The organism is Xanthomarina sp. F2636L (assembly GCF_026410195.1).
Taxonomy (GTDB): Bacteria; Bacteroidota; Bacteroidia; order Flavobacteriales; family Flavobacteriaceae; genus Xanthomarina.
Map to the genome: position 1 here is coordinate 403,700 of NZ_JAPMLM010000069.1, position 104,969 is coordinate 508,668.

A 104,969-nucleotide genomic window follows, 5' to 3' on the forward strand; every position below is an offset into this window, starting at 1 on the left:
TGCTTTCCCTTTTTTATTTATGGTGAAACTTACCAAGAATTGCGTTGTTTTATCTGTAGGAAAAAGCTTGTCGGCTAACTCGTAATCGATACTTACTTGTAAATAATCTTTAATTTTTTTAGTAGTACATTCTTTTAAAGCCTCGTAATTTAAATTTTCATTGCAACCTCTGTAAACTGCAAATTTTTCGTTCTTATCAGGTTTAGGATTGCTTATTTTAAATTTAATAGGTAAATAATATGGCACTCTTACTGGTTTACCATCAACATAACCAGGTTTTAATTTGGGTAGTAAATTAATGGTGCGAATGGCTTCAGCCTCTAATTCAGGGTAAGGTGCTCGGGCTTTTATATCTATTATGTCACCACTAGTAGATATTTTAAAAAAAACAGCAATTTTTACTATAGTTTCATCTGGCAAATTTAATTTATCTGCCACTTTTATATTGAAATTCTTAGCAATGTGAGCGTTCATTCTTTCATTAAAGCACGCTTTCAAAGCCTTGTTATCTAAGCTCTCATTACAGCCTTTATATATTGGTACACGTTCAACTAATGCAAAAGATACGTCTTCTGGATCTGAACTGTTTTCAGAAGTTATTGATTCCTGAGAAAATGTGATGAGATTTGCTAAAAAAAGGAATAAGAGTAGGTAGTATTTCATGAGTTTGGTTTAAACTTAAATAGCGACTTTGCCTTTAATATGTGGATGATGTATATAATCGACTAAAGTGAAATCTTCAAATTTAAAATCAAAAATATCTTTTACATTCGGGTTAAGAAGCATTTTAGGAAGAGGTTTTGGATCTCTGGATAATTGTAGCTCTAACTGTTCTAAATGATTGTTATAAATATGAGCATCGCCAAACGTATGTATGAATTCTCCAGCCTGATAACCACAAACTTGGGCCATCATCATAGTAAATAAGGCATAAGATGCAATGTTAAAAGGGACACCCAAAAAGATATCTGCACTACGTTGGTAGAGCTGGCAAGACAGTTTTCCATCGGCTACGTAAAATTGAAAAAATGCATGACAAGGAGGAAGAGCTGCTTTCCCATTAGCTACATTTTCGCTAAAACTTTTTGAATTATCTGGTAATACTGAAGGATTCCAGGCAGAAACCAGCATGCGTCGGCTATTTGGATTCTTTTTCAAGGTGTCGACAATTTCTTTTATTTGGTCAATCTCATCACTGTTCCAGTTTCTCCATTGGTGTCCATAAACTGGTCCTAAATCACCATTTTCATCAGCCCATTCGTTCCAGATTCTAACACCATTTTCAGTAAGGTAGTTAATGTTGGTATCACCTTTTAAAAACCAAAGTAGTTCGTAAACAATGGATTTTAGATGAAGTTTTTTGGTGGTAACCATGGGGAAACCCTCACTTAAATCAAAACGCATTTGATATCCAAAAACACTTTTTGTTCCTGTTCCGGTTCTGTCTCCTTTTTCATTACCGTTTTCTAAAACGTGGCTAACTAAGTCTAGATATTGTTTCATAACATGTCCCACGAAAGTGGGAATCTCATTAAATTAAACTTGATTTTTATTTGCAGTATAGAATTTCTATAAATAGAAGTTTCAACTGCGCTCAACATGACATTTTTCTTGTCTGGATAAAAATAGATAAAAGCACCAAGTTTTAAGTATGGATGGGATACTTTAATATTAAAAGTTATTAACGAAAAAATAGAACTTCAATAAATGCAAAACACTCATAACGAATATTTGTTATGAGTGTTTTGAAAAGTACTATTTTATATTTTTAAACAATGAGATTCCTGCTTTCGCAGGGATTTGTTATCCTATTATCATGCCAGCAATAGTTGCAGAAATTAAAGACGCTATGGTTCCACCAATTAAGGCTTTCATACCAAATTCTGATAAAGTTTTACGTTGTCCAGGAGCTAAAGATCCAATACCACCAATTTGAATTCCAATAGATGCAAAGTTGGCGAATCCACAAAGCATATAAGTTGCCATAATAATCGATTTATTGTAGTTTAAATGGACAGCATTAGCTACGTTTTTCAAGTCGGCTAATTGTATGTATCCAACAAATTCGCTAGCTGCTAGTTTAATACCTAACAATTGTCCCATCATCATAATGTCTTCACTCGCAACTCCAATTAACCACATGAGAGGTGCAAAAATAGTTCCTAAAATAGCTTCAAGAGAAAGTGCCGGATATGGTGTGTTTGCTGCCATCCATGTATTGATGGTAGAAAAATCTCCAATCCAACCTAAAATTCCGTTTATCATGGCGATAAAAGCAACAAAAACTAAAAGCATGGCACCTACATTTACTGCTAATCTTAAACCTTCTGTCGTTCCGTTTGCTATAGCATCTAAAATATTTGAACCTATTTTTTCTGAAGAGACTTCAATTTCAGAATTAATCTCTTCCGTTTGGGGGTACAATATTTTGGAAATAACAATAGCGCCTGGAGCAGCCATTACGGAGGCAGCTAATAAGTGTTTGGCATATACTAGCCTTAATGCAGGATCGTCTCCTCCTAGAAAACCAATATAAGCCGCAAGTACAGCTCCGGCAACGGTTGCCATACCTCCAATCATAACCAAAAGCATTTCACTTTTGGTCATTTTTTCTAAATAAGCCTTTATTAAAAGAGGAGCTTCAGTTTGTCCTAAAAAGATATTACCAGCAACACTTAAACTCTCTGCTCCAGATATTTTTAATAGTTTGCTTAACAACATTGCCATTAATTTTACTGCTTTTTGTATTAATCCTAAATAGAATAAAACAGATGTTAATGCTGAAAAGAAAATAATGGTTGGTAACACTTGAAAAGCGAATATAAACCCGAAGGTGTCCATATCTACCACTAGGCCTTCGAAAAGGAATTTACTTCCTGCTCTTGTAAAATCTAAAATGCTAATAAAAACTTGTCCAACAGCTTCGAATCCACTTTGAATAAAAGGGACTTTTAAAACACCAATAGCAATTAATAATTGAAATGCTAAACCAACTCCAACGGTTTTCCAATTAATGGCTTTCTTATTTGAACTAAATAAAAATGCAATAAATATTAAGGAAACCATTCCTAAAACACCTCTCCATAGGCTATTAAATGAAAAACCTTCGCTTGGCTTTATACTACCTTCTGTTTCAGATACGGCAACTGCTTCGTTAAAAGACTTATTATTACTAGAAAAGTGATAGGTGTTTTCTTTTTCTTTAAATACTAATGTTGAATCTGTAAGTTCGTTAATTCGGTATCTTTTTACAGAATCGAATGGTTTATTGTAATAAAAAACCAATAAATTATTTTGAAAGATGTAATCTCCAGAACTTTGTAATGAATCTTTACTGACTGAAAATTTGAAAACACCTTGATGAAGCTCTAAGGCATCTGTGTTTTGATTAACACTCAATTCTTCCCCAGCTTGATCTTGAATGCTTTCAAGTTGCCATTTTTTTTCTATCTCTTGAGCTTGTAAGGTTAAAGTAATTCCGAAAAAAATAGCTGTAAAGGCTAGTAAAAATTGTTTCATTTGTTAGGTTAGGTTAGTTATCGCTTAGAAATTTCATCACGAATTTTTGCAGCTTTTTCGTAGTCTTCGTTTGTTACAGCTTCATCTAGTAGAGAGTGTAATTCGTCTAGAGTTTTATTCGAATAGGTGTCTTTTGTTGAGCCAGACTCTAATTCTTCAGCAATAATATCGTCCACCAATATACTGTCTTCTTCGTTTTCCTCCTCATCTTTTGGATTCACTTTTAAATAAATTCCAGCTTTATCTAAAATGTTCTTATAAGTAAAAATAGGTGCATTAAAACGAAGTGCTAAAGCAATAGCATCGCTAGTTCTGGCATCGATAATTTCTTCAATTTTATCTCTTTCGCATATTAAGCTAGAATAGAACACGCCATCCACTAATTTATGGATGATAACTTGTTTTACAATAATGTCGAAACGGTCTGCGAAATTTTTAAAAAGGTCGTGGGTAAGAGGTCTAGGAGGTCTTATTTCTTTTTCTAAAGCAATAGCAATAGATTGCGCTTCGAAAGCACCAATAACAATAGGTAATTTCCGGTCGCCATCTACTTCGTTTAAAATGAGTGCATAAGCACCATTTTGGGTTTGACTGTATGAAATTCCTTTGATATTAAGACGTACTAAACTCATAAATTTTTAAAACACAAAGAACTGTTTAAATTAGGACTTTACCAACTGCTTAAAAGCATATTTGACGATTTTGAACTATTTATGTCACAAAATCTGAGCTGTTATAGAAAGTTAATACGTAATTTAAACAGTTCTTTTTAACAATACAAGTTAAAAAAAATATTTATTGCTGTGCTTTAAAAGCTTTTAATTTTTCGATTAATTTTGGAACTACTTCAAAAGCATCTCCAACAATTCCATAGTCGGCAGCTTTAAAGAAAGGAGCTTCTGAATCTGTATTAATTACTACTTTTACTTTACTAGCATTAATTCCTGCAAGATGTTGAATTGCTCCAGAAATTCCAATAGCAATATATAGGTTCGATGCTACAGGCTTACCAGTTTGTCCTACGTGTTCGCTATGTGGTCTCCAACCTAGATCACTTACAGGTTTAGAGCAAGCTGTTGCTGCGCCTAAAACATCTGCAAGTTCTTCAATCATTCCCCAGTTTTCTGGACCTTTAAGACCACGCCCACCTGAAACTACTGTTTCAGCATCTGCAATGGTTACTTGTCCAGTAACTTTATCAACAGATTCTACCTTAACTCCTAATTCAGGAATAGAAGGTGAGAAATCTTCGGCAGTTGCACTCCCTGAATTTTCTTTTAAACCAAAAGCATTTTTAGATACTCCAACTATTTTTACATCTGTATTGATAGCTGTCATGTTAAAAGCTTTATTTGTAAAAGCTGTACGTTTTACTGTAAATGGTGATGTGCTTGTAGGTGCTTCAACCACGTTAGAGGCATAACCTGCATCTAAATCTATAGCTAAAAGTGGAGCCAAATATTTACTGTCTGCACTTGAACTAACAATAACTACTTTAGCATTTTCATTTTTAACTGCTTGTGCTATGGCACTAGCATATCCATTGGCGTTAAATGTTTCTAATTGAGAGTTGTTTACTTTTAAGACTTTGTCAACACCATAATTTCCTAAAACAGACGTATCGTCTGCATTAAATGTAATGGCTGTTACGGTTGTTCCCATTTGATCTGCAACTGTTTTTGCATAGGAAGCAACTTCTAAAGCTGTTTTTTTAAAAGTTCCTTTATCGGATTCTGTATATACTAAAACTGACATAATTTTTTTAAATTTGGTTATTAAATAACTTTTGCTTCGTTATGAAGTAAGTTTATTAATTCATCTATATTATCTGGGTCAATTAATTTGATAGCACCTTTTGGAGCTGGTTTTTCAAATTTTACAGATGCTGTTTCTGTATTTGCATCCATAGGTTCTACTACTTTTAAAGGTTTTTGACGAGCCATCATAATACCTCTCATATTAGGAATACGTAAATCGGATTCTTCTACCAAACCTTTTTGGCCTCCAATAACTAAAGGTAAAGATGTAGAGACAGTTTCTTTTCCACCATCAATTTCTCTTATAGCTTTGGCATTTGTACCATCTACTTCTAGGCTAATACAGTTAGTTACAAAATTGGCTTTTATTAAACCAGCTAACATTCCAGGAACCATACCTCCGTTATAATCTATAGATTCACGTCCAGCAATTACTAAATCGTATCCACCATCTTGAACTACTTTTGCTAATTGTTGTGCTACAGCAAAACCATCGGTTGCTGGAGTGTTAACTCTAATAGCTCCATCCGCTCCAATTGCTAAAGCTTTACGTAAAGTTGGTTCAGTTTCTGGACCTCCAACATTTACAACATCTACACTAGCTCCTTGTTTTTCTTTAAACCACATGGCACGAGTTAAACCAAATTCGTCGTTTGGATTAATTACAAACTGTACACCATTGGTGTCAAACTTGGTATCTCCTTCAGTAAAATTAATTTTTGAAGTCGTATCAGGTACATGACTAATACATACTAATATTTTCATCTTTTGAATAATTTATATGTTTATAATTCTGTTTTTTCAGTTTGAAAGTTCTATAAATCAAGCTTAAAATAATGCCTTGAGAAGCTCCAACTGAAATGAGGTTACGAAGTTACTTATTTTATTCAAAATATTTACTATGCACGCATAACAAATTTTGTTAAAAAGCAAATTATTTTTAGCCATGCTATATATTGTATATGTAAATAATTTTTAATGATTTATTTTTACCAATATTATATATCGATTTTATTCTGAATAATTGCTATTTTTGTGCTCCTTTATAATTAGTATTAATTAAAACAGCTCTTTCGTTTTGAAAGACATCAAACAGGAATGAAAACAATTCAATTTAGAGAAGCTATTTGTGAAGCCATGAGTGAAGAAATGCGTAGAGATGAAAGTATTTACTTAATGGGTGAAGAAGTTGCAGAATATAATGGAGCTTATAAAGCATCTAAAGGTATGCTTGACGAATTTGGGCCAAAACGTGTTATCGATACACCTATTGCAGAACTTGGTTTTGCAGGTATTGCCATAGGTTCTACCATGACTGGAAACAGACCTATTGTAGAGTATATGACATTTAATTTCTCATTAGTTGGTATTGATCAAATTATAAATAATGCAGCAAAAATCAGACAAATGTCTGGTGGACAATTTAAGTGTCCTATTGTTTTTCGTGGACCTACAGCTTCTGCTGGTCAGTTGGCTGCTACACACTCTCAAGCTTTTGAAAGTTGGTTTGCAAACACGCCTGGTTTAAAAGTGGTAGTGCCTTCAAACCCTTATGACGCTAAAGGTCTTTTAAAATCGGCTATCCGTGATGACGATCCCGTTATTTTTATGGAAAGCGAGCAAATGTATGGAGATAAAGGCGAAGTGCCAGAAGGCGAGTACACCATTCCATTAGGAGTTGCAGAAGTAAAACGTGAAGGAAAAGATGTTACTATCGTTTCTTTTGGAAAAATTATTAAAGAAGCTTATAAGGCTGCAGATGAATTAGAAAAAGAAGGTATTTCTTGTGAAATTATCGATTTAAGAACCGTTCGTCCTTTAGATAAGGAAACTATTTTAACTTCGGTTAAAAAAACCAACAGATTGGTTGTTTTAGAAGAGGCTTGGCCTTTTGGGAACGTGTCTACAGAGATTACTTATATTATACAATCGGAAGCATTCGATTATCTAGATGCACCAATTATAAAAATAAATACAGCAGATACTCCTGCACCTTATTCATCAGTTTTATTTGAAGAATGGTTGCCAAATAGTAATGAAGTAATTAAAGCTGTTAAAAAAGTATTGTATAAATAAAATTTTATTATTTTAGTTTAAATTGACTTCATTGGCAATATTGTTGATGGAGTTTTTTTGTTAATATGAAAATCAAGTTATTAGGTTTATTATTTTTCTTTAGTATGGGCTTTTTGTTTTCTCAAACAAAAGTTAGTGGTCATGTTTTTGATGAAAACAATGAACCAGTAGCTTATGCGAATATTATTTTTAAAAATTCTTCAGAAGGAACTATCACAGACGAAAACGGAACTTTTTACTTGGAGTCCTCTAGTACTTGGGAAACTTTAATCGTTTCTTTTATTGGTTATGAAACCATAGAATATCCTTTAGAGAAAAAAGTAAACTACAAGCTAAGTTTTAATATTATAGAATCGGCTTCTGCCTTAAATGAAGTCCTTATAGTTTCTGGAAAGCAATCAAAAAAAGCTGAAGAAAATCCCGCAATTGCTATTATGAAGAAAATATGGGAGCACAAACGGAAAAATGGACTCAGACAATTTAAACAATACAATTACGATCGTTACGAGAAAGTAGAATTTGATATCAACACCATAGATAGTGCTTTAATGAAAGGGAGCCTATTTAAAGGCATGGAGTTTGTTTTCGAGCATGTGGATACATCTAAAGTTACTGGAAAAACATACTTACCAATTTTTGTGAATGAAGAAGTTGCCAAAGTATATGGTGATAATATTCTTAAAAAAGAGAAAGTTGAATTAAAAGGAAATAAAAACTCTGGCTTTAGCAACAATCAATCCATTATAGATTTTGTAAAAGATTTATATTCTGAATATGATATTTACGATAATTACTTAAAATTCTTCGACAAAAGCTTCGTAAGTCCTATTTCTACAACAGGAATCAATACCTATAATTATGTGTTATCAGACAGTGCTTACATTGATAACAAATGGTGTTACAATATTATTTATTATCCAAGACGTAAAAACGAGTTGACCTTTAAAGGTGATTTTTGGGTGGCAGATACAACCTATGCCATTAAGGATATTAATATGCAAGCATCAAAGAGTGCTAATATAAATTGGGTAAAAGAAATTTATATAGAGCAGGAGTTTGAGGTTTTAAACGATTCGGTGTTTTTAGTAAAACGTGATTACTTTATGTCTGATTTCACCTTCAATAAAAAGGAAAAATCCCGAGGTATTTACGGAAAACGTACCACACTTTATGATAATTATGTGTTTAATGAAGTAAAAGACGATAAGTTTTATAAAGACGAAGTTTTCAATTATAATAAAGATGCATACAATCGAGAAGATGCCTTTTGGGAAGAAAACCGAATGGAAGCCTTAAGTAAAGACGAAAAAGGAGTTTATAAAATGCTGGATACGCTTAAAACAGTTGGTAAATTTAAAAGGCTTTACAATTATGGAAGTATATTGGCTTCAGGGTATGTTGAAATAGATAAGCTAAACTTAGATTATGGTCCCATTTTTTCAAGCTTTGGTTATAATGATGTTGAAGGCTTGCGTTTAAGAGCAGGAGGAAGAACTTATTTTGGACCTAACGATCTGTGGCGTTTACAAGGTTTTGTGGCGTATGGGCTTAAGGACGATAAATTTAAATATGGTTTTTCGGCTAAATATTTATTGAATAAAAAAAACCGACTTATTATTTCAGCAGGACATAGACGGGATATTGAACAAATTGGAGCTAGCTTAACCACATCAACAGATGTTTTAGGAAGAAGTTTGGCCTCGAATGCTGTTTTTACAACAGCTCCAAACGACAAGCTTTCTAATATTAAGTTAACGGCATTAGCCATAGAAATGGAGCCTATAAAAAATGTGCTTTTTAGAATAGGAGGAGATTATAGAACCCTATCTTCGGCTTCAGATGCTTTTAGTTTGGATTATGTAGATCCAGATTCACCAACAGGTATCTCGTCCGATTTAAAACAATTTGAAAGTACTTTTGCAGTGTCGTATTTTCCTGGCAGAAAAATGACTGGTCATGGGGTAGAACGTACAAATGCAAACGATACCTATGCGTCTATTTTTGCTCAATTTAGTTTAGGTGATAAACATATTTTTAAAAGTGATTTTGACTATACCAAAATACAGATATCTTACGTGCAACCATGGCAATTGGGAGGAATAGGAAGACTTAAATCTACTCTAGAAGCAGGAAAAACTTTTGGAACTGTTCCTCTTGGACTGTTGAGTATTGTACCAGGAAATCAGTCGTATTTTTCAGTATATAAATCGTTTTCACAATTAAATTATTATGAATTTGTTACAGATACCTATGCAGCGATGCACTTGGAGCATAATTTTAACGGACGCTTATTTTCAAGAATCCCTTTTTTAAGAAAACTTAATTGGCGAGAAATTGTTGGTTTTAGAGCCGTGTGGGGAGATCTGTCCCAAGATAATATTACTATTAGTGCACCATCAAATATTCCTTTAGTTGCTCCTTCAGATGAAATTTACTACGAATATAGTGTTGGTGTTGGTAATATTTTTAAAGTATTTAGAATAGATTTTAACTTTAGAGGAAATTATTTTGATAATCCAGGAGCAAGAAATTTTGGGGTAACAGGTAGTTTCGGATTTCTTTTTTAGTTCATTAAAACCAATCTCTTTATTTTTTTAACCAGAACTTCACACAACAAAAGCAATATTAGTTGCCCAAACCCAAAGACTTATGTATCTTTGCAGCCCTAAAAATGCAGCTTGTAGTTTTAAAAAAGCGAGTTTTTTAGATATTTAAGATATAACGTAAGATATAAAAATATGAGTCCAAAAGGAAAAAAATCTTTTGATGTATTAATTGAAATACCAAAAGGGAGTAGAAATAAATACGAATACGATTTTGAGTTAAAGAAAATTCGTTTCGACCGTATGTTGTTTTCGTCTATGATGTATCCAGCAGATTACGGTTTTATCCCAGAAACTTTAGCATTGGATGGAGATCCATTAGATGTTTTAGTATTAGGAGGGGAGCCTACGTTCCCAATGTGTGTGGTTGAGGTAAAACCCATTGGTGTATTCCATATGGCAGATGAAAAAGGTCCAGACGAAAAAGTTATTTGCGTGCCAGTTTCAGATCCTATCTGGAATATTTTAAACGATTTATCTGATATGAATCCACATCAAATTAAAGAAATCGAACACTTTTTTCAAGTGTACAAGGATTTAGAAAAAAAGAAAGTCGATGTTGGAGGTTGGGGAAATGCCGATGAAGCCTATGATATTTTAAATAAATGTGTAAATCGTTATGAAACGAGCGAACATAAAACAAATGGCGATTTTACCATTTAAGAACAACAAATTTTAAAATTTTAAACCCTTATCACATTAGCTGAATAAGGGTTTTTTAATGTTAGGGTATTTTGTTACATTTGCTGCTGCTAAAAACTAATCAAATAAAAAAATAATATGGAATCAATGATGATTTATATGCCAATTGCAATGGCACTTTTAGGATTAATCTATATGATTGTAAAGCAATCTTGGGTTATGAAACAAGATGCTGGAGACGGCAAGATGAAAGAAATTTCAGATCATATATACGAAGGTGCTTTGGCATTTTTAACGGCCGAATACAGATTGTTAACAATCTTTGTTATTATAGTAAGTGTTGCCTTAGCAGCTGTGTCTTTTATAGTACCAACAACACATTGGTTAATAGTAGTTGCTTTTATTTTTGGAGCTGTATTTTCTGCTTTTGCAGGAAATATTGGTATGAAAATAGCAACTAAAACAAATGTAAGAACCACACAAGCCGCAAGAACGAGTTTGCCAAATGCACTTAAAATTTCTTTTGGTGGTGGAACTGTAATGGGACTTGGAGTTGCAGGTTTAGCTGTATTGGGTTTAACAGCTTTCTTTATTTTCTTCTTTTGGTTTTTTATGGGAAGTGAATGGACAAACACTATGGATATGACCATTGTGTTAGAAACATTAGCTGGATTTTCTTTAGGAGCTGAGTCTATAGCTTTATTTGCTCGTGTGGGTGGAGGTATTTATACGAAAGCCGCAGATGTTGGAGCCGATTTAGTTGGTAAAGTAGAAGCTGGTATTCCAGAAGATGACCCGAGAAATCCTGCTACTATTGCCGATAACGTGGGTGATAACGTGGGTGATGTAGCTGGAATGGGAGCTGATTTATTTGGTTCATACGTAGCTACTGTATTGGCAGCTATGGTTCTTGGTAACTATGTTATTAAAGATATGGGCGGAATGATTGACGATGCCTTTGGAGGTATTGGTCCAATCTTATTGCCAATGGCAATTGCTGGAGCTGGAATTATTATTTCTATCATCGGAACCATGTTGGTTAAAATAAAATCTAACGATGCAAAAGAAGCTCAAGTAATGGGAGCTTTAAACATAGGTAACTGGACATCTATTGCTTTAGTTGCCATATCATGTTTTGGTTTGGTTACTTGGATGTTGCCTGAAACCATGAAAATGAATTTCTTTGGAGAAGGCTTACAAGAAATTTCATCCATGCGTGTGTTTTACGCAACCTTAGTTGGTTTAGTTGTTGGAGCTGTTATTTCTTCAGTAACGGAATATTATACAGGATTAGGTAAAAAACCAATTTTAAATATAGTACAACAGTCAAGTACCGGAGCAGGTACAAATATTATTGCTGGTTTAGCTACTGGTATGATTTCTACTTTTCCTTCTGTATTATTATTTGCAGGAGCTATTTGGGCATCTTATGCCTTTGCTGGATTCTATGGTGTTGCTTTAGCAGCTTCTGCAATGATGGCAACTACAGCTATGCAGTTGGCGATTGATGCATTCGGACCAATATCTGACAATGCAGGTGGTATTGCTGAAATGAGCGAACAAGACCCAATAGTTAGAGAACGTACAGATATTTTAGATTCTGTTGGTAACACAACTGCTGCAACAGGAAAAGGTTTTGCAATCGCTTCTGCTGCATTAACGTCCTTAGCTTTATTTGCTGCTTATGTAACGTTTACAGGAATTGACGGAATTAACATCTTTAAAGCACCAGTTTTAGCCATGTTATTTGTAGGTGGTATGGTGCCAGTAGTATTTTCTGCATTAGCAATGAATGCTGTAGGTAAAGCCGCCATGGAAATGGTAGAAGAAGTACGTCGTCAGTTTAGAGAGATTCCTGGGATTATGGAAGGTACCGGAAAACCAGAATACGATAAATGTGTTGAGATTTCAACTCAAGCATCTTTAAAAGAAATGATGTTACCGGGATTATTAACTATTGGATTTCCTTTAATTATAGCTTTCGTTCCAATGATTTTTGGAATGAATAATATGGCAATTGCCGAAATGCTAGGTGGTTATATGGCAGGAGTTACGGTTTCTGGTGTACTGTGGGCTATTTTCCAAAACAATGCCGGTGGTGCATGGGATAATGCTAAGAAATCTTTCGAAGCAGGTGTTGAAATTAATGGAGAAATGACATATAAAGGTTCTGAGGCTCACAAAGCTGCTGTAACTGGAGATACTGTAGGAGACCCATTTAAAGACACGTCTGGACCATCTATGAATATTTTAATAAAATTAACTTGTTTAATTGGGTTGGTTATCGCTCCAATTTTAGGAGGTCATGCTATTACTGAAGGTGTTGCTATGACAGATGTTGAAACTTCAATTTCAAATGATGTTATTAAAAAAGTATATGTCGAGTTTAAAGTTAAAAACGATGAAATGGCAAAAGCAGTTGTAAGTACTACAACGGTTGTAAATGATGAAACTAAGGTTGATGAACGTATTATTTCTGGTACTTTTACTGAAGTAAAAGCAAAGGTGGATGAATTAAAAAAAGGCGCTTCATCTATTAAAGTAAAATCTAATAGAGCTGAACTTGAAGAGGAATTCTCGATGGAGATTATAAAATAAAAACGTTTCAAATAGATATAAAAAAACCACGCTATATGCGTGGTTTTTTTTGTTTATATATGATGGTTCTTAAAGCGATTAAAACAAACCGTTTATCTCAGCATCAATTCTGTTTATAATACTTCCTAAATCTTCAGGATTAGCCACAAAATCTAAATTATCCACATCAATTATTAATAAGTTTCCTTTGTCGTAACCATGAATCCAAGCTTCGTAACGCTCATTCAATCTACTTAGATAATCAATGCTAATAGAGTTTTCGTAATCACGACCTCTTTTATGTATTTGAGATACTAAATTAGAAATAGAACTTCGTAGATAAATTAATAAATCTGGACCTTGGACAAAAGATTCCATTAAATCGAAAAGCGAACGGTAATTTTCAAAATCGCGATTAGTCATCAAGCCCATGGCATGAAGGTTTGGCGCAAAAATATGGGCATCTTCGTAAATGGTTCTATCCTGAATGATATCCTTTCCACTTTCTCGAATTTGAGATACTTGACGGAACCTACTATTTAAAAAGTACACCTGTAAATTAAAACTCCAACGTTCCATTTGGTTGTAAAAATCGTCCAAATATGGATTATCTACTACATCTTCTAATTGAGACTCCCAATGGTAATGTTTGGCTAGTAATTTAGTAAGTGTGGTTTTACCAGCACCAATATTTCCTGCAATTGCAACGTGCATAATTATTTATTGTTTAGTTGGAATTTGTGTAAAATTTTAGAATCGTAAATATACACCGTTTCATTGGTTACTAAAAACTGTTTTGTTAACAATTCAGGGGTTTCAATTAATTGATATACTTTTTCAGATTCATTAAAAAATGTCAAACTATTATTTTTAACTAAAAAAATCTTGTCATTGCTTTCAACAAGCGATGTGTATCCCATATTTTCAATCTTATATACCAAACTTCCAAAGTAATTATATTTATAAAGAAACTTTTCAGTTAAGATCCAGGCGTAGTTGTAATTGCTTTTTAAATCTAAAGCTTTAGATTGTATAGGTAAGGTGGTTGCCCTTATTTTATGTGTTTTATAATCGAATAACTCTAACTGCTGAATGTCTTCGTTAAAAACCCATAAAGCATTGTCATTTGCGGTAGATACAAAAGAAACATTTTTATAATATTCTAAACTGTTGAAGTCTATTTTAAGAATTTCAGCAAACCTATTATCTAGAATAAAAGCCGTGTTGAAATCTTCATAAAAAACGGTAATTTTTAAAGGATTAAAACTATTTGCTGAGGTTATTTTTCCAAATTGCACATTGCTATACGAGTAGTTATTTTTGTCTTCAATTTTGTATAGCGTATTTTTATTAATATAATACACTGTTCCAAAATTGTCGATTCCTATAAGACAATCAGCTTCAAAAGGGATTTTTGAAACGAAAGTAGTTTCTATGGGTTCTTGTCCAAAAATGGAATAAGAAATAAAAAATATAAAGTATAAGACTGTTTTCATTTCGAATTGAAAAGTACGAAATTCCATTTAAATCTCAGTTTAATTTCGATATAACCACATCCATAATAGTTTATTTAAGAAAACTATAATTTAATAGATTAAACTAAACGTTTCTTTTAATGTCTAAGTAAAGAATTTTAATCAAACAGAAACCTAAAATAATGAATTTTACATCTCATCTTTTCAAATCATTCTCTGTCTTAATTGTTTTTTTAACAACAACCTATTCTTTTGCACAACAGGATTTTCAAGGTAAAGCTACATATCTGTCTAAAACAACCATCGACATGGATAATTTTGGGAGAGCAGATATGAGTGAAGAACAAAAAAAGCAAATTGCAGAACGAATGAAAAGCATGCTTGAAAAGACCTATTTTTTAGTCTTTGATAAAACAGAATCCACCTATAATGAAGAAGAAAAATTAGAAGCTCCAGGCCAAGGTGGTGGTTTTAGAGGCATGATGGGAAGTTTTACAGGAGGTTCACAATACAAAAACGTGAAAGAAAATCAATTACTTCAAGAGCAAGAATTCTTTGGAAAACAGTTTTTAGTAAAAGATTCTTTGCCAAAATTAGATTGGAAATTAAGTGGAGAGACAAAGCAAATTGGTCAATATACTTGTTTTAAAGCAACTGCAACTAAAAAAGTAGATGCAATGGATTTTAGAAGTATGAGAAGAAGAAATAATGAAGATGAATCCAAAAAAGCAACAGACAGCACGAAGACAAAAGACCTTATGGATGAAATTGAAGTTCCAGAAACTATTGAAGTTACAGCTTGGTACACCATGCAAATTCCGGTTAACCAAGGTCCAGGAGAGTATTGGGGATTGCCAGGACTTATTCTAGAAGTAAATGCAGATAGAACAACTATTTTGTGTTCTAAAATTGTACTTAATCCTGAAGAAAAAGAAACTATTAAAAAGCCTTCAAAAGGAAAAGAAGTGACGCAAGAAGAGTATAACGAGATCATGAAAAAGAAAATGGAAGAAATGCGAGAAATGTATGGAGGTCGTGGAGGCCGAGGTGGTGGAAGAGGTAATTAATTTTCTTATTTATAATCAATCAAGAAACTAAAATGAAACATACAATTGCACTACTATTAATTTTAGTAGCAACTACAGCTTTTTCTCAAGTTAAATTTGAAGGCGTAGTCAAAGATAGTTTAGGAAACCCATTAGAATTAGCCAACGTGGTAGCTATCAATCAGGAAACAAAAAACATGGATGCTTACGGCATTACTAACGATGTTGGTAGATACAAACTTACCATTGAAAAAAATTCTAGTTATAAAATTCAAGTGAGTTATATCGGTATGAAATCTGCCGATGAGCTTATTGAAACTAAGGACAATCATATTTCAAAAGATTTCACACTCCAAAATGATAATACGCTAGATGAAATAGAGCTTGTTTACGAAATGCCTGTAACTATTAAAGGTGATACTATTGTTTATAATGCAGATTCTTTTAAAGATGGTACCGAAAGGAAGTTAGAAGATGTTCTAAAAAAATTACCTGGAGTTGAAATAAACAACGATGGCGAAATTGAAATAGAAGGTAAAAAAGTTTCGAAAGTGATGGTCGATGGAAAAGATTTCTTTGATGGCGATTCTAAATTGGCTTCTAAAAACATTCCTTCGAATGCAGTCGATAAAGTTCAGGTATTAAAAAATTATTCTGAAGTAGGTCAATTAAGTTCCGTAACAAACAATCAAGATAATATAGCCATTAACATCAAACTTAAAGAAGGAAAAGAAAACTTTTGGTTTGGTACAGTTACTGCAGGAGGTGGGGCGACAAGGGATGAAGGTCTCTATTTGGTGCAGCCAAAACTCTTTTATTACAGTCCAAAACTAAGTGTTAATGTTATTGGAGATATGAATAATATTGGGGAATTGGCATTTACACGTCGAGACTATTTTAACTTTTCAGGGGGTTTTAGAATGCCAAGCCGTAAAAGTGGAACAAGCATCAATCTAGGAAATAATGATTTGGGTTTTTTAACCCTTCAAAATAATAGAGCCAAAAGTATTGTGTCTAATTTTGGAGCAGCAAATTTCAGTTATTCACCTAAAGAAACATTAGATATTAGTGGTTTTGCTATTTATTCTAATAGTAAAAATGAATTACAAGAAAATGATAATATTGTTTATACAGATCCAGAGTTAGGAATTCCTGATGAAACAACACAAAGTAATACCATTCAACGAAGCGATTTAGGCATGCTCAAGCTTAGCACAAAATACAAGCCTAATGGTAACAATCAATTAGATTATGATGTGTTAGGTAGATTTTCTAAAGAAACACAAGAGCAAAACGTGTTCTCTTCTGTTCTTGGCAATACAGATATTAATGAAGAATCAAGTCCGTTTAGTGTAAAACAAGGCCTGAATTACTATTATACTTTAGATGAAACAAATATCTTTTCATTAGAAATTCAATCTTTAATTCAAGATGAAGACCCTTTTTATAATGCTGTTCTTGAAGAGAAAAGCAGTTATGATGATGTGGCTAATGTGGTTGGGTTTGATACCACACAATCTAACTATAATGTGGCACAAGATAAACGTGTTAAATCGAATCAATTAGATGGAAAAATTGATTATTGGAATGTGTTGAATAATAAGAGTAATATTAATGTAACTCTTGGAACCATTTATAGCAATCAAAAATTTACGTCTGAGTTATTTCAATTTTTAGATGATGGTTCTGAATATAATCCGATTCCGGTTGATAATGATGGCTTAGCTACTAATGATATAACATACAATTTTACCGATTTATATTTAGGGGTTCATTACACGATTAAATTAGGAAAATTCACTTTGACGCCTGGACTTTCGGCACATGCTTATAATGTGAATAACAGTCAATTTGGGGAGACTTACAAGGATAATTTCTTTAGAGTTTTACCCGACTTCGATGCGAGAATTCAATTGAAAAAGAGTGAGCAAATTGTTTTTAATTACGCCATGCAAACACAATTTACAGACATTACTAACTTTGCTCGTGGCTATGTTATGAATAATTACAATTCGTATTTTTATGGAAATCCAGAGTTGGAAAATGCGACAGCACATAATATTAATCTGTCTTATTTTAGTTTTAACATGTTTAATTATACCAATGTTTTTGCGAATGTAAACTATAGAAAAAGCATCGATCAAATTAGGAATATTACCAATTTCGAAAGTGTTATTAGAAGTAACTCTTCTTTCAATTCTAGTTATGCCGATGAAACTCTTTCAGCTAATGGTAGATTTCAAAGATCTTTTGGGAAACTTAGAGCTTCGGTAAATGGAAACTTTACTTATGCGAAATTTAATCAGTTTATTCAAAATACACCATCTGTAAACGAGAATTACTCACAGACTTATGGAGCAGAATTGAGAACTAATTTTAAAAAAGCGCCTAATGTGGAAGTGGCTTACCGTTATACCATTCAAGATAATGACCAAGGTTCCAGCAGAAGTAAGTTTTATACCAAAGCGCCAAGTATTGAATTCGATGCTTTAATTTGGGAAAGCTTAACCTTTAAAACATCTTATGCATATAATAATTTTAGCGATGAAGATAGAACCATAAATACGTTCGATTTTTGGGATGCTTCTTTAGCCTATAGAAAAAATGCAGATGCTAAATGGGAATTCGAACTTAAAGCTACCAACTTATTGAATACTCAATCGCAAAGTCAAAGTAGTACAAGCTCTATTTCGGTAAATACAACAGAATATTTTATTCAGCCAAGGTATCTCACACTTAGAGCTGTTTATTCTCTATAATATTGGTTTTCAACTAAATTCTAATTACAAAACCTTTTCAATTTGAAAAGGTTTTTTTTATAGAATAATTTGTATTTTGGATAACTGATAAAATTAATCCAAACCAAATAGAAATGAAAAAGGTATTTAAACTCTTTCTTGTAATTGTATTACTATTTAATTATAGTATTCAATCTCAAGAACAAGATCCTGTTGTAAAAAACATTATTGAAGAAGCTACTAATAATTCGCAGTTAGAAATCTTAGGGCATGAATTAATGGATGTTATTGGGCCACGACTTGTTGGAACGCCACAAATGCAACAGGCAAATGATTGGGCTGTGGCTAAATATTCAAAATGGGGAATTTCAGCTAGAAATGAAAAATGGGGAGAATGGAAAGCCTGGGAAAGAGGCATAACTCATATTGATATGTTAGAACCTAGAGTCCAAACATTGGATGGGATGCAGCTAGCCTGGAGCCCTAGTACAGGACCAAAAGGTGTTACAGCCGAAGTTGTTATCATTCCAACTGTTAAAGATTCTTTAGAGTTTCAAAAATGGATGAAAACAGTAAAAGGCAAATTTGTTATGACATCTATATATCAAAAAACTGGGCGTCCAGATTACAACTGGGAAGAATTTGCCACTGAAGAGTCTTTTGAAAAAATGAAAAAAGAAAGAGATTCAATGTCTAAAGAGTGGCGAAACAATATGGAACGTACAGGTTATGGCAGGCGTGAAATAAATCAAGCTTTAGAAGAAGCAGGAGCAGCAGGAATTATTACTTCTTATTGGTCGAAAGGCTTTGGAGCGAATAAGATATTTAGTGCAAGAACAAAAAAAATTCCAACGGTTGATATTGAGTTAGAAGATTACGGTATGTTATACAGATTGGTAGAATATGGCAACAAACCAGTTGTTAAAATAGTGGCTGAGTCTAAAGATTTAGGTGTAGCACCTTCTTTAAATACCATTGCAGAAATTAAAGGCACAGAAAAACCAGATGAATACGTGATACTTTCAGCACATTTTGATTCTTGGGATGGAGGCACAGGAGCTACAGATAACGGTACTGGAACTCTAGTGATGATGGAAGCCATGCGTATTCTTAAAAAAGTATATCCAAACCCCAAACGAACTATCTTAGTTGGACATTGGGGAAGTGAAGAACAAGGTTTAAATGGTTCAAGAGCTTTTGTGGAAGATCATCCAGAAATTGTAAAAAACACCCAAGCCATGTTTAACCAAGATAACGGAACAGGAAGAGTTGTTCATTTATCTGGAGCCGGATTCTTACATTCTTATGAATATTTGACTAGATGGTTAGCAGCCGTTCCAAAAGATATTACAAAACATATTGAAACTAATTTCCCAGGTTCACCAAGTGGAGGAGGTTCAGATAATGCATCTTTTTTGGCAGCTGGAGCTCCTGCTTTTAATTTAAGTTCATTAAATTGGTCTTATTGGAATTATACCTGGCATACTAATATAGATACTTATGATAAAATTGTTTTTGACGATGTGCAAAGCAACGCCATCCTTACAGCTATTTTAGTATATATGGCTTGCGAGGACCCTAATAGAACATCTACTGAGAAAATTGTTTTACCAGTAGATTCCAGAACAGGAGAACAACGCACTTGGCCAGAACCACGTTCGCCAGAGAGAAAAGGAGGTTTAGATTAAATAACGGATAATAGATATTAAAACTTATAGTGATATATTTAAATATGTCATTATAAGTTTTTTGTGTTTTTAGACTAAATAAATTAACGTTTTTAGTAAAATAAATTAAAAACTATAATATATTTGCATTCGGTTTTGGGGAGATACTCAAGCGGCCAACGAGGGCAGACTGTAAATCTGCTGACTACGTCTTCGCAGGTTCGAATCCTGCTCTCCCCACTTTAACTCGAAAAATCCACACGGACGTGTGGATTTTTTTATTTTATAAAATATGCGTGAGTTTACTCACAAGCATATTTTATAAAATAAAAAAATAAACAGCGCAGCAGTTTGATTTTTCAATTTCAGGAAGTGTTTGTCAGGATCAACGTAGTTAATCCTAATTCTATGGTTTTCTTTGTTTTGTTTTTAAATCTTTTGTGTTCTTTAAATCTAGCTTTATAGAGTGAATTTAGTTAATCTAGGTTTTCAGAAAGTGTGAAAAAATAGACCTATAACTCTGTAAATTCATAGTTGGGTTTTTTTGTAGGAAAAAACGTTGGCTTCCATAGGGAAGGTATGGGAAAGGTATGGGAAAGCCATTAGGAAGCTATTGGAAAGGCATAAAGAATTTATAGAACTACAATGTGGGTTTGATTTTCTATTTGTTAAGGGACTAATAAGAGAGTTTCTCTTTATAGTTTTGCTTGTATGCTAATGCATTATATGGTAATATCCAATCGTTTTGCCAGCTTTTGTCAGTGCCATTATCGTTCATTTAATGTGAATGAGCTTTGACACGGAGTATGTACGGAGGATCTACGAACTATCTACGAACTGTGACCCGTCCTGACTCGTCCTAAAATAACTATACAGTTTATAAAATTAATCCTGATATAATTATACAACTATTTGTCAGTTTCTATATAGTATTCCTGGTCTAAACCTTTTTGTTCTAGGTTGATTGTTTCAATTAATTCAGGATTAGTTCTAATAGCATTTTCTACCAAATGAAAAGCCCCAAAACAAAAGTTCTGAGGCTTATTCAATTCTTATTTAGAGATACAGCTTAAAGATCGAAAGCAGCCTTTACCTTATCTACATAATCTAATTTTTCCCAAGTAAATAGTTCAACTTCCAGGTCTATTGTTTCCCCATTTATTTGCTCGAATGTTTTTGTAACAGTTTTGCTCTCTCTTCCCATATGGCCATAAGCAGCTGTTTCGCTATAAATTGGCTGACGAAGATTTAAACGATTTTCAATGGCAGATGGACGCATATCGAAAATTTCTTTTACTTTTTGCGCTATTTCACCATCTGTCATATTAAACGGACAAGTGCCATAGGTATCCACATAAATAGAAGTTGGTTCCACTACGCCAATAGCATAACTTACCTGTACAAGAACTTCTGTACAAACTCCGGCTGCCACTAAGTTTTTAGCAATATGTCTAGTTGCATAAGCACCACTTCTATCTACTTTACTTGGGTCTTTTCCAGAGAAAGCTCCTCCACCGTGGGCGCCTTTTCCTCCATACGTATCGACAATAATTTTTCTCCCTGTAAGGCCTGAATCCCCATGTGGTCCACCTATTACAAACTTCCCAGTTGGATTGATATGATATTTTATATTGTCTGTAAATAATACTTGAATATGTTCTGGTAACGAAGCAATTACACGTGGAATTAAGACTTCGATCATATCTTTTCTGATTTTTTCAAGCATGGCTTCATCAGCAGCATCTTTATCTTCTTTTGATTTCGATTTTGGCTGTATAAAATCGTCATGCTGAGTAGAAATAACGATGGCTTCAATACGTTGTGGCACGTTATCATCGCTATATTCAATAGTTACCTGACTTTTGGAATCAGGTCTTAAATAGGTGATATCTTTATTTTCTCTTCGTAATTTAGCAAGTTCTTGCATTAACCTGTGAGATAAATCTAATGCTAAAGGCATATAGTTATCTGTTTCATTGGTAGCATAACCAAACATCATTCCTTGGTCTCCTGCACCTTGCTCTTCTTTGCTTGCTCTGTCAACACCACGATTAATGTCTTCCGACTGCTCATGAATAGCTGAAAATACACCACAAGAATTGCCATCAAACATATAGGCACTTTTAGTGTATCCAATTTTGTTAATGGTGTCTCTGGCAATTTTCTGAACATCTAAATAGGTGTTCGATTTCACTTCTCCTGCCAATACAACCTGCCCAGTTGTAACTAAGGTTTCGCAAGCTACTTTTGCATCTTTGTCGAAGGCTAAAAAATGATCTATTAAAGCGTCGCTAATTTGGTCTGCTATTTTATCTGGATGTCCTTCTGAAACACTTTCAGAAGTAAATAAATAAGGCATAATTACTTGTTTTTTAAACTGTTAAATCAGAAAATGTAATATGATTGCAAGCTGCTAGAGGAGTAGAATGTTTACTGCTTTAGCATTTTATTTCCAACTTGTTTCCGAATCTTTTTATGAATTATTCTGAATCAAATTGAAGAGGTTGCAATCAGACAAATTTTTCCTCTTAATAATTGAACTGCAAAACTAATAAAATAAAATGGATTGCAAATTGTTTTTAGTTTTTTTAGTAAAAAATTTGGTTTATAACTTTTTCTAATGCAATATTTGCACTCACAAAGTTCAAAAACTTACTGAAATGTTATCAAGAAAGGTGGAGGGAATAGACCCGCTGAAGCCTTAGCAACCCTTAGTTCTATACTATGAAGGTGCTACATTCTACTTAATATTCGATTCATTTATCGAATTATTGGATAGATAACTTATACGAAATTACTCATCTGTGATTTCAATTTTTCTTTTTAACATTTTTCTATTAGGTACGCTTCTAACGAGGCTTATTTGACTTTTGGTTTAATCATTTATTAACTCAAAAAACTAGAAAAATGAGTATTCAAAATTTCGCAACAAAAGCGTTGCACACAGGTCACGATGTTACAAAAAACGGAGGAACACGTGCTGTACCAATTTACCAATCAACTTCTTATGTGTTCAACAACTCTGAACACGCAGCAAATCTCTTTTCTTTAAAAGAATTAGGGTTTATCTACACCCGATTAAACAATCCAACCAATCAGATTTTACAAGAGCGTTTAGCTGCTGTTGAAGGAGGGATTGGAGCCGTTGTTTTTGCTTCAGGAATGGCTGCTATTTCTACTGGATTATTAACACTTTTAAAAGCAGGAGATCATATTGTAGCATCCAGCAGTTTGTATGGTGGCACCTATAATTTACTAAATGTTACCTTACCAAGACTGGGTATTACAACTACCTTTGTTGATGCCTCAGAACCAGATAATTTTGCAGCTGCTGTTCAAGAAAACACAAGAGCCTTTTTTGTAGAATCTTTAGGAAATCCGAAGTTAGATGTGCTGGATTTAGAAGCTATTGCAGAACACTCCAAAGCAGCGAGAGTGCCTTTTATTGTTGATAATACGGTGGCAACCCCAGCCTTATTAAATCCGATAGCCCATGGCGCAAACATCGTGATTCATTCCTTGACAAAATATATTGGCGGACAAGGAACATCTTTAGGAGGAGCTATTATTGACGGAGGAAATTTTGATTGGTCCAGTGGAAAATTTCCGGAATTTACGGAGCCATCAGCTGGATATCATGGTTTGGTTTATCACGATACTTTAGGCGCAGCTTCTTATACGTTTAAATTGATTTTAGAAGGCTTACGCGACTATGGAGGAGCCATAAGTCCAACAAATGCTTTTAACATTATTCAAGGTTTAGAAACTCTGGATATTCGTATTAAAAAACACAGCAAAAATGCTTTGGAAATAGCCCAATGGTTGGAAAAACAAGAGGAAGTTGCCTGGGTAAATTATCCAGGTTTAGAACGTAACGAGTACCACGAATTGGCTAAAAAATACTTGCCGAATGGACAAAGTGGTTTGGTTACTTTTGGTGTAAAAGGTGGATTTGAAGCTGCTAAAACAATAGTCGATAACACCAAAATATTTTCCTTACTCGCTAATATTGGGGATACAAAATCGCTAATTATTCATCCAGCTAGCACCACGCATCAGCAATTAGATGAGGTGTCTCAAACAAGTGCAGGCGTGTCTCAAGATTTAATCAGATTGTCTGTTGGACTTGAGGATGTGGAAGACTTAAAAGCCGATTTAAAAGCAACCTTCAAAATAGTTAACGAAACTGTTTTGGAAACTGCATCTAACTTATAAAAAAGATAATTATGAGCGATTTAATTTTTAAAGTACATGGAGAAAGTGCATCTCCAGCAAAATTCATTGCAAAAGCAAGGAACTTCAAATTAATTATAGACGAACCTGAAGATTTAGGAGGAACTGATGAATATGCAAATCCTGTAGAATATTTGTTAGCTGGATTGGCTGGCTGTGTAAATGTTGTTGGGCATTTGGTTGCTAAAGAATTAGGATTTACAATTAATTCCTTAAAAATTGAAGTCGAAGGAAATATAAATCCTGATACACTATTTGGAACTTCCAATAAAGAAAGAGCGGGATTCAAGGAGATTAGTTTAAAGCTAATTCCAGAAACAGAAGCGTCTATTGAAATACTTGTGTCTTGGTTGAAAATAGTTCAAGAACGTTGTCCGGTTAAGGATAATTTATTGAACGTGACTCCGGTAAGTCTTGAGGTTGAAAAACAATATGCTATTTAATAAATGTCAAAATTAAAACACATCCAAATTCCAAATTTCAAATTAGAAATTGGTAAGACAATGACTTTAAAATTGTCTTACCAATTATTTGGAAAACCTTTAGGTACGGCACCCATTGTACTTGTTAATCATGCGCTTACTGGGAATAGTAATGTGTCTGGAACAGATGGCTGGTTGAAGGATCTTATTGGAGAGGATAAGGTGATTGATACCCAGGTTTATACAATTTTGGCTTTCAATATTCCAGGAAATGGGTACGACGATTTTATTATTGAAGACTATAAAAGCTTTATAGCAAAAGACATTGCAGCAGTATTTTTATTGGGATTAAAAGAACTTCAAATTGAAAAGCTATTTGCAATTATTGGAGGCTCTTTAGGCGGTGGTATTGCCTGGGAAATGTTAGCTATAAAACCAGATTTAGCTTGGCATTTTATTCCTGTTGCTACCGATTGGAAAGCGACCGATTGGCTTATTGCCAACTGTCAGATCCAAGAACAGTTTTTGGTTAATTCCAGTAATCCGGTGCACGATGCACGGATGCATGCCATGTTGTGTTATAGGACGCCAGCTTCGTTTAAAGAAAGGTTTCACCGTACTAAAAACAGCGATTTACAGATATTTAACGTGGAAAGCTGGTTGCTCCATCACGGTAAAAAGTTGCAAGAACGCTACCAATTGGCATCTTATAAACTCATGAATCAATTGCTTAAAACCATTGATGTTACTAATGGCGGAGCGCATAGTCTGAACATTTTAGATAAAATTCAAGCCCATATTCACATCATAGGAGTCGATTCGGATTTGTTTTTTACGGCTGAAGAAAATCGGGAAACACAAAAACAAATGGCATTAACACATCCAAATGTGACCTATAATGAAATCCATTCCATTCACGGTCACGATGCGTTTTTGATAGAATTCAATCAATTAGAAAAAATTATTTCAGGAATTTTTAAACCTGAAACAAAAGAAAAGAACATGAAAATATTAAAATTTGGAGGGAAATCTTTGGCAAACGGAAATGGTTTAAACAAAGTACTTTCCATAATAGAAAGCAAAGTAAAAGTCAAACAAAACATCGCGGTTGTTGTTTCTGCCAGAGGAAATGCCACAAACGAATTAGAAGAAATTCTTGAAAAGGCAGCCACTAATCAAGCTTATAAAACACAATTGGAAGCTTTTAAAGCCTATCAGACAGAACCTTTAAAATCGGTTGATTTTTCAGCAGAATTTTCAAAGTTGGATACCCTTTTAGAAGGCGTTAGTTTACTTGAGGATTATAGTGAAAAAATTAAAGATGAAGTTTTATCCCATGGCGAAATACTAGCAACAAAAATCATCACGCAGTTATTGACAGAACGGGCCATAAAAGCGCATGCTACAGATGCCAGGCTATTAATTAAAACTGATGCGAATTTTGGAGACGCACAGCCTATTTTAGCTGTTTCAGAGCAAAATGTAAAAGCACATTTTGAAAAGTACAATGGAGAAACTGTTCATATTGTATCCGGATTTATTGCCTCTAATTTAAAAAACCAAACGACCACTTTAGGGCGAAACGGAAGTAATTATACAGCTTCTTTATTAGCAAATTACCTGGATGCTGAAGAGCTGGAAAGCTATACCCACGTCAATGGAATTTATACAGCTAACCCAGATTTGGTTCCTGATGCCAAGAAAATAGATCAGTTAACATTTGGAGAAGCCAATGAGTTGGCCAATTTTGGGGCTAGCATTTTACATGCTAAAACCATTGTTCCTTTAATAGAAAAAAATATTAATCTGCGTATTTTAAATACCTTTAACCCTGAAGATGAAGGTACTTTAATTACATCAAAAGCAACAGTTGAGGGCATTAAATCGCTTTCAGTTTTAGATCATGTCTCGCTTATAAATTTTGAAGGACGGGGACTTTTAGGAAAAGTGGGAGTCGATGCCAGAATATTTAGAACTTTAAGTACGCACCAAATTAGTGTCAGTATTATTGCCCAAGGTTCCTCAGAGCGTGGCATTGGATTTATTGTGGCTTCCAATCGTGCAAAAGATGCTGTTGCAGCTTTAGAACAAGAGTTTGAAAATGAATTTTACACCAAAGACGTTCATAAGATATCCATTATTGATGATGTATCCGTTATTTCTATTATTGGATTGGACTTAAGTAAGTTTCATCAGCCTTATAATGCGCTTATAAAAAACCAGATTGTTCCCTTATTATTCAACAATACCATTTCTGGGAAAAATGTGAGTTTGGTGGTTAGGAAACATCAGTTACACAAAGCGCTTAACGTGATTCACGGACAAGTGTTTGGCGTGGCTAAAAACATCAATATTGCCATTTTTGGAAAAGGCTTGGTTGGTGGTACGCTGATCGATCAGATTTTGGAGAACGCCGAATCTATTTTAAAACGAAGACATATTCAATTACGTGTTTTTGCTATTGCAAACTCTAAACAGGTACTTTTAAACGCCTCTGGCATAGATGAAAATTGGAAACAGGATTTAGAAACTGAAGGCATCGGAAGCACATCAGCTCAAGCTATTATCGATTATGCTGAAAAACACCATTTAGAAAATCTGATAGCAGTTGATAATACAGCAAATGCCGATTTTATTGAAAACTATATTCCTTTAGTGGAAGCTGGTTTCGATTTGGTGTCCTCCAACAAAATAGCCAACACCGTATCTCATAGTTTTTATAAAACCTTAAGAGAAAAGTTAGCTAAAAACAAAAAGGAATATTTATATGAAACGAATGTTGGTGCAGGTTTGCCTTTAATTGATACCATTAAATTATTACACGAATCGGGTGAAAATATCACTCGAATACGTGGTGTTTTTTCCGGTTCTTTAAGTTATTTGTTTAATGCGTTTTCTTCGGAAAACAGACCATTTTCAGAGATTTTAAAAGAAGCGATTGATCAAGGTTATACAGAACCAGATCCAAGGGAAGATTTATGTGGCAACGATGTAGCTAGAAAATTATTAATCCTTGCCCGAGAGTTAGATTTAGAGAATGAATTTGAGGACATTCATATAGAAAATCTCATTCCTGAAGATTTTAGAAATAGTTCTACATCGCAATTTTTAGGAGATTTAGAAGCACTGAACGAAACCTTTCAAAAGAAAAAAGAAGCACAAAAACCAGATCACGTCTTGAGGTATATTGGCGACTTGTCGGGCGATTTGTTTCAGAGTAAAGGGCAATTGGATGTGCAATTAGTGTCGGTTCCTAAAAATTCAACTTTAGGGTCTTTAAAAGGATCAGATGCTATTTTCGAAATATTTACAGAATCTTATGGAGAAAGACCTTTAGTCATTCAAGGTGCAGGTGCAGGAAAAAATGTAACAGCAAGAGGCGTGTTTGGAGATATTTTACGATTGGCGAAAAACACCAACTAAAAGCGTTAAAAGTCATTGGTTTTAGTGCTGAATGATTACTCCATGGGAAAAAGTGATAATATAAAAGCCATAGCATCGCAGGTATTTTAAATATTCTGCTATTTTTGCCACATAATTGATATTAATGAGGCAAATTATAACCTACTTTTTGTTTTTAAGTTTCGCAATTGTTTATTCTCAGGAAAAGCAGAGCAAATCGTATTTCGATGTTAATTATTTTACAGGAAATATTGCCTTACATAATAATGATATTCTTCATTTAATTAAAGGTCACCCGGAAGGGGTTATTTTAAGCTGGAATAAAAAGTCTTTTGGAGAAAAAGACTGGGAACAGCGCTATGGTTATCCAGATTGGGGAGTTTCTTTTGCTTATCAAGATCTCAAAAATGATGTTTTGGGTGATAATTATTCGCTTTATGCACACTATAATTTTTATTTCTTAAAACGCAATTTAATGCTGCGGATTGGGCAGGGTTTAGCATATAATACCAACCCTTACGATAAGGTGGATAATCCAAAAAATGTAGCTTTTGGTTCAACTATTTTAAGTGCCACCTACGTGATGCTTAATTATAAGAAAGAAAGAATATTTGATAGGTTTGGAATTCAAGCAGGACTTTCACTTTTGCATTATTCCAATGCCAATATCAAAGCCCCAAATACCAGTGTGAATACCATTGCTTTTAATGTTGGATTGACCTATAATTTAGATGAAGCTGATCCGGAGTATATTAAAACCATTACCAAAGAAAAATTCACCCAACCTATAAAGTTTAATTTAGCCTTTAGAACTGGTATTAATGAAAGTGATGTAATAGGAAGTGGGCAATATCCGTTTTATATTTTATCTGCTTATGCCGATAAACGCTTGTCTCATAAAAGTGCGGTACACGCAGGTACAGATGTTTTTTTCTCCATGTTTTTAAAAGAATTAATTTATTATAAGTCCGTTTCTTTCCCAGAAGAGAATGTTTCAGGAGACGAAGATTATAAACGTGTTGGCCTTTTTGTAGGTCATGAATTGTTTATTAATAAGTTATCTGTAGTCACACAGTTTGGTTATTATGTGTACTATCCATACGACTTTGAGGGCAGAACTTATTTAAGAATTGGTGCAAAACGCTATTTTGGTGAAAAGTGGTTTGCAGCATTAACCTTGAAATCTCATGGCGCCAAAGCCGAAGCTGTTGAGTTTGGTGTTGGAATAAGATTGTAAAAAATGAAAAAACTACTTTATATATTCATATTAGTTAGCTTTTTTGCTTGTGATAGCGAAGATACTAATGATTGTTTTCAAAAATCAGGAGACATTGTCCAACAGGAAGTAACAGTTCCGGATTTTCATAAAATATTTGTCAATAGAAATATTGAATTGATTTTAAAAGAAGCTGCAGAAACACATGTTCTAATTGAAACAGGGAAAAATTTACTCAATGATATAGAGGTGGTTGTGGTAGATAATCAGTTGCGTGTAGTTGATAATAATACCTGTAATTTTATCAGAGATTACAAACCCACTAAAATTTATGTTTCAGCTCCAAATATTACCCAAATCAGGTGTTCGACACAGTATGATATTTTGTCCGATGGAGTTTTAAACTATAGTAATTTAAGCTTGTTTTCTGAAGATTTTGCATCAGAAGGAGATTTTACTGTAGGCGATTTTAAGCTACAAGTCAATTCCAATAGTTTAAGTATAGCATCTAATAATATTTCATCCTTTTATATTTCCGGTGAAACTAATAATTTATCTGTGGGGTTTTATTCGGGGTCCGGACGTTTTGAAGGGGCAGGTTTAATAGCTCAAAATGTCAGTATTTCTCATAGAGGTTATAACGACATGATTGTAAATCCGCAAGTATCTTTAACAGGAGTGTTACGTGGCACAGGCGATTTAATTTCTAAAAATCAACCCCCAACGGTAGAAGTAGAGCAATTGTATACTGGAAAACTAATTTTTGAGTAGGTCGTAATTATATAAAATTAAAGATTATAATTTCTTAAAAAAGAGAGTTTATCATGAAAAAGTTACCAAGCATTTTAGCAATTGTATTTTTTTTAAGTACGCTTAGTTTAATTTATGTATTTGTTTTTAAAGGAAGTGTTGTAGAAACATCAGATAATCGTGTAGGAATTGAATTATCTCAATCTAACGCTGATTTTGCTCTTAAGGAGATGCGTGGATTTTTAGAGAGTATTCAGCAAATAAATGAACGTATTTTAAATAAAGACAGCGAACAGATTTATGTAGCAGCCAGACAGTCTGGAGCGAATGTTGTGCATGAAGCTCCACAAGGAATGATGGCTAGTTTGCCTATTGGTTTTAAAAAAATGGGACTCAATGTTCACGCTAAATTTGACGAAATAGCTGATAGCATAAAAGCAAATAATAATTTTAATTATGCACAAAAAGAGTTAAATACCCTATTGAATTCTTGTATTACTTGTCACAGAACTTATAAAATTGAAGTTCGGAATTAGCGCGAACTTGTCAACTCTCTAAATAGGTTTTCCAAGCTGGTGTTTTTTTGATTCAGCTGAAGAATTTTCAACTGATTATCATGTGCAAAATCAAAAACATGAGAACGCATATCTTCTGTTGTAGAAAAGGTGATTTCATAAATAAAATCGTGTGTATTTAAGACCTGTTTTGCTTTAGGTAAATTTAATAGAAAAGCATCTTCAACTCTGTAATCAAACTCTACAATAACTATTTGTTCTTGACCTTCTCTTAGATCTTTTAATTTTTTGTCTGTCACAATTTCTCCGTTATTAATAATAATTACACGATCGCACATGGCTTCCACCTCTTGCATGATGTGAGTAGAAAGAAAAACAGTTTTTTCCTTTCCTATATTTTTAATTAAGGTTCTGATTTCTACCAATTGATTTGGGTCTAAACCTGTAGTGGGTTCGTCTAAAATTAAAACATCTGGATTGTGCAATAGCGCATTTGCCAGACCTACACGCTGTCTGTAACCTTTAGAAAGTTGTTGAATTTTTTTATGAGCCTCAGAAGTTAATCCGGTTAGTTTTATAACTTCTTCAATACGTTCTTTTTCAACCCCATAAACCTGTGCGTTAAAGGTTAAATATTCTCTAACATACTGTTCTAAGTACAAAGGGTTGTGTTCAGGTAAGTATCCAACACTTTGTTGCACCTTTTGTTTATTGGTGTTTACATCAAAATCATTCACTTTAGCTTGTCCTTCAGAAGCCTCAATATAGGTGGTTAAAATCTTCATCATAGTCGATTTTCCAGCACCATTAGGACCTAGAAAACCAACAATTTCTGGTTTATTCACTTTAAACGACACCTTGTTTAATGCTTTTTGCGACCCGTAAATTTTTGAGATGTTTTCAACTTCAATAGACATAAAACTTGTATATTTTTTGTAAAAATAACTATTTAGTAAACGATTTCAATTAAAAATTAGTCTATACATTTTGTTTTTTCATTTTATTAGCTACATTAGCAGTCTGAAAATGAAAGCAACATTGAATTTTGCATATTATAACTGGAATTATTTCTTTTTTAACAGAAGAAACGAGACCTCGTATATGTAATTTTTATTAATAATACATGATATAAAAGTCTCGATGAAAATCGGGACTTTTTTTTTGATAAAATTTAAACTTAAGAATAATTTTGATTAAAACTGTAGCCATACAAGGAGTAAAAGGATCATTCCATCATATTGTGGCTCAGCAATACTTTGGAAGTGGAGTAACATTAAAAGAATGTTTGACTTTTGATGAAGCAGTACAAAGCTTAGTTTCAGGATCGACAGATGCTGTTGTTATGGCCTTAGAAAATTCTATTGCTGGATCGATTATTCCTAATTATGCATTGATAGACACTCATAATTTGCACATAGTTGGGGAGCATTATTTAGATGTGCAACATCATTTAATGGCTTTGCCAAAGCAAGATATTAGTGATATTGTTGAGGTATTTTCTCATCCCATGGCTTTGTTACAATGCAAAGAGTTTTTTAAAAGGCATTCACATATTAAACTTGTGGAAGACAAAGATACAGCCGAAGTCGCCCAGCGAATTCAAAATAAAAACTTAAAAGGAGTGGCAGCTATAGCAAGTAAATTAGCTTCAGAATTATTTGAATTAAACATCATATCAGAAAGTATCCAAACTATACGAAACAATGAAACACGATTTGCGATAATCAAAAGAGAAAATCATGAAATACCTCAGAAAGAGATAAATAAAGCATCCATAAAATTCCAATTAGAGCACAAAAGAGGTAGTCTGGCAGCTATATTAAATGTTATGAGCGACTGTAAACTGAATTTAACCAAAATTCAATCCTTACCAAAGATTGAAACTCCTTGGAAATATGCTTTTTTTGTGGATATCACTTTTAAAGATTTCGAAGATTATAAAAAAGCAAAATCCATTATGGAAATCATGACCGAAGAATTTAAAATATTAGGAGAATATAAAAACACAAAACAATGATTGAAGCAGCGCAAAGATTGCAATCCATTGAAGAATACTACTTTTCGAAAAAACTTCGGGAAGTAAGATTGTTAGAAGCCAATGGCAAACCAATCATTAATTTAGGGATTGGGAGTCCGGATTTGCAGCCATCACAAAAAGTAATTATAGCTTTAAACACCAGTTTAAACGATGCTCAAGCTAACCAATATCAAAGCTATCAAGGTTTGCCAGAACTACGGGAAGCTATGGTATCTTTTTATAGAGATCAGTTTCAAGTGTTTTTAAGCCCAAACACAGAAGTATTACCACTTATGGGGAGCAAAGAGGGCATCATGCATATTTCAATGGCTTTTTTAAATCCCGGAGATCAGGTGCTTATTCCAAACCCAGGATACCCAACCTATGCCTCGGTTACAAGCCTAGTTGGGGCGAAGCCTGTTTTGTATAACTTAAATGAAGATAATAATTGGATACCCGATCTAGAAATGCTGGAGGAAAAAGACTTGTCAAAAGTAAAATTAATGTGGATTAATTACCCTCATATGCCAACTGGAGCAGTTGCAACTGAAGCCTTTTTTGTTAAGCTAGTAGCATTTGCAAAAAGACATCGGATTTTGATAGTGAATGATAATCCCTATGGTTTTATTTTGAACAACTCCCCTAGAAGTATTTTAAGTATTCCGGGAGCAAAAGATGTGTGTTTAGAACTAAATTCTTTAAGCAAAACTTTTAATATGTCTGGCTGGAGAATTGGGATGGTTTTGGGGAAATCGGATTATATAAATCATATTTTAAAAGTTAAAAGCAATATGGATTCTGGTATGTTTTATGGCATTCAAAAAGGTGCTATTGAAGCTTTAAAATGCTCAAAGTTATGGTATGTAAGTTTGAATAATGTGTATGAAGAAAGGCGCAAATTAATTTGGCAATTAGCTGATAAATTAAACTGTTCGTATGATAAAAATGCTGCAGGATTATTTGTTTGGGCAAAAACACCACCTTTTATAAAATCGGAAGAGTTTATCGACTTATTACTTAAAGAATATAACATTTTTATAGCTCCAGGCACTGTTTTTGGAAGTCAAGGTGAAGGGTATGTTAGGTTTTCACTTTGTGCGACTACAGACATTATAGAAGAAGCTATTGCTAGAATTAAATAAGGATGAAAAACATATATATTATAGGAGTTGGATTGATAGGAGGAAGCATTGCCAAAGATGTTAAGAAACTGAATCCAGAGATTATTATTTTTGGGATTGATAATAATGAAGTACATCTAGAGGAGGCTCTTTCACTAAAGTTCATAGATAAAAAAGCTACTTTTGATGATTTAGACCAAGCTGATTTAGTCATTGTTTCCATACCAGTTGATGTTACAGAAATGTTACTGCCACAAATTTTAGATAAAGTCTCAGACGAAACGTTGGTAATAGATTCTGGATCAACTAAAGCAAGTATCTGTAAAGCAGTAGAGAATCATCCAAAACGACGAAATTTTTTAGCGACACATCCCATTGCTGGAACTGAATTTTCAGGGCCAAAAGCAGCCATGGAAGGTTTATTTGTAAACAAAACAAACATAATTTGTGAAATAGAAAAAACGGCTTTTAAATTGCAAGAACGCGCTTTAACTATTTTTAAAATTATGGGTATGAATATGCGCTATATGAATCCAGATGCACATGATAAACACATTGCTTATGTATCACATTTATCTCATATTAGTGCGTTTATGCTAGGTAAAACAGTTATAGAGAAAGAAAAGAACGAACGAGATATTTTCGATTTAGCAGGAAGTGGATTTGCATCAACGGTTCGTTTGGCAAAAAGTTCGCCACAGATGTGGACCCCTATTTTTAAACAAAATAAAACAAATGTTATTGAAACTCTTGAAGAATATATAAGCAATCTTACTAAATTTAAAGAGTTTATGGAAGCTGATAATTTTGACGACATTTTTAATGAAATGGAGAATACAAATCATATTAAAAAGATATTAAACGGAATACAATAATTAAAAAAAACAAATCCCAAAAACTAAATTCCAACAGGTGTTAGTTTTAATCTGCAATTGGAATTTAGGACTTGAATTTTGGAATTATTAAAATATTATGGAAAACAAAAAAGAACTAAAAAACTGGTTACATGCATTCAATCTAGAGCATCCTCTAGTGATTGCAGGACCATGTAGTGCAGAAACCGAAGAACAAGTATTAACCATTGCTCATCAATTAAAAGCTAGTGACACAACTGTTTTAAGAGCTGGAATCTGGAAACCAAGAACGCGTCCAGGAAATTTTGAAGGAGTAGGAGCTTTAGGCTTAAAATGGTTGCAAAAAGCTAAAGCAGAAACTGGCTTAATGACTGCAACAGAAGTTGCTAATGCCAATCATGTGGATTTGGCCATGCAACACGATGTGGATGTTTTATGGATTGGTGCCAGAACAACTGTAAGTCCGTTTATAGTTCAGGAAATTGCTGAAGCTTTAAAAGGAACAGATAAAATAGTCTTGGTTAAAAATCCAGTAAACCCAGATTTAGCACTTTGGTTAGGTGCTGTAGAGAGATTTCATACGTCAGGAATAAATAATTTAGGGGTCATTCACAGAGGGTTTTCAACCTACGAAAAAACGAGATATAGAAACAATCCGGAATGGCAATTGCCCATTGATTTACAGAATCGGTTTCCAGATTTGCCACTTATTTTAGATCCGTCACATATTGCTGGTCGAAGAGATATTATTTTCGATTTGTGCCAAACGGCTTTAGATTTAAATTACGATGGCTTGATGGTAGAAACACACCATAATCCAGACAAAGCCTGGAGCGATGCATCGCAGCAAATTACACCAGAAACACTTATTCAATACACCAAAGATTTACGTATTAGAAAGGAAATTGGTGAAGCCGCAGAATTTAAAAATAAAATAAACACGTTGCGTACTCAAATAGATGTTATAGATCATCAATTAATAGAAATGTTGGGCAAACGTATGAAAGTGGCTGATGATATTGGAGCTCTAAAAAAATCTCATAATGTAGCTGTTTTACAAACCAAACGTTGGAATGAGATTTTAGGAAAAATGATTCTTCAAGGAGAAGAAAAGAATTTAAGTGAAGAATTTATTTTACGTGTTTTTAAAGCAGTACATCAAGAGTCTATTAATCATCAAGAGAAAATTATTAATAGCTAAATATGAATAGTTCGTGCCATTATTAACGAATCTCTTTTAATTATTAATTAATAATGGCATCTTTGTAATAATGACAGGAATAGTATATAAATCTACGGGAAGTTGGTACACTGTGAAAACAGATTTAGGTGCTACATATCAATGCCGAATTAAGGGGAAATTCCGAATTCAAGGCATAAAAAGCACCAACCCAATTGCTGTTGGAGATCGCGTGGATTTCGATTTAGATACGGATAATAACGATGAACCTGTTGGAATTGTAACACATATTCACGATAGAAAAAACTACATTGTAAGGAAGTCCGTGAATCTTTCAAAGCAAACACATATTATTGCTTCAAATATCGATCAGGTTTTTTTATTGGTTACTATTGATAATCCTCCAACTTTTACAAGTTTTATCGATCGATTTTTGGTAACTGCCGAAGCTTATTCTATCAAAACAATTTTACTGTTTAACAAGATTGATACTTATAACGAAGAGACTTTAAACGAAGTGAGATATTTAGCTCATGTTTATAGGCAAATAGGTTATGAGTGTATTGGTATTTCGGCAGAAACAGGTAAGAATATCGATAAAGTAAAAGCGTTGATGCAAGATAAAGTGAGCATGTTTGCTGGGCATTCAGGAGTTGGGAAATCGACTTTAGTCAATGCCATTGAGCCAGAATTAGATTTAAAAACAAAAGCAATTTCAAGTCAACACATGCAAGGACAACATACCACCACTTTTGCTGAAATGTATGACTTAAGTTTTGGAGCAAAAATTATAGATACTCCTGGAATTAAAGGTTTTGGTGTTGTAGATATGGATAAGGCTGAGGTTGGCGATTATTTTCCTGAATTTTTTAAGCTAAAACAAGATTGTAAGTTTAATAATTGCATTCATGTGGACGAGCCCAAATGTGCTGTAAAAGATGCTTTAGATCGAGATGAAATTGCCTATTCTAGATATAGAAGTTATTTACAAATTCTTGAAGGGGAAGACGAACATTATAGAACCGATACTTGGGAAAAAGAGTAAAAAATGAAGGTAGTTATTCAAAGAGTTTCTAAAGCCAATGTAACCATTGATGGAAAGCAAGTAGCGTCTATTGCCAATGGGATACTTGTTTTATTGGGTATTGTAGATGAAGATACCAAAGAAGATATTAAATGGCTATCCAATAAAATAACAAATCTTCGAGTTTTTAATGATGAAAATAATGTGATGAATCAATCTTTAAAAGATATTCATGGAGATGCAATTGTTGTTAGCCAGTTTACGCTTCATGCAAACACAAAAAAAGGAAATAGGCCAAGTTATATTAAAGCAGCCAAACCAGATATTGCCATTCCTTTGTATGACTCTTTTGTAAGACAATTAGAATCAGATCTAGGAAAACCAGTTCAAACCGGAGAATTTGGTGCAGATATGAAAGTGGGGCTTGTAAACGACGGTCCTGTAACCATTATCATTGACACTAAAAATAAAGAATAAAAGCATTAATTGTACTTTTAGCTTTGTTTCTACATAATTAATTCTATTTTTGAGATAGAGAAAAGAAGTTACCTACATGCAAAAAATAATACTTTTAGTACTCTCCTCACTAATTTATACGCAAATAGCAGCTCAGGATGATTATTTACTTCATGTAAATTCCATCCCTTTAGAACTTAGAGTAAAGTCGAATGCTGTGGTTAGATTTAATGATGTTCAAATAAATATCATTGCCTACAACAAAGTGGTATATACCAATAAAAGAATTATTACAGTTTTAAATAAGGAAGGCGATTATAAAGTAGATGCTTATCATCATTATGACGAGAATATCAACATTCAAAATCTTGAAGCTCGCGTATTTAACTCCAACGGAAAGGAAATTAAGAAATTTAAAAAAAACGATTTTAAGGATGTTAGTGCTGTTTCAGGAGGTACTTTATATTCAGATAGTCGCGTAAAATACCTAGATTATACACCAATTAATTATCCATACACCATTCTTTTTGAAACCAAGGTAATTTATAATTCTACGGCTTTTATACCAAGCTGGCTTCCCATTGAAGGGTTTTATGTAAGTTCAGAAAACAACGAGTATAAAATTACAAACACTTCAGAAATTCCTATTAAAATAAAAACTTCAAATTTTGAAGCGTATAACATTAAAAAAATTAGTGACTTTCATTATCGATCAGAAAATTTACAAGCCATAGAGCCTGAAGCTTACAGTCCAGACTTTAAAACGTATGCTCCAATTTTAAAAGCAGCCTTGACCCAGTTCGATATGGAAGGTATAAAAGGAGTTAATACTAATTGGGAGGATTTTGGCTTATGGATTAATAACAGCCTTATTAGTGGGACACAAGAATTACCTCAAGCCGTTAAAAATAATATAAAATATCTTACAGAAAACGCTAATTCTAACATGGAAAAAGCTAAGATTGTCTATGAATATATGCAAGATAAAACACGCTATATTAGTGTTCAAGTTGGTATTGGAGGATGGAAGCCTATGGAGGCGCAAGATGTAGATAGGTTAGCCTATGGAGATTGTAAAGCCTTAACTAATTACACTCAGGCTTTATTAAAAGAAGTTGGTGTACCTTCTTATTACACTATTATTTACGGAGCTGATAACCTAATAGATATAGATCAAGATTTTTCGGCAACCCAAGGCAATCATGCTATTTTATGTTTACCTAATAATGGGGATTATGTCTGGCTTGAATGCACAAGTAAAACCAATCCGTTTGGTTATAATGCTAATTTTACAGACGATAGAGAGGCCTTAATAATTACTCCTGAAGGTGGAAAAATTGTTCGTACCAAAGTGTATCATGCAAAAGAAAATCTACAAGAAATACAGGCAGATATCATTCTAGATGATACCGGAACTGTTATTGGAGAAATTAAAATCCAGTCAAAAGGAGCGCAATATGGCAAACATGAAGGCATCCAAACAACCACTGTAAAAGAACAGGAATTATACTATAAAAACGATTTTTGGAGCGATTTAAACAATCTAGAAATTCTAAAAATGAATTTTAATAATAATAAAGATAGTATTGTTTTTACAGAAGATATTAAAGTAAAAATACCTAGATATGCTTCTAAAGCTGGAAATAGATTATTGTTTCAACCTAATTTGTTTAATAAAATAACAAAAACACCGCCAAGATATAAAAATAGAAAATTACCATTTGTAATTGAGAGAGGATATACAGATGTAGATACCTACGAAATTCAATTTTCAAATAGCCTGCATGTGGAAGCTATTAAAGAACCTGTGACTATTAAAAATAAATTTGGTTCTTATAAGTTAAGCATAACTACTGCAAATAATATTATAACTTACAAACGTGAATTGATACTTAATAAAGGAACTTATTCTAAAGAAGACTATCAGGAATTTAGGGATTTTTGCTTAAGTATAAAGAAACACGATAGCTCCAAGATAGTATTTAACTCAAAAACCTAACCAAGCCATGAAATTAGTTTTTTTATTCGTATCTGTATTTGCTTTGCAGATGGCAACAGCCCAAGATTATAAATTTGGAAAAATAAGCAAAGAAGAACTTCAAGAAACATCAGACCCTGAAGATCCAGAAGCCAATGCAGCTGTTTTATATAGAAGTCAAGAAATCAAATTTGAATATATAGAAAGTAAAGGGTTTGTTCAGAAAAATGATATTCACGAACGCATTAAAATTTATAATAAAGAGGGTTTTGATCAAGCAACAAAATCTATTAAACTTTATAATGAATCTAATGAGTTAGAAGAAAGCTTAACAGGATTTAAAGCATATACCTATAATTTAGAAGGGAATAAAATTACTGAAGACAAGTTGAAAAATGATGGCATTTTCGAAGAGGAAACCAATAAATATTGGTTAACAACCAAATTTACCATGCCTAATATTAAGGAAGGCTGCATTATAGAATATAAGTATACCATTCAATCAGAACTTATTAGAATAGATGATATTGAATTTCAGCAGGAAATACCTATTAGAAAATTAGATTTTAAAATGGTAACTCCAGAATTTTATAATTATTCAAAATACCCGAATCTAAGGGCTGCTTACTATCCGCAATTAAATGATAGTTATAAAGAAAAAACCGTGTCATTATCAGGAGAAATGCAAACGTCTATAGAACATGCTGGTGGAAGAAGAGAAGCTCGATCAGATTTTAGTAGAAATGATTGGAAATATTCAGAAAATATAACAACTGCTAATTTAGACAACATTCCTGCCATGAAAAGTGAAACTCATGTATCTAATTTAGACAACTATAGAGCCGTCATGAAGATGGATTTAAATTATATTCAATATCCAAACCAACCAAGAAAAGATTATTCTACTAATTGGGAGAGGGTAACTACAACCATTTATAATAGTAACGATTTTGGTGAGCAATTAAAAAAATCAGGATACTTTAGTAACGATTTAAGTGCTGCCATAGCAGGTGCTACAGACCCTATAGAACAAACCTATAACATTTTTAACTTTGTAAAACATAAAGTTAAGTGGAATGGGCTTCATGGTTACTATACAGATTTAGGAGTTAGACAAGCATATAAACAAGGAGTAGGTAACGTGGCAGATATTAATTTAATTTTAATAGCCATGTTACGTGAAGCCGGATTAGAGGCCAACCCAGTTTTAATTAGTACCAAAGACAATGGCGTGCCATTGTTTCCAACTCGAAACGGTTTTAATTATGTTATTTGTGCCGTTAATACAGCACAAGGAATTATACTATTAGATGCTTCCGATAGCTTTACTAGTTTGAATGTTATACCGGTTAAAGCATTAAATTGGCAAGGACGTTTAATCCGTAAAGATGGAAGTTCAGACTGGATTAATTTATCTGTTCAAAACCCTTCAAAAGAAATTGTTTCATTAAACATGAAACTAAATCCAGATTTATCAGCAACAGGAAAAGTTAGAAATCAATATACAGATTATAGTGCTTTAGATTATAGAAATACGTTTGAAAATTATTCACAAGACGATTTAATAAAAGAAATTGAATCTGAAAATGGAAACTTACAGGTTTCAAATATTGAAGTTGCAGATATGGTTGTTCCAATAAAACCTGTACTTTTATCTTATGAATATCAATTAGATGAAGCTTTAGAGGAAATTGGGGATAACTATTATTTTTCACCTTTGTTATTTTTGAAAATAAAAGAATCACCTTTTAAACTTCAAAACAGAAAGTACCCAATAGACTTAAATTTCCCTACCTCAAGAAAATACATGGTAAATATTATGTTGCCTGAAGGGTTTCAGGTAGAATCTTTGCCAGAAAATCAAAAAGTACAGTATAATAAAACAGAAGGCGAATTTACATATTTAGTAAAAGAAAATGGCTCGATGCTTCAGTTGGTAATTACATTAGACTTAAATAACACCTTAATTTTACCAGCTAATTACCAGGAGTTTAAAAAGTTTTTTGAGTTATTGGTCAGTAAGCAAGCCGAAAAAATTGTTCTTAAAAAAGTATAGACATGGACATAAAAAACGCACAAAAAATAGTTGACAGTTGGATAAAAGAACACGGGGTTCGTTATTTTAACGAGCTCACTAATATGGCACAACTTACAGAAGAAGTGGGCGAGGTAGCTAGAATTATTGCTAGACGTTATGGCGAACAAAGCGAGAAGGAAAGCGATAAAGACAAAGATTTAGGCGAAGAGTTAGCAGATGTTGTATTTGTAGTTTTATGTTTAGCCAACCAAACAGGAATAGATTTACAAGCTGCTTTCGATAAAAAAATGGATATTAAAACCAAACGCGACCACGATAGACACCATAATAACAAAAAACTAAAATAAAATACAAACGTCACATCTAGCGTTGTCAAGACGTCCCTTGTTTCTAGATACTTATGAACATTCAACTTAATAAATCTACTTTAAATAAAAAGTCAGCTATCAATATAACAGGTTCTAAAAGTGAGTCTAATAGAATGTTGTTGTTACAGGCTTTATATCCAAATATAGAGATTGATAATCTTTCAAACTCTGATGATACTAAGGTTATGTTGGAAGCTTTGTCTACATCTTCAAGAAATATAGATATCCATCATGCAGGTACAGCCATGCGTTTTTTAACAGCTTATTTTGCAACACAAAGTGGTAGAGACGTTGTTTTAACAGGTTCAGATAGAATGAAACAGCGACCAATAAAAATTTTGGTCGATGCCCTTAAAAATCTTGGAGCAGAAATCACGTATTTAGAGTCTGAAGGGTTTCCTCCATTAAAAATTACAGGAAAGAGTCTAACTAAAAATAAAGTCACCTTAAAAGCCAATATAAGCAGTCAGTACATTTCAGCTTTATTACTTATTGCTCCTAAGCTGGAAAACGGTTTAGAACTTACTTTAGAAGGAGAAATCACCTCTATTCCTTATATAAATATGACTTTAAGTTTGTTAAATCAGATAGGTGTAAATACAAACTTTCATAATAATGTTATTAAAGTCAATCAACAATCAGAAATCGTCAATCAACAATCGTTAATTGAAAGCGACTGGTCGTCAGCATCTTATTTTTATAGTATGGTGGCTTTAAGTGATGTGGGCACAGAAATTACTTTGTCTTCTTATAAACAAAACAGTTTGCAAGGAGATTCTATATTAGCAAAAATATATCAAGATTTTGGAGTAGAAACCAGCTTTCAAAATAATTCTGTAAGTCTTTCAAAAGTAAAATTCTGCTCGCAGAACAGGCTAAATTATCAGCTAAATAATTCTCCGGATATTGCTCAAACCATTGCCATAACTTGTTTTGCTTTAGGATTGGAATGCCAATTAACAGGACTTCATACCTTAAAAATAAAAGAAACAGATAGACTTTTGGCACTTAAAACCGAAATTGAAAAATTAGGAGGTGAAGTTTCCATTACAGAGGATAGTTTGTTTTTAAAAGCTTTTAAATTTATAAATCCCCAAGTAAATATTGATACATATAACGATCATAGAATGGCTATGGCATTTGCTCCTTTAGCTCTAGTAACTTCAATAGGAATCAATGATGCCGAAGTAGTTTCAAAATCGTATCCAACGTTTTGGGAAGATTTAAAAGGTATCGGATTTCAAGTATCTAAATAATAAATGCCTAAATACTTGACAACGCCTACTTTCAGGTTGTATATTTGCAACCTTTACAAAAACAAATCACTTTCATTTTAACATAAAAATTGATAGACACTTATGAAATTATCACATTTTAGTTTTGACCTTCCAGAAGAATTATTAGCAGAATATCCATCTGAAAACAGAGACGAATCTCGTTTAATGGTTTTAAATAGAGAAAAACAAACTATTGAACATAAAATGTTTAAAGACATTATAGATTATTTCGATAAAGATGATGTGATGGTACTTAATAATACCAAAGTCTTTCCTGCCAGACTTTTTGGAAACAAAGAAAAGACTGGAGCGAGAATTGAAGTGTTTTTATTAAGAGAATTAAACGAAGAGCAACGTCTTTGGGATGTGCTTGTAGATCCAGCTAGAAAAATTAGAATTGGAAACAAATTATACTTTGGCGAAGGAGAATCTTTAGTTGCAGAGGTTATCGACAATACAACTTCAAGAGGTAGAACATTACGTTTTTTATATGATGGGTCTTATAGAGATTTCCGTGTAAAACTTAAAGAACTAGGCGAAACACCACTTCCAAAATACATAAAAAGAGAAGTAGAACCAGAAGATGAAGAGCGTTACCAAACCATTTTTGCTAAAAATGAAGGTGCTGTAGCAGCTCCAACTGCCGGATTACATTTTTCTAAACACCTTTTAAAGCGTTTAGAAATTAAAGGCGTTAATCTTGCTGAAGTCACTTTACATGTTGGCTTAGGAACTTTTAATCCAGTAGAGGTTGAAGATTTATCGAAGCACAAAATGGATAGTGAAGAAATAATCATTAAAAAAGATGCTGTAGATACTATTAATACTGGTATTAAAACTAAAAGACGTGTGTGTGCTGTTGGAACAACTGCCATGCGTGCCATTGAAAGCTCTGTGTCATCAAGTGGAACTTTAAACGAATTTGATGGATGGTCTAATAAATTTATTTTCCCACCATACGAATTTAGTATTGCAAACAGTATGATTACTAACTTCCATACACCAAAATCAACCTTATTAATGATGGTTTCTGCTTTTGCAGGACACGATTTCATTAAAAAGGCTTACGATGAAGCTATTAAAGAAAAATATAAATTCTATAGTTATGGTGATGCCATGCTAATTATTTAATTTCGAAATATATCTATTTGAAAAGCCTTGTTTTTACAAGGCTTTTTCTATTTGATAACATGGATTAAAACGAAGTGTTTTAAAGAATATTTCTACAAATAACTCAGTTTAACTCTAAGGATCTCTTTATATCAAGCAAAAAACATAAATCAAAAAATCGCTAATCGAAAATCCTTTGCTTACTTTTGCAATTACATGGAAACAAAAAAGAAAGACATACGTGCATTAACGAAAGAGCAACTTCGAGATTTTTTTGTTAAAGAAGGAGATCAAGCCTTTCGTGGAAATCAGGTTTATGAATGGTTGTGGAGTAAAGGAGCTCATACCTTTGAAGATATGACTAATATCTCCAAAGAAACTAGGCAGATGCTGGAATCTAATTTTGTTATTAACCACATTCATGTAGATACCATGCAGAAAAGTAACGATGGCACCATAAAAAATGCAGTGCGTTTACATGATGGTTTAATTGTGGAATCTGTTTTAATTCCTACAAAAACCAGAACAACAGCTTGCGTTTCAAGTCAGGTTGGTTGTAGTTTAGATTGTAGATTTTGTGCAACCTCTAGGCTAAAGCGTATGCGAAACTTAAATCCAGACGAAATTTTCGATCAGGTAGTTGCCATCGATAAAGAGAGCAGGTTGTATTACGATAAACCTTTAAGCAATATTGTGTTTATGGGGATGGGAGAACCTCTTATGAACTACAATAACGTCTTAAAAGCTATTGATAAAATTACTTCAGATGAAGGTTTGGGAATGTCGCCAAAACGTATCGTCGTTTCTACATCTGGAGTGCCTAAAATGATTAAAAAAATGGCAGATGATGAGGTGAAATTTAAATTAGCTGTATCGCTTCACTCAGCCATTGATAAGGTTAGAACATCTATTATGCCTTTTAATGAAACGTTCCCTTTAGCCGATTTACGTGAAGCTTTGGAGTATTGGTATGCTAAAACAAAAAATAGAATTACGTATGAATATGTGGTTTGGAAAGATATTAACGATAAGAAGAAAGATGTAGATGCTTTAATCGCTTTTTGCAAGTTTGCACCAAGTAAGGTTAATTTAATAGAATATAACCCCATAGACGACGGCGAGTTTCAACAAGCAAATAGCGAGGCTATTGATATGTACGTGTCCATGTTGGAAGCCAATAACATTACTGTAACTGTTAGACGTTCCAGAGGAAAAGATATTGATGCTGCTTGTGGGCAATTGGCAAATAAAAGTTAAATATATTATTTGAATTGCTATATTTGATACTTCAGTGAAAATAGTAGAACAAATAAAACAGCCCATCGAGTATGAAATGGAACTTTTCGAACAAAAGTTTCTGTTGTCTATGTCTTCAAAAGTGGCGCTTTTAAACCGAATTACACACTATATTGTCAACAGAAAAGGGAAGCAAATGCGACCTATGTTTGTGTTTCTTGTAGCAAAAATGGTTTCTAATGGCGAAATTAGCGAACGTACCTATCGAGGAGCATCTGTTATAGAACTTATTCATACAGCTACTTTAGTACATGATGATGTAGTTGACGAAAGTAACAGACGTAGAGGTTTTTTCTCTATCAATGCGCTTTGGAAAAATAAAATTGCTGTTTTAGTTGGAGACTACTTACTCTCAAAAGGCTTACTGCTTTCCATTGATAATAATGATTTCGACTTACTTAAAATTATTTCCATAGCGGTAAGGGAAATGAGTGAAGGCGAATTACTTCAAATTGAAAAAGCTAGAAAATTAGATATTACTGAGGAGGTTTATTACGACATTATTCGTCAAAAAACAGCGACTCTTATTGCTGCTTGTTGTAGTCTAGGCGCAGCTTCGGTAAAACCGGACTCTGATCATGTAGAACGTATGCGAAAATTTGGAGAGCTTATAGGCATGGCTTTTCAAATTAAAGATGATTTGTTCGATTATGGAAATGAAGCTATTGGCAAACCTACAGGAATAGATATTAAAGAACAAAAAATGACTTTGCCTTTAATTTATGTGCTTAACCAGGCAGATAAAAAGGACAAACGCTGGCTTATAAATTCTATTAAAAATCATAATAGAGACAAAAAGCGTGTTAAAGAAGTAATTAGCTATGTCAAGGAAAATGGAGGCTTAGATTACGCTGTTTCTAAGATGAAAGAATTTCAGGAGGAAGCCCTTCAAATTCTTCATATATATCCAGAATCTACTTTTAAAAGTTCTTTAGAGTTAATGGTTAATTATGTGATTGACAGAAAGAAATAATTTTTTAAAAAACACTCAAAATACGTCAACAAAAAAGCCCGTAACTAGTTTAGTTACGGGCTTTTTATATTTATAATAATTATGTTATTTAATAATTAATTGCTTAGTTACTGATCCATGGCTGCTTTTTATAGTCACAAAATAATTTGCAGAACCTAGTGAAGAAACATCAAGAGTTCTTTCTGAATCCAGTGTTCCTGTTAAGTCGAAAGTTTTAATTATACGACCGGTTACATCAATTATTGTTGCTGTTTGCAATTCTACTTTATTAGGATTAGAAATAGTAACTATATTACTTGCTGGATTAGGATATAAACCAACAGAAATAGTTTTAGAATAATCTTCTACACCAACAATAGCAGCAGTGAAATTAGGACGAATTAAGTATGCAATTTCAAAAGCGAAATCTTCACTATTTGCCCAAGTTCCCATTGGATTGGTAGGCCAATTTACCCATGTTGCTCCTGTAGTAAAAATGGCTGAAGTTGTAACCACTTGAATATTTTCACCAGTAGGCATTCCTGCTGCAGCATCTGGTTCTTCAATAGCAACAAGGTATTGTCCTGGTGTTAAAGAAAATGGACCTCCAGCAATAGTTGCTGTATACATATCATTTTCTACAGCTGTTATAACTATTGGATCTGTTTCTGCAATAATAGCATTTGGAACTCCTCCAACCATATCCCATACGGTTGCTTTAACATTAAGTCCAGTTAATATACCACCTATATTTCCAATAGAAAAAGTAACTGATTCAATATCTTGAGTTGCAATAATATCATATTGGTTTCCTAAGTATCCACCATTATCTGCTCCAATACCAAGCGTTCCAGTAGGAGTATTATCATCTCTAGCATAGGTTATTTCAGAAATTACAGTGCTAGTAGCAACTGAGTTATTTGATGCTACAGAATCTGTCTCACTAATAGTTACCGAGTAAGTTACTGTGTACGTGCCATCTGAAGTTGGAGTATAACCAGCAAAGGTAACGGCTTGACTGGCTCCAACAGCTAAATTGTAAGGTATGCTTGTTTCGGTATAAACAGTTCCTGTACCATCTGTAATGGTTACTGTAGCTTCAGCATTTGTAACGGCATCACTACCTAAATTTTCTATAGTAGCACTTGTCCCTAAAGAAGTAATTTGACCAAGTGGTATTTGCGTATATTGATCTAGTGATGAAGCTGGAGTTGAGATAGCCACATCGTATGCTGCAATGGCTTCTACCATCACATTGTTTATCATTAAAATAAATTGATCTGTTGAGTTGTTTCTCCATGCAATATAGACAGTCTCTCCAAGGTAAGGAGTTAAGTCAGCACTTTGAGATGTCCAAACGGCACCAGAGGCTGCTGTAGTTGTATATAATACATTGGTGAAATCGGCAAGCGCAGTAGTTGCTGTAGATAATCGAACTTCATATCCATCAGGAAAAGATGCGTCTTGTCCTTCCTCATCCCATGTTAAAATGGCCGCATCTGTAAGCGTTATAGCAGGAGTAATCATCCAATCGTCAGCAGTTCCTGCAGGAGCGTACCAAGAAGTACTCATAGCAACCACATCGCCAGGATTGTCAAAGTCATCTGCTTCAATCCATGCATTTGTAAATTGAGACACACCACTAGCTGGAGTAAGTCCATCTACATTTACTAATGTCCATCCTGCTAAACCAGGACCAGAACCATCAAAATCGTCTTCGAATAACACTTGCGAGAAAGTAAAATTGACAGTTAATAATAAAGTAATTAATAAGGTAAATTTTTTCATAATAGCATATTTAATAATTTAGACTAAGATAACGATTATTTAATCATTTACAATCTTTTACAGATTGGGATCATTCATCTAGTTCCAATCAATATAAACAATATTTTTTAAGGTTATTTCTTGATTCTTTACTTGTTTTTTTGATAAAGAAATAACTCTTAACCATTACATTTACAGTGATTTTGTTTTATTAAATTAATTTTTTCAAAATAAATTTACCTGTCAGGCAACCTTTTGCATGATTTTTTCGTCTTTATAAATAGTAGCAGAACAAAACCCTTTAAGTGAAAGTAATTCAACTCTACAAAAACGAATCAGTGCTTATTAAAAAAGCCATAAAAAACAATCGTGAAGCACAACACGTTTTGTTTGAAATGCATGCACCTAAAATGCTGAGTGTTTGTAGATACTATATTAAAGATGTACAACATGCCGAAGATGCTATGTTAAATGGTTTCTTTAAAGTGTTTAAAAACCTTAAAAGCTATAAAGCAGAAGGTAGTTTTGAAGGATGGATTAGGCGTATTATGGTTAGGGAGTCTATTTCGTTTTTAAGACAACAAAAGCACATTGAATTTCCCGTTGAACAGCTAATAGAAACTAAGGAGTTTTCAATTCAAACAGACACAGGTCTTGAAGTTGCTGAGATTCAGAAATTAATAGATAATTTGCCAGAAGGATATAAAATGATTTTTGTAATGTATGCTATTGAAGGCTATAAACATGCCGAAATAGCTGAGCTTTTACAAATCTCTGAAGGGACTTCGAAATCGCAATTATATAAAGCAAGAAAACAGCTTCAAGAACAGATTAATAAACAAAACAAAACAAATTATGGCTCCAAATAAATTTGAAGAAGATATTAAGGATACTCTTGAAAAAAGAACTCTTGAGCCATCAAGCGAGGCTTGGGATACCCTTTCAGGAAAACTGGAAGCAGATAATAAGAAGCCTTTTAAGAAAACAATTATTTGGTTTGGAATTGCAGCAAGTTTAGCAGGAATTCTTTTTATGGGGAATTTGTTTCTTAATACGTCCGAAACTAGGAATTCTAAACCTGTTATAGTGGATACTAAAACGAATGAAGTAGAAGTATTTCAGAATAAGAATGAAGAGAAACCTGATGAAACTTTAGTCGCCATAGAAAATTCTAAAGAAGCAGATAAAAGTCTTAAGGAAGATGAAATAATAACGAATGGTGCCCAAAATAAGCCAAAAAGTATAACAAATTCACCAAAAATAAATACAGAAATAGCTCAAGTTGCATCTCTTCAAAAGACAGAAGAAAGCGAAACACAAACAATTCTTGAAACTTCTGTAGCAGACATAGAATTAATAGAAATAAATTCTCAAGAAAGAACACATACCACACAAACTAATATTGATTCCTTATTGAAAAAAGCACAACAAAAATTGGCTAAAAATATTAAAAATAAGGGTCAAACCATAGATGCTCATGCGCTACTTCAAGACGTTGAAGAAGATATAGAGTCGTCTTTTAGAGACAAAGTTTTCGAAACTTTAATAACAAGTTACAAAAAGGTAAAAACTGCAGTTGCCGAACGTAACGATTAACAAATTCATCAATAAAAAAACAAACAGTTATGCAAACAATTACAAAATACTTCGCACTAATAGTGCTTATGTTTTCTGTGCAATTAATCTCCGCACAAGAAAATGCTAACAGTGAAAAGATTAAGGCCTTAGAAGCCCAGAAAGAACAAGTTATAACCCAAGAAAAAGAATGGCTAAGAATAGATGTGGAAGCCATTAATGTACAATTAGATAATAACGAAATTACACAAGAAGTTGCCAATACCTTAAAAGAAGAACTTGCTACCAAACATGCGTTAAACATTGAAAACAGATTAGCAATTTTAGATAATAGAATTTCTCTCTTGGAAAGAAATGAACATGTTCCTTATGATACTGGAGCCAATCTAGATGGTTTTACAATTACTATTGGTAAGAGCGAAGAATCTGATGAATACGATTTAAAGAGCTTATATATTGGACCACAAACGAAGAAAGAACCAAAAAAGTACGACCGACGTACCACCAGCGATTTAGTTTTTGCTATAGGATTTAACAATGCTATTATTGAAGGACAATCTCTTAACGATTCTCCATATAAAATAGGAGGCTCAGGCTTTGTAGAGTTAGGTTGGGCATGGAAAACCAGATTGCTAAATAATAGCAATGCTGTACGTTTAAAATATGGGGTTTCTTTTCAATGGAATAAATTGGATATTAAGGATAATCTGTATTTTCAAGAAGTGGATGATGTAGTGACTTTAGAAGAATTCCCAATTAATTTAAGTAAATCGAAATTTAGATCTACCAACTTAGTCATTCCTATACATTTTGAATTTGGACCTTCCAAGAAGATTGAACGAGAGAACTATTTTAGATACTCCACACATAAAAAGTTTAAAATAGGAGTTGGAGGTTATGGAGGCTTTGTGCTTCAGTCTATGCAGAAGTTGAAGTATGATGATATGAATGGCGATTTCCAAAAAGACAAAATCAAAGATTACAACACCAATAACTTTGTTTATGGTTTAAGCACGTATATTTCTTGGGGACATGTTGGGATTTATGCTAAATACGATTTATCCACCATTTTTAAAGATCAAGTTATAGACCAAAATAATATCTCATTAGGTCTACGTTTTGATATGGATTAGTTTAAGTAGTTAATTTTTATTAGACTTTTCAGGATTTTTAAACCTGAAAAGTCTTTTTTAGTTAAATATTAAAAACAATTAGTTTTATTACTTTTACTATCCGATGTATATTGTAATTTTGTATCCTCTAATCTTTTTAATTTGATATCAAAATCCACCATAGATCAAGTATTTGAAACTGCTCGCGTAGAGGAGGTTATTGGCGATTTTGTTCAATTAAAAAAATCTGGAAGCAGCTTTAAAGGCTTAAGTCCGTTTAGCGATGAACGCTCTCCAAGTTTTATGGTGTCGCCAGTAAAACAAATCTGGAAAGATTTTTCAAGTGGAAAAGGAGGGAATGTCGTGGCATTTTTAATGGAACATGAACATTTTACCTATCCGGAAGCCATAAAGTATTTAGCCAATAAGTATAATATTGAAGTTGAAGAAACCGAACAAACCAATGAGCAAAAGGAGCAGGCAAACGAACGTGAAAGCCTCTATTTGGTTAGTGAGTACGCCAGTAAGTATTTTCAGAATATTTTACATAAAACAGACCAGGGCAAGTCTATTGGCTTGAGCTATTTTAAGGAACGTGGTTTTACAGAAGAAACCATAAAGAAATTCCATTTAGGGTATTCTTTAGACGAATGGCAAGCCTTTACAGACGAAGCTTTAAAACAAGGTTATAATCTAGATTATTTAGAAAAAACAGGAGTTACTATTGTAAAGGAAGAGAAGCGTTTTGATAGGTTTAAAGGACGTGTTATGTTTCCTATTAGAAGTATGAGTGGCCGTGTTTTAGGTTTTGGAGGACGAATTTTAATCACTGATAAAAAAGCAGCTAAATATTTAAATTCTCCAGAAAGCGATATCTATCATAAAAGTAAAGTACTTTATGGTATTTTTCACGCCAAGCAAAGCATTGCCAAAGAAGATAATTGTTATCTGGTTGAAGGTTATACAGATGTGATTCAGTTCCATCAAAGAGGTATTCAAAATGTGGTGTCTTCTTCAGGAACGGCTTTGACACCAGATCAAATTCGACTTATAAACAGACTGACAAAAAATATCACGCTTCTTTTTGATGGTGATGCTGCAGGAATTAGAGCCTCCCTGAGAGGTGTCGATTTAATCTTGGAGCAAGGCATGAACGTGAAGATTTGTACATTCCCTGAAGGCGAAGATCCAGATAGTTTTGCTAAGCAAAACACCTTAGAAGAGCTAACACTTTATTTAGAGGCCCATGCTCAAGACTTTATTCAGTTTAAAGCCTCTATGTTATTTGAAGCTTCTAAAAACGATCCAATAAAAAAAGCAGAAACCGTTAGAGATATTGTTAATAGTATTTCTAAAATTCCTGATAGAATAAAACGTGAAATTTATATTCAGGAGTGTTCTAAAATTATGGAAATTAGTGAGGATGTGTTGTATAGTACGTTGGCACAATCTTCAAAAAAAGACTTTCAGGAAGCGAACAAACAATTTAAAGAAGAGCAAAAGTCTTTTCAGGTTATTAAAAATCAGCAATCGCAAACCAAGGTAGATGTTCAATATGAATTAGAGCGAAAAATTATTCAAATCTTATTACTTTATGGGAACAGGACGGAAGATTTTGAAGATTTAATTCTAAAAGAAAACGATAAAAGCGAACTTATTCTAGAGCCAGTTGTTCACCAAGCCAAGGTTTTTGAGAAAATATATTTAGATCTTCAGGAGGACGAAATGGAGTTTACTAATATAAAATTTAAAGGTCTTTATTATAAAATTATCGACACCTTAAACCAAAATCCTGACTTTGCATTAGATAACTTTGTAAATAATGTAGATGCAGATGTAGCAAGCGAAATGACTACCATTTTAATGGAAGACGAGCGTTATACATTATCTAACTGGCACAGTAAAAATATTTTCCCAAAAGAAAAAACAGATACGATTGCTCAATTAGTAAACGAGACCATTTTAAGCTTAAGGTGTTTCTTAATTAGTAAAAAAATAAACGAGTTAAGCCAAGAAACAAAAGGCAATTTAGAGGTTCAATACAGAGAAATATTAGAAGAGGTTGTTGGTTATAAGAAATTAGATAACCTATTGTCTAGGAAATTAAATAAAGCCCTTTAAAACTCTAATAATTTCGCTCTATTAATTAAATCTACAATATTATCTACATGTAGCTTTTTCATTAATCTAGCTTTATAGGTACTTACGGTTTTTTCGTTTATTTCTAACTCTTCAGCAATTTCTTTGTTCTTTTTTCCAACTGAAATAAGTTTTAATACCTCAATTTCTCTAGTAGAAAGTTTCTTATAAGGCGATTTAGAAGATTTATTAATGCCTCTGCCAAATGCTAATTGACTTGCTAAATTATTGCTAAGATATGTTTCTCCACTAGCAACTTTCTCGATGGCTTCTTTAATTGTAATGATGTTAGAATTTTTGGATAAATATCCAGATGCACCAGCTTTTATGGTGTTAAGCGCATAAATTTCTTCTGGCTGATTAGAAAACATGAGTACCTTAATATTAGAATACTCTTTAGATAAACGTCTTAAAGCAGTGATGCCATTAAGTTTTGGTAAATCTATTTCAGATAAAATTACATCTGCTTCTTCCTGTTTTAGAAAATCGAAAATAGCTTCGCCATTGCTAACTCCTCCAACAACTTTAATGTCTTTGGAAGCAACAAATAGAAGTTCAATACCTTTTCTAATAATTGGGTGACTATCAACAACCAACAGTTTTATCATTTTAATAAGTTTTTAAAGATTAAGACTGTTGAGGCAAAAAAAATGTAACATGATAAGTAAAGATAGTAAATTTCCGTTAAAATATAATTTTTTTATTTTAAATTATTAGGAATCATGCAAATAGGAATTGGATTCATTTTGTGCTTATTAGAATTGTTTAATCTTTTATAAATTCTAAAAACCTCTTTTTGTCTACCTTCAAAAAGGTCTTCAGTTTTGTTTAGTTCAACCATCTTCATGGCCCATTCTAATTCTGGGTAAGAAGCTCCAATCTGCTCTTCATCGCTTCTGGCATCGCCAAACAAACCATCGCTAGGAGCAGCTTTCATAATCGATTCTGGAACTTGAAGCGTTTCGGCTAATAGGTAAACCTCAGTTTTCATCAAATCTGCAATAGGACTTAAATCCACGCCACCATCTCCATACTTTGTGTAAAACCCAACACCAAAATCTTCTACTTTATTTCCAGTTCCCGCTACCAATAACTTTTTTAAACCCGCATAATAATATAAGGTTGTCATTCGTAATCTAGCTCTAGTATTAGCTAAAGCCATGTCTACAATGGCTTGATCTCCTTCAAGCGAAACTTCGGTTTTAAATTCTTCGAAAACAGGGGTTAAATCGGTTTTAATATCGCTTACATTTTTATATTTCGATTTAAGAAATGATATGTGTTCTTGCCCTCTTGTTACATGACTTTTTGCTTGGTGGATAGGCATTTCAAGACATAAAACATCCAATCCGGTTTTGGCACATAAAATTGAAGTAACAGCTGAATCTATTCCTCCAGAAATACCTATAACAAAACCATTAACTTTTGCGTTTAATGCATAATCTTTAAGCCAAGAAACGATATGATTGACAACTTTTTCTGTTTGCATTTTAAATGAATTTTAAACAAAGAACCTTACCTTTGCATGGCAAAAGTAATTGAAACCCATTATTAATAAAAATTAAGACCCTTTTTGTTTTGTATGAAGAATTTTAGTCTGCTATTATTAATGCTAATATCTGTTTCTGCTTGTAAGAAAGATAATAAAATTGAGAAAGAAATAGCTGAAATACCTATAGATTTTATTATTGAAAGATTCGATAAAGCTTTTGGTAAAACTACAGCAAGTAATTTAGCTGAAACAAAGAAAGCCTATCCTTTTATGTTTTCTGAAAAGTATCCAGATTCCTTTTGGATAGCTAAAGTAAAAGACACCATTCAACAACAATTATCCGAAGAAACTGAACGTGTTTTTCCAACATTACAACAAGAAAAGCAAGAAATTAAGCAGTTGTTTCAACACCTTGCCTTTTATTTTGCTGAATTTCGTACACCTAGAGTTATCACAACGACTTCAAATGTAGATTACAGAAATAAAGTAATAGTAACAGATACCATTGTTTTAATTTCATTAGACACCTATTTAGGGAGTGATCATGAGTTTTATCTAGGCAATCAAAAGTATATAAGGCAGAACTTCAATAAAGACCAAATTGTGGTCGATATGGCCTCGGAGTATGCAGATAAGTATATATATCAGTTAGAATTAAAAACCTTGTTGGATGAAATGATTTATTATGGAAAGCAACTGTATTTTAAAGATGTGGTTATTCCTTTTAAAACAGACGCCGAAAAAATAGGTTATACCCAAAATCAATTGGATTGGACAATAGCCAATGAAACTGAAGTATGGAGGTTTTTTGTTGAAAAAGAACTGTTGTTTAGTACAGACTCTAAACTTCCTAATAGATTTATAAATCCAGCTCCTTTTTCAAAGTTTTATTTAGAAGAGATAGATTCTGAGTCTCCAGGTCAAATAGGACGTTATATGGGTTGGCAAATAGTAAAAGCTTATATGAAGCATAATGATGTATCTTTAAAAGATATGTTGCAAAAAGAACCATTAGATATATTTAATAATTCCAATTTTAAACCAAAAAAATAAATGGCAAATACAACATCTAAAATTCAATTAACTGTTGAGCTAGACGAGAATAGAGTTCCTGAAAAATTAAACTGGACAGCCGAAGATGGTGGTATAAAGAATGAAGAGGCAAAAGCTATGTTATTATCTGTTTGGGATAGTAAAGAGCAAGAAACCTTAAGAATTGATTTGTGGACTAAAGATATGCCCGTAGATGAAATGAAGTTGTTTTTTCATCAAACCTTGGTGGCGATGAGCGATACGTTTAATAGGGCTACTCAAGATGATAAAATGACTGCGACTATGAAAGATTTTTGTGATTATTTTGCGGAGAAACTAGAACTTAGAAAATAAAAAAAGGCACATATTTTGTGCCTTTTTTTATTCAATTTTTTATTAATTAGTTCTTATTTGGAGCCATAAATTTATATACCAATCCGGCAAGTATAGCTCCTACTATTGGTGCCACCCAAAACATCCAAAGTTGTCCCAAAGCTTCACCTCCTACAAATAAAGCCTGACTTGTACTTCTGGCAGGATTTACAGATGTGTTTGTTACTGGAATACTAATTAAATGAATTAGCGTTAGAGCTAATCCTATAGCTATACCGCCAAAACCAGGAGACGCATTTTTATGAGTTGCTCCAAGAATAACTATTAAGAACATAAAGGTCATCACTATTTCTGTTACTAGTGCTCCTACTAAGCCATAGTTAACGCCATATACATTGGCATCGTAAAAATTGCTTGCAAATGCACCTGGTCCTGAAAATCCTGTAAAATCAGTTGAACTACTAATAATTAAATATAGTATTGCCGCGCCTAAAATTCCTCCTAATACCTGAGCGATTATATAACCAGGTAAATCCCTTGCATCAAAACGTCCACCCATCCATAGGCCAACAGATACTGCCGGATTAAAATGACCCCCTGAAATGTGCCCAAGAGCATATGCTCCAGTTAATACGGTTAAACCAAATGCAAGTGCTACACCTGCCAGGCCGATTCCTACGTTCTCTACGCCAGAAGCAATTACAGCAGCTCCACAACCTCCAAGCACAAGCCAGAAAGTTCCAATAAATTCAGCTAAAAGTTTTTTCATGTTTTTTCATGTTTAGTTAGTAAAATTTTGATATTTAGTTAAATATGAGAAATATACAAGTAAATGTTTTTAAATTCTTACACCATTTATGCAATTATTAAATATTTAATTTGATTCGGGCAGTTGTTCTAATTGAACTTCTTTAGAAGGGTTAGATAGTTTTCCTTTATAGACTCTAATTCTCAAAATAAAATCGCTAGAACTTTTATTAGTTTCAGTACTATTTTTGGTTTCATTAAATATAAGGTATACCTCAAATCTCCATTCGTTTTTAAGCCTGTATCCAATTCCTGGTGAGATCCTTATTAGATCGTTGTAGCGGTCTGATTTTTTTAAATTAAAGAACATTTCAAGACTTAGAGGAATATAAATTCCATCTGTAAATTTTGTAAGATGTTTTTTCCAATTAATTTCAGTTGAAATTCTATACCTAAAGCGGTAACCAGTAGTCCAACCAGAGTTATTAAATGTATTTTGAAAACGTTCTTCTAAACGGATATAATTTGAAATACTAACGCCTCTTAAAGTTGGAATAAGAAATTTAAATCCTTGTGCTAACCTAAATTCTAAGTTATCATCTGTGTTGTAGTTATGCGTATAATAAATCCCTGCTCCTAATTGGAACGACTCAATAATTGGTTTCTTAAGATTTAAAAAGTCAAGGCTTTTTTCATGAGGTATGTTTAAAGTGGAATGTACAAGAAATCTATTAAAAACTTTTGGAGTTATTTTTCTATATCCTATCTCTGTTGCTAAAACTTTTGTGCTATCGATTAAATTTAAAAAATTATAATCTAACCACAACTGTTGATTTACTTTAATCTCTTGATCAGGTATACTGTCTTGAGCCTTTACTTGGAGTACAGAAAGGAATAGGCATAAAAGCAAGAAAAAAAAGTGTTTCATTCTAATAAGATATATTAGATAGCTATATAATTTCTTAGTTAATCTTCTTTATATATAGCATCTAATTGAAACGTATAGATTACTTTCCAGTCTTTTTTCATATCAACAAGTGTCCACTTTTTTGCTTTAGCTTCGTCTAGCCCTATATTTAATTCACCCATAGAGGAACCTCTGTCGTACGCCCATTCTCTGTCGGCATCTGTATGGTGCACAAATAATTGAAAAGATTTATAAGTATTAGAGTCTGTCCACTGTAACATTTGCAAGTCGCCATCAGAATTTCCAGCAGCAAACACAGGTTTTCTTCCAATAAATCTATGGATACCTATAGGTTTTCCATTGCCATCATCAATGAAATTTATTTTAGCCAAACGTTTTATTACTGGATTACCTTCATTATAATCGAATTCTGAAGCAATACTACTGCCTACTACTTGGTCTTTAGGGATGCCATAAGCTTCTTCTACCCAAGGTCTCATAAACTCAATGCCACCACCTGAAACTATGTAAGTTTTAAACTCGTTAAACCTTAAATAATCTAATAGCTCTAGCATGGGTTGAAAAACCAACTCATTATAAGCCTTATCAAAACGAGGATGTTTAGCCGTTTTAATCCATTCCTTTACAATTTTTTCAAAGTCATCCGTAGTCATTCCAGCATGAGATACCATAAGCAGTTCCATGAGTCCTTTTTCGCCAGAAGCTACTAAAGATTTCATATCATTTTCTATAACAGCTTTAAAGGGTTGTTTGGTTTCCCACTCTGGATGCTCAGGAGCCAAAGCTTTTACGCGATCTATAGCAAAAGCTAATTGAAAATAAATAGGTTGTTCAGACCATAAAGTGCCATCGTTATCAAATGTGGCTATTCGGTCTTCAATGGGGATAAAATTTACACCTTCTTTATTAGTAATGTCGGTAACATAATTAATAATAGCCTTTTTAGCTGTTTTGTCGTTCCAAGATGGAAGTGGGTCCATGGCTACTATTAAGGAGTCTGAAACTATTTCAACCTGTTGGCTTTCTGGGGATTTTAAACAACCTGTAAAAAGCAAGAAGCTAATACATAAAAGGAATAAGTTTTTCATAAAGTAAGAATAAAAATTTGTTAGTGTATAACGATGTTTATCTATTAAAAGTAGGTTAATTTATTTAAGCTACAAAAGTATTTTTATTAAGACAATTCCAATATTTAGACTAAAATAGCCGATGGGACACTAAAACCCATCGACTTTCTTGTATTAATAAGTTTTACATAAAAAATTAACTTGTTTTAAATGAGTTTGGTGAAGAGGACAATCCTTTCCTGATAATAATTGAACTTTATTATTTAGATTTCAAAATAAAAGTAGCTTGTGCTTGAATTAGCCAATCTGCATCTGTTGGGTGTGCCACATATTTAAAAAGGCCTGCTTTTACATTTATTGGAAGGTATCTGTTATGCGTTATCAGTTTTCCAGCTCCAGCTCCTAATGGAATGGTCCATTGTTTGTCACTAGCAGCATTCCAGTCTGCTGTAATATTCGGACTGGAATAAACATACCAACCCTTGTTGAGTTTTTTAGATAAAATAACTTGTGTGTACAAATAATTAACATCTCCAACATCGCTAGGACCAGCAACCGAAAAGAAGTTCTGTAACAATAAGCCATAAGTAAAACCATTGTTTTGTTTTAAAGCAACAACAGAAGGTCCAATAGAGAATTTTTCATAACCTAGACCTTTAATTCCAGTTGGGAGCATAATTGCAGGACCAGCACCCCAAGTAAAGCTGCCTTTATTTGCAGGAGTAATAGCTCCAAGAAAAGTAACGTTTCCTACGCCGTTTGTGTAACCGGATTGTGATGGAACATTTATAAAAGGAATAATAGTTCTGGTAACTAACAGCCATTTTTTTGATAATTGTATAGGAAGAACAGGCTGAAAGTTGACAATATTTGAATTTTTGTCGCTGATAGATAAGTTGTAGTTAATAGGAATACTCACCATATTAGCAATGGGATTTTGAATCATGTCTTCCAGACCATGACCATCTTCAGGATCTGCACTAGTTCTGTTTTCTTGAGCGCTAAGGGTTGTAATAAACATTATAACAAGTCCAAATAGTATTTGTGTTTTCATGTGACGGTTTTTTAAAGATTAATAACATGTTCTTATTTTTTTTAATAAAATTATTTAGATGACTTATAAAGATACTTTAATTTGCTGACTAGTACAAAAAAGAAAAAGCAGCAAGGTGTTGATTTGCTGCTTTTTACTAATGTTGTGTAAATAATATTTTACTCTTTTTTAACTTCAACAATTTCGTACATGTCTTTACCATCTACTTGAATTGGTTGATAGTACGTTTCTCCAAACTGCACATAGGTTACTTCACCTATTTTAATTTCTTCTCCACCTTCAGGTAGGTTAGGCACTATAGTTCCAGCAGTAGCAGGAACAACCATATAACCGTCTTTGTTTTGCTCATAAAAAGCACCCCCATAATAATAATTAGTGGTATTATTTACTTCAACTTTTTCAGCTTCATCAGGTATTTCGGAGACTTCAGCACCTACTGGAGCTTGAACTGCAACAAAACCATCTTCAGTTTTTAAGTAGTAATTACCGTTTTCATAGTGGTATTCGTCATCGTCGTCGTCAATGTCGTTCGTAATACTAACAATAATGGCTGTTGTTGCTAGAGAGGTTACAAAATATCCCCAAGGGTGGTAATATGGACCCCAATAAAAAGGTTTATACGGGTGGTAATAGTATGGTCTATGACAGTAATAACCATAACCACCATAGCGATATGGAGGTCTAGAATAATGAACTGGACTCGGTCTGACATATGTATTACCACGATTAATGTTTATGTTTCTGCTATTATCAATGTTGATATTTCCTCTATTAATGTTGTTTCCATCCCCTCTAGTTCTATCACCTCTTTTAATGTCATTTGTTTTAATGTTAGACGTTTTATGATTTCTTGAGTTCGTATTTAGCTTTGGAGCGCTATTTGCCCCTTTTTTATTTGCTACTTTACTTTTAGCATTACTAGTTGTTGCTCTATTATTTGCAGGCCTACTAGTCGTATGCGAAGGCTTTGAGAAATTTCGGTTATTAGACTTTGTATGTCCTCCATTTATAGATCGAGAAGGAGTTCTATTCGAAGTAGTAGGTCTACTTGTTGGTCTGCTAGCAGGTCTTGACATGGTATGTCCACCACCTCTTGACATGGTATGTCCACCACCTCTAGATACTGAGTGCCCCATTCTTTGGGCTTGTAATTCTTCTGTAGGCATTACAAATGCTAAAAACACGAATAAAATACCCGCCTTAAATTTTAAATTTGAAAAATATATTGACATAATTTTGTTTTAATGTTGTTATTATTTTTTCAAGATGCTAATCAATCTTGCTGAGGGAGGGGCAATAAAAGAAAAAGTCGACTCTGGAATGATTGGATTTATATACCAATTACTGAAAGTAGACTCATATTGGACATTCGATTTATCCTTATAGATTATAATGAAGTGTTTAGGTAACAAAAATGTTTCATTTGATATCCACATTTGTACACTTAGTTTTTCATTTGATGCTATAATATGATAACATTCTTCTCCATGAACAATTCTTTTACCAATATATGAAATAGTGTCAAATTGTTCTATTATATCGTCTGTTAGACTCGGGTAAAAGAAATCGGCAGCTGGAAATTGAAAATTATAATTTAAGTGCATGGAGTCAATCATTTCAATGGTTGTTTCAGGAGCTTCAAGTGTGACATAATTGTTTTCATCAAATGAATAATAGGTAACATAGGTTCCATCATACCAATAGCCTATTTTTCCCTTTGTTCCTTCAGTTCTAATTAATAATTTATTAGGGCCAGAAAGGTTAATAGTGCTTTTTGAAAATTGTGTAATAATTCGATTTTGATCATCAAATTCGTCGACAGAATTACTTAAATTGAAAGTTACAGATTGTAAATCCCCTATATTATCTGCCATTTGATCTAAAATATAAATAGCCGTAGAATCTATTGTATTGGATTGTTGTGAATGTCCAATAAGCGAGAATAATATAAAGATAAATATTGATACAGTGTTTTTCATAATTTATTTTTCAGTAAGTCGATTGCAGGTTTTAAGTCTTTATAAATATTATAAAACGTTATCAACTAGTTTTAAAGGGTGTACTAAAATTTTAAATATTATTTCTTAGGTTTAACAGGGAATTTCTTCATTAATTTACTCACCTTTTTAGGAATCGTCTTGTCTCTCTTTTCAGCTTTCTCCTGAACATCGGTAGTCATATCACCTTGCCAGATTAGTTTCTTTTCTGCAGTATCATACATGTCAATAACAAGTGTGCCAACTCTATAATTAGTTTCAGAAACTGAGGTACTAGCGTTACCCATGCCACCATAAAAACCCCTGCCATACCCCCAACGACCTGCATAGCCCATACCACCATTAAAATTTGTATATGCAGTAAGATTAGATTTTGTTTTAATTACTAAATATAGTGTAATGGTAGCATCTCCATCAGCTTCCACAAGATTGAAGCCTCTTGATTTAAATTCGCTGGTTAAGGCATCTGTAATTCTTTTCTTGTCGAAATCGTTTAATACTTTGTCGCTTTCTTTTTCCCAGCCTCCAAAACTTACCGTTTTGTATTTTGAGAAATCTATAGTTTTATCATAATCGCTATTAACTTGCGCATATGCATTACTAGTAAAAATAACGGAAGCAAATAAGATACATAGTGTTTTAAATAGTGTTTTCATAATCATGTTTTTTTATGGTAATCTATGTTGTTTAGAATAAATTACCCATTAAAAGTACGAAATAATGAAATTTAAATTAGTAATTATTTTGCGTTTTTTATGTAGTTAAGTAATACGCACATATTGTAAGACTTAGGCATTAATATAGTTAAAACAAATTCTGACCATTTTGAGCTTTTATTATTAGAAGGGTTTTTAAATTATGTTTCATTTTAGATTAAAGTAAATTTAGGAAACAAAAAGAACTGTTTTTGAGAGTAACAGTTCTTTGAATACATACAATTTTACTTCATAAACAGTAAATGAATGCCATTCAGAACTTGAAAAACAGGTTGTACACCTTCTACATAGATAGAATATTGTGGTTCGCTGTTTATAATAAAATCGACATTAGGTTTTGTGCCTTTTAAAAAATTAATATATCTCCTAATAATTTGTGTTCTGTTTTGCATATCTCGAAGGACGGACTTAAAAAGAAACGTAATAGACTAAGAAAAAAACTAGATATTAAGACAGCGGTTGGTTTAGAGGAATATATTGTTTCTTTATAAGATCTGATTGAAGTTTTTGGATATTACCACTCATTAATTCTATTAGAATCCAGCTTGATAAAGATAAAGAGCAGAATAGTAAAGCCCCAAAGTCCAGAACCGCCATAGCTAAAAAATGGAAGAGGAATACCAATGGTAGGAATTAAACCCATAACCATCCCAATGTTTATCATAAAGTGAAAGAATAAAATAGAAGCAACACTATACCCAAACACCCTACTAAATTGCGATTTTTGTAATTCGGCTAAATGCAAGATTCGTAATAATAAAAGAACAAAAAGTATTACCACAAAGGACGTTCCTGCAAAGCCCCATTCTTCGCCAACGGTACTAAAAATATAATCTGTATGTTGTTCTGGAACAAATTTTCCGGTGGTTCTAGTGCCTTGTAAAAAACCTTTTCCTGTGAGGCCTCCTGAGCTTATGGCTTTTTCAGACTCGTAGAGATTGTATAAAATATCTCGACGCAATTCAGCAATTTTGCCAGGATCGGATTCTAGTCTTAACCATAAACTAATTCTATCTTTTTGATGTGCTTGTAAGATGTTATCATATAAAAATTCAACTCCAAAACTTAGAATAAGACAGGCTAAAATGGCAAATACAGTTTTTAGAATGGCAGGTTTTTTTCGTCTTGTAAAGTGATAAACTAAAATAATTATAGTGACAATTACACCAGTGGTTATATCTCCTAGTTTTAATGAGCCTACCGAAATAAGAATAAGTAATAATCCGATAGTTAAATATATTTTAGGGAGCCCTTCTCTGTAAAAGACAAAAAAGAATGATGCATATACAACCGCACTTCCAGTATCGTTTTGTAGTAATATTAAAAGTGCTGGAATGGTTATAATAATAAAAGCTTTAATTTGATCTTTAAAATGTCTTAAATCGGTATGTAAGTCGCTTAAATACTTGGAAACAGCTAAGGCTGTGGCTGCTTTAGCAAATTCACTAGGTTGTATAGTCATACCTCCAATTCCATACCAAGCTGTTGCGCCATTAACACTTTTTCCAAAGGCAAACAGTCCAACCATAGATAACATTGAAATGATAAAAATGACACTAGAAAAGCGCTCGTAAAATTTGGATTCTATAGAAAGTATAAGAATTATTAACGCTATGGTAAGAAAGATGAATATAAGTTGTTTTCCGTATGGTTGCGTAAAATTAAAGTAATCTACAGTTTCTCCAACATGAGACGCAGATAAAATGTTTAACCAACCAAAACCTACTAGAAGTAAGAAAATGATGATGGTTATCCAGTCGAATTTAAAATGTCTGTTGGTCTCTCTGTACATTATCTATTAATCGTAAATGGTTTCCCTGAATAAGGTTTTAAGTATTCTTCTTCTAAGCTTTTCTCTAAAACCATTTTTTCCATTTGTTTTAAAGTAACCTCGCCTTTTAAATACTTTTCTATCATTAAACTGGCAATTCTTCCTGCCCAACGAGCGCCATAATAACCATTTTCAACAAATACAGCTAAAGCAATTTGAGGATCGTCTTTTGGAGCAAAGGCAATAAATATGGAATGGTCTGTTAATTGAGTTCTTTTCCCATCTATAATGGTAAAATTTTCTGAAGTTCCAGTTTTCCCACATATTTCTATATCTGGAACTTTAAGAAACCATGCTGTACCATTGTTATATACATCATGCAAGCCTTGAATAATAGGATCGAAATGTTTTTGATCTATGGTGGTTTGATGTTTTGTTGTGTATTTTTCGTCTATAGGCTCTCCATCAATTTGTTTTATAATATGTGGTGTGTAATAAAACCCTTTATTAGCAATGGCAGCAGTAGCATTTGCCAATTGGATAGGAGTAACTAAAACTTCTCCTTGTCCGATAGAGTTTGAAAGAATGGTTGTAGCTCCCCATCTAAAATCTGGATACCATTTGTCATAGTAAGCACCATTTGGGATGTTTCCTTTTTTTCCAATAGCTAGGTCGTAGCCTAAGAAATCTCCAAATCCGAAACTTTTTATGTGGTTGCTCCATATATCCATAGAATTACTAGCATCTGGATACATATTAATACTTTTTCTAAAAGCATCTGCAAAATAGGAGTTACAGGATTTGGCAATCCCTAAAACTAAATCTCGATTACCACCACCACAATGACATCCCATAGGTTTTCTGCCTCCATAATGGTATGCTCCAGTGCAATATATGCTGGTTTGAGGTGTTATGGCATTCTCTTGTAAGGCAACCAAAGAAACAAATACTTTAAAAGGTGATCCAGGTTCGTGCATACGTAACAAACCTCTATCTACTAAGGGGCGGTTTATGGTGTCGTTATAAAGTTTGGTGAAATTTCTGGAACGTTGTCTGCCAACCAATAAATTTGGATCGTAAGTTGGTGCAGATATTAGAGCCAAAATCTCTCCTGAACTTGGTTCAATGGCTACAATCCCACCATGTTTCATCTGCATCAGTCTTTCGCCATATTTTTGAAGTCCTGCATCAATAGAAATGGTAATATCTCTTCCTTGTTTAGGAAGTGTGTCGAAAACGCCATCTTTATAAGGACCAATATTTTTATTAAATCTATCTTTTTGAATAAATTTTATACCTTTAACACCTCTAAGTTCTTCTTCGTAAGATAATTCAATCCCTTGCTTTCCAATAAGATCTCCCATGTTGTAATAAGGGTCATTTTCTATTTGGTAAGGAGTAGCTTCGGCTATATAACCTAAAACGTTGGCGCCAATAGATGTTTGGTAATCTCTTAATGAGCGCTTCTGGATATAAAAGCCTTCATATTTTCTCATTTTTTCCTGTAGTGCTGCGTAATCTTCTTTAGATAATTGTGGAACAAATACAGATGGTAATCTTGGGGAATAATGATATGCTCTTTTATAGATTTTTTTAAATTGTTCGATGTCAATTTTTAGAAGTGAACAAAACTCCAGTGTGTCTAAAGGTTTTACTTCACGGGGAATCACCATCACATCATAAGAAGGTTGATTAGAAACCAGAAGTTTTCCATTTCTGTCGTAAACAAAACCTCGTTTAGGATAATCGTAAACTTTTCTAATAGCATTATCATCGTATAAACTGTGTTCTTCAGAATTATAAACCTGTAAATAAAACAGCCTAGCAATAAAGGTAATGCCTACTAAGATGATGGTAATAAAAAGTAATAATTGTCTCATTAATTTCTCCTGCTAAATATAATGGTTGTCAATACACATAATATAATAGTGAATATACTGGAGAATAACGTGTTTTGGAGTATTAAAATTATTTTATAAAAGTTAAAAATTTCTAATGAAAATAAAATAAAGTGATGAATTAGTGTTAAGATGACTATATAAGTAAGTTTTGAACCAAATTCCACATTGCTAAACTTCATGGTTTGGTGGTCGTAAACAGCACCAAAAGTAAACTTTAAAACAACTGGTCTAATAAATGCAATTGTAACAGATGCTGCTGCATGAACACCTCCCGAGTCTAAAAACATGTCGATAGTTAAACCCAATAAAAAACTTAATAGAATAAAAACAATCCTGTTGTTTTTCAGAGGATATAATAAGATGAATATAATGTATAAGTATGGGTTGATATAGCCTAAAAAATTGATATGACTCAATACTAGCACTTGCAATAAAGCAAGGATGATAAAACGAAAGGTATGAGTAAAAATTAGACTATTCATTGATGTTATTAATTAATGCATTTATTTCATTAGCATCTTTGTTTTCAATAATATAAACATGCTCTAAACTTGTCATGTCGTTAAACAAACGCACATTAATAATATAATAGTTTTCTGAAGCATCTAAATTGAAACTATCTATAGTTCCAATTGGAATGTTCTTAGGAAATATAGAAGAACGTCCAGAAGTAATAATAGTATCTCCAGCAGTTAAGGGAGCAATTTTAGGGATCTCGGTTAATTGAACTAAATAAGGCGACTTCCCATTCCAAACTAAAGAACCAAAATGGTTAGATTTTTTTAATTGCGCACTTATTCTACTGCTTGTATTTAAAACTGAAATAACTGTAGCATATTTTTTACTGGTATTGTCAACAATACCCACCAAGCCTTTAGGAGATACAACACCAAAATCTTGTTGAATACTATCTCTTTTTCCTTTGTTTAGTAACAAGATATTATTGTTTAAAGAATAGCTGTTTTTTATAACAATGGCAGGTGTAAAATTATAAGAAACTCCTGAATAAGTCGTATCTGTAAAGGTTTTGTTTATAGTGTCTTTTTGATTGTATAAAATTGATTTTAAATGGTTGTTTTCTTCTTGAAGAAGCTCATTTTGAGTTCTTAGATGAATGTATTCACTTACATTATTTACAGAATTGTAAATCCCTCCAGACAAAAAATTTGCTGAATTTATAAATTTGCTTTTATGATACGAATGCGATTGAATAGTAAAAACAAAAGCAATTGAAAACAACAATAAGTATAACAAAAACGATTTGTTTCTTATGATGAAGTTTATTATTTGCTGCATTTGCTAGGGCTATTTTATCAACACACTTTTGTATTTAGGTAAGTTTTTAAGGGTAATTCCTGTACCACGAACTACTGCTCGTAATGGATCTTCGGCAATATAAACAGGTAAATCTGTTTTTTGCGATAAACGTTTATCCAATCCTCTAAGCATCGATCCACCACCGGCTAAATAAATACCTGTGTTGTAAATGTCTGCAGCCAATTCTGGAGGTGTCTGGGATAAGGTTTCCATAACGGCATCTTCTATACGTAAAATAGATTTATCTAAAGCTTTAGCAATCTCTCTATAAGAAATTTGCACTTGTTTAGGTTTTCCCGTTAATAAATCACGTCCTTGAACGCTCATATCCTCTGGAGGAAGTTCTAAATCTTCTGTAGCAGCTCCAATTTGAATTTTTATTTTTTCGGCAGTGCGTTCTCCAACATATAAGTTATGTTGTGTACGCATATAATAGATAATATCGTTTGTAAAAACATCGCCCGCAATTTTAACAGATTTATCGCAAACAATTCCTCCTAAAGCTAAAACTGCAATTTCAGTAGTTCCTCCACCTATATCAACAATCATGTTTCCTTTAGGTTGCATAATGTCTACGCCAATACCAATAGCAGCTGCCATTGGTTCATGAATTAAATAAACTTCTTTTCCATTAACACGTTCGGCACTTTCCTTTACAGCTCGCATTTCTACTTCTGTAATTCCAGATGGAATACAAATAACCATACGTAAAGCTGGAGTAAAGAATTTCTTTTTTAATGCAGGAATATTTTTAATAAACATACTTATCATTTGCTCACTGGCATCAAAATCTGCAATTACACCATCTTTCAATGGTCTAATGGTTTTTATGTTTTCATGCGTTTTTCCTTGCATCATGCTGGCTTCCTTACCAACGGCAATTATTTTTCCAGAAATTCTATCTCTGGCAACAATAGAAGGGCTATCCACAACCACTTTGTCGTTATGAATAATAAGTGTGTTAGCAGTACCTAAATCTATCGCTATTTCCTCGGTTAGGAAGTCAAAAAATCCCATGCGTTTTAGTCGTTTATTTGAGGGTTGTTAATCAAATCTTGTAAATGTAATAAAAGTTAAGCAATAATTATCTTCGGTTTTCTTTTAGAATCTCATTTTTCGATGAGATGCTTAATTAAAATAAGATATTATTTTAATTAATGCTTAAAATGTCTTGTTCCAGTAAACACCATAGCCAGATTATTTTCATTGCAATAATCAATACTTAATTGATCTTTTATAGAACCACCAGGCTGAATAACTGCCGAAATTCCAGCATTATCTGCAATCTCTACACAATCTGGAAATGGAAAAAAAGCATCACTAGCCATAACAGCACCTTTTAGGTCAAATTTAAAAGATTGCGCTTTATGGATGGCCTGATTTAAAGCGTCTACACGACTGGTTTGTCCTGTTCCACTAGCGCATAATTGTTTGTTTTTTACTAAAACAATGGTATTCGATTTGGTGTGTTTACAAACTTTAGATGCAAATATTAAGTCTTCTAACTCGCTTTCTGTTGGTTTATTGTTGGTGGCATAAGATAAACCTGAAATGCCATCAGTTAAATGGTCTCTATCTTGAACTAAAACACCGTTTAAACAAGTTCTAACCGTTTTTTGTGGTAAGTTGATGTCTTTCAGAATTAATAAAATGCGATTCTTTTTTCCTTTTAATAACTCTTCAGCTTCAGATGAAAATGAAGGCGCAATTACTACTTCACAAAATAAATTATGAATTTCCTCTGCAGTTGCTAAATCTATTTCAGTATTACTAATTAAAATCCCACCAAAAGCAGAGACAGGATCTCCAGCTAAAGCATCTACGTAGGCTTGATGAATCGAGTCGCGTTGTGCAAAACCGCAAGCATTGTTATGTTTTAAAATAGCGAAAGTTGGCGCTTCTCCTTTAAATTCGTTCATTAAATTAACGGCAGCATCCACATCCAATAGGTTGTTATAACTTAATTCTTTTCCATGAAGTTTGGTGAAAATATCATCGAAATTCCCAAAGAAAAACCCTTTCTGATGAGGGTTTTCGCCATAACGTAATACCTGACCTTGAGTTTCGCTAATTTTTAAAGTTGTTATCTCATGATTTTTATTGAAATAGTTGAAAATAGCAGAATCGTAATGTGAAGACACGTTAAACGCTTTAGCTGCAAAACGTTTTCTATCGTCTTCAGAGGTTTCACCGTTCTTAGTCTGAAGTAATTCTAAAAATTCGCTGTAATCGTCAACGGAAGAGACACAAATAACATCAGCATAATTTTTAGCTGCTGCGCGAATTAATGAAATACCACCTATATCAATTTTCTCAATAATATCTTGATTGTTAGCTCCAGAAGCAACTGTTTTTTCAAAAGGATATAAATCAACAATGACAATATCAATTTGAGGAATCTCGAAATCGATAAGTTCTTTTACGTCACTTGCATTATTTTGTCTGTTTAAAATTCCACCAAACACTTTTGGGTGTAATGTTTTTACACGTCCACCAAGAATAGAAGGGTAAGACGTAACGTCTTCCACAGGAACTACAGGAACACCTAAATCTTTAATAAATTTCTCGGTGCCTCCTGTTGAATAAATTGTGACGTTTTGTAGATGAAGTTGTTTGACAATAGGTTCTAATCCGTCTTTACTGAAAACAGAAATTAAAGCCGATTTAAAAGTTTTGTTGTTGCTCATTTTAGTTGTGTTGTGTGTCTGTCCATTCTTTAGTAAAACGAAAATATTTCGTGTTGGAATGTTCGTTGTTTTTATGTGTGCAAAAGTAGGTAATTCAATCAAAAAATAACGACTGTAGCCAGGCTAAAATGAAGCGTTTTTTTAACTTAAATAGAAAGTTATTAACAACTACAGAATTGTTGCAACTTTCTGACAGACAAATTCTAAAAATCGTTCGTCTTCTTCGGTAAATGGATCGGGTGTATTTGAGTCAATATCTATTTGTCCTATGTTTTTATTATTTACAAAAATAGGAATCACAATTTCGGCTTTTACGGTCATACTGCAGGCAATATAGTTGTCCTGTGCTGCTACATCTGGAACTACAAAATTAGTGTTGCTAACAGCTACCTGTCCACATATACCTTTACCAAAAGGAATGATTATGTGGTCTGTAGGTTCTCCAACATAAGGCCCTAATTTCAGTTCGTTTTTATCACCATTTTTAAAATAAAAACCTACCCAATTGTAATATGGAATTTCAGCTTCTAGAAGTTCGCAAATGTTTTTTAAACGCTGATCAACCGTTTTTTCTGATGAAGAAATAATAGTGTCTATTTGTGGTTTTAGTGATGTGAAAGTCATTGTTCAAAAATTTTTAACAAAAGTATTTAAAAAGACAGCAAACTCACTTCTAATTTGTATAATTTTAACGTTGGAAACAAACTCATTTTTTTGTGAAAGAACTCATTTTAAAATATAAAACAGTTATCAAGTTTATACTCACTTTTCTTTTGGTATATGCTGTTTTGTCTTTTTCATATAAATTGTATTTACAATACGGTTCTAGCGAAACCTACTACCCAGATTATATGACCAATTTGGTAGCTAAGCAAAGTAAAGAGTTACTGGAAACTTTTGGTTATAATGCGCAAATTATTCCACATCCAGATGAGCCTTCCATGAAATTAATTATTAATAATAAGTATGTGGCTCGAGTTATTGAGGGGTGTAATTCGGTAAGTGTTATTATCTTATTTGCGTCTTTTATCATTGCCTTTGCAGGAAAAATTAAAACCACATTTTTTTATTTACTTGCAGGAAGTGTTTTAATTTATATAGCTAATTTAGTTCGAGTTGTTATTCTGTCTGTTGGATTATATCACTATCCTTGGCGAAAAGATATTTTGCATACCGTTATTTTTCCAGCCATTATTTATGGTATGGTTTGTTTGCTTTGGTTGTTTTGGGTTAATAGGTTTTCTAATAGCGCAAAAAAATCATGAATAAATTATTAAAATACATATCGTTTTTTGTTTTAGTATGTTTATTAGTGTCCATTCGGGTTTTTGAAGAACAGTTATTCTACGATCCCTATTTGGCGTTCTTTAAAAACGATTATTTATATATAGATTCTCCAAGACAAGAAGTTTTAAAACTGGCAGCTTCTACTACGCTAAGGTATGTGTTGAATACAATTATTTCTTTAGGAATTCTGTTTGTGCTCTTTAAAGATAGAAGTATCTTAAAGTTTTCTACACTTATATATAGCATCGCTTATGTGGTGTTCATGTCTTTATTTCTCTATTTTGTAATTAACCCAAGACAAGAAGATTATTATCTGTTTTTTAATGTGCGTCGCTTTTTAATCCAGCCGTTAATTGCCTTACTGCTTATTCCAGCTTTTTATTATCATAAGCAGCGTTTGTAAGTGTTAATCCTTTAATAAAATCTCGATTTCAATTGATTTTTTTGTAATTTCGCAAAAGTGATAAAAGTATTTTTACATAAAACTTTTTCAGCAACATTAGCTTGCTTGGTGTTGTTTTCAACCTTGTCTTTTACAGTTGAAAAGCACTACTGTGGCGAAAATTTAATAGATGTTGCCATTTTTACCAAAGCCAATAATTGTGGCATGGATATGGAAACTGTAGCAGCTAATTATAAAGAAAAAAAGCATTGCTGTAAAGATGAAGTTGAGGTTTTAAAAGGTCAAGACCAACTTAAAAAGACTTCTTTTGAAGACTTAGAATTTGATCAACAAATATTTCTTAGCACGTTTGCTTATTCTTATTTAAATCTTTTTGAAGGCTTACCCGAATTGGTAATACCTCATAAAGATTACTCTCCACCAATCTTGATAGTTGACATACAAGTTCTCGATCAGGTATTTATAATTTGATACATAGATTGTTTTCATTCTCTTGAGCTTTTCTGACTAAAGAAGTCAAGAGAATTTATGACGATTTTCGCCTTTGCGGAAATGTAAAATGATTTTTCATCAAATATAAATTTAATAATGACAAGTAGATATCGCGTTGCAGGTACCACCTGTAATAACTATAAAGAAGCAATTATAGAAACCTTCCTGAAGTTAAAAAAACATTTTAAGACTGAATTGGTTTCATATAATATTCCAAAAACTAAACTTATTGAAAACAGCATCATACTAGCTGTAGCAACTAGTAAGGAGACTAATACTGTTCAGTTATGAGAAAAATAGTAATATTATTAGCTTTTCTTCCTGTATTATCTTTTTCTCAAGATAAAATTAAAGGAATGATTATGGAAGTAAACGAAGCAAATAAACACATTCCTGTAACAGGAGCTAACGTATATTGGTTGGATACAACCGTTGGAACTGTAACCGATTTTGATGGAAAATTCACCATTCCATATAAACCCGATTATAAAAAACTGGTTATTAGTTTTGTTGGATATAAAACGGATACAATATCTGTAAAAAACACCGATCATATTCACCATTTACTAGAACCTACCAGCAGTTTGGACGAGGTAGTTGTAAAATCCAGAAAGCAAACAACAGCTAAATCTTATTTATCGTCTCAAAACGTGATGAATATAAGTAGTGATGAGCTTTTAAAAGCGGCCTGCTGTAATCTTTCAGAGAGTTTTGAAACCAATCCATCTATAGACGTCAATTTTGCAGATGCTGTTTCTGGAACCAAACAAATTAAAATGTTAGGATTAACAAGTCCGTATATTTTAATAACTACAGAAAACATTCCATCCATCCGTGGAGCTTCTCAGGCTTATGGTTTGAGTTTTATTCCTGGAACCTGGGTAGAAAGTATCCAAATTACTAAAGGTGGTGGGAGTGTTGTAAATGGTTACGAAAGTATTGCCGGACAAATTAATGCTGAATTGGTAAAGCCAAAAACGGATAGTCCACTGTTTGTAAATGTCTATGCAGGCAGCAATGAAAGACTGGAACTAAATACACATTTAAATACCAAAGTTTCGGATAAATGGGATACAGGTTTGTACATTCATGGAAATATCCACAATAAAAAACACGATGTAAATAAGGATGGTTTTATGGATATGCCTATCTATAATCAGATTAATTTAATGAATCGTTGGCAATACACCAACCCAGAAAAAGGCCTGGTAAGTTTTATTAATGTGAAATACCTAAATGATGGAAAACAAACAGGACAACTAGATTTTAATCCTGATACCGATAAGCTTACAACCAATGCATGGGGAAGTGAAATAGATACCCAGCGTTTTGAAGCAGCAGCTAAATTGGGCTATGTAAATACAAATATTCCTTATCAAAGTATGGGTTTACAGGCTGCCTTTAGTTGGCATGAGCAAGAATCCTATTTTGGATTAAATGTTTATGATATTGTCCACAATAGTTTGTATGCAAATGCTGTTTACAATACTATTATTAGCGATTCAAGGCATAAGGTTAAAACCGGATTGAGTTATTCCTACGATCATTATAACGAATTGGTAAACACCACGGAATACGGGCGAACTGAGTCTTCACTTGGTGGCTTTTTTGAATATAATTACGATAATTTAGATGAACTAAATGTTACAGCAGGCGTGAGAGTAGATTATCACAATTTATTCGGTGTTTTTGTAACGCCAAGAGTACATGCTCGTTATTCTCCTTGGGAGAAATCGGCTTTAAAAGCATCTGTTGGAAGAGGAAAACGCAGTGCTAATATTTTTACAGAAAACCAAAATATGTTTGCAACGTCCAGGGTTATAAATATTTTGAATTCTGGAGGAGATATTTATGGGCTTGATCCAGAAATAGCATGGAATTATGGAATCTCTTTCTTGCAAGGCTTTAATCTGTTTGGTAAAAAAGCAGATGTGGCTGTAGATTTTTATAGAACCGATTTTCAAAATCAAGTGGTGGTAGATTATGAAAATCCGCAAGCTGTTAATTTTTATAATTTAAAAGGAGAAAGTTATGCAAATAGCTTTCAATTTGAATTTAATTATAATGTATTTACGCATTTCGATGTACGAATGGCCTATAAATTCTACGATGTAAAAACCGAATATATGTCTGGGAAATTAGAAAATCCGTTAACCCCTCAACATCGTTTGTTTGCAAATGCTTCTTACCAAACGCATGTTAAATCCAATGGAGCTAACTGGAAGTTTGACGCCACTTATAATTGGTTGAGCAAACAACGTTATTCCTCAACTTTAACAAATCCTATAGAATACCAAGTGGCAGAATACTCGCCAACAGTTGGAACACTAAATGCTCAAATAACAAAAGTGTTTTCTCCTAAATTTGAAATATATTTTGGAGGAGAAAATATGACAGATGTTAGACAAGAAAACCCTATTTTAGCAGCAGATGATCCTTTTGGCTCCTTTTTTGATACTACTTTTGTGTACGGACCAGTATTTGGAAGTACGTATTATGCAGGATTAAGATTTAAAATTCAATAATTAAACAAGAACAACCTAAAATAAATATTATGAAAAAACTAGGAATATTATTAGTCATGCTTATTGGTATGACAGCTTTTTCGCAAGACAAAAACGCAAGAGCTACCATGGATGTAGATGGAGTTTGCAACATGTGTAAAGAGCGAATTGAAAAAGCTTGTATTAAAACTAAAGGTGTGAAATCGGCTGTGTGGAATGTTAGTACGCATGAGTTGAGCCTTATTTATGATGAGCGTAAAACCGATTTAAAAACTATTGAAAACAATATTGCAGCTGTTGGACACGATACTAAAAATGTGGTAGCAACAGAAGAGGCATATAATAGTGTACACGACTGCTGTAAGTATCGTGATGAAAAAGTGGTAGATGATCATAAAGATGATTAGTAATATTTAATTATATAAAAAGCCTAAACGAAAGTTTAGGCTTTTTTAGTTTTGAGAATTGTCTTTAAAAAGCGTAACTTAGAATAACTTTTAAAAATTATATAAGATGGATAGAATCTTAATTTATTCAGGAAACTCTCAAGTACTAGTATCGGGAATTAAAAATGTTCTCGACGAGACAGGAATAACTTATTACGAAATCAATAAATCAGACTCCTCTTATCCTGGAATTCTTGGTGAAATCAAAATTTTCGTTGATGAAACAGATGGGTTAAAAGCAAAAGCTCTTATTGCAGATATTTTGGAATAGATAACAATAAAAAAAACTATTTTAGCAGAAAAACGGCCCAAGCAAATGTGTGGGCTTTTATATAAAACGGAACGTATTAACTAACCAAATTTCATGAAAAATCTCCTATTTATTATTACTTGTTCATTTTTTTTTAATACCTATTCTCAAACCGATTTTATAATAACGGTTAACAACCAATCGCAAGAAATTGCGTTAGATGAAGATTATGAGTTTAATATTGATGGAAAAACCATTCGTATTTCGGTAAAAGAGAAAGACACCTTATTATATAATGATACATTTTATAATTTTAAATACTCTAAAAGACACAAAGTATCTAAAACACAACTGGATGAAGGAATTGAACAAATTATGCTGATGACAGCGAGTGGTTCTGGAATAATTATTCAAAAATATGATGCTTTTGACCCTACCATGCTGCAAGAAATGATGTTGAATGAAGTAACAAAAGAAAGCGTTTCTTATGGTTATACTTTAGAACGAAAAGATTATAACAAAACTTTAAAATCTGGTGAAGAACTTAAAATTCTAAAAGCCGAATTAGAATATAAAGGTGAAATAGAGGTCTATGAAGTTTCTGCTGTTGGTAGAAAAGATGAAGGAATTCTCATCATGACTATGAATCTAGGTGGTGATGTAGATAGCGATGGCGAGAATATGATAAACCTTCTCTGGGACACAATGACTCTTAACTAATCATTTTAAAAAATACGGAAACAAAAAACGCCCCAATCTTTTGAGGCGTTTTTTTATTGTTTACATGGCAATTCACCATTTGGCTAACTTAATTATTTTAAAGTTACATCATGCCAGGCATTCCGCCGCCGCCACCCATAGGAGGCATGGCAGGAGTATCTTCTTTAATTTCTATTAATGCGCATTCTGTGGTAAGGATCATTCCTGCAACTGAAGCTGCATTTTCCAATGCAATACGAGTTACTTTCTTAGGATCAATAATTCCAGCTTTAAGCATGTCTACATAAGTCTCAGTTTTGGCATCAAATCCAAAAGCACCTTTTCCTTCCATAACTTTAGCAACAACCACGCTACCTTCTCCACCAGCATTTTCAACAATGGTACGTAAAGGAGCTTCAATAGCACGAGCTACAATTTGAATTCCAGTGACTTCGTCTAGATTTTCAGTTGTAATTTTTTCTAACAGAGATTTTGCTCTAACTAAAGCAACACCACCTCCAGAAACAATACCTTCTTCAACAGCTGCTCTTGTAGCATGTAAAGCATCGTCTACTCGGTCTTTTTTCTCTTTCATTTCAACTTCACTGGCAGCACCAACATAAAGCACAGCAACCCCACCAGCTAATTTAGCTAAACGTTCTTGAAGCTTTTCTTTATCGTAATCGCTTGTAGTTGTATCTATTTGAGCTTTAATTTGGTTGACTCTTGCCTTAATATCTGCTGCTTTTCCAGAACCATTAACTATGGTTGTGTTGTCTTTATCGATAGTTACTGTTTCTGCAGTACCTAACATGCTTAAATCGGCATTTTCAAGAGAGAAACCTCTTTCTTCAGAAATAACCACACCACCAGTTAAGATAGCAATATCTTCTAACATGGCTTTACGTCTGTCTCCAAATCCTGGAGCCTTTACTGCTGCAATTTTTAATCCGCCACGTAATTTATTTACCACTAAAGTAGCTAAGGCTTGACCATCTACATCTTCAGCAATAATTAATAGAGGACGTCCAGATTGAGCCACCGGTTCTAAAATTGGAAGGATCTCTTGTAAGTTAGAAATCTTTTTATCGAATAGTAAGATATATGGATTTTCTAAATCGGCAATCATTTTATCAGCATCCGTTACAAAGTAAGGAGATAAATATCCTCTGTCAAATTGCATTCCTTCAACTACATCTACGTATGTTTCCATACCTTTTGCTTCTTCAACAGTAATAACACCCTCTTTACCAACTTTACCGAAGGCTTTAGCGATTAATTCTCCAATAGTATCGTCGTTGTTTGCAGAAATTGCAGCAACTTGTTTAATCATCTCTGATGAGTTACCTACTTTTTTAGCTTGTTTTTCAAGATCTTTAGTAATGGTTTCAACAGCTTTGTCTATACCACGTTTTAAATCCATAGGGTTTGCACCAGCAGCTACGTTTCTTAAACCTTCTTTTACTATTGCTTGGGCTAAAACAGTTGCAGTTGTAGTTCCATCACCAGCTAAATCGTTGGTTCTTGATGCTACTTCTTTTACCATTTGAGCTCCCATATTTTCAAGCTCGTTTTCTAATTCTATTTCTTTAGCAACTGTTACTCCGTCTTTGGTTACTTGAGGAGCTCCAAAACTTCTGCTAATAATAACGTTTCTACCTTTTGGTCCTAATGTTACTTTTACTGCATTTGCCAATGCATCGACACCACGTTTTAATCCGTCGCGAGCGTCTATATCAAATTTTATATCTTTTGCCATCGTTATAATTTTTTATTCCTGTCTATGCAGGAAACTATTTGTTTTAATATTATTTTTTGAAAGTTGATTGGTGAGATTCCTGCAACAGCAGGAGTTACAATTATATAATTGCAAGAATATCGCTCTCACGCATCATTAAATAATCTTTTCCTTCAAGTTTAAGTTCGGTTCCGGCGTATTTTCCGTAAAGTACAGTATCACCAACTTTTACAGTCATTGGTTCGTCTTTTGTACCTTTACCCATAGCCATAACTTTACCTTGTTGCGGTTTTTCTTTGGCATTATCAGGAATGATAATTCCAGAAGCTGTTTTAGTTTCTGCTTCTACTGGTTCTATAAGAACACGATCTGCTAAAGGTTTAATGTTTAAGCCCATAGTTATATTGTTTTTTATTTAGTTAATAAATTGTTTACTGCCATTGGAGATTGCTAAAAATGTGCCATTATAGGTTGGCTGACAAATTTTCATTTAAAAAAAAATGCCAACTAAAAATAGTTGGCAAGTTTGATGTTTTATTTAAGACAAAGATTTTACTCTGAATCTGTTTCAGTTTCAGTATTGTTTGCTGGAACTGGAGCAGCTGGTGTTACAGGAACAACCGGTTGTGTAGTTGCTTCAGTATCTAAAGCTTTAGAATCTACTACGCCTGATCCTCTGTTAATAGCCACATTAGAAAGTAAAATTAATACTAACATTAATGTTGCTAAAGTCCAAGTACTTTTGTCTAAGAAATCGGTTGTCTTTTTTACACCACCAAGTTGTTGTGTTCCACCACCACCAAAAGAAGAAGATAATCCTCCACCTTTAGGATTTTGTACCATAATAACTACTACTAGTAAAAAGGCTACAACTACAATTAGTGCTAAAAATATTGTAAACGTACTCATTGTTATTTATTGTTTTGTTCTTGTAATTTTTTTATTGCTTTAATTTGGTCTGCAAAGAAACCACTTTTTTCTGGATATTTCAAACTTAAAATGTTGTAAGATTGAATTGCTTTTTTATAGTTTTTTTGCTCCACATAAATCCTTGCTAAAGTTTCAGTCATGAGTGATTCTGTTTGAATCATTTGTTCCTCAGCTATATTGGCATTATTACTAGTGTGTTGCTGGGGTTTTAACTTTGGGTTTTTGGAGATAAACCTATCTATTAAATCAAACTTTTTATTTCTATCAGATTGAGAATCATCCATAGAAATATTTGTTTCTTTTGTGTTTTTTTCATCAGAATCAAACCTTTCAATAGGTTTAAAACGTGTTAATTTCAACCATTCGTTAAAGGAATGTGTTTCGTTTTGATTAAATTGTAAGGGCTTGCCTAATTGCAAGATAGAATCTGGAGAAGATTTATCTTGTGGTGCCTTCTTATTTAATGTTTCTATATTCTCATTTAAATTGAAGTTAGCTATTTCTTCCTTTTTTACTTTTGGATGAAATAAATTTGGATCCAACACGCCTGTAGTATCTTCAATTTGTTTGTTTAAAGTGTCATCTATAGTCACATTTTTATTTACTGAAATATCCTCAATATCTACAGTGATATCTTTTAAATGTGCTGTGTTTAGTTTTATAAATTGTGAGATTTTATTTTGAAGAAATTCTTCAGAAGTAATAAAATCGAATAAAATACTTCTGTCTGCAGTATAGGCAGCAGTTGTTTTTAATTCTTGATTGTATTTGAAGCTTCCTATGTTTTTTAAACCTTTAAGATATAGAGCTCTAGCCGATTGAAAATATGGAAACTCTTTAGTGATAGCGGATAACGCAGACGTATTCTCATGAGTCGTGTTTTGAGGATTTTGAAGAATTTCTATAAATGTTTCTTGATTCATTAGTTTACCACTTAGCTAAAGTTGCATTAAAAATATCTTGTGTTAGCCTCTCAAAAATTTCCTCAATTGCAGTTACTTTTTGAGTTCCAACAAGGTTGGCGTCTCCCGGATAATCGTAATAGAATGAAAAACGTTGTTCCATATCGTCGTCTTCCTTCTTTTTGTTGTAAAAACGAACGTTTACAGTAATCGTTAGCTTGTTTTGAGCAGCTGTATTATCTGCTGTAGCCGTAGTTGGAGAGATTCTATATTCGGTAATTTCACCTTCGTAAACTAAGTCTCCATTAAAAGTTACTAATTCTAAATTGGTTTGGTTTATAAGCAAATCTTGTAAGGCAAGTGTAAACTGTCTGTCTAAACCAGGTTCTACTAAAATAGCATTATTTTGAAAATAATTAACCTGAAAGGATTTCGTGTTGGCGGGAATGGAAGCTCCAGTAAAAGAGTATGCTCCACAACCTAAAATAGTTAGCGAAATAAGGACTAAAAGAGTAATTTTGAATAATTTCATTGCAAGTATTATAAATCGAATTGCTTTATTTTTCTATATAAGGTGCGTTCGCTAATGCCTAATTCTGCTGCTGCCAATTTGCGTTTCCCATCATGTCGTTCTAAAGATTTTTTTATCAGTTCTAGTTCTTTATCATGTAAAGATAGGGTTTCTTCCTCTTCAATTTCTTCAGCAAAATGATATTTATCTTGAGGTTCAACTTGTGATTCAAAATTGTCATTCGATTTTTCACCAATGGATAAAACTTCTAAATCTTCAATAGTTGCTTCGTCTTCGTCTTCGTCTCCATAAATTTTTTGAATTAACCCTTCATTTTGCTTTTGAACGTCTTTGGCATTACCACTTTTCATAAGTTCCATAGTCAACTTTTTTAAGTCGTTCAAGTCACTTTTCATATCAAATAAAACTTTGTACAAAATTTCACGTTCGTTGCTAAAATCGCTTTCAGACTTTGTGTTACTTACTATGGCTGGTAAATTACTTACTTGATTTGGTAAATACCCATTAAGTGTGGCAGCGCTAATGGTTCTTGTTTGTTCTAAAACCGAAATTTGTTCGGCAACGTTTCGTAATTGTCTGACGTTTCCATTCCATCTAAATTTTAATAAGAGTGCAATGGCTTCGTCTGTTAATTTAATAGTTGGCATTTTATACTTTAGAGCAAAATCGCTAGCAAATTTTCTAAATAATAAATGAATGTCTTCTTTTCTTTCTCTTAAAGGAGGTAAGTGGATTTCAACCGTGCTTAGTCTGTAATATAAATCCTCGCGGAATTTGTCTTTTTTAATAGCATCAAACATGTTTACGTTTGTTGCGGCAACAATACGAACGTTGGTTTTTTGTGTTTGACTAGAGCCTACTTTAATAAATTCGCCGTTTTCTAACACACGAAGTAAACGTACTTGTGTTGTAAGCGGTAATTCGCCAACTTCATCTAGAAAAATAGTACCTCCATCTGCTACTTCAAAATATCCAGAACGTGTTTGTGTGGCACCAGTAAAAGCACCTTTTTCGTGACCAAAAAGTTCACTATCAATAGTTCCTTCAGGAATAGCTCCACAGTTTACAGCAATATATTTACCGTGTTTTCTATGAGATAATTGATGAATGATTTTTGGTATGCTTTCTTTTCCTACTCCAGATTCTCCAGTTACCAATACCGAAATATCAGTAGGAGCAACCTGAATAGCTTTTTCTATGGCACGATTAAGTTTGGCGTCGTTGCCTATAATTCCAAATCTTTGTTTTGTTGCTTGAATGGATTCCATGTTTTTTTAACTATGAATTAAAATGAATAATGAAAAATAATCGATACTAATTTGGAATAATTATTCATTATTCTTTGATAATCCTATGGCTTCTCCTATTAAGGTCGCACTAGTACAATCGGTTATTTTTACATTTACTAAATCGCCAATTTTGTAATTTTCTTTTGGAAAAACAGCCACACTATTTTGCTGGGTTCTTCCAGACCATTCAGCATCAGATTTTTTAGACTCTTTTTCAATTAAAACTTCTACTACAGTATTTAAGTAAGCTTCCGTTTTAATAGCACTATGTTCGCGTTGTCGCTGAACGATTTCTGCCAATCTGCGTTTTTTTACATCTTCAGGAACATCGTCTTCCAATTTACGTTCTGCCATAGTTCCAGGTCTTTCGGAATAGGTGTACATAAAACCAAAATTGTATTTTACATAGTCCAATAAACTTAATGTATCCTGATGGTCTTGCTCTGTTTCTGTTGGAAAACCAGCAATTAAATCCTGACTAATAGCACAGTCTGGAAGAATACGTTTAATATTATCTATTAATGTAAAATATTCTTCACGTGTATGCAAACGGTTCATTTCTTTTAAAATCCTATTGCTTCCACTTTGAACAGGTAAATGAATGTGCTTACAAATGTTCTCGTGTTTCGCCATAGTTTCAATTACGTCTAAAGTTAAATCTTGAGGATTAGAAGTTGAAAAACGAATGCGCATTTTTGGATATGCTTTAGCGCACATGTCTAATAAACCAGAAAAATTAACAGCAGTTGCTTTTTGTAAGTCGCTAGCCTTATCAAAATCTTTCTTTAAGCCTCCACCATACCAAAGGTAGCTATCTACATTCTGGCCTAAAAGGGTGATTTCTTTAAAATCTCTAGCCCAAAGGTCTTTTATTTCTTCTAAAATACTTTGCGGATCACGACTTCTTTCGCGACCTCGAGTAAATGGTACTACACAAAACGTACACATATTATCGCAACCACGAGTAATGGAAACAAATGCAGTTACTCCATTGCTGTTAAGGCGAACTGGCGACACATCTCCATAGGTTTCTTCTTTAGAAAGAATCACATTAATGGCTTCTCTTCCGTCTTCAACTTCTGCCAATAGATTAGGTAAATCTTTATAAGCATCTGGACCTACAACTAAATCAACAATTTTTTCTTCTTCAAGGAATTTGCTTTTTAAGCGTTCTGCCATACAACCTAAAACGCCAACTTTCATTCCTGGATTGGTGCGTTTTACGGCATTGTATTTTTCTAAACGTTTTCTAATGGTTTGTTCGGCCTTGTCCCGAATGGAGCAGGTATTGACTAGAACCAAATCGGCGTCTTCAAGAGTTTGGGTTGTGTTGTACCCTTGGTCTGAAAGAATGGAAGCTACAATCTCACTATCGCTAAAATTCATGGCACAGCCGTAACTTTCTATATAAAGTTTGCGTGTGTTTTGTTTTTTATTTTCTAAAACTAAGCTTTCGCCTTGTTTGCTTTCGTCAATAACCTTTTCCATATTTAAAATAAAAACTATTTTAAGTCAATTTTCATGCCTGCTAAAAGAAGCAAGTGCAAAGATACAATTATTTTAAGAAAAGTGACAAAGTGACATGGTGTTAAAATATCTATTTCTAAATCTAAAATTTAATTACTTTTAAATGCTAATTAAAAAACAAATTAATGACCTACATAGAACTAGAAGCCAGAATTAAAAAAGCAAAACCATTAGACTTTGGAAATCTTATTAATGATGTTCTAGAATTGTTTAAAAAGATCTGGCTAAAAGGATTTTTAACTATTTTGTTAATTGTAACTTCTGCACTTTGTTTAATATTTGTTTTTGCACTAATTGGGCTTTCTCCACAAAACGATGCATTCCAAGAGACATTTAATTTAGAAGTTTTCTACGAGACATATTTTTCGAATATTATTTACGGTATTCCACAAACCATATTAGTAAGTACGATAACACTTGCTTTTTTAGGAGCGTTTTATAGAATGTGTAAGCAAACTGTTATGGGAGAGACAGAAGTTGATGATTATTTCTATTTCTTTAAAAAAGTCTATTTCTCAAAAGTATTTATGTTAGGAATTATTTATACTGGAATTGCTGTTTTAGCTCAGCTTTTGTTTATAATTCCGTATTTTTATGTCTATATACCATTATCTTTTTTTTCTGTAGTGCTGGCTCATAACCCAGAATTAGGGGAACTTGATATTGTTAAAATAAGTTTTAAGTTGGGTAATAAAAAGTGGGTTATTACTTTTATAACCATGTTTATTGCCGGTATTTTGGGCATGCTTGGAATAATAGCCTGTGGTATTGGATTATTGTTTACTATGGCCATTGTTTATTTGCCTTCTTTCTTTGTTTACAAAGAAGTAGTTGGATTTCATGAAAATGAAGAGGCTCAAATAGTAGAAAGTCATAACGAGTAAAAAAAATATAAATAACTAAACCAACTATATTATGAATGCTTTTAACAGTTTATTAGAGAAAATAGAAAATTCCACAACATTAGATTTTGGAGATATTTTTAGCGAAAGTATTGAATTGTTTAAAAAAGTATGGGTACAAGGTTTGGTTATGCTCTTATTAATGATGGTTATACTAATCCCTTTTTATTTAATGATGTATTTGCCATTAACAGGAATGGGTATTCTAGATTCGTATCAAGATACTAGTGATATCAACCCAATATTAATGATTCCTTTTTTTATTTTTATTTTCATTTTTTCAATTGTGGCAATGGTTATTTCTTTTGGAATGAAAGCGTCTTTTTACAGAATTTGTAAGCATAAAGATTTGAATATAGCTGGTTCTGATGATTATTTCTATTTTTTAAAAAAACCATATTTAGGAAAAGTTATAGCTTTATCCCTGATGACTTTTGGAATTTCGCTTGTCTCCATGTTGCTATGTGTCTTGCCTCTTATTTATGCTATTGTGCCAATAACTCTAGTCAATGTTATTTTTGCATTTAATCCAGATATGTCTGCTTCAGAGATTATAAAAGCAGGATTTAAGCTAGGACATAAAAAATGGTTATTAACCTTTGGATTAATTGTTGTTTCTGGAATTTTAGCTGAATTGGTTGGGATGCTTATGTGCTTTGTTGGAATATTTGTTACAGTCTCATTTGCTTATATACCAGTTTATTTTGTTTATAAAGGAGCTGTAGGGTTTAACGATTCTGTTGAGGTAGATAACGTTCCAAACTAATTTTATAAATAAGACAATCCCCGAACTTTTTATAGTTAAAAGCAAAAAAATATCGATAAAAAGCACCTGAATAATTTATTAATTAGGTAGATAAATTTTTTTTCACATACATTTGTAGCCTTAAAAAATCATAAATGGCGAAGAATTTAGTAATAGTAGAGTCACCAGCAAAGGCTAAAACCATAGAAAAATTCCTTGGAAAAGATTTCAAGGTGGAGTCTAGTTTTGGACATATTGCAGACTTGCCTTCAAAAGAATTAGGAGTAGATGTAGATGGAGATTTTAAACCAAAATACGAGGTTTCCAAAGATAAAAAAGCAGTAGTAAAGAAATTAAAGGACTTAGCTAAAAAAGCCGAAATGGTTTGGTTAGCAAGTGATGAGGATCGAGAAGGAGAAGCAATTGCATGGCATTTAGCAGAATCTTTAAACCTAGATAAAGAGAAAACAAAGCGTATTGTTTTTCATGAAATTACAAAAGCTGCTATTCAAAAAGCCATTGAAAACCCAAGAGGTATCGATTACGATTTGGTAGATGCACAACAAGCACGTCGTGTATTAGATAGAATAGTTGGTTATGAATTGTCTCCAGTGCTTTGGAGAAAAGTAAAAGGAGGTCTTTCGGCTGGGCGTGTACAATCTGTTTCTGTAAGATTAATAGTAGAACGTGAGCGAGACATTCAGAATTTTAACCCTGAAGCATCTTATAGAATAGATGCCGAATTTTCTAACGAAGAAGGCCAGGCGTTTAAAGCTAAGTTGCCTAAGAATTTTGGAGCAAAAAACGAAGCTCAAGCATTTTTAGAAAAAAATGCAACGGCCAGTTTTAAGGTTTCAGACTTAGAAAAAAAACCAGCTAAAAAATCGCCAGCTGCACCATTCACAACATCAACTTTACAGCAAGAAGCATCTAGAAAATTATATTTCTCAGTAAGTAAAACCATGACTTTAGCACAGCGTTTGTACGAAGCAGGTTTAATAACTTATATGAGAACAGATAGTGTGAACCTGTCTGATGAAGCTAGAAAAGGAGCACAAGCAGAAATTGAAAGTGCATATGGTTCTAAATTTAGTAAACCTCGAAATTATAAAGGAAAATCTAAAGGTGCTCAAGAAGCGCATGAGGCCATTCGTCCAACAGATTTTACACTCCATTCAGTAGATATCGATAGAGATCAAGCCAGGTTGTACGATTTAATTTGGAAACGTGCTATTGCTTCACAAATGAGTGATGCCGAATTAGAAAGAACGAATGTAAAAATTAGCGCTTCAACTCATAAAGAGCTTTTTACAGCAAATGGAGAGGTTATTACTTTTGAAGGATTCTTAAAAGTGTATCTTGAAGGGACAGATGATGAAGATTCTGAACAAGAAGGGATGTTACCAGCCATGAAAGCTAACGAGACACTTATCAATAATTACATAACAGCTACAGAACGTTATACACGTGCACCTTATAGATATACAGAAGCTTCTTTAGTAAAGCAACTGGAAGAATTAGGTATTGGTAGACCGTCTACGTATGCGCCAACTATTTCAACTATTCAAAATAGAAATTATGTTGAAAAAGGTTCTGTTGAAGGAGTTGAAAGAGATTATTCTCAGTTAACATTAAAGAACGGACAAGTAAAAGATAAGGTGTTAACCGAAAAAGTGGGTTCTGATAAAGGAAAATTGGTACCAACAGATATTGGAATGATTGTCACCGACTTTTTGGTGAATCATTTTGAACATATCTTAGATTATAATTTTACAGCTAAAGTTGAGGAGGATTTTGATGATATTGCTGAAGGGAAAGTAGATTGGACAAAAATGATGAAAGATTTTTATAAAGACTTTCATCCAGTAGTAGAAGATGTTCAAGAAAATGCTGACAGAGAATCTGGTGAAAGAATTCTTGGAAAAGATCCAAAATCAGGAAAGCAAGTTAGTGTGCGTTTAGGGAAATTTGGACCTATGGTTCAAATAGGAACTGTAGACGACGAAGAAAAACCAACTTTTGCAAGTTTATCTCCAGACCAACAACTAAATACCATTACCTTTGAGGAAGCTATGGATTTGTTTCAGCTTCCAAAAGACCTAGGAGTTTATGAGGGGGAAGAGGTTCAGGTAAATAACGGACGTTTTGGGCCATATGTAAAATTTGGCAAAACGTATGTGTCTTTGCCAAAAGGTGTTGATCCTTTAAGTGTAGAATTAGAAGACGCTATTGTTTTAATCAAAGAAAAACAAAAGGCAGATGCTCCTATATATATGTATCAAGATTTGCCTGTACAAAAAGGTAAAGGGCGTTTTGGGCCATTTATTAAATGGAACAACATGTTTATTAATGTGAATAAAAAATACGATTGGGATAACTTATCAGATACAGATATTGTAACACTTATTGAAGAAAAAATTCAAAAAGAGATAGATAAGGTTATTCACCATTGGGAAGAAGAAGGTATTAAAGTTGAAAAAGCACGTTGGGGAAGACACAATATTATACAAGGGAAAACAAAAATTGAATTGCCTAAAACTGTGGACGTGTCCGAAATGACTTTAGAAGAAGTTAAAGCTATAATCGAAGAAAAAGCGCCAAAGAAAAAAGCAACAAAAAAGAAAGCTGTTAAAAAGAAAACAACTTCTAAAAAGAAATAATCAATTAAATACAATAAGAATCACTAAATGAACTTTAACTTTCTTTCTCCTGTTTCCGATACGGTACTTGCTCATAACGAGCTGTTATCTCAGCAAACATTGGGAAAAAAAATCAAAATTCATTCTAAGCAAGAAGGTGTTCCAGAATTAGAGGATGTTCAATTGGCTATTATAGGTGTTTTAGAAACTAGAAACAATGTTAATTATATAGGTGAAGAATTTGATTTAAATGAAATTAGAAAATCACTTTATTCTCTTTTTCCAGGAAATTGGCATAAAACCATTGCAGATTTAGGAGATATTAATAAAGGAGAATCTGTTGAGGATACGTATTTTGCATTAAAAACAACCATAACTATTTTAGTTCAAAAAAACATCATCCCAATTATTATAGGAGGAAGTCAAGATTTAACCTATGCCAATTATCGTGCTTATGATGCCTTAGCTCCAATGGTTAATATTGTTAATGTAGATTCTAAATTTGATATTGGAGATTCAGCTAAACCAATTAAGAATGATAGTTTTGTTGGAAAAATTATATTAGATCAGCCCTACAACTTATTTAATTATGCAACTGTAGGCTATCAAACCTATTTCAATTCGCAAGAGGAAATAGATTTAATGGACAAATTATATTTCGAATCATATAGGTTAGGTCAGGTTTCAAAAGATATCACCATTGTAGAACCTGTAATGAGAGATGCTAATATAGTAAGTATCGATTTGAATGCTTTAAAAGCATCTGAAGTTAGTGCCAGACAAAAAACATCACCAAATGGTTTAGATGGAAAAGAAATCTGTGCTATTTCTAGATACGCAGGTATAAGTAATAAGGTGTCTTCAATAGGTATATATGAATACAAGCCCTCTAAAGACGATTCAATAACGTCTATGTTGGTGGCGCAAATTATCTGGTACTTTGTTGAAGGAGTCAATTTTAGAGTTAAAGACGACGATTTTTTAAATGATGATAGCTATCAGAAGTTCATTACCTTGGTAGAAGAGCAAGAACTTGTGTTTTATAAAAGTGTTAAAACACAACGTTGGTGGATAGAAATTCCTTTTTTATCAGAAATAAATACTAAATTAAAAAGACATACGTTATTACCATGCATGCACCAAGATTATTTAGATGCATGTAATAATAAGTTGCCAGATAGATGGTATAAAGCCTTTCAAAAAAATTGTGTATAGTGAAAATGTTAAATAACATGTATTTCATCGTTGAAGCGCACATTTTTTACGATGAAGCGTAATTTTTTTTAAAAAAAAGTTGTTTTTTAAAAAATATATAGATATGTTTACGCTCTTAAAATTTTTAAGACACAAAATTAAATTATTAACCTCGAGTTTTCTATGGATATGAAGAAGTTTATTTTATTAACCGCAGTTTTAGCATTACTTGTCAGTTGTGGCTCTGGAGACAGGGGTCAATTAGTAGGTGTTAAAGGGAAGAAGTGGCATCCAGAAAAGCCTTATGGTATGGAATTAGTACCAGGTGGAGCTTTTATTATGGGTAAAGCAGACGATGATCTTGCTGGCATTAACGATGCGCCTTCAAAAACAGTAACTGTTAGATCATTCTATATGGACGCGACAGAAATTACAAATAGCGAATATCGTCAATTTGTAAATTGGGTAAGAGATTCTACTATTAGAACCAAATTAGCAATTCTTGCTGATGAGATTGGTGAAACTCCTGGAAATGGAGGGATTGGAGAATACGCTTTTAGAGATTCAGATCCTGAGAACATGACTGTGTACGAAAAGTACATGTACGATAACTATAGTGGTTTAGGACCAACTGGTTACGAGGGAAGAAAACTAAATCATGATATTGATATTGTTTTTGATACAGGAGATTATCCAGACGAATATTACGCTGAGGTAATGGATACTATGTATATTCCTTTAGAGGAGTCTTATAATGGACAAAGAACTTGGGATGTGACTAAATTCAAATTCCAATATTCTTATATGGACATCCAAAAAGCTGCTAAAGACAGATCTTTAAAAAGAAAAGATGTCATTGTTAAGGAAGAGGTTGAAATTTATCCAGATACAACTACCTGGATTAGAGACTTTGCTTATTCTTATAATGAGCCAATGCATAACGATTATTTCTGGCATGATGCTTATGGGGATTATCCTGTAGTTGGTGTGTCTTGGACACAAGCTAAAGCATTTTGTCAATGGAGAACATTATACCATAATGCGTATAGAAAAGAAAGAAAACAACACTTTGTAAACTCTTACAGATTACCTTCTGAAGCAGAATGGGAATATGCTGCAAGAGGAGGTCTTCAAGCTGCAACGTATCCTTGGGGTGGACCTTATACTAAAAATGATAGAGGATGTTTTATGGCTAACTTTAAGCCTTTAAGAGGAGATTATGCTGCAGATCAAGCATTATATACTGTTGAAGCTAAGTCTTACGATCCAAACGATTTTAACTTGTATAATATGGCTGGTAACGTTTCAGAGTGGGTAAGCGCATCTTATGATCCTTCTTCTTACGAATATGTGTCTACTATTAACCCAAGTGTTAACGATGTAAATAACAAACGTAAAGTTGTTCGTGGAGGTTCTTGGAAAGATGTAAAATACTATTTACAAGTAAGTTCTAGAGATTACGAATATGCAGATTCAGCTAGAAGTTATATCGGATTTAGAACTGTTCAAGATTATATGGGAACAGAAGTAACTAAAAATTCAACAACAAATTAATACCATTAAATAACCAAAATAAATTATTATTAATCTACTTTAAGTAGTAACTTAAACTTAACTAAAAAAACTAAAATTATGGCACAATCAAGAGCATTTAAGAAATTTATGGTAATGTCTTACGGATTTGGAGCATCCATTGTAATCGTTGGAGCTTTATTCAAGATTATTCACTTCGAACTAGGACCTTTAACCGGTAATGTTATGTTAACTATTGGTCTAGTTGCAGAGGCTATTGTATTTGCTATCTCAGCTTTTGAACCTGTTGATGACGAATTAGACTGGTCATTAGTATATCCAGAATTATCTGGTGGTCAAGGATTTTCTAAAAATCAAGAACAACCAAAAGATGCTGAAGGATTACTTTCTAAAAAATTAGATAACTTATTAAAAGATGCTAAAATAGATGCAGAATTAATGACAAGCCTAGGTGATAGCATTAAAAATTTCGAAGGCGCTGCTAAAGGAATCAGCCCAACGGTAGATTCTATTGCTGCTACTAAAAAATATGGTGAAGAATTATCTTTAGCTGCTGCACAAATGGAATCTTTAAACAGTCTATATAAAGTACAGTTAGATAGTGTTAATCGTCAAGCTACTATTAATGAAGAAGCTGTTGAAAATGCAACTAAATTAAAAGAGCAAATGCAATCTTTAGCATCTAACTTATCATCATTAAACGGTGTTTATGGAGGAATGTTATCTGCAATGAACAAAAACTAATTAGTTGAAAAAACTAAATTTAATTCAACAATTAACTTACTAAACTGATTAGAAATGGCAGGAGGAAAATTATCTGCAAGGCAGAAAATGATTAACTTGATGTATTTAGTGTTTATAGCAATGCTAGCACTTAATATGTCGAAAGAAGTGCTATCGGCATTTGGATTAATGAATGAAAAGTTAACCGAATCTAACGAAGCAGCAACAGAAAGAAACAGTGCGTTTATGCAAGGTTTAGCAGAAAAAGTTTCTGAACAACCAACAAAATATCAACCTTTAAAGGAACAGGCAGACCAAATAAGTTCTTTAGCGAATAACTTTAATACGTATTTACAAGAGCTAAAAGGAAATATGACTGCAACTGTCGATAACCCACAAGATTATGAGGTTATGGACAAAGGAGATTACCTTGATAATCTCTTTTTTAAAGGAGATAAATTAAAACCAGAAGGACAAGAATTTTTAAACCAAATTGCTACATTTAGAGATGGAGTAGTAGAAGTGTTGTCTAAAAATCCGGATATGGCTGGGATTGCAGAAGATGTAAAAGAAAAATTTGAAACAGATGATGTTAAACGTGGCGCAGGAACTGTAGGTTGGTTAGATCATAACTTTAAAGGATTTCCATTAGTAGCATCATTAACTAAAATGACTCAGTTACAAGCAGACGTTAAAACTACAGAATCTGAGGTTTTATCTTCTATGTTAGCTGGAAAATTAAAAGTTGAAGCTTCATTAACAAACTTTGACGCGATTGTCGTGCCAAGTAAAACAGCTTTCTTCTCTGGAGAAAACTTTACAGGAACTATTATTTTAGGTAAAAAAGATAATACATTACAAGCTGATAAGGTGGTAATTAATGGTACAGAGTTACCTAAAGAATCTATGCAAGCTGGTAAAACTATTTTAGACTTCCCAGCAGGTGCTGTTGGAGAAAGAGAAATTACTGGTGAATTCCAATTTAAAGAAGGAGATTCAATTATATCTATTCCAGTAAAGTCTACATATGCAGTAGTGCCTAAACCAAATTCAGCAACTATTTCTGCTGATAAAATGAATGTGGTTTATCGTGGTGTAACAAACCCAATGACCATTTCTTTCGCTGGTATTTCAGATAACAATGTATCTGCAAGTGCGCCAGGTTTAAGTAAAGGTTCAGGAGTTGGTAAATACAACATGAAACCAGGTACAGGTAGAGAGCTTACTATTAATGTTACAGGTACATTACCTGACGGCTCTAAAGTAAGCGATAAAGCAACTTTTAGAATTAAAGATATTCCAAAACCAACAGGAACAATAAGTGGACAAGATGGAATTGTAAAATTACCACGTAACTCTGTTGAAATATCTACTATTGGTGCTATGCTAGACGATTTTGATTTTGAATTACCAATTCAAGTTACATCGTTTAAATTTAAAGTGCCAGGACAGCCATCTGTCTCTGTAAATGGAACTAAATTAAATTCTCAAGCAAAAAATGCTTTACGTAAAGCTAGACGTGGAGATCAAGTTTCAATATTTGATATTAAAGCACAAATTAGAGGAAATGCTTCTTACAAATTAAAAGGAGTTTCAGCTGTTATTGTTGAGATAGCAAACTAATAGAAATTATCATCTTACGTGATAAGCCCTAATAAATAAAATTAAAAAGATGAAGTATAAAAGTTTTTTATTAACCGTTTTAAGCATATCGTTTGTATCTGCTTCCTTTTCGCAGGCTAACATTTTAAATGCTAAAAGCCCTGAACAAATTGGTGTAAGAACCGAAGCTCAGAAAGAAGTGGATAACGACAAGCCATTGGAATATGGTTATGTGGACGATAGAGACATTATGTTTTCTAAAATGACTTGGGAAAGAGTGGTTTTAGACGAACGTGTTAATTTTCCATTATACTATCCAGTGGACACCAATAATATTGGTAAAGAAAGACGTTCTTTATTTGATGTCCTTTGGAAAAATATAAAAGATGGTAATATTGAAAATATTTATGACGATTCTTATTTTACAACCAAACGTACATTAAAAGATATTCGTTCGGCCATGTCTAAAGTAGATACTCTGGATATTGGATATGAACAATTTAATGCTGATGGATATGTAGATCCAGAATATATTATAAAACGTGATATTACCTCATACGATATTAGTGCTTATTTGATTAAAGGATTATGGTATTTTGATAAGCGTCAAGCAGAATTAAAGTATAGACTTCTTGGGATAGCTCCTGCAGCTCCAGATGTTAACTTTATTGATTCTGATGATGAAGCAAACAAAGAACCAATTCCTTTATTCTGGGTATTCTTCCCAGACGCGAGAGATATTTTGCACGAAGCAAAATCGTTTAATAACGAAAATAGTGCAGTGCCTTTTTCCTATGATCACTTATTAAATTCCAGACGTTTTAATGGCTATGTGTATAAAGAAGAAAATGTATATGGAGACCGTAAGGTAACCGAATATATTTCTGAAAATGCTTTAATGCAACTATTAGAATCTGATAGAATTAAAGAGAAGATAAGAAACTTCGAATTAGATATGTGGGCATATTAATTAATGTCTCAGTATAAATATTTAAAACGCTCACTTATGGTGAGCGTTTTTTTGTTTTATTAATTTAAACCAAAGTATCTTTGTGTCCATGAAAGTAGATTATATAATTGTAGGATGTGGCCTGGCAGGAATTGCTTTTTCCGAGCAATTAATTGCAGCAAATAAAAGCTTTGTGGTTTTCGATAATCAGTCGCAACAATCTTCTGTTGTTGCTGGTGGCTTATATAATCCGGTAGTTTTAAAACGCTTTACATCTGTTTGGAAAAGTAAAGAGCAATTAGATTTAGCTTTACCAATGTATCATGAAATTGAAAAGAAACTTCAGATAAAAATAGATTTTAAGATACCGGTTTACAGACGATTTACTTCAAATGAAGAACAAAATAATTGGTTTTTAGCATCAGATAACCCGTTATTAGCTGAACATCTTTCATCTAAAATAATAAAAAATAGCAATCCTAATATTCAAGCAGAATTTGGTTTTGGCGAAGTATTACATACAGGTAGAATAGATACAAGCGCCTTAGTTTCTTCATATAGAACATATCTTAAAGATCAGAACTTACTAATGGAATCTGCTTTTCATTATAACGAATTGAAAACTCAAGAAACAGGTGTTTCCTATCAAGATATTTCAGCAACAAATATCGTTTTTGGAGAAGGGTTTGGATTAAAACAAAATCCGTTCTTCAATTACCTTCCTTTAAAAGAATCTAAAGGTGAGCTTTTAACCATTTATGCTCCAGACTTAAAAATAGATTATGTTTTAAAATCAAGCGTGTTTGTTTTGCCTCTAGGAAACGATTTGTATCATATTGGAGCAACCTATAACTGGAATGATAAAACCAACAATATTACTAAAGAAGGAAGAGAAGAGCTCTTAAACAAGCTTAAAACCTTTTTAATTGGGGATTTTGAAGTAGTTCATCAAGTAGCGGGAATAAGACCAACAGTTAAAGACAGAAGACCTTTGGTTGGTAAACATCCAAAACATAATAATATGTTTGTTTTAAATGGACTTGGAACTAGAGGGGTCATGATTGGTCCATATGTTGCCAAACAACTTTTTGAATACATAGAAAACAATCATGCTTTGCAATCGGAAATCAATATTACTCGTTTTGATTCTTAACCATGGATTTGTCGTAATGTAAAAATAGATTAATCCAAATATTTCTAGAAAGACGCATTATAATAGGTCCAAAAACAATTAAAGTAATAACAATTGCAATAAATGCAGTCATTAAGCTGCTGCCAAGAAATATAAAACTAATAATAAAAGCAGCCACAGCAAAAGCAATTCCAACTCCATAACTTACATACATGGAACCATAAAAAAAGGAAGGTTCAATTCTGTATTTTGTACCGCAATGCGAACATGTATCATTAATTTTAAAAACATCTTTTAAAATATATGGGTTCTTATTAGAGTACATAGATTCTTGGTGACATTTAGGACAAGCCCCCGTAAATATGCTATAAAGTTTATTACCTTTTTTTATCATTGCTAAAACTATTACTTTTGCAAAATTATTAATTTATTTAACAACACACTGTAACAAGAGTCACAAAAATGCTAAACATTCACAATCTATCAGTCTCTTTTCAAGGGGAATATTTATTTGAAGACCTAACTTTTAAATTAAGTCCTGGAGATAGTGTTGGATTAATTGGAAAAAACGGTGCAGGAAAATCGACCATGCTTAAAATCTTATCTAAGGAAATGGAGCCTGATACTGGACAGATAGCTTCCGATAAAAACTTAAGCATTGGCTTTTTGAAACAGGACATTGATTTTGTTTTAGGACGCACAGTTCTAGAAGAAGCATATGAAGCTTTTAAAGAATTAAAAACTATAGAAGCGAAATTAGAAGATATTAATTTTCAGTTAGCAGAAAGAACCGACTACGAAAGTGATGGTTATCATCAAATAATGGTCGATTTAAACGACTTACAACATCAGTATGAAATTCTTGGAGGTTACAACTATCAAGGTGAAACTGAAAAAATACTCCAAGGTTTAGGTTTTAAGCGAAGCGATTTCAATAAACTAACAGACACTTTTTCTGGTGGTTGGCGTATGCGTATCGAATTAGCAAAGCTTCTACTTCAAAATAACGACTTGTTATTATTAGATGAGCCAACAAACCACTTGGATATTGAATCTATTATCTGGTTGGAAGGCTTCTTAAGAACCTATTCAGGAGCTGTTGTTATTGTTTCTCACGATAAAATGTTTTTGGATAATGTGACTAATCGTACTATAGAAATTTCTTTAGGAAGAATTTACGATTACAATAAACCTTACTCCAAATTCTTAGTACTTAGACAAGAACTTAAAGAGCAGCAACTGGCGACACAAAAAAATCAGCAAAAACAAATTGAACAAACCGAAAAGCTAATTGAGAAATTTCGTGCCAAAGCATCAAAAGCTACCATGGCGCAATCTTTAATAAAAAAGCTGGATAGAATAGATAGGATTGAAGTAGATGAGGATGACAATGCAGTCATGAAACTTAATTTTCCAGTATCGATTGTTCCTGGAAAAGTGGTGATAGAAGCTGAGAATATTACTAAAAATTATGGGGATGTTCAGGTTTTGAAAAACATTAGTCTAACCATAGAACGCGATACTAAAACGGCTTTTGTTGGTCAGAACGGACAAGGAAAGTCGACTTTAGCTAAGATTATAGTTGGAGAAATAAAGTATCAGGGAGATTTAAAATTAGGACATAACGTGCAAATTGGTTATTTCGCTCAAAATCAAGCCGAATATCTAGATGGGAATAAAACCGTTTTAGATACCATGATTGATGCTGCAAACGAAACCAACAGAAGCAAAGTAAGAGATATTCTTGGATCATTCTTGTTTAGAGGTGAAGAAGCCGAGAAATACGTTCGTGTACTTTCTGGAGGCGAACGTAACCGTTTAGCCTTGGCCAAACTTTTACTGCAACCGCTTAACGTATTGGTTATGGATGAGCCTACAAACCATTTAGATATAAAATCTAAAAACGTCTTAAAAGATGCTCTAAAAAAGTTTGAAGGAACGCTAATCTTGGTGTCTCACGATAGGGATTTTCTTCAAGACTTAACCAATACAGTTTACGAGTTTAAAGACCATAAAATAAAGGAATATCTAGGAGATATCGATTTCTACTTGGAACAACGAAATGTTGAAAATTTACGTGAAGTTGAAAAACGAGATGTGATTAAAGAAACATCTAAAGAAAGCAACAAGCAGTCTTATGAGTCTCAAAAGAAGCTAAAATCTTTAAACAATAAGTTGAGTAATTTAGAGTCTAAAATACAGCAACTTGAAAAGAGCATTAAAGAAATGGATGTTGAATTAGCTGCGAATTATGATGAAGCCGTGTCTAATGCTAGTTTTTTTGATAATTATCAATCTAAAAAACAAAAATTAGAAGAGCATATGAAAGATTGGGAAACGGTGCAAGAGACACTAGATAATTTATAAATAGTTGATTTATAATCAAAAGGAAATTTTTCAAAAAGTGCATTTCGTCGAATAAATTTGTTTATCATCTATAAAACGTCTAATATTGTTTGAGATTAATCCCAAATCAAAGACATATGAAGACTTTTACTTTTATCATATTTTGTTTTTTTGTAACTACTTTTTCATTTTCAGAAGTATCTCAAAACGAGAAAGATGCCTTGTTAGCCCTTTATAAATCTACAAATGGAGAAAAATGGAATAATACTTGGAATTTAAACGAACCAATTGAAAATTGGTATGGTGTAACAGTTATTGATTATAAAGTAGTTGAATTAAACTTACATTTCAACAATCTTCAAGGAACACTTCCTCAAGAAATAGGAAATTTAGAAAACCTAAGAAAAATTAATCTTGGATTTAATCAGTTAGAAGGACAACTGCCTTCAACATTAGGTAACTTGAAAAGTTTGATTTCTTTAGAGTTGTTTATGAACAAATTTGATGGAAAAATCCCTTTGGAAATAGGAAATCTAACAAGTCTTAGAGTTATCAAATTATACAGTAACAGCTTAACTGGCGAAATACCAACTTCAATAGGAAACTTAATAAATCTAAAAGAACTTATGTTAGGAAGTAATTTTTTAACAGGATCTATTCCATTAGAATTTAAAGATTTGAGCAGATTAGAAATATTAAGCTTGATAGATAATAAATTAGTAGGAGAGATTCCTTCAGAAATTGGGCAATTATCGAATTTAAAAGAACTTGTACTGGCTAGTAACGAATTAACTGGATCTGTACCTTATCAGGTAACAAGTTTATCTCATTTAAGCACGTTTATGGTAAGCGATAACAATTTTGATAGAGAATATGTAAGTGTTATTGATGGAGAAGGAAAAATGCCAACCATGTTATTGGAATTCAATTCTGAAACTGTAATTACGGATAATGATTAAGTATTAATTGATTAATTAACAATATGAGACTATCTGAAAAGATGGTCTTTTTTTTTTATCTTTATAGTATGATAGAACACCAATTTCAATGTCCTTATTGTTGGGAGACCATTTCGATGCTTTTAGATAGTTCTCAACTAGAACAGGTTTATATAGAAGATTGTGAAGTTTGTTGCAATCCCATTCAAATATCTGTTAAATTTGAAGCAGAACAACTTGTTAATTTCCAAGCCAAAGACATTGAGCAATAATTTTTTTTAAAATATACTTGTTATATCTAAAAAGCATTGTATCTTTGCAGTCCTAAAATGATTGAGTCGGTATTATGAGCCGAGAGTTAAAAGCTAAGAAAAATCATTCTAGTATTAAATCGCGGGATAGAGCAGTAGGTAGCTCGTCGGGCTCATAACCCGAAGGTCACTGGTTCGAGTCCAGTTCCCGCTACTAAATGTAATTCGTTTAAAATCAATGGTTTTGTCTACACAAAGCCATTTTTTTTATGTTTATATTAACCGAATTTCTTACAAATGAACACGGAAATGAACACGTTTTAGAGCACAGTTTGTTAAAAAAGAAAATTTTTTCCGCCCCAAAAATTTATACAGCCAACGGAGATTTAAAGAAGCGTTGGCATGTGTATTATTCCTATCGACATCCAGAGACTGGAAAACTTCAACGCATGAAAAATATCTATGGTAATGCGAATAGATATGAAACCAAAGAAGATAGACTTGCCATTTTAAGTGTTTATAGAATGAAGCTTCTTAGCTTGTTAAAAGAAGGCTTCAATCCTTTTGAAGATAATACGCAAAGATACCAGCAACGCGAGGATAAAAGGTTAAACCCAGTTATAGACAAACATTCTGAAAAAGAAAAATCAACTGCTGTAAAAGAATTGGAAGTCGCACCACAAGAGCCAGTGCTAACATATAGAGAAGCATTTGAGAAAGGGTTAAAATTTAAAGAAAAGCTAATTAGCGACACCACTAAACGAAGTTATGAAAACCGTTTAAAAAACTTTTTGCTTTGGGTTGAGAAACATTACCCTAACTTGGAATCAATTACTGCTATTGATAAAAAGCTGGTTATGGAGTTTCTAAATCATATTTTAGATCAAACCAGTGCTAGAAATAGAAACAACTACCGAACGGATTTAAGTAGCATCATGCAAGCATTAGAGGATAATGACATTATTGCATCTAATTTTATAAAAAAAATACCAGTATTAAAATCCATTCCACAACGAAATAAAACCTATTCTAAAGAAGAACAAGAAGCTATCTTTGAACATCTAGAAGAAACAGATAAAACCTTATTGCTTTTTATAAAGTTCATTTCCTATAATTTTTTAAGACCCATAGAGGTGTGTAGGTTGCGTGTAGGTGATTTAGACATCACAAATAAGCGGATACAGTTTAAAGCGAAGAATAGTCCTTTAAAAACGAAAATCATACCTGACTTGTTATTACAAGACTTACCAGACCTTTCAAAACTAAACAAAAGGGATAGTTTGTTTACGCCAGATGGCATAGGAGGGAATTGGGAGTCTGAATTAAGTAACAAACGTGATTACTTTTCAAAAAGATTTAAGCGTGTAGTGAAAGATAAGTTTAATCTAGGAGCAGATTATGGTTTATACAGCTTTAGACATACATATATTACTAAATTGTATAGGGAGTTAGTAAAAGGGTCTTCGCCATTTGAAGCTAAAAGTAAATTGATGCAAATTACAGGTCATTCATCCATGAAAGCCCTTGAGAAATATTTACGTGATATCGATGCTGAATTTCCAGACGATTATTCAGAATTAATAAAATCATAAGAAATATAATTTGGAAGAATCATTGAACAAAAAGCAGAAAGAATTATCAAGTCGTTTATATAAACCGCTTATCTTTTATATACCTAGAAAGTTTTGGGTAGAAATGGATGGTGAGAAATGGAACGATAAAGAATTTGATGCTTTATTCGATACTGTAGTTCTTATGAAAACAGATGGTAGTAATAAGGCACTTCAAAATGGATCTTCCAATTATTATTTACTAAGTAAAACAGCTGAATTAGATAGGAACATCTATGCTTTATTAGAAATGAGGAGCAAATTGGATGAAGATTCTTTTCAATTTCTAGCAAAGAAATATTGTTTAGATGTCGCTTTTTACAAAAGGGTGTCAGCATGGATGTTAGATCACATCCAAGAAGATATTCCAGATGCTAATAAAGAGACCTTACTATCATTTGAATTACAAAAGACAGCATTTGAAAACCACTGGGAATATCTTCAAAAGCATTTTGTACCTTCAGCCGAAATTAAACGGAACATTCCAGAGGTCAATTTAACAGCTGAGGATTTCGAAATAATACAAGATTTAGTTGGCAATCCGTTGCAGTCAAAAAGTGAGAATAAAAATAGTCCGAAAACGACCAAGAAAGAAAAGAAAATACTAATCACAGAAGAAGCAGCAGAAAAGTTTCTTTTAGAAACAGTTTTTAATGTGAAATTATAAATTACCAAATCCTACAAATATGGCTAAGAAGCAACCTATCAAAAATGATGATGCTACAATTAACTTTAGAATCCCAAAAGAATTAAAAGATAAAATTGAGAAAAAGGCAGAGGAGAAAAACGAAACAACTTCTGCATATGTTAGAGAGCTTTTAGAAAGTGTTCATAATGGAAATTATTGTCATCATGAAGCAGTCAAATCTAGAATTTATGAGTTTTTATTTTCAAGGGAGTTCATGCAATTAATGATTTGGATTTACTCTAAGAAGATTAATAGTGATAAAGCAGAAGGAGAAGAAGAATTGAATAATTATGTAAAAACTTTAAAAAGAATAGAAGGTCATTTGCCAAGTGATTTAGTGAGGGAATTTGATAAGGTTTTATTTGATATATATAGAATAAGAGATGATAAGTATAATAAATATTATTCATTCCATAGTTATTCTTCAGATGGAAGTAGGACATTCAGTTTAAAAAAAGTAGAAAATTTTTTGTTAAACAATTTTAAGCTTAATATGTTTATAGGGTCAATACATCAAAAAATAAAATATCCAATTGACAAATAAGTTCACTGATTTTATGGTCAAATTTGAATGATTTACTCTGTGATATTTTATGTGATACAAGTGTGATAAAAAAATATCACAAAAAAATAAGACCGTTGATTTTGACTTCAAATGAAGTCTTTTTGGGTGCTTTTGTAACCAAAAGCATGTATAGTTTGTATTTTAAACTGTAAATTGTTGTATTACAAAATATATGGTAAAATGAATTTTTGTAATAAGTATCACTTCACAAATTTCTATAATCTTTATAAAATTGTTGAAAATAAATTTAAATAGATATTGAAATTTTTACTTGATTGTTTTCGAATTTGGCTGTTTAAAATTCAAGAAAAAAAACCGAATAAGGAAGCAGCGTTTTTTATAAAGAGCAATTGAACAAATATTATTTAATGATTTGATTGTTTACTTTAGTCTGATACTTTTTAATCTGTTTTCTACTATTTTCTCTAATTCATTTTGTTTAAATACAAACCATAAATTTCTGAAATCTGAGTTTTCAATTGAATATTTAAAATTTTGGAATGGCTTTTTCATTTGTAAGATTTTCTCTAATTCCAATTTCATTTGGTTTTCTGACATTTGGCTAACAAATCGTTCCATAATTTTAAACGACTCAAAACTTTCTAAAACCTCAATTTTTACATATTCAGATTCGTTTTTAGTTATTTTATCCAAATCAACTTTAAAAGCTTCTTTAAACTCAACTTCGTCCGAAAATTGTGAGAAATTTGGAATACTTATAACTTCATTAGTTTTTGAACTGTAATAGGAGTCAAATCCGCAATTTAGATTTTGCGCAATCTCTTTAATTATATTTGACTTGGAACTGTCCATTTCTAATTATGCTTTTATTTTGCCTTGTGAAGATAAAGTTAGTAAATATTTTAAAGATAGAATCATGTATACATATTTCAGGACGGGTCAAACTTGTGCCCAACGGTTTCGTGTATGAAAAGTGCGGGTTTGCGTGCGAGGATTTTCGGAACGAAAATCGGAAGAAAGCAAACACGCACTTTCCTTTGGTTAGGCACTAAAATAAGCATTTTTTATACACAGTGTTACCTACAGGCTTTTTTTTCCGTTTTGCTTTTAATCAGATGAACGTTTTGAGCGTTGTTTCTTTATGTTTTCGGCAGTATTATAAGTTCGGACGAGAGATTTGTTAAATCGGATGCAAGAATTGTTAATGCGAAAGCGAGAATATTAATGTCGGACGCAAGAATTGTTAAAGCTGACGCAAGATTTGTTAATGCGGAAGCGAAAATATAAATGGCGGACGCAAGTATTGTTAAAGCGGACGCAAGAATTCTAACGTCGGACGCAAGAATACTAATAGCGGAAGCAAGAATACTAATGGCGGAAGCTATATTTCTTTTGGCAGTCCCGAGATTTCTAATTGTAGTAGCTATAATTCTAAATGCAGTTAAGAGATTTCTTTTGGCAGTTAAGAGATTTCTTTTGGCAGTTGAGAGATTTCTATCAGCAGTTGAGAGATTTCTATCGGCAGTAAGTCATTTTCAAAATTGCCTTTACTTATTTCTTAATTTACTCGGCTTTATCAAGTCGTTTTTTAATCGTCGTGCGGTCTGTTTTTCAGCTTGTAGGTAACGTCATCCGTGTATCACGTAGTCAGGCGCGCCTGACGGAGAGTGATAAGTGCGCCTGATTCGCGATACACTGTGTTACATGCTGTGGTCTAGCGGTTAACACTTAATTAGCAAAAACACAAAGACCTTAATTAAGGCGTGCTTACGGATGACGTTACAGGCAATCGAGCATACAGAGGAAAATTATTTTAAAATTTCTAAAAAATGAAACAAACTTTATTAAAACAATCACTTTGTAAATTAGGATATCACAATTACAAATCCTTTAAAAGGACTGGTATTGTTGGGTGGTTTCCAATTACCATAAAAGGTAAACGATGTATTAATTGCTCTAAAGAAATTTTAAAATGATTTCTGGATGCGTCCGCAGGCGATTGCCTGTAACGGTTTCGTGTATGAAAAGTGCGTGTTTGTGTCAGAGGATTTTCGGAACGAAAATCGGAAGAAAGCAAACACGCACTTTCCTTTTGGTTAAGCACTAAAATAAGCATTTTTTATACACAGTGTTGGCAAACGTTTTTTTAATTCATATTCGGCAATATTAGACTTAAACCGTAAAAATAAATTACTCCGATTATTAAAATCCCGATAAAATTTAATTTTAGCGTTATACTTTTTAAATCAGTCCATATTGATTTTAGTTTTTCTTTTTCTGATATGACAACTTTGGTGTTGGCAATAAAATCTCCAATTCGTCTTTCTGGATTTATAAATCCGATAATAACTTCTAAAGGCCAAGCAACACAGATTGTCAAATTCCGAACGAAGCATTGCAATTCATTTGCTGGTTTTCCGGTTTTTAGATTAATAACTTGATATCCTAAAATCCGTTTAGCAGGACTTTTGGCATTTATAAAGTCTTTATTTATATAGATAAATATCATAGAGAAGAAAACCACATAAAATGTCATATCACTTATTTTTAAAATTCCTATTTCTCCTAAAATAATCAACATAATTAATGGTGGAACAATTATAAAAATCATAATAAAATGATCTAAAAGCATACTCAATACTCGAAAAATTCTTGAATTGACATTCGTGATTTTTGGGGTTTCCTTGTCCATTAATATATTAAAATTTTTATTAGAATCTGTCATTTTCAAATGTTTGCCAACGTGATTGTGTAAGATTAGTTGCGTGGTTTAAGCACCTAATTTAGCAAATACAAACCGAATAGAAAATAGAGTGAACCCAAAAGCTTAGACAAATTTATAATTAATTTTGATAATAATGAGCTCGATATTCGGTCGGGCTCAGACCTTTTAAATTTAGTTTAATTCTTTCATTATTATAATACTTTATATACTCTTTTATATCACGCTTCAATTGTGTTATAGACTTATATTTATTTAGATAAAATAATTCAGATTTTAAAATACCAAAGAAGTTTTCTATTACTGCATTGTCTAAACAATTCCCTTTTCGAGACATACTTTGAGTAATTCCCTTTTCTTTTAATAGACTTTGATACTGTTTCATTTGATATTGCCATCCTTGATCAGAATGCAAGATTAAGTTTGCTTGATTAGGTATCTTTATAAAAGACTTTTTTAACATCGTAACGACTTGTTTAAAGTTTGGTTTTTCAGATAGCTCATAACTTATTATTTCACCATTGAATAAATCAATTATAGGCGATAGATATAGTTTGTCCCCAAAGACTTTAAATTCGGTAATGTCGGTAGCCCATTTTCTATTTGGTTTTATAGCCTTAAAATTACGTTGTAAAATATTGGGAGCTGTTTCACCTATTTGTCCTTTATAAGATTGATATCTTTTAGCTCTTATAAGGCTTTTTAAGCCTAATTGACGCATTAACTTAGATATGGTTTTGTGATTGATTATAAAACCTTTTTTATTAATCTCTAGAGTAATTCTTCTATAGCCATACCTGCCTTTATGCCGATGGTAAATCTTGCTAATTAATTGCTTTATCTCTTTATATTTATCGCTTAAATTATTTCTTTTTCGGTGGTAATAGTAACTGCTTCTTGCCATATTAGTATGTTTTAGTAATAGTTCTAAATCATACTTATGCCTTAATTCTGTTATGGCTTGCGCTTTTTGCTTTGCTCTTCTTGAATTAAGGCCTGAAACTTTTTTAGCAAGTCCAGTTCTGCCCGTAAGGATTCATTTTCCAATAGAAGTTCCTCTTCTCTGGTTAAAGGTTTATTGGATTTCTTTTTTGTCTTTTTAAATTCCATCGCTTTTGGTTTTCCTCTAGTTTTATGGTTTAAGCCTTCGGTACCCAGCTTTTTGTAATTCTTCTGCCAATTCATAATTACAGATTTAGTAGGGATATTGAACTCCAAACAAGCTTGGCTAAAGGATAGTGAATCTTTGTTGATAGCTTCCAATACTTTTATTTTGAAAGGTAAACTATAGACTTTGTTTTTTCTTGGCAACAAAGCTTTTTTGCCATATTTTTCATAAAAACGAATCCAATCATGAAGTGTTGTATGATGACAACCATTTAATTTTGAAACAGCTTCTACTGTTTGATGATGATTTAAAACTTGCTTTACACAGCGAAGTTTGAAATCGTAATTGTACTTGACTTTTCTTCCCATAAAAATACACTTAAATAGTGTCTAACTTTTTGGGTGCAGTTCAAAATCCG

At 32.9% G+C, this 104,969-nt stretch carries 95 protein-coding genes, 2 tRNA genes and 1 riboswitch (1 of these 98 cut by a window edge); of the genes, 57 read left to right on the top strand and 40 right to left on the bottom strand.

The annotated features are described in order from the left end of the window. The 6 genes from OS191_RS12985 to OS191_RS13010 all read right to left on the bottom strand — a co-directional run. On the bottom strand, nucleotides 1-663 hold the 5' portion of the coding sequence (locus OS191_RS12985) for an energy transducer TonB (RefSeq protein WP_267156142.1). Its footprint begins 150 nt before the window's first position; 663 of the gene's 813 nt are visible here — the first part of the coding sequence; it begins with the start codon at nucleotides 661-663; its stop codon lies off the left edge, out of view. Nucleotides 664-678: 15 nt separating this feature from the next. Then, entirely contained in the window at nucleotides 679-1,503 is an 825-nt protein-coding gene (locus OS191_RS12990; RefSeq protein WP_267156143.1) for a thymidylate synthase, read from the bottom strand. A 300-nt stretch (nucleotides 1,504-1,803) separates the two neighbouring features. Continuing rightward, entirely contained in the window at nucleotides 1,804-3,519 is a 1,716-nt protein-coding gene (locus OS191_RS12995) for a NupC/NupG family nucleoside CNT transporter (RefSeq protein WP_267156144.1), read from the bottom strand. Between the two features lie 17 nt (nucleotides 3,520-3,536). Continuing rightward, nucleotides 3,537-4,151 carry a bifunctional nuclease family protein gene (locus OS191_RS13000; protein ID WP_267156145.1) on the bottom strand — a complete coding sequence of 205 codons (615 nt, stop codon included), beginning with the start codon at nucleotides 4,149-4,151 and terminating at the stop codon, nucleotides 3,537-3,539. A gap of 163 nt (nucleotides 4,152-4,314) precedes the next feature. Further along, entirely contained in the window at nucleotides 4,315-5,274 is a 960-nt protein-coding gene (locus OS191_RS13005) for an electron transfer flavoprotein subunit alpha/FixB family protein (RefSeq protein ID WP_267156146.1), read from the bottom strand. A 20-nt stretch (nucleotides 5,275-5,294) separates the two neighbouring features. Continuing rightward, nucleotides 5,295-6,041 carry an electron transfer flavoprotein subunit beta/FixA family protein gene (locus tag OS191_RS13010; RefSeq protein WP_267156147.1) on the bottom strand — a complete coding sequence of 249 codons (747 nt, stop codon included), beginning with the start codon at nucleotides 6,039-6,041 and terminating at the stop codon, nucleotides 5,295-5,297. 333 nt (nucleotides 6,042-6,374) lie between these two features. Between OS191_RS13010 and OS191_RS13015 the strand changes: the two genes are divergently transcribed. From OS191_RS13015 to OS191_RS13030, 4 genes are all read left to right on the top strand, one after another. Beyond that, nucleotides 6,375-7,352: a pyruvate dehydrogenase complex E1 component subunit beta gene (locus OS191_RS13015; RefSeq protein WP_267156148.1), complete on the top strand. Its 978-nt coding sequence runs from the start codon at nucleotides 6,375-6,377 to the stop codon at nucleotides 7,350-7,352. Nucleotides 7,353-7,417: 65 nt separating this feature from the next. After that, complete coding sequence (locus OS191_RS13020; protein ID WP_267156149.1) at nucleotides 7,418-9,919, top strand: DUF5686 and carboxypeptidase-like regulatory domain-containing protein; 2,502 nt, start codon at nucleotides 7,418-7,420, stop codon at nucleotides 9,917-9,919. A gap of 171 nt (nucleotides 9,920-10,090) precedes the next feature. Next, on the top strand, nucleotides 10,091-10,618 hold the full coding sequence (locus OS191_RS13025) for an inorganic diphosphatase (protein WP_267156150.1): 528 nt from the start codon (nucleotides 10,091-10,093) through the stop codon (nucleotides 10,616-10,618). Between the two features lie 117 nt (nucleotides 10,619-10,735). Beyond that, nucleotides 10,736-13,195 carry a sodium-translocating pyrophosphatase gene (locus OS191_RS13030; protein WP_267156151.1) on the top strand — a complete coding sequence of 820 codons (2,460 nt, stop codon included), beginning with the start codon at nucleotides 10,736-10,738 and terminating at the stop codon, nucleotides 13,193-13,195. A gap of 78 nt (nucleotides 13,196-13,273) precedes the next feature. On the opposite strand, the gene OS191_RS13035 is transcribed toward OS191_RS13030, so the two are convergent. Continuing rightward, nucleotides 13,274-13,888, bottom strand: a complete 615-nt coding sequence (locus OS191_RS13035) for a deoxynucleoside kinase (RefSeq protein ID WP_267156152.1) — start codon at nucleotides 13,886-13,888, stop codon at nucleotides 13,274-13,276. Nucleotides 13,889-13,890: 2 nt separating this feature from the next. After that, nucleotides 13,891-14,697 carry a hypothetical protein gene (locus tag OS191_RS13040; protein ID WP_267156153.1) on the bottom strand — a complete coding sequence of 269 codons (807 nt, stop codon included), beginning with the start codon at nucleotides 14,695-14,697 and terminating at the stop codon, nucleotides 13,891-13,893. A 134-nt stretch (nucleotides 14,698-14,831) separates the two neighbouring features. Between OS191_RS13040 and OS191_RS13045 the strand changes: the two genes are divergently transcribed. From OS191_RS13045 to OS191_RS13060, 4 genes are all read left to right on the top strand, one after another. Next, nucleotides 14,832-15,716 carry a GLPGLI family protein gene (locus OS191_RS13045; RefSeq protein WP_267156154.1) on the top strand — a complete coding sequence of 295 codons (885 nt, stop codon included), beginning with the start codon at nucleotides 14,832-14,834 and terminating at the stop codon, nucleotides 15,714-15,716. A 32-nt stretch (nucleotides 15,717-15,748) separates the two neighbouring features. Continuing rightward, the gene (locus OS191_RS13050; protein ID WP_267156155.1) at nucleotides 15,749-18,454 is read left to right on the top strand and encodes a TonB-dependent receptor; all 2,706 of its coding nucleotides are present in this window, start codon (nucleotides 15,749-15,751) and stop codon (nucleotides 18,452-18,454) included. Nucleotides 18,455-18,567: 113 nt separating this feature from the next. Further along, nucleotides 18,568-20,121 (top strand): M20/M25/M40 family metallo-hydrolase, encoded by a 1,554-nt coding sequence (locus OS191_RS13055; protein ID WP_267156156.1) that lies wholly within the window; start codon nucleotides 18,568-18,570, stop codon nucleotides 20,119-20,121. 137 nt (nucleotides 20,122-20,258) lie between these two features. Further along, nucleotides 20,259-20,340 (top strand) — tRNA-Tyr (locus OS191_RS13060). 829 nt (nucleotides 20,341-21,169) lie between these two features. Here the strand turns inward: OS191_RS13060 and metK are convergent. Further along, entirely contained in the window at nucleotides 21,170-22,459 is a 1,290-nt protein-coding gene (gene metK, locus OS191_RS13065; RefSeq protein WP_267156157.1) for a methionine adenosyltransferase, read from the bottom strand. Nucleotides 22,460-22,760: 301 nt separating this feature from the next. Continuing rightward, nucleotides 22,761-22,886: riboswitch (SAM riboswitch) on the top strand. A gap of 121 nt (nucleotides 22,887-23,007) precedes the next feature. On the opposite strand from metK, the gene OS191_RS13070 reads away from it, so the two are divergent. From OS191_RS13070 to OS191_RS13095, 6 genes are all read left to right on the top strand, one after another. Further along, nucleotides 23,008-24,315, top strand: coding sequence for an O-acetylhomoserine aminocarboxypropyltransferase/cysteine synthase family protein (locus OS191_RS13070; RefSeq protein WP_267156158.1), 1,308 nt, complete (start codon nucleotides 23,008-23,010; stop codon nucleotides 24,313-24,315). A gap of 11 nt (nucleotides 24,316-24,326) precedes the next feature. After that, entirely contained in the window at nucleotides 24,327-24,776 is a 450-nt protein-coding gene (locus tag OS191_RS13075) for an OsmC family protein (protein ID WP_267156159.1), read from the top strand. 3 nt (nucleotides 24,777-24,779) lie between these two features. Further along, nucleotides 24,780-28,178, top strand: coding sequence for a bifunctional aspartate kinase/homoserine dehydrogenase I (gene thrA, locus OS191_RS13080; RefSeq protein ID WP_267156160.1), 3,399 nt, complete (start codon nucleotides 24,780-24,782; stop codon nucleotides 28,176-28,178). 124 nt (nucleotides 28,179-28,302) lie between these two features. Continuing rightward, a complete protein-coding gene (locus OS191_RS13085; RefSeq protein ID WP_267156161.1) occupies nucleotides 28,303-29,394 on the top strand; it encodes an acyloxyacyl hydrolase in 1,092 nt (363 codons plus the stop codon). Between the two features lie 3 nt (nucleotides 29,395-29,397). After that, nucleotides 29,398-30,144: a head GIN domain-containing protein gene (locus OS191_RS13090; RefSeq protein WP_267156162.1), complete on the top strand. Its 747-nt coding sequence runs from the start codon at nucleotides 29,398-29,400 to the stop codon at nucleotides 30,142-30,144. A 53-nt stretch (nucleotides 30,145-30,197) separates the two neighbouring features. Next, nucleotides 30,198-30,659: a hypothetical protein gene (locus tag OS191_RS13095; protein ID WP_267156163.1), complete on the top strand. Its 462-nt coding sequence runs from the start codon at nucleotides 30,198-30,200 to the stop codon at nucleotides 30,657-30,659. Here OS191_RS13095 and gldA read toward each other — a convergent pair. Next, nucleotides 30,656-31,555 (bottom strand): gliding motility-associated ABC transporter ATP-binding subunit GldA, encoded by a 900-nt coding sequence (gene gldA / locus OS191_RS13100; RefSeq protein WP_267156164.1) that lies wholly within the window; start codon nucleotides 31,553-31,555, stop codon nucleotides 30,656-30,658. The two genes, OS191_RS13095 and gldA, sit on opposite strands and share 4 nt — an antisense overlap. Before the next feature lie 272 nt (nucleotides 31,556-31,827). Between gldA and OS191_RS13105 the strand changes: the two genes are divergently transcribed. The 13 genes from OS191_RS13105 (at nucleotide 31,828) to OS191_RS13165 (ending at nucleotide 46,330) form a co-directional block, all read left to right on the top strand. Further along, on the top strand, nucleotides 31,828-32,655 hold the full coding sequence (locus OS191_RS13105) for a prephenate dehydratase (RefSeq protein ID WP_267156165.1): 828 nt from the start codon (nucleotides 31,828-31,830) through the stop codon (nucleotides 32,653-32,655). Then, nucleotides 32,652-33,797 (top strand): pyridoxal phosphate-dependent aminotransferase, encoded by a 1,146-nt coding sequence (locus OS191_RS13110; protein ID WP_267156166.1) that lies wholly within the window; start codon nucleotides 32,652-32,654, stop codon nucleotides 33,795-33,797. Before OS191_RS13105 ends, OS191_RS13110 begins: the two co-directional genes overlap by 4 nt. Nucleotides 33,798-33,799: 2 nt before the next feature. Next, a complete protein-coding gene (locus OS191_RS13115) occupies nucleotides 33,800-34,651 on the top strand; it encodes a prephenate dehydrogenase (protein WP_267156167.1) in 852 nt (283 codons plus the stop codon). Between the two features lie 97 nt (nucleotides 34,652-34,748). Continuing rightward, complete coding sequence (locus tag OS191_RS13120; RefSeq protein ID WP_267156168.1) at nucleotides 34,749-35,831, top strand: bifunctional 3-deoxy-7-phosphoheptulonate synthase/chorismate mutase type II; 1,083 nt, start codon at nucleotides 34,749-34,751, stop codon at nucleotides 35,829-35,831. A 70-nt stretch (nucleotides 35,832-35,901) separates the two neighbouring features. Further along, a complete protein-coding gene (gene rsgA / locus OS191_RS13125) occupies nucleotides 35,902-36,855 on the top strand; it encodes a ribosome small subunit-dependent GTPase A (RefSeq protein WP_267156169.1) in 954 nt (317 codons plus the stop codon). A gap of 3 nt (nucleotides 36,856-36,858) precedes the next feature. After that, complete coding sequence (gene dtd, locus OS191_RS13130) at nucleotides 36,859-37,311, top strand: D-aminoacyl-tRNA deacylase (RefSeq protein WP_267156170.1); 453 nt, start codon at nucleotides 36,859-36,861, stop codon at nucleotides 37,309-37,311. Between the two features lie 76 nt (nucleotides 37,312-37,387). After that, complete coding sequence (locus tag OS191_RS13135) at nucleotides 37,388-39,289, top strand: DUF3858 domain-containing protein (RefSeq protein ID WP_267156171.1); 1,902 nt, start codon at nucleotides 37,388-37,390, stop codon at nucleotides 39,287-39,289. 7 nt (nucleotides 39,290-39,296) lie between these two features. Continuing rightward, nucleotides 39,297-41,324, top strand: a complete 2,028-nt coding sequence (locus tag OS191_RS13140; protein ID WP_267156172.1) for a DUF3858 domain-containing protein — start codon at nucleotides 39,297-39,299, stop codon at nucleotides 41,322-41,324. A 2-nt stretch (nucleotides 41,325-41,326) separates the two neighbouring features. Then, nucleotides 41,327-41,653, top strand: a complete 327-nt coding sequence (locus OS191_RS13145; RefSeq protein ID WP_267156173.1) for a nucleotide pyrophosphohydrolase — start codon at nucleotides 41,327-41,329, stop codon at nucleotides 41,651-41,653. Between the two features lie 53 nt (nucleotides 41,654-41,706). Continuing rightward, a complete protein-coding gene (locus OS191_RS13150; RefSeq protein WP_267156174.1) occupies nucleotides 41,707-42,930 on the top strand; it encodes a 3-phosphoshikimate 1-carboxyvinyltransferase in 1,224 nt (407 codons plus the stop codon). A gap of 102 nt (nucleotides 42,931-43,032) precedes the next feature. Beyond that, nucleotides 43,033-44,082 (top strand): tRNA preQ1(34) S-adenosylmethionine ribosyltransferase-isomerase QueA, encoded by a 1,050-nt coding sequence (gene queA / locus OS191_RS13155; RefSeq protein WP_267156175.1) that lies wholly within the window; start codon nucleotides 43,033-43,035, stop codon nucleotides 44,080-44,082. Between the two features lie 195 nt (nucleotides 44,083-44,277). Continuing rightward, nucleotides 44,278-45,318, top strand: a complete 1,041-nt coding sequence (gene rlmN, locus OS191_RS13160) for a dual-specificity RNA methyltransferase RlmN (RefSeq protein ID WP_267156176.1) — start codon at nucleotides 44,278-44,280, stop codon at nucleotides 45,316-45,318. Nucleotides 45,319-45,352: 34 nt separating this feature from the next. Next, the gene (locus OS191_RS13165) at nucleotides 45,353-46,330 is read left to right on the top strand and encodes a polyprenyl synthetase family protein (RefSeq protein ID WP_267156177.1); all 978 of its coding nucleotides are present in this window, start codon (nucleotides 45,353-45,355) and stop codon (nucleotides 46,328-46,330) included. A gap of 84 nt (nucleotides 46,331-46,414) precedes the next feature. Here OS191_RS13165 and OS191_RS13170 read toward each other — a convergent pair whose 3' ends face one another. After that, on the bottom strand, nucleotides 46,415-48,097 hold the full coding sequence (locus OS191_RS13170; RefSeq protein ID WP_267156178.1) for a T9SS-dependent choice-of-anchor J family protein: 1,683 nt from the start codon (nucleotides 48,095-48,097) through the stop codon (nucleotides 46,415-46,417). Nucleotides 48,098-48,381: 284 nt separating this feature from the next. On the opposite strand from OS191_RS13170, the gene OS191_RS13175 reads away from it, so the two are divergent. The 4 genes from OS191_RS13175 (at nucleotide 48,382) to dnaG (ending at nucleotide 52,884) form a co-directional block, all read left to right on the top strand. After that, on the top strand, nucleotides 48,382-48,945 hold the full coding sequence (locus OS191_RS13175) for an RNA polymerase sigma factor (RefSeq protein WP_267156179.1): 564 nt from the start codon (nucleotides 48,382-48,384) through the stop codon (nucleotides 48,943-48,945). Next, nucleotides 48,932-49,672, top strand: coding sequence for a hypothetical protein (locus tag OS191_RS13180; RefSeq protein WP_267156180.1), 741 nt, complete (start codon nucleotides 48,932-48,934; stop codon nucleotides 49,670-49,672). The genes OS191_RS13175 and OS191_RS13180 overlap by 14 nt, the downstream gene beginning before the upstream one ends. A gap of 29 nt (nucleotides 49,673-49,701) precedes the next feature. Beyond that, entirely contained in the window at nucleotides 49,702-50,784 is a 1,083-nt protein-coding gene (locus OS191_RS13185) for a hypothetical protein (RefSeq protein WP_267156181.1), read from the top strand. Nucleotides 50,785-50,925: 141 nt separating this feature from the next. Further along, nucleotides 50,926-52,884, top strand: a complete 1,959-nt coding sequence (dnaG, locus tag OS191_RS13190; protein ID WP_267156182.1) for a DNA primase — start codon at nucleotides 50,926-50,928, stop codon at nucleotides 52,882-52,884. Here the strand turns inward: dnaG and OS191_RS13195 are convergent. Both OS191_RS13195 and nadE read right to left on the bottom strand, forming a co-directional pair. Then, nucleotides 52,881-53,510, bottom strand: a complete 630-nt coding sequence (locus OS191_RS13195) for a response regulator (RefSeq protein ID WP_267156183.1) — start codon at nucleotides 53,508-53,510, stop codon at nucleotides 52,881-52,883. The genes dnaG and OS191_RS13195 overlap by 4 nt on opposite strands. Before the next feature lie 92 nt (nucleotides 53,511-53,602). Then, nucleotides 53,603-54,391: an NAD(+) synthase gene (gene nadE, locus OS191_RS13200; RefSeq protein WP_267156184.1), complete on the bottom strand. Its 789-nt coding sequence runs from the start codon at nucleotides 54,389-54,391 to the stop codon at nucleotides 53,603-53,605. A gap of 93 nt (nucleotides 54,392-54,484) precedes the next feature. Here nadE and gldB point away from each other — a divergent pair, with 93 nt between their 5' ends. Both gldB and gldC read left to right on the top strand, forming a co-directional pair. Then, on the top strand, nucleotides 54,485-55,447 hold the full coding sequence (gene gldB, locus OS191_RS13205) for a gliding motility lipoprotein GldB (protein ID WP_267156185.1): 963 nt from the start codon (nucleotides 54,485-54,487) through the stop codon (nucleotides 55,445-55,447). After that, complete coding sequence (gene gldC / locus OS191_RS13210) at nucleotides 55,448-55,780, top strand: gliding motility protein GldC (RefSeq protein ID WP_267156186.1); 333 nt, start codon at nucleotides 55,448-55,450, stop codon at nucleotides 55,778-55,780. 46 nt (nucleotides 55,781-55,826) lie between these two features. Here gldC and aqpZ read toward each other — a convergent pair whose 3' ends face one another. From aqpZ to OS191_RS13285, 15 genes are all read right to left on the bottom strand, one after another. Then, nucleotides 55,827-56,528, bottom strand: a complete 702-nt coding sequence (gene aqpZ / locus OS191_RS13215) for an aquaporin Z (RefSeq protein WP_267156187.1) — start codon at nucleotides 56,526-56,528, stop codon at nucleotides 55,827-55,829. 105 nt (nucleotides 56,529-56,633) lie between these two features. Continuing rightward, on the bottom strand, nucleotides 56,634-57,434 hold the full coding sequence (locus OS191_RS13220; RefSeq protein ID WP_267156188.1) for a DUF2490 domain-containing protein: 801 nt from the start codon (nucleotides 57,432-57,434) through the stop codon (nucleotides 56,634-56,636). A gap of 38 nt (nucleotides 57,435-57,472) precedes the next feature. Continuing rightward, nucleotides 57,473-58,522: an HAD family hydrolase gene (locus OS191_RS13225; protein ID WP_267156189.1), complete on the bottom strand. Its 1,050-nt coding sequence runs from the start codon at nucleotides 58,520-58,522 to the stop codon at nucleotides 57,473-57,475. A gap of 238 nt (nucleotides 58,523-58,760) precedes the next feature. Next, a complete protein-coding gene (locus tag OS191_RS13230; protein WP_267156190.1) occupies nucleotides 58,761-59,555 on the bottom strand; it encodes a neuromedin U in 795 nt (264 codons plus the stop codon). A gap of 158 nt (nucleotides 59,556-59,713) precedes the next feature. Further along, on the bottom strand, nucleotides 59,714-60,787 hold the full coding sequence (locus tag OS191_RS13235; RefSeq protein ID WP_267156191.1) for a DUF6515 family protein: 1,074 nt from the start codon (nucleotides 60,785-60,787) through the stop codon (nucleotides 59,714-59,716). Nucleotides 60,788-60,808: 21 nt separating this feature from the next. Further along, complete coding sequence (locus tag OS191_RS13240) at nucleotides 60,809-61,534, bottom strand: DUF2092 domain-containing protein (RefSeq protein WP_267156192.1); 726 nt, start codon at nucleotides 61,532-61,534, stop codon at nucleotides 60,809-60,811. A gap of 98 nt (nucleotides 61,535-61,632) precedes the next feature. Beyond that, entirely contained in the window at nucleotides 61,633-62,208 is a 576-nt protein-coding gene (locus OS191_RS13245) for a DUF4136 domain-containing protein (protein WP_267156193.1), read from the bottom strand. Between the two features lie 284 nt (nucleotides 62,209-62,492). Beyond that, a complete protein-coding gene (locus OS191_RS13250) occupies nucleotides 62,493-62,660 on the bottom strand; it encodes a hypothetical protein (RefSeq protein WP_267156194.1) in 168 nt (55 codons plus the stop codon). 122 nt (nucleotides 62,661-62,782) lie between these two features. Further along, nucleotides 62,783-64,060, bottom strand: coding sequence for a rod shape-determining protein RodA (rodA, locus tag OS191_RS13255; protein ID WP_267156195.1), 1,278 nt, complete (start codon nucleotides 64,058-64,060; stop codon nucleotides 62,783-62,785). Continuing rightward, a complete protein-coding gene (gene mrdA / locus OS191_RS13260; protein ID WP_267156196.1) occupies nucleotides 64,060-65,919 on the bottom strand; it encodes a penicillin-binding protein 2 in 1,860 nt (619 codons plus the stop codon). Before mrdA ends, rodA begins: the two co-directional genes overlap by 1 nt. Next, a complete protein-coding gene (locus OS191_RS13265; protein WP_267156197.1) occupies nucleotides 65,919-66,422 on the bottom strand; it encodes a rod shape-determining protein MreD in 504 nt (167 codons plus the stop codon). The genes mrdA and OS191_RS13265 overlap by 1 nt, the downstream gene beginning before the upstream one ends. Further along, entirely contained in the window at nucleotides 66,415-67,236 is an 822-nt protein-coding gene (mreC, locus tag OS191_RS13270; RefSeq protein ID WP_267156198.1) for a rod shape-determining protein MreC, read from the bottom strand. The genes OS191_RS13265 and mreC overlap by 8 nt, the downstream gene beginning before the upstream one ends. Before the next feature lie 9 nt (nucleotides 67,237-67,245). Continuing rightward, the gene (locus tag OS191_RS13275; RefSeq protein ID WP_267156199.1) at nucleotides 67,246-68,274 is read right to left on the bottom strand and encodes a rod shape-determining protein; all 1,029 of its coding nucleotides are present in this window, start codon (nucleotides 68,272-68,274) and stop codon (nucleotides 67,246-67,248) included. A gap of 137 nt (nucleotides 68,275-68,411) precedes the next feature. Beyond that, a complete protein-coding gene (gene purH / locus OS191_RS13280; protein ID WP_267156200.1) occupies nucleotides 68,412-69,944 on the bottom strand; it encodes a bifunctional phosphoribosylaminoimidazolecarboxamide formyltransferase/IMP cyclohydrolase in 1,533 nt (510 codons plus the stop codon). A gap of 168 nt (nucleotides 69,945-70,112) precedes the next feature. Then, nucleotides 70,113-70,568: an XrtF-associated fRMsr-like GAF protein gene (locus OS191_RS13285; protein WP_267156201.1), complete on the bottom strand. Its 456-nt coding sequence runs from the start codon at nucleotides 70,566-70,568 to the stop codon at nucleotides 70,113-70,115. Between the two features lie 92 nt (nucleotides 70,569-70,660). Between OS191_RS13285 and xrtF the strand changes: the two genes are divergently transcribed. From xrtF to OS191_RS13325, 8 genes are all read left to right on the top strand, one after another. Further along, nucleotides 70,661-71,209 carry an exosortase family protein XrtF gene (gene xrtF / locus OS191_RS13290; RefSeq protein ID WP_267156202.1) on the top strand — a complete coding sequence of 183 codons (549 nt, stop codon included), beginning with the start codon at nucleotides 70,661-70,663 and terminating at the stop codon, nucleotides 71,207-71,209. Beyond that, nucleotides 71,206-71,634: an exosortase F system-associated membrane protein gene (locus tag OS191_RS13295; protein WP_267156203.1), complete on the top strand. Its 429-nt coding sequence runs from the start codon at nucleotides 71,206-71,208 to the stop codon at nucleotides 71,632-71,634. Before xrtF ends, OS191_RS13295 begins: the two co-directional genes overlap by 4 nt. Before the next feature lie 57 nt (nucleotides 71,635-71,691). After that, nucleotides 71,692-72,105 carry an HYC_CC_PP family protein gene (locus OS191_RS13300; protein WP_267156204.1) on the top strand — a complete coding sequence of 138 codons (414 nt, stop codon included), beginning with the start codon at nucleotides 71,692-71,694 and terminating at the stop codon, nucleotides 72,103-72,105. A gap of 117 nt (nucleotides 72,106-72,222) precedes the next feature. Further along, nucleotides 72,223-72,417 carry a hypothetical protein gene (locus tag OS191_RS13305; RefSeq protein WP_267156205.1) on the top strand — a complete coding sequence of 65 codons (195 nt, stop codon included), beginning with the start codon at nucleotides 72,223-72,225 and terminating at the stop codon, nucleotides 72,415-72,417. Next, on the top strand, nucleotides 72,414-74,651 hold the full coding sequence (locus OS191_RS13310; protein ID WP_267156206.1) for a TonB-dependent receptor: 2,238 nt from the start codon (nucleotides 72,414-72,416) through the stop codon (nucleotides 74,649-74,651). Before OS191_RS13305 ends, OS191_RS13310 begins: the two co-directional genes overlap by 4 nt. A gap of 29 nt (nucleotides 74,652-74,680) precedes the next feature. After that, nucleotides 74,681-75,037 carry a heavy-metal-associated domain-containing protein gene (locus tag OS191_RS13315; RefSeq protein ID WP_267156207.1) on the top strand — a complete coding sequence of 119 codons (357 nt, stop codon included), beginning with the start codon at nucleotides 74,681-74,683 and terminating at the stop codon, nucleotides 75,035-75,037. Nucleotides 75,038-75,143: 106 nt separating this feature from the next. After that, nucleotides 75,144-75,347 (top strand): putative signal transducing protein, encoded by a 204-nt coding sequence (locus OS191_RS13320; RefSeq protein WP_267156208.1) that lies wholly within the window; start codon nucleotides 75,144-75,146, stop codon nucleotides 75,345-75,347. Between the two features lie 93 nt (nucleotides 75,348-75,440). After that, complete coding sequence (locus OS191_RS13325; protein ID WP_267156209.1) at nucleotides 75,441-76,046, top strand: hypothetical protein; 606 nt, start codon at nucleotides 75,441-75,443, stop codon at nucleotides 76,044-76,046. Nucleotides 76,047-76,149: 103 nt separating this feature from the next. Here OS191_RS13325 and groL read toward each other — a convergent pair whose 3' ends face one another. From groL to miaB, 7 genes are all read right to left on the bottom strand, one after another. After that, nucleotides 76,150-77,784, bottom strand: a complete 1,635-nt coding sequence (gene groL / locus OS191_RS13330) for a chaperonin GroEL (RefSeq protein WP_267156210.1) — start codon at nucleotides 77,782-77,784, stop codon at nucleotides 76,150-76,152. 100 nt (nucleotides 77,785-77,884) lie between these two features. Further along, nucleotides 77,885-78,160, bottom strand: coding sequence for a co-chaperone GroES (locus OS191_RS13335; protein ID WP_267156211.1), 276 nt, complete (start codon nucleotides 78,158-78,160; stop codon nucleotides 77,885-77,887). A gap of 155 nt (nucleotides 78,161-78,315) precedes the next feature. Next, on the bottom strand, nucleotides 78,316-78,672 hold the full coding sequence (gene secG / locus OS191_RS13340) for a preprotein translocase subunit SecG (RefSeq protein ID WP_267156212.1): 357 nt from the start codon (nucleotides 78,670-78,672) through the stop codon (nucleotides 78,316-78,318). Between the two features lie 2 nt (nucleotides 78,673-78,674). Further along, nucleotides 78,675-79,616, bottom strand: a complete 942-nt coding sequence (locus tag OS191_RS13345; protein ID WP_267156213.1) for a DUF8458 domain-containing protein — start codon at nucleotides 79,614-79,616, stop codon at nucleotides 78,675-78,677. Between the two features lie 4 nt (nucleotides 79,617-79,620). Next, nucleotides 79,621-80,127 carry an LPS assembly lipoprotein LptE gene (gene lptE, locus OS191_RS13350; protein WP_267156214.1) on the bottom strand — a complete coding sequence of 169 codons (507 nt, stop codon included), beginning with the start codon at nucleotides 80,125-80,127 and terminating at the stop codon, nucleotides 79,621-79,623. An 8-nt stretch (nucleotides 80,128-80,135) separates the two neighbouring features. Next, the gene (locus tag OS191_RS13355) at nucleotides 80,136-81,395 is read right to left on the bottom strand and encodes a sigma-54 interaction domain-containing protein (RefSeq protein WP_267156215.1); all 1,260 of its coding nucleotides are present in this window, start codon (nucleotides 81,393-81,395) and stop codon (nucleotides 80,136-80,138) included. A gap of 60 nt (nucleotides 81,396-81,455) precedes the next feature. Then, a complete protein-coding gene (gene miaB, locus OS191_RS13360; RefSeq protein WP_267156216.1) occupies nucleotides 81,456-82,904 on the bottom strand; it encodes a tRNA (N6-isopentenyl adenosine(37)-C2)-methylthiotransferase MiaB in 1,449 nt (482 codons plus the stop codon). A 164-nt stretch (nucleotides 82,905-83,068) separates the two neighbouring features. On the opposite strand from miaB, the gene OS191_RS13365 reads away from it, so the two are divergent. The 9 genes from OS191_RS13365 to OS191_RS13405 all read left to right on the top strand — a co-directional run bounded on the left by OS191_RS13365 (nucleotide 83,069) and on the right by OS191_RS13405 (nucleotide 94,383). Continuing rightward, nucleotides 83,069-83,827 (top strand): hypothetical protein, encoded by a 759-nt coding sequence (locus OS191_RS13365; protein WP_267156217.1) that lies wholly within the window; start codon nucleotides 83,069-83,071, stop codon nucleotides 83,825-83,827. Between the two features lie 31 nt (nucleotides 83,828-83,858). Continuing rightward, entirely contained in the window at nucleotides 83,859-84,611 is a 753-nt protein-coding gene (locus OS191_RS13370; RefSeq protein WP_267156218.1) for a hypothetical protein, read from the top strand. A 134-nt stretch (nucleotides 84,612-84,745) separates the two neighbouring features. Further along, on the top strand, nucleotides 84,746-87,250 hold the full coding sequence (gene topA, locus OS191_RS13375; RefSeq protein ID WP_267156219.1) for a type I DNA topoisomerase: 2,505 nt from the start codon (nucleotides 84,746-84,748) through the stop codon (nucleotides 87,248-87,250). Between the two features lie 27 nt (nucleotides 87,251-87,277). After that, a complete protein-coding gene (locus tag OS191_RS13380) occupies nucleotides 87,278-88,444 on the top strand; it encodes a formimidoylglutamase (protein ID WP_267156220.1) in 1,167 nt (388 codons plus the stop codon). 168 nt (nucleotides 88,445-88,612) lie between these two features. Next, nucleotides 88,613-89,977, top strand: coding sequence for a T9SS ring complex lipoprotein PorK/GldK (gene porK, locus OS191_RS13385; RefSeq protein ID WP_524534358.1), 1,365 nt, complete (start codon nucleotides 88,613-88,615; stop codon nucleotides 89,975-89,977). Nucleotides 89,978-90,055: 78 nt separating this feature from the next. Then, nucleotides 90,056-90,700 (top strand): type IX secretion system motor protein PorL/GldL, encoded by a 645-nt coding sequence (porL, locus tag OS191_RS13390; protein WP_267156222.1) that lies wholly within the window; start codon nucleotides 90,056-90,058, stop codon nucleotides 90,698-90,700. A gap of 54 nt (nucleotides 90,701-90,754) precedes the next feature. Beyond that, nucleotides 90,755-92,302, top strand: a complete 1,548-nt coding sequence (gene porM / locus OS191_RS13395; protein ID WP_267156223.1) for a type IX secretion system motor protein PorM/GldM — start codon at nucleotides 90,755-90,757, stop codon at nucleotides 92,300-92,302. Between the two features lie 49 nt (nucleotides 92,303-92,351). After that, entirely contained in the window at nucleotides 92,352-93,251 is a 900-nt protein-coding gene (gene porN, locus OS191_RS13400; RefSeq protein ID WP_267156224.1) for a type IX secretion system ring subunit PorN/GldN, read from the top strand. 88 nt (nucleotides 93,252-93,339) lie between these two features. Continuing rightward, on the top strand, nucleotides 93,340-94,383 hold the full coding sequence (locus tag OS191_RS13405) for an NAD(P)/FAD-dependent oxidoreductase (RefSeq protein ID WP_267156225.1): 1,044 nt from the start codon (nucleotides 93,340-93,342) through the stop codon (nucleotides 94,381-94,383). On the opposite strand, the gene OS191_RS13410 is transcribed toward OS191_RS13405, so the two are convergent. Further along, on the bottom strand, nucleotides 94,364-94,756 hold the full coding sequence (locus OS191_RS13410; protein ID WP_267156226.1) for a DUF983 domain-containing protein: 393 nt from the start codon (nucleotides 94,754-94,756) through the stop codon (nucleotides 94,364-94,366). The genes OS191_RS13405 and OS191_RS13410 overlap by 20 nt on opposite strands. Before the next feature lie 68 nt (nucleotides 94,757-94,824). Between OS191_RS13410 and OS191_RS13415 the strand changes: the two genes are divergently transcribed. The 7 genes from OS191_RS13415 (at nucleotide 94,825) to OS191_RS13445 (ending at nucleotide 100,739) form a co-directional block, all read left to right on the top strand. Beyond that, entirely contained in the window at nucleotides 94,825-96,729 is a 1,905-nt protein-coding gene (locus tag OS191_RS13415) for an ABC-F family ATP-binding cassette domain-containing protein (protein ID WP_267156227.1), read from the top strand. Between the two features lie 116 nt (nucleotides 96,730-96,845). Beyond that, nucleotides 96,846-97,667: a leucine-rich repeat domain-containing protein gene (locus tag OS191_RS13420; protein WP_267156228.1), complete on the top strand. Its 822-nt coding sequence runs from the start codon at nucleotides 96,846-96,848 to the stop codon at nucleotides 97,665-97,667. A gap of 68 nt (nucleotides 97,668-97,735) precedes the next feature. After that, entirely contained in the window at nucleotides 97,736-97,918 is a 183-nt protein-coding gene (locus OS191_RS13425; RefSeq protein ID WP_267156229.1) for a CPXCG motif-containing cysteine-rich protein, read from the top strand. Nucleotides 97,919-98,038: 120 nt separating this feature from the next. Then, nucleotides 98,039-98,111: transfer RNA gene (locus OS191_RS13430), tRNA-Met, on the top strand. Between the two features lie 55 nt (nucleotides 98,112-98,166). Next, nucleotides 98,167-99,489, top strand: a complete 1,323-nt coding sequence (locus OS191_RS13435) for a tyrosine-type recombinase/integrase (protein ID WP_267156230.1) — start codon at nucleotides 98,167-98,169, stop codon at nucleotides 99,487-99,489. A 10-nt stretch (nucleotides 99,490-99,499) separates the two neighbouring features. Continuing rightward, entirely contained in the window at nucleotides 99,500-100,174 is a 675-nt protein-coding gene (locus OS191_RS13440; protein ID WP_267156231.1) for a hypothetical protein, read from the top strand. Between the two features lie 19 nt (nucleotides 100,175-100,193). Further along, entirely contained in the window at nucleotides 100,194-100,739 is a 546-nt protein-coding gene (locus tag OS191_RS13445; RefSeq protein ID WP_267156232.1) for a YlcI/YnfO family protein, read from the top strand. Nucleotides 100,740-101,141: 402 nt separating this feature from the next. Here the strand turns inward: OS191_RS13445 and OS191_RS13450 are convergent, their stop codons facing one another. The 4 genes from OS191_RS13450 to OS191_RS13465 all read right to left on the bottom strand — a co-directional run bounded on the left by OS191_RS13450 (nucleotide 101,142) and on the right by OS191_RS13465 (nucleotide 104,919). Continuing rightward, complete coding sequence (locus OS191_RS13450) at nucleotides 101,142-101,573, bottom strand: UPF0158 family protein (protein WP_267156233.1); 432 nt, start codon at nucleotides 101,571-101,573, stop codon at nucleotides 101,142-101,144. Nucleotides 101,574-102,867: 1,294 nt separating this feature from the next. Beyond that, nucleotides 102,868-103,446, bottom strand: coding sequence for an RDD family protein (locus OS191_RS13455; protein ID WP_267156234.1), 579 nt, complete (start codon nucleotides 103,444-103,446; stop codon nucleotides 102,868-102,870). Between the two features lie 118 nt (nucleotides 103,447-103,564). Continuing rightward, nucleotides 103,565-104,479 (bottom strand): IS3 family transposase, encoded by a 915-nt coding sequence (locus OS191_RS13460; protein WP_323370139.1) that lies wholly within the window; start codon nucleotides 104,477-104,479, stop codon nucleotides 103,565-103,567. Continuing rightward, nucleotides 104,398-104,919 carry a helix-turn-helix domain-containing protein gene (locus tag OS191_RS13465; protein WP_267154908.1) on the bottom strand — a complete coding sequence of 174 codons (522 nt, stop codon included), beginning with the start codon at nucleotides 104,917-104,919 and terminating at the stop codon, nucleotides 104,398-104,400. The genes OS191_RS13460 and OS191_RS13465 overlap by 82 nt, the downstream gene beginning before the upstream one ends. Between the last annotated feature and the right edge of the window lie 50 nt (nucleotides 104,920-104,969).

Coding starts and splice junctions, on each gene's coding strand:
- OS191_RS13150 (WP_267156174.1), top strand. CDS start 41,707: ATGAACATTCAACTTAATAAATCTACTTTAAATAAAAAGTCAGCTATC.
- OS191_RS13315 (WP_267156207.1), top strand. CDS start 74,681: ATGAAAAAACTAGGAATATTATTAGTCATGCTTATTGGTATGACAGCT.
- gldB (WP_267156185.1), top strand. CDS start 54,485: ATGAAGAATTTTAGTCTGCTATTATTAATGCTAATATCTGTTTCTGCT.
- OS191_RS12995 (WP_267156144.1), bottom strand. CDS start 3,519: ATGAAACAATTTTTACTAGCCTTTACAGCTATTTTTTTCGGAATTACT.
- OS191_RS13170 (WP_267156178.1), bottom strand. CDS start 48,097: ATGAAAAAATTTACCTTATTAATTACTTTATTATTAACTGTCAATTTT.
- OS191_RS13320 (WP_267156208.1), top strand. CDS start 75,144: ATGGATAGAATCTTAATTTATTCAGGAAACTCTCAAGTACTAGTATCG.
- OS191_RS13250 (WP_267156194.1), bottom strand. CDS start 62,660: ATGCAAAACAGAACACAAATTATTAGGAGATATATTAATTTTTTAAAA.
- OS191_RS13355 (WP_267156215.1), bottom strand. CDS start 81,395: ATGGAATCCATTCAAGCAACAAAACAAAGATTTGGAATTATAGGCAAC.
- nadE (WP_267156184.1), bottom strand. CDS start 54,391: ATGCAAACAGAAAAAGTTGTCAATCATATCGTTTCTTGGCTTAAAGAT.
- OS191_RS13120 (WP_267156168.1), top strand. CDS start 34,749: ATGGAAAACAAAAAAGAACTAAAAAACTGGTTACATGCATTCAATCTA.
- OS191_RS13415 (WP_267156227.1), top strand. CDS start 94,825: ATGCTAAACATTCACAATCTATCAGTCTCTTTTCAAGGGGAATATTTA.
- porN (WP_267156224.1), top strand. CDS start 92,352: ATGAAGTATAAAAGTTTTTTATTAACCGTTTTAAGCATATCGTTTGTA.
- OS191_RS13010 (WP_267156147.1), bottom strand. CDS start 6,041: ATGAAAATATTAGTATGTATTAGTCATGTACCTGATACGACTTCAAAA.
- mrdA (WP_267156196.1), bottom strand. CDS start 65,919: ATGAGACAATTATTACTTTTTATTACCATCATCTTAGTAGGCATTACC.
- OS191_RS13295 (WP_267156203.1), top strand. CDS start 71,206: ATGAATAAATTATTAAAATACATATCGTTTTTTGTTTTAGTATGTTTA.
- OS191_RS13335 (WP_267156211.1), bottom strand. CDS start 78,160: ATGGGCTTAAACATTAAACCTTTAGCAGATCGTGTTCTTATAGAACCA.
- OS191_RS13030 (WP_267156151.1), top strand. CDS start 10,736: ATGGAATCAATGATGATTTATATGCCAATTGCAATGGCACTTTTAGGA.
- OS191_RS13240 (WP_267156192.1), bottom strand. CDS start 61,534: ATGAAAAACACTGTATCAATATTTATCTTTATATTATTCTCGCTTATT.
- OS191_RS13085 (WP_267156161.1), top strand. CDS start 28,303: ATGAGGCAAATTATAACCTACTTTTTGTTTTTAAGTTTCGCAATTGTT.
- OS191_RS13230 (WP_267156190.1), bottom strand. CDS start 59,555: ATGAAAACACAAATACTATTTGGACTTGTTATAATGTTTATTACAACC.
- OS191_RS13420 (WP_267156228.1), top strand. CDS start 96,846: ATGAAGACTTTTACTTTTATCATATTTTGTTTTTTTGTAACTACTTTT.
- OS191_RS13425 (WP_267156229.1), top strand. CDS start 97,736: ATGATAGAACACCAATTTCAATGTCCTTATTGTTGGGAGACCATTTCG.
- OS191_RS13025 (WP_267156150.1), top strand. CDS start 10,091: ATGAGTCCAAAAGGAAAAAAATCTTTTGATGTATTAATTGAAATACCA.
- gldA (WP_267156164.1), bottom strand. CDS start 31,555: ATGTCTATTGAAGTTGAAAACATCTCAAAAATTTACGGGTCGCAAAAA.
- queA (WP_267156175.1), top strand. CDS start 43,033: ATGAAATTATCACATTTTAGTTTTGACCTTCCAGAAGAATTATTAGCA.
- OS191_RS13115 (WP_267156167.1), top strand. CDS start 33,800: ATGAAAAACATATATATTATAGGAGTTGGATTGATAGGAGGAAGCATT.
- mreC (WP_267156198.1), bottom strand. CDS start 67,236: ATGCAGCAAATAATAAACTTCATCATAAGAAACAAATCGTTTTTGTTA.
- OS191_RS13435 (WP_267156230.1), top strand. CDS start 98,167: ATGTTTATATTAACCGAATTTCTTACAAATGAACACGGAAATGAACAC.
- miaB (WP_267156216.1), bottom strand. CDS start 82,904: ATGGAAAAGGTTATTGACGAAAGCAAACAAGGCGAAAGCTTAGTTTTA.
- topA (WP_267156219.1), top strand. CDS start 84,746: ATGGCGAAGAATTTAGTAATAGTAGAGTCACCAGCAAAGGCTAAAACC.
- aqpZ (WP_267156187.1), bottom strand. CDS start 56,528: ATGAAAAAACTTTTAGCTGAATTTATTGGAACTTTCTGGCTTGTGCTT.
- OS191_RS13140 (WP_267156172.1), top strand. CDS start 39,297: ATGAAATTAGTTTTTTTATTCGTATCTGTATTTGCTTTGCAGATGGCA.
- OS191_RS13050 (WP_267156155.1), top strand. CDS start 15,749: ATGAAACATACAATTGCACTACTATTAATTTTAGTAGCAACTACAGCT.
- OS191_RS13450 (WP_267156233.1), bottom strand. CDS start 101,573: ATGGACAGTTCCAAGTCAAATATAATTAAAGAGATTGCGCAAAATCTA.
- OS191_RS13305 (WP_267156205.1), top strand. CDS start 72,223: ATGACAAGTAGATATCGCGTTGCAGGTACCACCTGTAATAACTATAAA.
- OS191_RS13045 (WP_267156154.1), top strand. CDS start 14,832: ATGAATTTTACATCTCATCTTTTCAAATCATTCTCTGTCTTAATTGTT.
- porL (WP_267156222.1), top strand. CDS start 90,056: ATGGCACAATCAAGAGCATTTAAGAAATTTATGGTAATGTCTTACGGA.
- OS191_RS13005 (WP_267156146.1), bottom strand. CDS start 5,274: ATGTCAGTTTTAGTATATACAGAATCCGATAAAGGAACTTTTAAAAAA.
- OS191_RS13380 (WP_267156220.1), top strand. CDS start 87,278: ATGAACTTTAACTTTCTTTCTCCTGTTTCCGATACGGTACTTGCTCAT.
- OS191_RS13000 (WP_267156145.1), bottom strand. CDS start 4,151: ATGAGTTTAGTACGTCTTAATATCAAAGGAATTTCATACAGTCAAACC.
- lptE (WP_267156214.1), bottom strand. CDS start 80,127: ATGAAATTATTCAAAATTACTCTTTTAGTCCTTATTTCGCTAACTATT.
- purH (WP_267156200.1), bottom strand. CDS start 69,944: ATGAGCAACAACAAAACTTTTAAATCGGCTTTAATTTCTGTTTTCAGT.
- thrA (WP_267156160.1), top strand. CDS start 24,780: ATGTCAAAATTAAAACACATCCAAATTCCAAATTTCAAATTAGAAATT.
- porM (WP_267156223.1), top strand. CDS start 90,755: ATGGCAGGAGGAAAATTATCTGCAAGGCAGAAAATGATTAACTTGATG.
- OS191_RS13310 (WP_267156206.1), top strand. CDS start 72,414: ATGAGAAAAATAGTAATATTATTAGCTTTTCTTCCTGTATTATCTTTT.
- OS191_RS13225 (WP_267156189.1), bottom strand. CDS start 58,522: ATGAAAAACTTATTCCTTTTATGTATTAGCTTCTTGCTTTTTACAGGT.
- OS191_RS13235 (WP_267156191.1), bottom strand. CDS start 60,787: ATGTCAATATATTTTTCAAATTTAAAATTTAAGGCGGGTATTTTATTC.
- OS191_RS13445 (WP_267156232.1), top strand. CDS start 100,194: ATGGCTAAGAAGCAACCTATCAAAAATGATGATGCTACAATTAACTTT.
- OS191_RS13220 (WP_267156188.1), bottom strand. CDS start 57,434: ATGAAACACTTTTTTTTCTTGCTTTTATGCCTATTCCTTTCTGTACTC.
- OS191_RS13410 (WP_267156226.1), bottom strand. CDS start 94,756: ATGATAAAAAAAGGTAATAAACTTTATAGCATATTTACGGGGGCTTGT.
- OS191_RS13180 (WP_267156180.1), top strand. CDS start 48,932: ATGGCTCCAAATAAATTTGAAGAAGATATTAAGGATACTCTTGAAAAA.
- OS191_RS13110 (WP_267156166.1), top strand. CDS start 32,652: ATGATTGAAGCAGCGCAAAGATTGCAATCCATTGAAGAATACTACTTT.
- OS191_RS13265 (WP_267156197.1), bottom strand. CDS start 66,422: ATGAATAGTCTAATTTTTACTCATACCTTTCGTTTTATCATCCTTGCT.
- OS191_RS13195 (WP_267156183.1), bottom strand. CDS start 53,510: ATGATAAAACTGTTGGTTGTTGATAGTCACCCAATTATTAGAAAAGGT.
- OS191_RS13245 (WP_267156193.1), bottom strand. CDS start 62,208: ATGAAAACACTATTTAAAACACTATGTATCTTATTTGCTTCCGTTATT.
- OS191_RS13075 (WP_267156159.1), top strand. CDS start 24,327: ATGAGCGATTTAATTTTTAAAGTACATGGAGAAAGTGCATCTCCAGCA.
- OS191_RS13185 (WP_267156181.1), top strand. CDS start 49,702: ATGCAAACAATTACAAAATACTTCGCACTAATAGTGCTTATGTTTTCT.
- OS191_RS13370 (WP_267156218.1), top strand. CDS start 83,859: ATGAATGCTTTTAACAGTTTATTAGAGAAAATAGAAAATTCCACAACA.
- OS191_RS13040 (WP_267156153.1), bottom strand. CDS start 14,697: ATGGAATTTCGTACTTTTCAATTCGAAATGAAAACAGTCTTATACTTT.
- OS191_RS13345 (WP_267156213.1), bottom strand. CDS start 79,616: ATGAATCAAGAAACATTTATAGAAATTCTTCAAAATCCTCAAAACACG.
- OS191_RS13055 (WP_267156156.1), top strand. CDS start 18,568: ATGAAAAAGGTATTTAAACTCTTTCTTGTAATTGTATTACTATTTAAT.
- OS191_RS13070 (WP_267156158.1), top strand. CDS start 23,008: ATGAGTATTCAAAATTTCGCAACAAAAGCGTTGCACACAGGTCACGAT.
- dtd (WP_267156170.1), top strand. CDS start 36,859: ATGAAGGTAGTTATTCAAAGAGTTTCTAAAGCCAATGTAACCATTGAT.
- OS191_RS13090 (WP_267156162.1), top strand. CDS start 29,398: ATGAAAAAACTACTTTATATATTCATATTAGTTAGCTTTTTTGCTTGT.
- metK (WP_267156157.1), bottom strand. CDS start 22,459: ATGCCTTATTTATTTACTTCTGAAAGTGTTTCAGAAGGACATCCAGAT.
- rsgA (WP_267156169.1), top strand. CDS start 35,902: ATGACAGGAATAGTATATAAATCTACGGGAAGTTGGTACACTGTGAAA.
- OS191_RS13285 (WP_267156201.1), bottom strand. CDS start 70,568: ATGACTTTCACATCACTAAAACCACAAATAGACACTATTATTTCTTCA.
- gldC (WP_267156186.1), top strand. CDS start 55,448: ATGGCAAATACAACATCTAAAATTCAATTAACTGTTGAGCTAGACGAG.
- OS191_RS13405 (WP_267156225.1), top strand. CDS start 93,340: ATGAAAGTAGATTATATAATTGTAGGATGTGGCCTGGCAGGAATTGCT.
- OS191_RS13365 (WP_267156217.1), top strand. CDS start 83,069: ATGACCTACATAGAACTAGAAGCCAGAATTAAAAAAGCAAAACCATTA.
- OS191_RS13135 (WP_267156171.1), top strand. CDS start 37,388: ATGCAAAAAATAATACTTTTAGTACTCTCCTCACTAATTTATACGCAA.
- OS191_RS13275 (WP_267156199.1), bottom strand. CDS start 68,274: ATGGGATTTTTTGACTTCCTAACCGAGGAAATAGCGATAGATTTAGGT.
- porK (WP_524534358.1), top strand. CDS start 88,613: ATGAAGAAGTTTATTTTATTAACCGCAGTTTTAGCATTACTTGTCAGT.
- secG (WP_267156212.1), bottom strand. CDS start 78,672: ATGAGTACGTTTACAATATTTTTAGCACTAATTGTAGTTGTAGCCTTT.
- groL (WP_267156210.1), bottom strand. CDS start 77,784: ATGGCAAAAGATATAAAATTTGATATAGACGCTCGCGACGGATTAAAA.
- OS191_RS13020 (WP_267156149.1), top strand. CDS start 7,418: ATGAAAATCAAGTTATTAGGTTTATTATTTTTCTTTAGTATGGGCTTT.
- OS191_RS13095 (WP_267156163.1), top strand. CDS start 30,198: ATGAAAAAGTTACCAAGCATTTTAGCAATTGTATTTTTTTTAAGTACG.
- OS191_RS12990 (WP_267156143.1), bottom strand. CDS start 1,503: ATGAAACAATATCTAGACTTAGTTAGCCACGTTTTAGAAAACGGTAAT.
- OS191_RS13035 (WP_267156152.1), bottom strand. CDS start 13,888: ATGCACGTTGCAATTGCAGGAAATATTGGTGCTGGTAAAACCACACTT.
- rlmN (WP_267156176.1), top strand. CDS start 44,278: ATGGAAACAAAAAAGAAAGACATACGTGCATTAACGAAAGAGCAACTT.
- OS191_RS13455 (WP_267156234.1), bottom strand. CDS start 103,446: ATGACAGATTCTAATAAAAATTTTAATATATTAATGGACAAGGAAACC.
- OS191_RS13145 (WP_267156173.1), top strand. CDS start 41,327: ATGGACATAAAAAACGCACAAAAAATAGTTGACAGTTGGATAAAAGAA.
- OS191_RS13015 (WP_267156148.1), top strand. CDS start 6,375: ATGAAAACAATTCAATTTAGAGAAGCTATTTGTGAAGCCATGAGTGAA.
- OS191_RS13465 (WP_267154908.1), bottom strand. CDS start 104,919: ATGGGAAGAAAAGTCAAGTACAATTACGATTTCAAACTTCGCTGTGTA.
- rodA (WP_267156195.1), bottom strand. CDS start 64,060: ATGTACAGAGAGACCAACAGACATTTTAAATTCGACTGGATAACCATC.
- OS191_RS13325 (WP_267156209.1), top strand. CDS start 75,441: ATGAAAAATCTCCTATTTATTATTACTTGTTCATTTTTTTTTAATACC.